Raw genomic sequence first — 115,343 nt, forward strand, 5'->3', positions numbered from 1 at the left:
TGCCCCAACGACAGTATCGACCTGCCGACCTCCCTTAAAAACCATCAGCGTCGGAATGCTACGAATTCCATAGTGGCTGGCGACAGTCGGATTTTGATCCGTGTTCAGCTTCACAAATTTCACCTGTCCTTCGTATTCAACAGCAACTTCATCGACGACTGGACCCACCATCCGGCAAGGGCCGCACCACGGTGCCCAAAAGTCTACCAAGACCGGAATCTCACTTTCTAAGACTTCTTGCTTGAATGTGGCTTCTGTGACATTTGTAATGGATGACATATATTGCCTTCCTAAATAATTCTATAATTCGATAATATCGAATAATAAAAATATATGCCACTTGATGAGATAATGCAACTATGAGATTTCTTTATCATCCAGATCGAAAAAATATTTCTTTACCGGGAGTGCTGTATGCATTGGGCGACCCAGTGCGACTGGAGATTGTGCGGCTGCTGGCGACTGAGGGAGAACAATGCTGTGCAAGGTTTGATTTTGCGATCGCTAAGTCTACGATGTCCAATCACTTCAAGATTTTGCGGCAGTCGGGGATAGTCTTGACACGGAAATCCGGGACACATCGCATTAACATACTGCGGCGTGAAGATTTAGAAGTGCTGTTTCCAGGGTTGCTGGATGCGGTCTTGAAAGCCGCTCAACCATTGCCTGTTGAACCCGCCAGTACTCAACAAACAGCTTCAATGATTTAGGGCATGGGGCATTGGGCATTGGGCATTGGGCATGACTTGTTTAAGAATCTTCTGGTTTTTCTTTTTGTGTTTCTAAATCAGCAAAGATATCATGTTGTTCTCGAAAAACCCTTGAAGTATAATCTAAACCTAAATCTATAGAGAGTAAATCAATACCGTCGATAATTTTGGGTATCTGCGCTTGATCAACTTGCAGACCGAGAAAGCATTTCTGCCTGTAATCTGGTCTTTCCTGAAAGAGTGCGATCGCTCTTTTCAAAGGACGTATAACCTCATAGGCTTTTTCAGCCTTCTCAATTGATACTTGAGGTATTGGCGATCGCAGCCTGAGAATTGCTAGATCAATTAAATCTCTTGCCTCAACGCTGTCATCTGCGTAACGGTCAGAATTTGACAGCAGCTTAGAGGTAAAACAGTCATTGAAGCTTAAGCACGGAACGAGTGACCACTTTGGATATCTTGGTGGGTCTAGTTGAAAACGAGTTTCGGCAATAATTTCTATTTTAATCGGCATATTATCTACAAAAACTATCATCCGAATTCCATATTGGTCAGTTGTGCTACGTCCAACTTGAATTTTACTTAAATCCCGAAATAATGCTTCATGCCCACCCTCAAATACCACTGTACGCAGGTATTTGTAGCCTTCTGTACCAACAGAAGCGATAAAATCAATGTCGTTACTCCAGCGATATTCTTCAAACTCAAATGCCAGAAGGGTTCCGCCACCGAAGTAAGCAGAACCCTTCCTAAGTATGTCAGAATCTAAGCATTCAAGAACTGTGAGAATTTTTTTATGGTGTTCAAATCTGAAGCTCATAAACAAACTTGCAACCAGGATTTATACCGTCTGGCGAGTTCCTGAAGAAAATGGAGTTCTTCACCCTCAAGATTATTAAATAGGTTGTGATATTGCCAACCACGCTCGTAGCGACTTAGCATTTGTTCTGGAGTAAACCGATAGACATCGGCGGTCTGCCAACAAATTGACTCCAGAAAAGGCAGCTTTTTGGGGACAATAACAGGATTATCTGTTGGTATTGCGGTTGCCATAATTCTTTTAATCAACCACTTTCGGCTTACTTTCATTTTAGCTTTCGCGCCTTAAATTTGGACACTGTATTTGAGAAGGACAAATCACTGGTGAAATATAAGGCGGGTGATCCAAAAAATTCTACGTGCCGCTAACTATTGGGATGTGATGCCCGTATCAAAGCAATAGCATCTGATGCAGAGGTAGGTTTGAAAGCTACAATTATGATATAGTCCATATTCTTAAAAGTGCAAAATCGCAACAAAAGCACCAATGGCAGAATTCACCATTCAAATTCCCGATGAACTAGCTCAACGTTTAGAACCTCTGCAAAATCGCTTACCCGAATTGCTTTGGCGATTATTAGACGTTGTTAATCTACCAATAACTATTCAGCCAACAGTCAACCCTGAGACTACAAATATTCCAGCAGTTTATCAAGAAGTTATTGATTTTTTAATTAAGGGGCCAAAACCAGAAGAAATTATTAATTTTAAAGTTTCATTTCAATCTCAAACACGCCTACAAGAATTACTGGAAAAAAATCGCTCTGCAACACTCAGTCAAATGGAATTAGCAGAATTAGATGTTTACGAGCAACTAGAGCAAATGATGATTTTATTAAAAGCACGAGCTTATTCTGCAATCAGCTAATATGACTTCTAATTCGATTTCTGTGGAACTCCGTAGGTTAGTCACCTAGAGAGCTTCAGCACGCTGCGAATATTGCCGAATCCATCAAAACTTTTCTATTTATACCCATGAAGTAGACGATATTATTGCCGTCAAACATGGGGGTGAAACTACTGCTGATAATTTGGCACTTTCTTGTTTATCCTGTAACCGTCATAAAGGTTCTGATTTTGCTACTATAGACCAACTTACTCAAGAAATTGTCCCATTGTTTAATCCCCGCCGCCTGGTCTGGGATGAACATTTTTATCTTGAAAATGCCAGAATAGAAGGAAAAACTCAGATTGGTCAAGGGACTGCAAGGTTACTTCAATTTAATGTTCCCAATCGCGTGCTTTCTCGACAAGTGTTGATAAGTCAAGGACAATACCCCTAGATATAAGATAAAGATGATTTAGGAGGTGAATCAATAGGTTTGTTTTTACTAACACGTAAAGCCATATTATTTTGAAATTAAATTTTCTCTCAACTATAAATTATCTGGGTTGGGATAGACTCTTCCTTTCCAAGCGCCGCCGCGCCCTTGCCAGTGACGTAGTGCTGAGTCTAGAGTCATCAGGGTATAGAGAAAAGCGATCGCAGGTAAACTAAAGGCTAACCAAGGAGAACATTTATAAAAGCGGATCGTCGGGTAGTAAGCGAAAGCCATTAACAGCCATCCTAATAAACCTGTAAGTGCGATCGCCCAATTGCCCCAAATTGCACCTAGAATTACACACACAGGTGGAACTAGATAAATCAGAGGCATTCCTACCAAAGTTCCCAATAGTAGTAAAGGAGAATAATTCAGTTGGGTATAAGCACTACGCGCAACCATATCCCAAATTGTCGCTAGCGAATCATAGGGACGCAAACTGTAAGTTAAAATACTCAATCCTAGCCAGATACGGCCTGGAATGGGCATTGGGCATTGGGCATTGGGCATTGGGCATTGTGAATGGTTATCCCCCACTCTCCACTCCCCACTCCCTACTCCCCCACTCTTTTTAACAGCGTCAGCCAGGGCGCAATCGTCGATTAAAGCTTGGCGAATGACTTGAATACCCCCGATTCGCTCTAAAGCTTCACGGGCGATCAGAATAGATCCGCCGGCTGCGGCGGCTGTGGGATTGTTGGGATTATTCACCCAACGAAAGGGATAGAGTTTTTGGAAGAAAAAGACGAAAGCTGGAATCAAAAGTTTTTCCCAAAAGCTTTCACATCTAAGTCGCACCATTACAGAAACTAGGTCTAAATCTTCCTGCACCGCTTTCGCAACGAGTCGGCGAAGATTACCAGGATCATGTTCGATATCTGCGTCGGTCAGCAAAAAATAGTCAGGTGCAAATTTACTCGCGCTGTTTATACCTTGCTCAACTGCCCAAAGTTTGCCCGACCAACCAGGAGGCAGTGATTCACCTGAGATAATATGCAATTGCTCAGGTTTACCTACAGCGTGTGCAACTCCTTCGGCAAAATTTGCTGTCCGGTCTGTGCTGCGATCGTCTACCAAAAACACGTTGAAAGAACCAGGATAATCTTGAAGTAGGAGCGATCGCAAGCTGGTTGATATCAAATCAGCTTCGTTACGAGCTGGAACCACCGCACAAACCACAGGTAACGATTGTAGCTGAGTTTCTCCAATCTCTAATTGCTGATCTACTCGCCAAAACTGTCCCCAAAAACACAGTAACCCCAACCAAATTGTTAAGGATAAGAGCATCAATCCTAATACAATTACACCCATGACCGTCGCTTTGCTCCAATTCAAAATTCACGCATTCAAAATTCAAAATAAAAGAATTTAATTTTTAATTCCTACGAAGGGGGCTGACCTATTGCAAATTTTCAGTAACTCAGACAGAATACTATGTCTACTGATTGAGTAAAAAATTTTTTTCACTCATTGTATTACCGTGTTTATGAGTGGGTGTTGAGGTTAAATAGTATTTGATGCAAACACAAGACAGGGTAAAAGTCAATCAAGTCGCAACAGCGATCGCAGCTAGCCAAGAATATTTGCTTTCGATTCAAAATCCCGCAGGTTACTGGTGGGCAGAGTTAGAATCTAATGTCACCATCACTGCTGAAGTTGTCCTCCTACATAAAATTTGGGGAACTGACCAAGGCAGACCTTTAGACAAAGTTGCAGCCTATCTGCGTCAAGAGCAACGGCAGCATGGCGGCTGGGAACTTTACTATGGTGATGGCGGAGAACTTAGTACCTCGGTTGAAGCTTACATGGCGTTGAGGTTGCTAGGTGTACCAGCAAACGATCCTGACATGATTCGGGCGCAAGCTTTTATTCTCAAACGGGGCGGTATCAGCAAAACTCGGATTTTTACCAAGTTGCATCTAGCCTTGATTGGCTGCTACAACTGGCGTGGTATTCCCTCACTACCAGCTTGGGTGATGCTGTTGCCAAAAGCTTTCCCGGTCAATATCTACGAGATGTCTAGCTGGGCACGTTCTAGCACAGTGCCATTGCTGATTGTATGCGATCGCAAGCCTGTTTTTATCACCGATCCAACTATCAACCTAGATGAACTATACGTTGAAGGTGTTGATCAAGTCCGGTGGGAATTACCCCAAAGTGGCGACTGGACAGATTTATTTCTCACTCTCGATCAGGGGTTCAAGTTAGCAGAACGCCTGAATTTAGTACCCTTCCGTGAACAAGGAATTAAAGCCGCCGAAAAGTGGATTTTAGAGCGCCAAGAAGCTACAGGCGACTGGGGCGGCATTATTCCGGCGATGTTGAATTCAATGCTAGCTTTACGCTGTCTGAATTATCACCCAAGCGACCCGATTGTGGAACGAGGTTTGCAAGCAATTGATAACTTTGGCATTGAAACAGAAAATAACTACCGGGTACAGCCCTGTATTTCACCTATCTGGGATACAGCTTGGGTAATACGTGCTTTGGTAGAATCTGGTTTTGCACCAGATCATCCGGCTGTGGTGCAAGCTGGAGAATGGTTATTGCAAAAACAAATTTTAGATTACGGAGATTGGGCTGTAAAAAATCGCCAAGGAAAACCAGGGGCTTGGGCGTTTGAGTTTGAGAATCGCTTTTATCCCGATGTAGACGACTCGGCTGTGGTGGTGATGGCACTAGATGTGGCAAAACTTCCTAATGAAAAAATCAAACAGGCTGCGATCGCTCGTGCCTTAAACTGGATTGCATCTATGCAATGTAAACCAGGTGGGTGGGCTGCTTTCGATTTGGACAACGATCAAGATTGGCTCAACTCTATCCCTTATGGCGATTTGAAAGCCATGATTGATCCAAACACCGCAGATGTTACGGCTAGAGTCATAGAAATGCTGGGTGCTTGTAACCTGTCAATAGATACTTATAATTTGGAGCGATCGCTTGCTTATCTTCTGCGCGAACAAGAAACTGAAGGCTGTTGGTTTGGTCGTTGGGGTGTAAATTATATCTACGGCACAAGTGGCGTCCTCTCAGCCTTGGCGTTAATTGATCCTCAAAGACATAAACTCAGTATACAACGGGGAGCAGCTTGGTTAGTGGGATGTCAAAACCCAGATGGGGGTTGGGGTGAGACTTGCCGCAGCTATGATGATCCCAGTCTTAAAGGGAAAGGAAATAGTACTGCATCTCAAACTGCTTGGGCAATAATAGGGTTGATAGCAGCAGGTGAAGCAATTGGTAAATTAGGTCCTGATGTGATTGAGCGGGGAATTGACTATTTAGTGGCAACTCAACAGCCCAATGGTACTTGGTTTGAGGCAGACTTTACAGGTACCGGCTTCCCCTGCCATTTTTATCTCAAGTATCATATGTATCAACAATACTTTCCCTTAATCGCGCTAGGTCGCTATCAAGCAGTGATTCAAAAAGGTTAATTGTGTTTAAAAAACACGGAACTTCAAATTTAGACCTTTGGAGCTTAGTCCCTAAGTATAGGAGAAAATCATGGCTAATTCATCATTTGATCTCTCTGACTTGAATGGCAGCAACGGCTTTGCTATAAAAGGCTTTGGTGGTAACTCTGGCTACAGGGTCAGCAATGCAGGGGACATCAACAACGATGGCGTTGACGACCTGATTATTGGGGCACCTTATACCAACCGTAACGGCAACAATTTTGTTGGACAAAGCTATGTGGTATTTGGGGGGAGGAATGTCGGCAGTAGTGGCATCTTCAACCTCTCTGACTTGAATGGCACTAATGGCTTTGCCATTAACGGTATTGCTGAAAGTGACTACTCAGGCAGGTCAGTCAGCAATGCGGGGGACATCAACAACGATGGCGTTGACGACTTGATTATTGGGGCACCTTTTGCCTCCGGTCAAGTTGGGAAAAGCTCTGTGGTGTTTGGGGGGACGAATGTTGGCAGTAACGGCACCCTCGACCTCTGTGACTTGAATGGCACTAATGGCTTTACAATTACAGGTATTCGTCAACCTGACACTATAGGCTGGTCGGTCAGCAATGCGGGGGACATCAACAACGATGGTGTTGACGACTTAATTATTGCGGGATATGGAAAAAGCTACGTGGTGTTTGGGGGGACAAATATCGGCAGTGGCGGGACTCTCAAACCCTCATCCCTGGATGGCAGTAATGGCTTCACCATCACCAGCATTGGTGATTTTGACAGTTGGTCAGTCAGCAATGCGGGGGACATTAACAACGATGGTGTTGACGACCTGATTATTGGGTCATATCGTGCCTCCCCCAACGGCAATGAGAATGCTGGGCAAAGCTATGTGGTTTTTGGAGGGAAAAATGTCGGCAGTGGCGGCATCCTCAATGTCTCTGACTTAAACGGCACTAATGGCTTTGCCATTAACGGCATTGCTGCGGGTAACGAATCAGGCTGGTCAGTCAGCAATGGGGGGGACATTAACAACGATGGCATTGATGATCTGATTATTGGGGCAAATCGAGCCCCCGCCAACGGAGTCTTTCAAGCTGGGCAAACCTATGTGCTGTTTGGGGGGACGAATGTCGGCAATAGTGGAACCTTTAACCTCTCTGACTTGAATGGTACTAATGGCTTTGCCATTAACGGTATTACTGAGAATAGCTTCTCAAGCTCCTCAGTCAGCAATGCGGGAGACGTTAACGCTGATGGTATTGACGACCTGATTATAGGCGCACCTGATGCTGGGCAAACCTATGTGGTGTTTGGGGGCAGGACGGTGGGCAATAGTGGCAGCCTCAACCTCTCTGACTTGAATGGCGCTAATGGCTTCACCATTCCTGGGGGTGGCGCTATAGGTCTTTCAGTTAGTTATGCCGGTGACATCAACAACGATGGCGTTGACGACCTGATTATAGGCGCACCTTTTGCCGAGCAAAGCTATGTGTTGTTTGGGGGACCAAATATCGGGGTCGGCACTCTTAACCTGACGGGAAATGCATAAAGGTGAGGCATAGCCCCACCTACCATTCTGGACTCAAAAGTATTACAGTACCCGCTTGAAGAAAGTCACTAAATCGTCAATGTTCGGTGTGTGAAGTAAATCTAAGACTTCTGTAGCTTTTTCCGAAGGTATATAGTCATTTGGTACAGCGATAATTGTGGTTCCCAAGTTTTGGGCTAATTGATACCAAAAAGCCAATTTATCCTCAGTACTTATTGAAGCATACTCTTGGGTAGAAATTGGACTTTCTCCTACTTCCTCTTGATTTAGCAACTGACGCAAAGCAAAAAGCTGTTCTGCTTGGGGCAGGTTTTGAATTTGTGCAACTAAATTCGCACTCTTTTCATTTGGCACATTATTCAGACAGAGCGCCGGAATTTCATCAGTAATTTCAGTATACAGTAACGCTAGAACCGTCAAGCGATCGTCTATATCCAAATTCTGAAATTTTGTTACACTTTGTTCTAAAAAATTGACGTTGGTAGAAGTCATAAACACCTCGAAGTAATTAAGTACTTAACTAAAAAATTATTAAGTGAAAATTGTAATCCTGCCTTCAGCCAGTTCGACTATCGCTTTGCTCATAAACAGAACGAACATCAATTGATTTGAGTAAATCTGTTCTGCTGGTAATAATTAATGTCAAGTGAATAGCTGTTGATATAGATAAATACAGAGTAATAGTTTTAGTTTTTACTCTGTATTTATCAACAAAAATCAAAATTCAGCTTTAAATTAAGCGACTGGCGGATATAGCAAGCTTTAAGAGAAGGATTGAAATGACTTAAGATATATCCTCAAGCAGGCTCAAAAGTTACAAATTTGCTAAATTCCAGCACCTGCTTTTGGTTCGGCACCCATTGGCGAAACATAATCACGGAAAAGAGTAATTTGTTGCTCAAAGGCTAATCCTTGAATTCTGCCAAACAACGCTTTAGATTCTGAAGGAAGTTGATAATCATCAGGTATAGGAATGATAGTGCCATCTTCCATACCTTGAGATAATCGATACCAAAACAGTAGCTTGGTGGTATCACCCAAAGAGCCATACTCACGAGAGATTTGGGTATCTACTTTCTTAATCAAATCACGCTGAACTTGTAATTGTTGTTCGTGAGATAATTCCTTAACTTGATTAAATAAACCTTCAGCTATTTCTGGGGAGACAGTGCTGGCACCAGGGGCGGCTGGAGTAATTGAACCTCCCATTTCTTTGTAAATGAACCAAAACAAAGCAAGCTGTTGATCCACATCTAAGTTTTGCCAAGCTTGAACATATTCACGAATAGTTGGATCGTTAGTTTGCGTGTATGTCATTATTAACTCCAGTTGCAATTTATCAGTGTTATTAATAACGTTATCAAATTTACAATTGGAGTTTTACCCTACTGAAGACAGATGTATTGGAATCATAAAGAAGAACAATTAGATACAGAAAATAAATCCGAGGGTGTGTAGTCGTATATTCAAAGTATTACAGTTGGATAAATATATCCAATATCAAAAGCCAAAATAAGGCTTGATAAGGGCAAGGAGTTAGCAATTGAAATGCTAAAAAATTGAGAGATTGGTTAAGAACTATTTCGGTAGATAGATGTTAATTTTAGTGTGACAGTGCTTTTTTAAGCACTGTCCAATTCAGCGACATCCAATTTGTGAATATACAGTAGGAATACGGCTTCTGCTTTTATTTAACTTATTCTCGCCGGTCTTGATAATCTTCAGAAGACTTTGGATCTAACTCCCAGCGATCGCCGTCACGTTCCTCTAAAATATCGTTAGTATGCAGAAACTCAGAGTCATCCATTTCTAGCCCTACGGCTGCTTCTAGCTCCTCAGTTACATTTTGATCGGGATTGGAAGTACTACCACCAACGGCTTTATCCCCAATTGCATCTGCATCTTCCCAATAAGTATCAACATCCCCAGCACTGAATTCAGGACTAGTTTCTGTGTACTCCTGTCTTTCTGCTTCCGTTGAAGTACCGCCAAGATTGTATCCCGACAAGTCTTTTACACCAGTACCATAGGATTCGGTAATTTCCTGTGGCAAATCATTGGTTTTAATTTTGTCATGATGATTTTTTTCTGCCATGATACTAGTCCTTTTCTGCATTCTCACAATAACGTTTTCTTGTCACCAAGTTGTCTAACTAGAGAGGTATAGCTTTAGAAATAAAATAATCTATCCCCTTGGAACGACGCTAAATTAGCGATCGCGCCATACTATTGGAAATATGAAATCATGGTTAAGCAACTTGTAGTTGAAGTTTTTTAGTTATGAGTTAGGGGTTATCGAACCGAAATTATTCAGTAGCCAACTTCTGACTGATAACTATTTTGTATTTTTGAGCAATCAATATTGTAGCTAGTTAAATACTAGAAATAAACAGGTAATAACATCTATGACTGACTATAACAATCATTCCAAGAATAAAAAAGTTGCAATTCTCATTGAACAGGCAGTAGAGGATGCAGAATTTACAGTTCCTTATAATGGACTAAAACAAGCAGGAATCGAGGTAGTAGTTCTCGGTTCCCGAATGAATGAAAAATATAAGGGTAAACGCGGCAAACTTAGCGTACAAGCTGATGGTACTACGACAGAAGCGATCGCAGCCGAATTCGATGCAGTGGTGATTCCTGGTGGGATGGCTCCCGATAAAATGCGGCGGAACCCTAACACAGTAAGCTTTGTACAAGAAGCTATACAACAAGGAAAATTAGTAGCTGCGGTTTGCCACGGTCCACAAGTTTTGATTGAAGGCGACTTGCTCAAAGGTAAACAAGTTACAGGCTTTAGCGCTATTGCCAAGGACATCATTAACGCTGGTGGAAATTATTTAGACGAGCCAGTAGTAGTTGACGGAAATTTAATTACATCTCGTGAACCCGGAGACTTGCCAATTTTCACCACAGCTATTTTAAGCCGTTTGGGTTATGGTGGCAAAGATGCTGCATTACCAAATGAGAAAGACACAACTGCTGAATGGTGGAAGTTAGCTGATGCTTGGGGTGGCTCAACTAAAAGTGAGATCAGCAGAGGTTTAAATAGTGCCCTTACTGGTGAACGTTATTCGCTAGAAGCATTTGAGAAGTACTTGGAAAAGGAATCAGATAGCGAAGTAAAATTAGTCTTTCAAGAAATCATTGCTAATAAACAGCGCCACATTGAAAAACTGGAAACCTACCTTCAGCTACTGGGCGAGAAACCCTCTTTAGGGGCAAATATTGCCAATCAGTATGCCAAGGTGAAAACTGCCTTAACCGGAAGTGATGATATATATCAGTTACGTTCCGCTTTGGGGGATGTGCAAACGGGTATTGGCGATATTGGCAATTTGTCTGCGATGTTAACTGACCCAGTAGCAACTGCTATTTTCAAAGAAATTTACCACGATTTATTAAAATCCGAACAGCGATTGGTAAAACTATATCGGGCGCGGATAGTAGCTCAGATTCAGCCTCCTAAGCCGACTACAGGGGCTGCTGTATCAATGTAACAAACCGCAGAGGCGCATACCCCTAGGGGGAAGCAAGCTACGCGTAGCGTCTCATAGAGAAGAACACAGAGATAGAAAGAAGAGAGTATTTGCGCCTCTGTGGTTAATTTACTGTGATGGAGATATAAAAAAGTGACTTCGACATCAGGTGATAAACTGACTACCAGTCAGAGTGAAGCTAGTGAAGTAGAGCGTTGGGCATCTCTCATCGGTGGTGGTGCTATGGTGCTGATGGGTTTAAGACAAGGCTCTTTGCGGGGAGTGCTGACGGCTTTAGCTGGTGGCGGTTTGCTATATCAAGGTGCAACTAAACAAAGCACAATCCAGCAAGCACAAGAAGCAATCGGGATAAACCAACCAATCAAAGTTGAAAAGACGGTAACAATTAATAAATCGGCAGAAGAATTGTATCGCTTTTGGCACAACTTTGAGAATCTGCCCACATTTATGAAGCATCTCAAATCTGTAAGCGTGTATAACGAAAAACGTTCTCACTGGATAGCCAATGCACCCTTGGGTAACAGCGTGGAATGGGATGCAGAAATTCTCGAAGACCGGGAAAATGAGTTTATTTCTTGGGCTTCTGTGGAAGGTGCAGACGTTGATAATTCGGGTTTTGTTCGCTTTAAAAAAGCCCCAGGCGATCGCGGTACAGAAGTAAAGATTGTCTTGGAGTATAACCCGCCAGGTGGAGCGTTGGGGGCTACCGTAGCTAAACTTTTCGGTGAAGAACCAGAACAGCAAATTGGTGATGAATTGCGCCGCTTCAAGATGCTAATGGAAGCAGGCGAAATTGCCACCACCGAAGGTCAACCAAGGGGAAGCAAGTAGTTATTCCCCCAATGACGCCACATGATTAGTGCCTAGATGACGGGTGTTGAAAAAGCGATCAATAGCGATCGCTTTCCCGAACGCCTGGAAATGGCGAAAAAGTTTGCCAAAGCAGAAGTGATTAACTCCGAAGAAGTTAATGCTGGCGAAGCGTTGAAAGAGAAGATTGGTGGCCGTGGCCTCGATGCAAGCATCGATGCTGTTCGTTTAGAAGGCTATCATATGTTTCAACAAAAAAAGAATAACTGCATCAAAGTTGTTCTTAAACCCTGAATGGTGAATAGTCATTCAGCGTTTTGAATTGTACACCCAACATAATGCAATCGAGGTTTTTATGAATCGAGTAATTTCATGGCTGCGGAATATTCGGATCTCCCAAATCCTTGTAGTTTTTCTGGTAGGATTTATGTTTTTACTGGGTCAGGCTTTTAGCTACGTTAATGTAGCACAAGCTGATGTTAAAACTCCAGAAGGTACTTATTACAAAGGAACACCAGACGAAGGTGAAATCAGAAACGATACCCAAATCAAAAATACCGAAAATCCATTAAAAAGCGTTGCTGATAATATCCGCGAAAAGCTAAACTTGGATGAAAAAAGTCCTAAAGCTACAAAAGAGTTTTTTGATCCTGCAAACAACAAAGCCGGAGAGAAATCTTCATCATCTGATAGAGACAGAAGCTAAATTTGTGGCAACTTTTGAGTCTAAATTTTTGACTCATATAGCGTTTCCTAATCACATGAGGTAGATCATAGTCCCCTCCTCGCAAGCGGGGAGGGGGTTCAGTACCTACTCCAGTGAGAACCGCTATATATTGTCGAATAAGTTTTGAGTAGCTACTGAGACGCGATAATTATCGCGTCTCAACATCAGGATAAATCGAGTATTTATCTTGATATTAACCAGCCAACAATCATAACTAAGGACTAAATAATTATGAAAGCAGTTTGCTGGCATGGAACAAATGATGTACGGGTAGAAACAGTTGCCGACCCGAAAATTATCAATCCACGCGATGCCATTGTTAAAATTACGTCTACGGCAATCTGTGGTTCTGATTTGCATATTTACAACGGCTACATCCCCACAATGGAAAAGGGCGATATCCTTGGTCATGAATTCATGGGGGAAGTAGTGGAACTGGGAAGCGCAGTTAAAAATGTCAACATAGGCGATCGCGTCGTTGTTCCCTTCACCATATCCTGCGGTAACTGCTTCTTCTGCAATCGGGATTTATCATCGTTGTGCGACAACTCTAACCCCAATGGTTGGTTAGTAGAAAAGCAAATGGGCTATTCACCATCAGGTCTATTTGGCTACTCTCATTTATTCGGCGGTTATGCCGGTGGTCAAGCAGAGTATGCACGAGTTCCCTTTGCCGATGTAGCCTTGTTTAAAATTCCCGATGGTTTGACGGATGAGCAAGTGCTATTTCTAACAGATATTTTCCCCACTGGCTATATGGCAGCCGAGAACTGCAATATCAAACCTGGTGATATTGTCGCTATTTGGGGCTGTGGCCCAGTCGGACAATTCGCCATCAAAAGCGCATATATGCTAGGTGCGGATCGTGTCATTGCCATTGATCGCATCCCCGAACGTCTACAAATGGCTAAAGAATATGGCAAAGCTGAAGTTCTCAACTACGAAGAAGTGGATGTAGGCGAAGCACTCAAAGAAATGACTGGCGGTCGTGGCCCCGATGCTTGCATTGATGCAGTGGGAATGGAAGCACACGGCACAGATTTTATGGCGTTATACGACCAAGTAAAGCAAGCGGTGCGTCTAGAAACAGATCGCCCAACAGCATTACGCCAAGTAATTGTGTCTTGTCGGAAAGGTGGTCACGTATCAATTCCGGGTGTGTACGGTGGCTTTATAGATAAAGTGCCGATGGGTGCTGCTATGAACAAGGGCTTAACCTTAAAAATGGGACAAACCCACGTCCACAAGTATCTAAAACCTTTGCTAGAACACATCCAAAACGGTGAAATCGATCCAACATTTATCATCAGCCACACATTACCTCTAGAACAAGCGCCCCACGGCTACGAAATTTTTAAGGACAAGAAAGATAACTGCATCAAAGTTGTACTCAAACCCTAATTTCATGAGTTTAATATGAGTGATAGCACCGTTAAAAAAATAGATTCTACCCATTCCCCTAAAGGTAAACTCGGTCAAAAATATCTAGCTTCTGGCAAAGATGTTGCCATGCGTCTTTGGGAAGACGAACAACCAAACGAAGACAAAGAGCCAAGTTCGCGCGACTATGAAACAGTTGGTTATGTAATTAATGGTCGTGCCCAATTGCACATTGAAGGGCAAGTGATTTTGCTAGAGCCTGGGAGTTCCTGGGTTGTGCCTAAAGGAGCCAGCCACACTTACAAAATCCTCGAACCATTTACTGCTGTTGAGGCAACTAGTCCACCAGCTCAAGTTCACGGACGGGATGAAAATTAAACCACAGATAAGCTGACGCGCATCTAAATTTGATAATTTAGCGCCTGAACTCTTTTGCTGTCCTAGATTGCCGTGTAAAACTAGATGACGAACAGCTTAACAGCCGTTTTCAATTGCCTGTAAATTAGATATTTTTTAGGGTAGCACAGCTAGCTGTGCTACCCTACCGCGTATTGCTTAGAGAAAATCGTACAAAATCTGAGGCGATATAGGTTGAATAAGCTTGCGATCGCCTCATCATTTCTTTATAAACTGTAAATTTTGTCTTAAGTGCGTTCCTTTTCTATGGAACGCATTTACTTATATGTAATTATTAAATGCAGTATTTCTGCTGTTGAGTGGATGTGGGCGGCAAAGTATCTACTAAGCCAGCACAAAACTCAACTAAACTTTGTCCTGCCAAATGCTATCTATATCAAAATCATCTAATGAACAGTGAAACCCCAGTGAACAAAATCCTGATTTTGGCAGCGAACCCGCAAGGCGTGAGTAAACTGCGTCTAGACGAGGAGTTGCGTGACATTGAGGAAGGTTTACTAAGGGGAAAGAAACGTGAGCAATTTTTAATCAAGTCAGCATTGGCAGTACGCCATAGAGATATTCACCGCCAGATTATGGACTTCGAGCCGCAGATTGTCCATTTTTCTGGACATGGAGCAGGAGAGGATGGCTTGGTATTTGAGGATTTAACAGGAGGGGTGAAACTAGTAGATGGAGAAGCACTCGCGGGACTGTTTGAGTTGTTTGCGGATCATGTAAAGTGTGTATTACTCAACGCTTGTTATTCCGAGATTCAAGCTAAGGCGATCGCGCAACATATAGATTACGTTATTGGCATGAGTCAGGCAATCGGAGATAAGGCAGCAATTGAATTTGCCGTCGCTTTTTACGATGCTCTAGTTGCGGGTAAATCTGTTGAATTTGCCCACAAACTTGGCTGTAGAGTCATACGTACAGCAGGTATTCCAGAGTCTCTGACTCCTAAACTGCTCACAAAAAACCAGTTAGGGACAGAAGAAAGCGCAACTACAACTGCTCCATTGTCTGCTGTTAGTGTAGAACTTCCAACACGAGAGTCTAAAGTTTTTTTATCTTACTCTCCCAAAGATGAAAAACTACGAGTAGAACTAGAAAACTCTCTCAGTATTCTGGAGGGACAAGGTGTTATTAGTATTTGGCATGATAAGAAAATAAGACTTGGCAACAATAGAAATATTGAAATTAATAAAAATCTGAACTCAGCCCGTATAATTCTCCTACTTATTAGTCGGCATTTCCTCAACTCTAAATACCACCTTAACTCTGAGGTGAAGCAAGCAATGGAAAGACAAAAAGCCGGACAAGCTTACGTTATTCCTATACTTATCAGTCCAGTTGCTGGTTGGCAGAGTATAACGGTTGGTGATTTTCAGCTTGGTGATCTCCAGTATTTACCTAGAAATGGCAAATTTATAACTGACAGTAGGTTTTGGAAAAATCAAAATGAAGCATTCGTTCAGATTGCTGAAGAATTTGGAGAAGCAGTGCAGCAAATAGCTGCCGAATCACATTAAATACGACTCTTGAGAATTTTCCAATAAAAGCTGCGTAAATTGTAATTTATGTCTTTCTTGCTGACATCTACCAGAACTATCAAACTTTTTTTTGCCCACTCTAGCTCTCGTGATGATGAAAAACTGCGGAGAAACCTAGAACCGCACCTTAGTAGTTTGCAACCACTAAGAGTAAGTATAAACTGGCAGAAAAATCAAACGTTGGCTGGAAGAGACTGCAAGCAGGAAAGTTACCAACACTTAAATATATCTCAAGTGATTGTACTGCTGGTTAGTCCAGACTTTTTGGCAGCAGATGATTGTAAGAACATTACGAGGCAGGCCATGGAACGGCACAGCGCTGGAAAAGCCTGTGTAATCCCTGTTAAACTCCGCCGAATTGATAACTGGCAAGCTACACCATTCGGGCATCTACAGTGTTTACCTTATAATGGTGAACCTATAACTAGTAGGTTTTGGCCAAGGCAGGATGATGCATTTGTAAATATTGTTGAAAAAATTAGGGAAGAAGTAGAGAAAATACAAGAAGATCAGCGACAACTACAACTGATTGAAGAACAACGGAAATCTGAATTTTTTGCATCTATCAATCGTTTTATTTCTAACCACTCTTTGAACCGAACTATTCGAGGTAGAAATGTACCTACTTTCTCCGTTGGTATTGTTGCTAGTGTTATTGGAGTTGCGGTGTTACTAGGATTTTGTAATTTTTTACCAGAGATGCAGGTCAATAACTTATTAAGTCAGGGACAAGATAAGCTTGATAGACGAGATTACCAAGGAGCATCTCAAGACTATACTGAAGCTATTAAAATTGCTCCTAAAAATATTAACGCATACATAAAACGTGGTCATGCACGTCATTTTCTCAAAGATTATCAGGCAGCAATTAAAGATTATACCCAAGCTATTAAAATTGCACCTAAAAATGTTGACGCATACATAAAACGTGGTGATGCTCAATATTTTATAAAAAAATACCAGGCTGCAATCGACGACTATACCAAAGCTATTCGCCTCTCTCCTGACTCAGTTGATGCCTACAAAAATCGTGGTTTTGTTTATGAGAAGAACTTACAAAATAAACAAGAAGCAATTAAAGATTATAAAAAGGTGGCGACTATATACAAAAAACAAGGAGCAACAGATAAGTACAAAAAAACTATTTCCAAAATCCAGAAGCTTCAGCAGAGAAAACCCCAATCTTCCAATTAAATTTATCCTAACCTGTGCCAGATCGGATAATGAGGAGAAATAAGAATCACCTTGGACTTGTCACAAGAGTAAGTAATGCGATCGCATTCTCAAACTAAAACGCGATCGCATTACGATTAATTTCTCAATAAACCTCATGGGGTGCAGAATATATGCTATAATTCATCGCCACAACTTCCGACTGCATCGATCGCAGCTTCCAATGCGATAGCCACATGAGTCCAATGAGTTCCCCCCTGGCAATAAACCACATACGGCGATCGCATTGGCCCATCTGCTGATAATTCCAAAGTACTCCCTTCAATAAATGTCCCGCCAGCCATGACTACCAGGCTCTCATACCCCGGCATCTCATCTGGAACCGGGTTCAAGTAGGAACCGATAGGAGAATGCTGTTGTATGGCTTTACAGAAAGCAATTAGCTTTTCGGCAGAACCGAGTTTAATTGCCTGAATTACATCCCCACGGGGAGCCAGGGGAGCGGGATTAACTGGATAACCGAGTTTGTCAAATACATAACCAGTCAGATAAGTCCCTTTCATCGCCTCTCCGACCATTTGCGGCGCTAGAAATAAGCCTTGGAACAGCAGACGATTTTGGTCAAAAGTAGCACCACCATAACTACCGATACCGGGAGCAGTGAGGCGACAGGCGGCGGCTTCCACTAAGTCGGCGTGACCGGCGACATAACCGCCAGCGCTGACAATGGTACCACCAGGGTTTTTAATCAATGACCCTGCGATTAAATCAGCACCTACGGCTGTAGGTTCTCTGGTTTCAATAAATTCGCCATAGCAGTTATCCACAAAGCAAACGGTGTTCGGGTTTTGCTGTTTGACTAAGTGGACAATTTTTTCAATATCAGCAATTGATAAACTCGGACGCCAAGAATAGCCACAAGAACGCTGAATTAACACTAAACGCGTGTTTTCAGCCACACTAGTAGTTAAAGCTTGCCAATCTATAGTTTCTTGGGGGGTTAGCTCCAATTGGCGGTAATTTATGCCAAACTCGATAAGGGAGCCTTGACCTTTACCTCGTAAACCAATGACTTCTTCAAGCGTATCGTAGGGAGAACCAACCACTGCTAACATTTCATCTCCAGGACGGAGTACACCAAATAAGGCACAAGCGATCGCATGAGTTCCCGAAACAAACTGCACTCGCACCGCCGCAGCTTCGGCACCCATAACTTCCGCAAAAACTTTATCTAAAGTTTCTCGTCCTAAATCATCGTGACCATAGCCACTTACACCTGCAAAGTGGTGTGCGCCCACACGGTGATTACGAAAAGCATCCAGCACTCGTTTTAGATTATGCTTGACCTGAGTGTCAATTCCAGAAAAAATTTCTAATAGTGCCTGTTCTGCTTGCCGCAGCTGTTCTAAGCTGTTCATCAGTTCCTTGTTCAAAATAAAATTATAGATATGCGGATTTTTAGATCGCACAGACTAGGCCGAAAAATTCAAATTCAGGTTACTGCATGACAATTGCTACTTCAACTAAACCTCAAATTAACTGGGTTAATACCCTGTTTTTCATTGGACTGCATATCGGCGCTTTATTTGCCTTTGTTCCTGGTAACTTTAGCTGGACGGCAGTTGGTGTGGGTTTCTTGCTGTATTGGGTAACTGGTGGTTTAGGCGTAACTCTGGGATTTCATCGCCTTGTTACCCACCGCAGTTTTCAAACTCCCAAGTGGCTAGAGTATCTCCTGGTTTTCTTCGGGACACTCTCCTGTCAAGGAGGCCCAATTGAGTGGATAGGAACACATCGTATCCATCATTTGCACTCAGATACTGACGCTGATCCCCATGATTCCAATAAAGGCTTTTGGTGGAGCCACATGGATTGGCTGATTCACTATTGTCCCGCTCACGCTGATGTTCCTCGTTTCACCAAGGACATTGCCGAAGACCCATTTTATCAGTTTTTGGAAAAATATTTCATTTTGATCCAGGTTGCTCTGGGTGTATTGCTTTTGCTTCTGGGTGGCTGGCCGTTCGTTGTTTGGGGAATTTTTGTTCGCATTGTCTGGGTTTACCACTGCACTTGGTTGGTGAACAGTGCTACTCATAAATTTGGCTATCAGAGCTATGATTCTGGTGATCGATCGACCAATTGCTGGTGGGTAGCCGTACTAGTTTTTGGTGAAGGCTGGCACAATAACCATCATGCTTTTCAATACTCGGCTCGTCATGGGCTGGAATGGTGGGAAATCGATTTAACTTGGATGACTGTTCAATTGCTGCAAGCAGTTGGTCTGGCTACTAATGTGAAGTTAGCCCCAACAAAAGTTAGTTAGGAGACGCGATTAATCGCGTCTGTACAGGAGTTAGGATGTCTACCTTTTTTAACTCATCACTCCTAACTCCTAACTTTTCAAAAAGCTATTTACTGGTGCGCTTGTGTCGGTTAGATTGCTATAATCCAAAGCGCTAATGTGAAGAATGTTTGAGGCAAGTTGCTTTTTGGTGACTTGGTGGAGGAGTTTTTTGTTTTTTAGGTGTCCATGACTACATCAATAATTAACAGCCAGAAAGTAAGTGACGAGCCTGGTAATTCCGACTTTAGGCTCAAAGATATTGTCAAAACCCTACCACGGGAATGTTTTCAGCAGAACCGTCGCAAAGCCTGGACACAAGTAATAATCAGTGTCTTGACAGTTGCCTTGGGCTACTACAGCCTGACCATCACTCCTTGGTTTCTTTTGCCCCTTGCTTGGATTTTTACGGGCACTGCTTTAACAGGTTTTTTTGTAATTGCCCATGATTGTGGTCATAGGTCTTTTGCCAAACGTCGTTGGGTAAATGATTTGGTGGGGCATTTCTTTATGATGCCGTTAATTTACCCCTTTCATAGTTGGCGCATTAAGCATAATTATCACCATACTCATACCAACAAGCTGGATGAGGACAACGCTTGGCATCCAATCCAACCGGAAGTGTTTGAAAATTGGGATAAAATCCGGCAGTCTGCTTTTGAACTGTTCATGCGTAAACGCTTGTGGTGGGTAGGTTCCATTGGACATTGGGCTGTGGTGCATTTTGATTGGCGGAACTTCAAAACTAAAGACCAATCGAGTATCAAGCTTTCTGTGGCTGTAGTCGTTGTGTTTGCAGCGATCGCTTTCCCGATTCTGATCGCCACAACTGGTATCTGGGGATTTGTCAAGTTTTGGCTAGTACCCTGGATGATTTACCATTTTTGGATGAGTACTTTTACTATTGTTCACCATACTGCCGCAGATGTTCCTTTTGTGACAGTGAACAAGTGGAATGAAGCTCTAGCACAGCTATTTGGCACTATTCATTGCGATTATCCGCGTTGGGTAGAAATTTTGTGCCACGATATTAATGTTCATGTCCCTCATCATATTTCCACTGCGATTCCTTCTTATAATTTGCGGCTAGCTTACAGCAGCATCAAAGAAAATTGGCAGCCTTATCTGCATGATGAGTGTCAGTTTTCTTGGTCTTTAATGAAGCAGATTACAGACAAGTGTCAACTATACACAACTGATGTTGGCTATAAGACCTTCAACGAATATTACACAGAGCGATAAATAGCGCTGTGATTAGATTCACGCTCTTGAACCGACGAGAGCGTTTATCATGCTGTGTTTAAATAGAATCTGGCAATTGTTTACTGACTAAAATTTTAGGTAAATTGCCAGAAATGATCCGATTGTGTGTTAGCGATCGCTAGTTTTCGGGCATCCTAAAAGTGAGATGATCTTCTCTCAAATAAAGTTCTGATTTATATCCAACAACAGAATCCAGTGCAATCAAATATCATCGCTTTGAATAATCCTTTAGGCTGTGAAACCTCTGAGGATACGACTAAATTACCTTTCACACTTGGGGATTTAAAAGCTGCAATTCCTGCTGAATGCTTTAAACCCAATGTGACAAAATCACTTTTTTACTTCTTCCGTGATATCCTGATTATCGGTCTGCTTTATGCAGTTGCTTATTACCTGGATTCTTGGCTTTTCTTCCCGATTTTCTGGCTAATGCAAGGAACGATGTTTTGGGCTTTGTTTGTAGTCGGACATGACTGCGGACACCAATCTTTTTCTAAGCATAAATGGCTCAATGATTTGATTGGACATCTTTCTCACACACCAATACTTGTTCCTTATCATGGTTGGCGGATCAGCCATAGAACCCATCACAAAAATACTGGCAATATAGATAACGATGAAAGCTGGTATCCTGTGACAGAATCAGAATACAAGGAGATGCCTTTAGCCCAAAAGATCGGCAGATATTATGTTTTTCTCTTGGCTTATCCTGTGTATTTGTTTAAGCGTTCTCCTAATAAGGAAGGCTCCCACTTTTTGCCCAGCAGTTCGCTTTTCAAACCATCGGAAAAATGGGATGTGATCACTAGTACTGTACTTTTGATTGGCATGGTAGGTTTGCTCGGTTTCCTCACCTACCAATGGGGTTGGATGTGGTTATTGAAATATTACGCTGTACCTTACCTTGTGTTCATAATTTGGCTGGATTTGGTGACATTCTTGCACCACACTGAGCCAGATATTGCCTGGTATCGTGGAGAAGATTGGACTTTCCTGAAAGGGGCGATTTCTAGCATTGATCGTGATTATGGTTTGATCAATCATATACATCATGATATCGGTACTCATGTTGCTCACCATATATTCCTTAATATGCCTCACTACAATTTGCTAAAGGCAACTGAGGCAATAAAACCAGTGATGGGTGAGTATTTCCACAAATCGGAAGAACCCATTTGGAAGTCATTATGGAATTCATCTATCAGCTGCCATTTCGTAGCTGATACTGGTAGTAAGGTTTACTACACATCTCAGAAGAAGTTAGCTAAAGACTAAGATTCAGATTCCCGACTTTTGAATGAAGTCGGGAATCTGGTATTTTCGTCAATGCTTTCTGACAACTTAGCTTTTGAGGTGCGGCATATTACATTATTAGTGTTTCTAACTCTGTCAGTATTTGAGCATCCTTAGCCTGCGTAAATCTCAACTTCTGGGCTGTAAGGTTATTAAAATAGAGAGTTGACACTCCCCGCGATAAATCGACGGGGATTCTTGGTTCAATGAGACCACTTAAACTAGGTTCCTTGCGTTACCTAGCCCAGAGGTGGGACTCTCCCCAAGCGTTAACTTTGGGTATGCCCTACCCTAGTTGCATTGCTGAGGCAGTGCGTTGGGCGGCTATGCCGACTTGAAGCAACTGCCGTGCAAGTCCTGTTAGTTTGAAACAAATAGTTCCAAAAATCTGAGTCGTCTAGCTCCTATAAATCTTTTACCTACTGCTAGGAGGAAACTAGAACAATGCAGTAGAACCGCATAGATTTAATTGTCAAGGTTCAGTGCTTTGTCTTTCGACAGCTAGGTTTTTTAAGTGGTTGATTACCTTTCCACTATCATTAGTATAGTATATTGGGACACTAATTAATTGAAAGAAAGCCGTCGTAGAACGACGGGACTTTAAACCCAATTTTTCGGTAAAATAAAATATAGATAGATGACCTTCGCGGATTTTTGCCCCTACCTTACAGTTAGGATTTGTTTTCTCCAAACTCTTGCCGTCTAGGTGGGTAAAGATTAACACATCTCTGAGAGGAGGAAATATACTCGTCAAAATAACCCTGACAACAATGAAAAACCCTTCCGCTATGTACTTTGAATCCTGTTAGTTTATCTGAATACAGTGACTTAAGATCATTACCTGTTAGAGTTATAAATCAGCACAGACTATACTATAGACAATTTACTCAGAACTCTTTCCAGCTTAAAAATCAGAGGTATCAATGATTATAACTAATTTTAGCAAACATACAAATGAATTTAAGGAATCTAAAGTACTCAAAGCTAAACCACATTGGCAAGGGCAAAATTTGAGCGATACTGCTGGCAAAGGTAAAGATACCAAGATGCGAGATCCTGCATCTGATAGTTCGATTTTTAATAGCTTCAATCGTGGTCGAGTTGCTATTTTTATTGATGGCTTAAGCCTATTTCATACAGCTTTACAACTCGGTATAGAAATTGACTACGTTAAATTGCTTTGTCATTTAACTAACGGTTCCAGACTGTTGCGGGCTTTCTTCTATACTGGGGTTGATACCAGCAATGAAAAGCAACAGGGTTTTTTATTGTGGATGCGTCGTAATGGCTATCGTGTAGTGGCAAAAGAGCTAGTTATGGCGGCAGAGAATTTCAAAAAATCAAATCTGAACGTAGAAATTGCTGTAGACATGATAACTTTAGCTCCTTATTATGATACTGCGATTTTAGTCAGTGGGGATGGAGATTTAGCCTATGCTGTGAACGCTGTCAGTAGAATGGGAGTTCGAGTGGAAGTGGTCAGTCTGCAAACGTCCACTAGTGAAAGTTTGATTGATGTTGCTGACTGCTTCATTGACCTCGATAGTATTAAAGCATACATTCAAAAAGATTCTCATCTTGGCTATAGTTATCGCACGCAGTCAAATTCAAATCTTTAAGCTCCGTATTTTGCTCGAACCTAGTTGAAATGGATATTTTAATAGTTGAAGATGAACCAGAAATTGCTCATTTAATCGAACTCTCTTTAGAAAAAGAAGGATTTTTTTGTCGCATTAGCCGCGATGGCATGAATGCTTTGCGGATGTTTCAGGAGCAACCACCTGATTTAATCATCCTAGATTTAATGATTCCTGGTTTGGATGGGTTAGAAGTTTGTGCCAGAATTCGCCAAAAACCAGGTGCAAAAGATCCTTACATTTTGATGCTCACGGCTAAGGGTGAGGAAATCGATCGCGTTATTGGTCTGTCTACTGGTGCTGATGATTACATGGTCAAACCCTTTAGCCCCAGAGAGTTGGTAGCTAGGGTGCGGGCACTATTACGGCGTAGCCTCCGCCAAGGGGGACAAAATCAAGTCAATCGTACCCAACACTTTTTTGTTGATGTAGACCAGCGCACAGCCAGTCGTCAGCTGAATTCTCAGGAGGTTGAAATTTTGGATTTAACTACCCTAGAATTTAACTTGCTAACCACCTTTGTCAGCAATCCTGGTCGAGTTTGGAACCGCACTCAACTAATTGATAAACTGTGGGGAGATAACTTTTTTGGTGATGAACGAGTGGTAGACACTCATGTAGCTCGGTTGCGAAAAAAGATTGAGCCTGACCCGGCAAATCCGACTTTTATTAAAACTGTTGTTGGGGTTGGCTATAAATTTGAAGATCCTCCGGTAGCGTAAATATATGAAGATGGGGCTGAGAGGGCGCCTATTTTTCTCCCACTTAGTAGTAATGCTCGTGGGGGTAGCTAGTCTGGTGAGCATCAGCAAAATCTCTTCCCCCCGCTTGTTTGTCTTGCATTTAGAACGATTAGAAAATCAGGGGTTCGACTTAATCGATGTCCGTACTGAATTGGTTACAGGATTTGAACTTGCTTGGCAGCGAAGCACTATTTGGTCAGTATTAGTCGGCACCACCGCCGCCGGAGGATTGAGTTATTGGGTGTCCAGACGGATTATGGAGCGATTGACCGAGATGGAACAAATCACTCAAAAATTTGCTGCTGGTCAGATGGATGCCCGACTACCTGTGTCTGACATTCCAGAACTCAGTGGACTGAGTGCTAGTTTTAACCGGATGGCAGCTAGTTTAGAAGGGGTTGAAGCGCGGCGGCGAGAAGTGATTGGCGACATGACTCATGAACTACGAACACCGTTAACCGTGGTGCGCGGTTACTTAGAAGAACTGGCTGATGGACAAATTGAAGCGTCTCCTGAAATCTATCGGCGTTTAGCTAGAGAAACTAGGCGTTTAGAGCGGTTGGTAAACGATTTACAAGAACTGTCTAAGGCAGAAGCTGGTTATCTACCAATTAATATCCAACGGGTAAATCTGCGTCCGTTGTTAGAGTCATTAGTGGAGAAATTTACCGACCAACTGTTAGAAGATGGGCCAATTCTGCTCTTGCAATGTCCATCTGTGCTACCTCCTGTATTGGCAGATATTGACCGCACAGAACAGGTGTTGGTTAATCTGCTAGGTAATGCAGTGCGTTATACTAATGAAGGTTTAATTACCATTCATGCTGGGATTGAAGCATCTCAACTCTGGATTGCGGTTATAGATACAGGTATTGGTATCGCTCCAGAAAATTTGCCCCATGTGTTTGAGCGCTTCTGGCGAGCTGACCAATCGCGCGATCGCCATTCGGGAGGCACTGGTATTGGCTTAACTATTTCCCGTCGTTTGATTGAACTACAAGGCGGTCAGATTCAGGTAGAAAGCGAATTAGGAGTTGGTAGTACGTTTCGGTTTTTTCTGCCTTTAGGTTGATTTGAGTCAAAACCCTTGAGATACAAGGGATTGACACAAGGTAGTCACGGCTGTGTCATACTCAATTGCTAATTTGAAAGTATCCAAAATCTTATTTTTTGATAAATGGCGAGATTTTGGAAATGCCTAGATTATAACATTATGTATACTTTTGTTCTGGCTGCTTTTTTGGTTAGTTTACTCAGTCTTTCGGGTTACGCTGCGATCGCCTACCTGTTCCCTCGAAATCGTTCTCAAGACTAAGCAATTAACAATTCAAAATTCAAAATTCAAACAGGTATACAGCGTATGCGTTTCATTAATTTGGAATGGATGGTTTATTTACGCCGTGTTGTATTAGGGGGTTAGGTTTCGCGTTGGTTTTTCTTCTTTGAAAAGTCAGACAAGAGTCAGATCAAGGTTGATTCTGCCCGATGAGATTGACGATCGCTGTAGCTAATTCCACAGGATCGACGGGTTTAGGTAGGTGTTTTTGAAATCCGGCTGCCATTGCTTGGTTGTAGTTAATTTCTCCAGCATAAGCAGTCAAAGCGATCGCTGGAATTTGCCCGCCTTGGTCTGGCGGTAATTTTCTCACCTCGCCCAGCAACATATATCCATCCATCAAGGGCATTCCAATATCGCTTAACAGGATATCTGGCAATGATAGTGCTAGTGTTTCCAGTGCTTCGGCTGCTGATTCAACTGCTGTTACAGTCGCGCCATATTGTTCTAGCGCAAAGCTAAAAAACTCTCGCACATCAGCTTGATCGTCCACAAGCAGGATTTGCACTCCAGCCAGTAATGTGTCTTCAGTGGTGAGTTCTGGTTGAGAAGTCTCATCACTGCTGACTCGCAACTCAGAATTTTTCAGCAAAGGTAGCCTAACTGTAAAGGTAGCCCCTTGTCCTTCTCCCAGACTCTCTGCCTGAACTGTACCACCGTGAAGTTCTACTAGATGACGCACAATTGCTAGTCCTAATCCCAGTCCGCCAAATACTCTGGTTGTCTTGGCATCTGCTTGCCGGAAGTAATCAAATACGTAGGGCAAAAATTCCGGGTTGATTCCCTTACCTGTATCAATCACCTGAATTTGGACATCTAACCCAACTTGCTCTAGACGCACTTCTACTCGTCCTTCTGTGGGTGTGAATTTAACGGCATTGGAGAGGAGATTCCACATCACTTGTTGTAAGCGATCGCTATCGCCGAGAACTTTGCCGATATCATTACTTAGCACCGTTTGAATTTCAATTGATTTGGCTTCTGCTGCTAAACGCACCGTTTCTAGTGCAGATGCGATCGCTACTTTCAAATCTACTGCATACAAATTTAACCTGACTTTACCTTGTAAAATCCGCGAAACGTCAAGTAAATCTCCAATCAGTTGGGTTTGTAACTTGGCATTGCGCTCGATTGTTTCCAATGCCCGGATTCTAGTGGGTTCGTCAAATTTGCGGGTTCTGAGTAACTTTGCCCACCCTAAAATCGGATTCAAGGGAGTTCTGAGTTCATGGGAAAGGACAGCGAGGAATTCATCCTTAATCCGGTTGGCTGTCTCGGCTTCTGCCCTTGCAGTCTTTTCGGCTTCGTAAAGTTGAGCGCGAGCGATCGCTTGACCACACTGTTGTCCCAATGTCAACATAAATCCCTGGTATTCTTCGTTAAATATTTGGACAGTGGTAAAGCTTAATCCCAGTGCCCCAATTACTTTGCCTTCTGCGATCAAGGGAATGGAAGCCCAGGCATTATTCCCTGTGAGAGTCACAACATCTGCTAAGTTCGGATATTTAGCAATCATTGCGGCTAAATTTTCTAAAAAAATCGGCTGCCTAGTTCTGACTGTTTCCGCTATTTGGTTAGACGCAGTGATCGGAAAACTTGCCCAGCTATCTATGAGTGATTGCGGATAGCCAATTGCTTGCACAATTTTCAGGGTAGTACCTCCCTGAGCAAGTAAGACAACAGAACCAGCAGTGGCTGACAAGGCGGCAATTCCTTGGTTTACCACCACATCAGCCACCTGTTGGGGAGTTAGGGCTTCCGAGAGGGCAGCAGTTATTCTTTGTAAAAGTATGGTGCGATTGACAGACCGTTCAGCCGCCTGTTTTGCCTGTTGAGTTTCCTGGTAGAGTCTGGCGTTATCGATGGCTGTCGCCGCCCGACGAGCAATATCCTCTGCTAAAGCCAAGTCTGCCTGTTGGTAGTGCCGACCTGACTCGGCTGTAAAAAAAGAGATTGCTCCAAACAATTGCCCACGAGAACGAACTGGAATCACCATTAGAGAACGAATACCCAGACTTTGCAGTAATTGCAGATGTTCATCGTCTTGAGACATCTGTACAAGATTAAAGTCAGATAATTCGGGATAAAAGACTGATATTCCCAACTGTAGACGCTCTACAAGCTGTTTGGCTCTGTTTTTGGGTGGATAACGCCGTCGGATTTCGTCTAAAGTATTTTGTTTTCTGGGGTCGGCAACTGCGATCGCAATTTGTTTACTTGACCAATCTTCACCGAAAACATCTACAATACACCAGTCAGCTAAAGTTGGAACTGCTAGATTAGCCACACTTTCCAAGGTGATTTCATAATCTAATGAGGCAGCTAATAAGGTGCTGGCTTCGACTAAAAACTGTTGTGTCGTTTCAACTCGTTTGCGTTCGCTAATATCTTCAATAATCCCTAATGCATACTTTGCTTGTCCGTTAGCATTCCAAACTGCTGATGAAGTTAGGTTTACCCAAACTATAGAACCATCTTTGCGGATGTAGCGCTTCTCTAGGGAATAACCACTAATTTCTTTTGCCAAAACTCGCCGACCATTCTCCCAATCAACTTCTAAGTCGTCAGGGTGGGTAATTTCCTGAAAGTTCATCTCCATTAACTCTTCATACCCGTATCCAGTAATCTCACATAGGGCAGGATTAACCTGAATAAATCGTCCATCCAACGCTACTAGAGTAATGCCGACAGCTGCCTGATTGAACATTGCCCGAAACCTTTCTTCGCTTTCGCGCAAGGCAACTTCTGTTTGCTTTGCTGCGGTCATATCTGCCAATATAATTCCAATTCCTATCGTTTCACCCATTGCGTTGTTGACCGGGTAATAGTTGCCCAGCCAGTAGCCGTAACGTCCGGGTTGCCCTCTTGTCTCACCACTAATTTCCACATTCAGCAGGGGTTCTCCAGTATCCAACACGGACTGTAACTGTAGCTCTAACTCAGCCGCCATTGCTGGCAACACTTCCCCAAATTTGCGTCCTAGATGCTCTTCTATGGTCAAACCGTTAATGTCAGCCAAAACTTGATTAATTCGGATATATCGCAGTTCCCGATCTAAAAAGCATACTGCCACAGGTGCAGCTCCTAAGAGCGCATCTAGAAGAGATAGAGATTCGGCATAATGGACTAAAGTCTGGTGGATATCTTGATAAAGTCGGGCATTTTCCACTGCTAAGGCAGCACGATGGGTAATATCGGTTGCTAAAGTTAAGTCAGTGCGATCATAGCGACGGTCTGATTCGGCGGTGGCAAAGCTGATGCAGCCGAGTATTTGTTGGTGTGCGATTAAAGGCACAATCATCAAAGACTTGATCCCCATTTGCCGAATTACTTCTAAGTGTTCGTGATTCTGAGTAGCCGCCACCAATAGCGAGTCAGAAACTTCTGAAATTAATTCTGGTTGCCTGGTTTGCAGTACCTTAGCGATTGTACTTGCACCCTTGGAATCTGGGACATACTGCTCAAGTTTACGCGCCAACTCCCCTTTGGATGGGTCTGCATGGGCAATGGGTAGGTGGCGAATAGAACCATCTTCATTTAAAATGTCAACGCTACACCAATCAGCAAGCTGGGGAACTGAGATTTTGGCAATCTGTTCTAAAGTTTGTTCATAATCTAGCGAAGTAGAGAGTAAACTACTAATTTGGGCGATATAGCGGAGTCTTTCCTCAGCCTGCTTGCGCTCTGTAATATCGAGAACAAAAAAAGCTCCTCGATTTACAGTCCCTTCAAAATGGCTACCACCTGCCAAAATCGGCAAGCGTGAGCCATCTTTACGGATATATTCCTTTTCATAGGGTGTGCAAAAGAAACTGTTTTGAATTTGAGTTAGTGCTTGCTTATCAAGTGGCACGTACTCTGTAGGAGTTAGGTCTTGCCAGCGAAGTGTTCCGGCAAGTAATTCTTCACGAGAATAACCTACCATATTCAGCAAGGCATCATTAGCGTCTGTAATTCTGCCGTCTCTATCCCAGAAGCCAATACCAATCATGTTTGACTCAACCACGCCGCGAAACTTCGCTTCGCTTTCCCGCAGTGCTTGCTCAGTTTGTTTGAGTTGAGTAATATCAATTGAACTAATGCCCACTCCCAACAACTGTCCATCCGGCAAACACACCGGATAATAGCTGACAAGACCATAACGATAGACCCCAGGCGGATATGTTTCACCGCTCACTTCCTGGTTAAGTAAGGTCTGCCTAGTTTGCATCACTTGCTCAAAGACAGGCTCAATTTGGGCTGCCCATTCCGGTAGTACTTCCCTAAAGGTGCGACCAATATGTTGACTTTGCGGTACACCGTTGATGGCTGCTAGCGCTTCATTAGCATGAATGTAGCGCAGTTCAGTATCGAGAAAAGCCAGTGCCATTGGTGAACTAGTAACCCAAGCATTGAGTAACGCCAAAGATTCGTCTTTTTGCTGAATAGCTTGCTGAAGTTCCTGATGCAACGTAGCTTTTTCTAGTTCTGCCTGCTTACGCTCAGTAATATTCACACCTGCACAGGTAATACCCTGAATGCTATTGTCTGCATCCCTTAGTGGTTCAATCAGCAAATCATAGTAACGGTCTTCTCCACAAATTGTTAGATAAACCTCTTCACGGGTGGAAACACCACTCTCTATTACCTTCAGCTTAATTGCTCTCAATTGCTCTGCTACTAAAGCTGGAAATAATTCATCATCAGACTTACCTAAGACTTCTTCAGCAGTCTCTAGACCTTGAGGATTATGAATCCACTGATATTGCAAATCGCGATCCTGCTGAAAGATCACAATATCTGAACTACTTAAGGCTAATCGAAATCGCTCCTCACTAACTCTCAGCTTTTGGAGATTTCCATCAGCGCGTCTTTTAGCAGTCTTTAATCGCTCACAGATGATACTAAAGAGCAATCCTTGTAATGCAAACAATCCAATTCGCGCAAAATCGGATAAGTCAAAACTTAGATCATAAGCTGGGGAGAGAAAAAAGTAATCGCTCAATAACGCAGACAAGCCGGTTGCTAACAGCCCTGACTTCAAACCACCATACCAACCACTCACCATTACAGCGCTATAAAATAACAAAAAAGGAGTTCGACTCATGCTTAACCAGGGGTCTAGCATTAACATCAGCACTAATGCAAGTGCAACAATTAAGACAACTATGCCATAACGCAGTAAGTGGGAATAATGAATATGGGGCATGAAAATGTCTTGGAACAACCAATACTTATTGCTTAGGCTGTATATACCCTAAGCTAGTTTGTAAATTTTAGTAACTTATCCACAGATAGATTTTTATTTAGTTTTAAAACCTCTTTTGTTAGAAGCTAATTTCTCAAAAATATACTATGAAAAGTCAAAAATTATCGTTAATTTTATATATAGCAATTGTGTTGGATTTGTAAAAATTTAAAGCCACAGATCCCTAACTTGAAGCAACTGGCACGTGAATTCCATTTGCTATGCACTAGGGATATTTTTTCAAAAGGGAGTAAGATGCACCCTTGCGATAAATAAGTGGGCAAGAATAAATGAAACTATATTACGCAATATAAAATTAATTAAATTGGCTCGTAGTCATCATCTCCAGTCCGATTTTCACGGCGAAGCCTTTACTACAAACCTTTTATTATTTACGCCCAGTTACTTACTAAGTAGGTAGGCGTAATTAAACATAAGATCAAACCTCACCCTCAATCCCTCTCCTTATTAAGGAGAGGGAAGCCGGAGGTAGGGTGAAGTTTTATATTTAATTTCACCCACTTATATTATTTCACGCAAACCCTGATACATATAGATTTATCGTAGGGGCACAGCAATGCTGTGCCCCTACCAACGTATTTGTATCATTATTAAAGTAAAACGGTATTACTTACTACATCTTTGGGTAAAATCGTGGCGAATTGAGGGTTGAAATTTAAACACATAGGCGCTTTGCCTGAGCGCAGGGTAGGGACACCCAGAGAATTTGCTACAAATTAATGAAATGCTGTACTTAGAAACTTATGAGTTAACAGATATCCTTCAGCACTGCTACCAATTTTTCAATATGTGCTGCTTCATGAGTTGCCATTAAAGATATTCTGATCCGACTTGTGGGCACTGTGGGGGGACGAATTGCTGGGGCAAATATGCCAGCATCTCTTAGCTGTTTTTCAGCTTTAAGTGCATCTGCGGCACTAGACAATTCAAAACATAGTATAGGTGATTGCGATCGCAGCAATTCGAGATTAGGTAACTGTTGTTGCAGCAAATTTTTCAAGGAGTGTACGTTTTCCCACAATTTGGCACGGCGTTGCGGTTCTTGTTGCACTATCTTAATTGCTGCTAAGGCCGCCGCCGTATCAGCAGGCGAAAGCCCAGTGGTGTAAATCCAAGTGGGTGCGCGGTTCCGCAAAAAGTCAATTAGGGCGCTACTTCCTGCCACATACCCCCCTAAACTACCCAAAGCTTTACTCAAAGTCCCAATTTGAATTAACTGCTTTCCCGTACATCCAAAATGTTCGACACATCCCGCGCCAGTTTTTCCTAGTACCCCAGTGGCATGAGCTTCATCAACTAGCAGCATACAGCTAAATTTATCAGCGAGATCCAACAGTGCGGACATTGGACATAAATCGCCATCCATGCTGAAGACGCTATCAGTCAAAATCAAACAGCGTCGGTAGTTTTGGCGCTGTTGACTCAACTGGGTTTTTAGTACTGTAAGATCACAGTGCGGATATTCCACAACTGCTGCACCACTGAGAATCGCCCCATTTTTCAGACTGGAATGATTGTACTGGTCAGAGAAAATTAAATCACGCTTGCCAACAAGGGTGGTAATTGTACCCAAATTGGCTAGATACCCGGAACTAAATACCAAGGCATCTTCTGTTTGTTTGATAGATGCGATCGCCTCCTCCAATTCCCTGTGTAATTCTCGATGCCCACTGAGTAATCTAGAACCAGTACTACCAGTGCCAAATTCGGCGATCGCTGCGATCGCGGCTGCGATTAATCGCATATCTCCCGCAAGTCCCAAATAGTCATTACTGGCAAAATTAATTACCTCTTGTCCAGCTAAAACCACCGTTGCACCCGGACGACCGTGGATTGTTTGTACTGATCGATACCAGTCTGCCCGATGAATTGTTGCTAGAGATTCATCTAGCCAAGCATAAGGGTTAGTGGGCATGGGGAGTGGGGAGTGGGGAGTGGGGAGTGGGGGGGATGAGGGGGATGAGGGAGATGGGGGAAAGAATAACTAATGACTAATGACAAATGACAAATGACAAATGACTAATGACTATTAAACTTGTTCGCTGCTGAGATGAGCGATCGCTTGTTTAATCCAATCTTCGACATAGGCATCTTTGGGTAGTCCAATGTCTTCACTGACTACATGCAGGGCGTGACTGACCTCATGGGCAGTATATCCCAAGGCGAAGAGGGTCATTTGCACTTCTTCGAGAATTCCTGGTGCTGGACCACCTGTGGCGACGAAGAACCCGGCTGATTTGCGCCACTCGACTAATTTGCTTTTCAGTTCCAAACAGATGCGTTCGGCGATTTTCTTGCCGACACCGGGAGCCTGAATTAAAATTTGGGTATTGCCAGCGATAATTGCTTGAACTAAATCTGGTAGTTCCAGAGTGTCCAAGAGTGCGATCGCTAAGGCTGCACCAATACCAGTAACAGTCAGCAATTGGCGAAATAAATCTCGTTCGGCTGGCGAAGCAAAGCCATATAGTAATGGCACTTCTTCCCGAATTTGGAAATGGGTAAAAATTTGCGCCACTCCTCCCGACTCTGGTAATTGCTGTGCTAGCCGTTGAGGAACTTGCAAATCATACCCCAAGCCATTCACTTCCAGAGTCAGAATCACGCGATTAGCGCCAATTGTTTGAATACCAGCAACAAGACCTTTAAGATAACTAATCATTCTAATAAACCAAAATATTTCAAACCTTCGATAATTCCACCTGCACAAAAACACGAAGCCAAGTAGCGATAGTCAGAGGGATACTCGTTGTGCCATTGGAGTAACTCTTTTCGGGCATTCCCTACAATGATTCCCCGTTCGTTGCCTACAGCAAATAAAGCAATATCATTACCTGAATCACCACATACAACTGTTTGTTCTGCTGCAAATTTCCACTTTTGGCGCAAAAACTGCATTGCCTGACCTTTATCGCTGCTATGGGGTACAATGTCAAGGTCAATACCGCTACTGTAGATTAACTTTACATTTAATTTATTTTTCTGCAACTCCGCCTCAAGTTGTGGGAGAAGATTTACAGATGAATCTTGTTCTAGGAAAAAACTCACTTTAAAGGGACGCTGTTCTGAATCTGGTTGCTGAACTAACTCAGGATATTTTTCAGTAATAGATAATACAGTTTCCCGTTCCCATCCCGGAGAGAGGATTTCTGACCAACCTGAGTCTGGAGTATCACTACCATCTAGGTAAATTTCTGTACCCACAGAAAGGACAAGGGCATCAGGTTGCAAAAGATTTTTTTGAGCTTGGAGTTCTTTGTAAAGTACAGGCGATCGCCCAGTAGAATAAACAATTTTCGTGCCGTATTGTTGGCGATGTCTCTTTAGCAGTTGATTTAGTTCTGGTAAAGCACTGTCATCGCCCACGGTGCGATATACGAGGGTGTCATCCAAATCTGTTACAAAAAGAAATGGTTTCATGATTAGACCTCTTGCAAAATTTCGTTATTGTACCGCGTGAAGAGACTTTTGCAAGAAGTTTACTAAAAACAAAACAAGTTGGAAACTCGCGTTTACCGCTAACCTTGCAGGCTAAGTAGTTATTAGAAGGAATTTTTCTATATTGCTTGATCGTGCCTGCGATCGTGGCTCCAAAAACTTTTAACGTGTCGCGGAATGGTACAAAACCCGATTGTGTTGCAGAAAGGGCTAAGTTCAGTAGAGCATCAGATGTTTATTCAGCAGATAAGTATTTAAAACCCTTTTTTTTAGAGACGCGAAATTGCATTTCGTGCCATTCGTCTAAAGTCCTATTCCTCAAAGAAGAATAAATCCTCTCAAAGCTAGGTGAATAAATTTTCTTGCCGCGTTACTCTCAATACTGGCAATGAATGTGCTTTTGTTGCCCACAGTGGCATGTTGGTGAAATCATTACATTAATGCTTGAATACAATATTATTGTCGTTGGAACATCAGCAGGTGGAGTTGAGGCGCTGACTTATCTAGTCAAGCATTTGCCGCCCGATCTCAATGCTGCTGTGATTATAGTTCTTCATGTATCAAGTCACGGCACGAGCGTTCTGCCAAAAATATTAAGTCGTGCTGGCAACTTGCCAGTGTCTCATGCTCAGGATGGCGAAGCTATTGTTCATGGTTGGATTTATGTCGCTCCGCCTGACTATCACTTACTGGTAGAACGAGGATATTTGCGTTTGACGCGGGGGGCAAAAGAAAACCGTTGTCGTCCCGCCATTGATCCATTGTTTCGCAGTGCAGCGCGAACCTATAGGCAGCGAGTGATTGCTGTGCTACTAACAGGTATGCTTGACGACGGCACGGCGGGACTAATGGCTGTCAAAATGCGGGGCGGTGTGGCAATTGTCCAAAATCCCAACAATGCTTTGTATCCTGATATGCCACGTAATGCGATCGAGAACGTAGAGGATATTGACCATATCCTACCACTTTCAGATATTACTTCTATTTTAGTAGCTTTAGTTAACAGGCCAATGGAAATAGAACCAGAAAACCCTGTACCTAGCAAGATGGAGTTTGAAACTGAAATAGCGCAATTGAATTTAGAAGCAGTAGAAAACGAAGGCGACCGACCTGGTAAACCATCAACCTTTGGCTGTCCTGACTGCGGCGGTATCCTCTGGGAACTCGAAGAGGGAAATTTGTTGCGCTTCCGGTGCCGCACGGGTCATGCTTATTCAGCAGAAACTTTGCTGGCTACGCAGTCCGATAAGCTGGAGGATGCACTATGGATCGCTTTCAGGGCATTGGAAGAGAAAGCTTCTCTATCACATCGCATGGCTTTAAGGATGGAGGCTCGCAATCAAGCCTTGGCAGCACAAAGATTCAAGGAGGAGGCGCAGTCTGCCTGGCAGCGCTCCGCCATTATTCGAGAAGTACTTTTGAAGGTCGATGCAAACACAGGTGTTGATTGAAGGTGTGTATCTGCGTGGATTGTATGGGATTGGATATCTGAAACGCGATGCCTACCGAAAGCCGCTAAAAAGTGTTTACGCATACTCTAATATAAGACTCCTATTTGATTTTTGAAAAACCTCCGTACAACTCGAAAGGGCTGATTCCCCATTCCCTACTCTCTGCCTACGCAAATAACTATGGCTACGCCACCCTGCGCGAACAAGAATCAAATCGGATTGCTATATCCCTCTTCTGTCACTTTCCGGAATAAGCAAGTAGTAAATAAGTTAAATTATCCAGAAGCATAACCAGGTTTAAATTGATTCATTGCAGCAATTAAATGATTGAATCCTAGCAATAAGTGTGAATTAGGAAAAATACTGAACCAGGGATAAATCAACCAAAATAGTAAGAGTGGTTGGATAATTAGACGCAGATTATTTAAAGTATTTTTCCATCCGTATTCGTGGTTCCATTGCGGATGATTAGAAAAATCAACATCACTATTTTCTTCTGCCTCAGTCTCAATTTGACGAGATTGATTTAAGCCTAAGAAGGCAGGAGAATTTAAACTAATCATCGTGTAAACACAAAAAATAATCTCCCACCACCTCTCAATATGTTGGAAATTGGTGAAACGGTAATCTGTCCAGCCTAATTCCTGTTTACACTGTCGAAAACCATATTCTACCCAGGTTCTTAATCCATATAAGTCGCCTAAAGTTTTCTTGAGATTACCTTGAAGATTTGTCATCACAAAAGAAGTAGAATTTTCTGGCATGGTTTCTGGATCAGTAGTTATTTCCCAGTAAGTTATGGCTCTTTTTTTACCATAAATTATTTCCCTAATGTATCTAATTTCTGATTTTTGATTGCTAAATGTTCTCTCAAATTTACACCATTTATTCGCCCTAACCCTTTCTCCTGCTGGCAACCATACTCCATGATTACTTCTAATTGATACAACATAAGCTAAATTATATTCAGCTATTTTTCTAATAAATTGACTACTTTCACCATATAAGCTATCAGCCAGTACTAATTCAATATTAAACCCTGATTCAATTAGCTCTGTAATAATTTCTGATGCTAACTCTATTTTCGTTTTGTATTTATCTGACTCCTTTAGTGTTCCTTTTGGTTTAAATACTTTTACAATTAATGGAAAAGTTATATTAGAGTAAACTCCATAAGCATTAACTGAAACTATCCCATTATCTATCTTCCCCACGCTTCCCAAATATTGTCTAGCCACATAATCAGTCTTTTTACCTTTTTTCTATCTCCGGTTTCATCTATGACTACTGTAATTGCCTGACCATCTAATTCTTTCTTCAATCTATTTAATCTTCGTTTTTTTAACTTATTTACTGACCAATCTGAATTGGCTAGAAAATGATGTAATGACTGAGCTGAGTTAATACTTACGACTTTCGCTATCTCTGGTAATGATTTTCTTTGAATTTGGGACATTATTCCCAGATGTAAATATTTGAAGCACTCATAATTTCTTACTTCTTTAAACAGGTCTTTATACTCTGCACAATATTCATCTACCATCGCAACTGTTGGCTGGGCATCTCTTGCCAAATGTTTTAGGATTTGTAATTCTACATCCATTGCCCTGCTTACCTTCCAGAGTTTTTTCTTTTAATCCTTTTATTCAGAATACTCGGAAAGTGACAGAAGAGGGATATCATATCCGCTTGATTACTTATAAAACCCGAATAACCTCACCAGTATGCTCTCGCTTTTACTCATCGCTTAACGTTTCAATCAATAAATCTACCTGCTGCTGTCGCTGCTGCAAAAAACTTTCGCACTGACGCAAATACTCAACAGCACTTGCGAATTGCTCAAACACAGCTTCTAAATCCAACTCACCCATCTCGATGCGAGTAATAATTCCCTCTATTTCAGTAACCTTCGCCTCATAATTCCAACCTTCCTCAGAACTAGAAGCACCCTTACGTTTAACCATTAACCTCTCTGTGTCCTCTGCGCCTCTGCGGTTCGTTTATTTCCATAACTTTTACTTTAACCCCACCCCGCCCCAAATGAATGAACAAATCTTGTCCTATTTCTAACTCCGCCGCCGATCGCGCGATCGCCCCATCTTCTTGCCTAACCACCGCATAACCACGCTGCAACACCGCTTTCGGGTCAAGACTAGCCAACTTTTGCCGCAATAATTCTAAATGCTGCGTTGCTTGCTGCGATCGCCCCGTGGTAATTTGCACCAAATGCTGACGCTTCCAAGCTAACTTTTCCACCTCCTGCTGCACTTGTCGATCTAACCGCAAACGCCGCAAACGATTCCGCAACACTTGCAGTTTATTAAGAGAATTTTCCCTAAAGTCCTGCACCGCCTCATGTAAAGCCAGAACTCGCCCCCGATGCTCAGTATACAACTCTGAAAGCGCTGGCACAACCATTTCCGCCGCCGCAGTCGGTGTATGCACACAAGCATCTGCAACTAAATCTGCCAAAGATTCATCTCGTTGATGACCGATACCAGTAATTACGGGAATAGAACAACTAGCAAGCGATCGCACCACTCGTTCATCATTAAAACAAGCCAACTCTTCAACAGCTCCACCACCCCGCGATAAAATTAGCACTTCGGCGCGTCCATCTTTTTCCACCCGCTCAATTGCTTTGACGATAGATTCCGGCGCTTGCTCACCTTGTACGGTAGCCGGAGAAAATAAAACGTGTAAACCTGGATACCTTTGCTTGAGGGTTTTTTGAATATCGCCCCAAGCCGCAGCAGTTGGTGAAGTGACAACAGCGATCGTTTGGGGGTGTGTTGGGAGCGATCGCTTTCTTTGCGTGTCGAACAACCCCTCAGCCAGCAAGCGATTTTTTAGTTGTTGATAGCGCAGGGCTTGTAAACCAACACCAGCAGGTAGAGTCTGCCAAACTGATAACTGATACTCTCCCCGTTGCGGATACACGCGAATGCTGCCCAAAATGATTATCTGCTCACCGGGAACGGGTATCTGCGCGAGTTTTGGCAATTGGCTATTCCATACCACACACTTAATTCCGGCGGTGCGATCGGTATCTTGTAGCGTAAAAAATAACCCACTGCGATGGTGGTTAGCGCTGGAAACTTCGCCAGTTACCCAAACTTGCCGTAATTGTTCATCTTGCTCTAACAGCAAGCGGATATAGTCAGTTAATCCAGATACTGAAAGTGCTGTATCGAGAATGAGAGAGTCGGGAAGGTCGAAAGTCATCAAAGATGCCTGAAAGCATTTGTGCTGGAGCGATTTTAGCATTTTAATGAAAACCAAAGGTTAACCCAGTAAACGCTTCAATCTTTTGTAGACATCATCATCATTGCGCTTACCGACTAAAATCACTTCTATTAAATCTTGATCGGGAAAATACCTGTAAACAATCCGATATTCACCACTATCAACTCGATATAAATCCTGATAACCAGATAGCTGCTTACTATCAGTGGGTAAAGGCTCAACATTCAAAGCCAAAACCTTTTTTGCAATCTGTGCTGCTATTTTAGGCTGTAAACCGTTGAGAAGATCAAGAACAGTTGCTAGACCATCAAGCTTCGCCATTAGCTAAATGCTCTAGTGCAGATGTAAAAGCCTCTGTACCAATCATTTTGGACTGACTCAGAGCAACTTCAGCTGCTTGACCAAAAACCATATCCTCTAATTCTTCCAGCCGATTAATTAATTTTTGGTAGCTCTCGGCTGAAATAATCACATGACTAGGCCGTGATTGCTTGGTTAGTAGAACTGGCTCAATAGCAGCCTTATCAAAAACCTCACCGTGTTTGTTACGAGCATCAGTCAGAGTGTAGGTCTGCATAGCAATTATGACTATTTTAGACATTTTGACTATATTTTAGCAGATAAATTTTCTCATCTCAATTCTGGCTCAAGGTCATACAGTGTTCATTATTGAATGTGAGATTTTCCAGTACCCATTAAAGGGACTGACAAGAAATAAATTATCCATCTTGTGGGGTGGGCAGGAAAGCCCGCCCTGGATATGGGACGGGTGAGGACACCCATCCCACAAGAAAATTTGGAATGTTTTTTTATTTGTCAGTCCCAAAGCAATAGGTGATTACGGTATTTGGTTTAATCCTTCAGAGACTGGAGTAACTGGCTAGGACGTGCCATCTTCACAGCAAGATAAAGATCCGGATAGTGAACAAATATATAGTGTTCATACTTGTACCAATGCATTTCACCTTTTTCTTTGTTACAAGCCTGGCAAATGACCCATAAATTATTGAATTCCATTGATAACCAAGGATACTGTGACCGGGGTAGCTTGTGATCTATCGTCTTACCACCTTTGTCAGAGTAGTGACATCCACAAATTGGACAGTACCAGTTGGAATTTTCTCTCACCCAATCTTTACTATCTTGAGTTGTTCCACACTCATAATCACCATTAATATAGCGCCAGTAATCGAATTTCCTATAAGTTTCAAAATCTTGATGAGTTAGTCTGTGATATCGCTTGTTACCAATTTTGTCTGCAAGCTCAAATAATTCTTTAAGTTCTTTATCTTTAAGGCTCACCGTCTTCCTCTCTAAAATTTGACAGTTCTATATGTCTTTTGATTAGATTTCTTTTGATATCTGTTGCTAGTCTGTTTACTGAAATCAATAAATTCTATTTCTGTATCAGGAAACTGCTTATCTATTTCTTCTGCAATCTCATTGACTTCTTTAGAGAAATTTTGATTAAAATTTTCTATTTCTTGAATCGTAAGATATTTATTTCCAATCCGATCAACCTCTAAAAATAATTCCTCAAGGGTTAAATCCTCAATATGATATTTATTTAAAAATTCATCTATTTTTTGAGATAGATTAATAACATTATCCCATCCAATATTTTTATAACGTTCCTCTTTTATTAAAACTTGGTCTTCTTTATGAAGCTTACTTCGATTTTTTGAGTTAGCACGTTGAACATCACGATAACTCATTCCTTTAAAACTTCTTTTTTTAGCCTTTTTCTTAGTCATAGAGTCAGTCCTTTAGCCCAGCGTCCATTTAAAAAAAGTAATTACTGCCTTGCGAATCTCACTATCTTCAGATTGGAGAATTTTTTTAGTATTTATAGCTAGCTTAAGCCTAATTTGATCAACTAAATTTTTCAGAGCTTTATTGTCTTTTTTGAGTTGCTCATTTACTTCTATTAAGTTTTTATTTTGAGAATATATTGTCTTGATTTCAACTTCTAAAATATTATTTTTCTGAGACAAAGTTTGAATTTCAACTTCGTATTTTTCTCTTTCCTGTTGAGGATATTTCTGAAATTGGTCAATTTTGGCAGCATATTCCTGCTGCTTCGTCTCAATCTCTTTAGTTTTCTTCGTTACTATACCTTTCTGAGCAGCTTGAAGACGTTGACGCTTAATTAGTTCAGAACCAGCAAAAGGCGAAATAGCTCTGCGAATCGTAATCTCATCAGGATTGGTACTAAAGTCAATTACTTCCAAAGCACGCATAGCATCTGCTTTTGTCCATGCCTCACTTTCAAGTAGCTTAATAGCCTGTGACTTATTCACGTTTGCTTAAGATAATTTGTGTAACTTATATTACAAATTATATCAGTATATCGTCTCCATGCCAACAGGCCAGATTCAACAAGAACGCTAACTTTACTAAACTTATCAATGCCGGGGACTACTGCGGTTTATGTTGTGAGTGAGCAAAATTAAACGGTTCAACGATCGCGCCGCGTTGTACTAGGCTTTTATCTCTCCAAAATAAAGCAGTCTAACTATATACACTGCTTAAGGTCTGTTGTTTAAATAATTTTTTCTTTAAAATCCCTTGCTTACCCAGCCAAAAAAAGCTATCTGTGAATGCAAGTTGGTATCATTGTGCAGAGCTACCCTAATTTGGTAGCGATCGAGTTACGATCTTGTCACACCCTTTTTTTTGATTTGAGAAGTCCTATTCCAGAATTTTCTGGTTAAAATAGTATATCTGTTCTACTCAAGCTCCCAAAGCAACACTCCTTAAAACCATATATTTAGAGGCATTAGAGGCAGGAATGGCTATCAACACCGATACTTCTGGCAAGCAAAAAGCACTGACTATGGTGCTTAACCAGATTGAGCGCACTTTTGGTAAAGGAGCAATCATGCGCCTGGGCGATGCTACCCGGATGCGGGTGGAGACGATTTCTAGTGGGGCGCTCACCTTAGATTTAGCATTGGGTGGTGGTTTACCCAAGGGGCGGGTAATTGAAATTTATGGGCCCGAAAGTTCCGGGAAGACTACAGTAGCGCTACATGCGCTCGCCGAAGTGCAAAGAAATGGCGGTATTGCTGCCTTTGTTGATGCTGAACACGCCCTTGACCCCACCTATGCTGCGGCATTGGGTGTAGATATTGATAATTTGCTGATTTCCCAACCTGACACTGGCGAATCAGCTTTAGAAATTGTCGATCAGCTTGTTCGCTCTGCTGCGGTTGATATTGTAGTAATTGACTCAGTAGCAGCACTGGTTCCCCGTGCTGAAATTGAAGGGGATATGGGTGATATCCACGTTGGTCTACAAGCGCGGTTGATGAGCCAAGCTTTACGTAAAATTACTGGTAACATTGGTAAATCTGGTTGTACAGTAATTTTCATCAACCAGTTGCGGCAAAAAATCGGTGTTACCTACGGTAGCCCAGAAACCACAACTGGCGGTAACGCATTAAAATTTTACGCTTCGGTGCGCTTAGATATTCGCCGAATTCAAACCTTGAAAAAAGGTACAGATGAATATGGTAATCGCGTCAAAGTCAAAGTCGCCAAAAATAAAGTAGCGCCGCCTTTTAGGATTGCGGAATTCGACATTATCTTTGGTAAAGGTATTTCTACCTTGGGTTGTATTGTTGACTTAGCAGAAGAAACTGGCGTGCTTGTCCGCAAGGGAGCTTGGTACAGCTACAATGGCGACAACATTTCTCAAGGACGAGACAACGCCATTAAGTATTTAGAAGAAAAGCCTGAATTTGCTGAACAAATTAAGCAACTGGTGCGTGAAAAGCTAGATAAAGGCGCTGTTGTTTCTGCTAACTCTGTAGCTAAACCCAGTGAAGGAGATGAAGAGGAAGAAGACGATTTAGAGCCAGAAGAATAAGGAATGTGGATTGATAAGGGAAATGCTGAAAACCCCTGAGAAACTGCAACGCATGCGCCTTTCGTACTAAAGGTGCGGGGATGAAAGCACGAGTAAGGTGTTTACGCCTCACTCATGTTAAAATGATTTAATCAGTACAAGATTTAAAAACCTACCCCCGGACTGAGGGAAAGTCTACGCCCGAAACAACCTTGAGGAGATATCACTACGCACGGTTTGTGCAAACGTGGTGAGCCTGGGAACCTGTGTAAACAGGATATTAAAACAGTAATGTTTTAAGAATCTCCGTCTCTTTAGAGCGGAGAGTGTCAATAATCTGCAACTTTTAATCTGTAGTGGGTTACAAAGACAGCTAACCCACCTTTTTCAAAGTATTGATGAGTTACAGCAAGCCTAACGAAATGATTGCTTCTATATGACCAGCAATCATTTTTATGGCTTTTTTCGTTGGAATCAGGTAAAAGTAGTGTCAAATTAGAGCCAGAGCGAATTCTATTCGCACGCCATGTGTAACAAGAGTGGCTCGCCGGACGCCAGTCGCCTCAAGTCGGGAAACCCGCTCTTACCGCCTGGCTCCCCAATGCACTGGCGTGGACGCCATCTTTGAACTTGATCTCAGACTAACGGCGCGATCGCCATTCATAAACGAGCCAGTGGTACTGTTGAAATCAATATGTTGAATAGCATAGCTCCGAAATCTAAACTTTCAACTTACAACAAGCCTCGTTTACCATTGGGGCGGATGGTCATCCAATTTGTTTTTGCTAGTGCTAGCTGCTCATCAGAAATTTTGGCACTCGTAAGATTAGCACCACACAGATTTGCTCCTCGGAGGTTAGCATTGCTGAGATAAGCATTGCTGAGGTCTGCGCCTCGCAGGTCTGCCCCTTCTAAATCAGCATGGTTAAAGTATGCCTTGCTCAAATTAGCATCCTTGAGATTTGCTTGAGTCAGACTGGCTCTGCCAAAGTCACTATTTTGCAGATTAGCCCCCTGGAGATTGGTTTTTTGTAATTGAGCGGAATGGAAATTTGTTTGGGATAAGTCAGCACCTTGCAGGTTCAGCAAATTTAAATTGTGTAGGGCAAAATCCCGTCTTCCCTTCAGATAGGCTGTTAATAAACCTTGAGTGTCTAACTTCCGCTCAACTTTAGAATTTTGAGCTTGCGAACTATTGCTGTTGCTGTTAGCTAAAGTCGTTGATTTTGCCATCCCAGAACCGTGCTGTAATCCCGCCGCTTCTGCTGCCTTGGCTCGTCTAGCGCGAATTGCTGCCGCTACCTGTGCCACTCCTACAGCGCTAACACCAGCAGAAGGGTTGTTAGATAAAACAGCAGAATTTTCCCGGTGGTTGTGTGTTCGCTCTTTAGATCCATTATCAGATTTAGTCAGTAAACCCTTTGCTAAACTATCTAAATATGGTTCTATATCCAATGCTCTGAGAACTTCTGCTGCTGACTGATAGCGATTACGTACAGACACCTCTAACATTTTGCGGAATACATTGCTCAAGTGGTCACTCACTTGCACAAGTTGATCCCACATCATCTCGCCAGTGTTGGGATTGTAATCTAAATCTCTAGGAGTTTTGCCAGTCAATAAATAAATGCATGTCACCCCCAGTGCATAGATATCACTGGCGTAGACTGGACGCATAGCCATTTGCTCTGGAGGTGCAAAACCAGGAGTACCAATGGCATATGCAGTTAATGCTGTCTGTCCTGATTGACTTGTCGCAGCTTGGCTAACTTGGTCTTTGACGGCACCAAAGTCGATGAGTACCATTCTGGAATCTTGAGTGCGGCGAATTAAGTTGGCTGGCTTGATATCACGGTGAATCACTTTTTGCTCGTGGATGTATTGCAGCAGTGGCAGAACCTCGCTCAAAAATTGCTTGACTCCAGTTTCGCTCAAGATGCCATTAAGTTTGACCTCCTCCTGCAAGGTATCACCACTGATGTATTCTTGAACTAAGTAAAATTGTTCATGATCTTCAAAATAGTCTAACAATCTTGGTACTTGGGGATGATTGCCAATCTTACCTAGAGTTTTGGCTTCTCGGTCAAAGAGTTCTCTGGCCATCTTTAAAACGTGTGGGGCGCTTCCTGATGGGCGTAATTGTTTGATTACACAACTCGGTTCTCCTGGTAAGCCTTGATCATTGGCTAAGAAGGTTGCTCCAAAGCCACCCTGACCTAATGGTTTGATCACCTGATAGCGATCGCGCAACAGAAGTTGCGAGCCACAAGACTGACACCTTTGGCTATTTACCAAATTTTCTGGATTGGGACAGATAGGATTTAAGCAGTAGCTCATGCACTCTCAACTCGCTGCACAAATAATCACGGGGAATGTTATACTCTGTTTCTGTTATACTCTCTTTCAATTATTTAGATATTAATCAATTCTTGCCAGGTAATTATTGCTGGAAATTCTTTGAAGAGTTTCTAAAGTTTAACTCAGATTACCTAAAGCGATCGCCATAACAAGATAATTTATTATACTTACACAGGCTAAATAATATCTAGATTACTTTATACCAAACCGTAATTCCTAATCACCTTCTCTGAAAGCAGTTTTCATTTATTTGAACCACATCTGTCGTAGGGGCACAGCAATGCTCATTGGTATCAACTTAAGCCAAAACCCTTTTCAAACCTCGTTTCCAGCCTCTTGCTGGAAATGCTGCTCGTTGCGGCTCTGCCGCAAGTCTTGAGGCGGAGCCTCTCGGAATGCATTAAGAGTCGGAGACTGGGAACGAGACAATCTTAAAAGCTGCTTATAGACTGGCTTTCACATTAAGTTGACACGCATGAGCTTTTTCTGTGCCCCTGCGTGGTCTATTTGCCTGAAAATAGCTGTAAAGCTTGCTACGGGCAGTGTGCTGCTCTCTCGACTCGCTAACGGCACTTAAACATTTTTGAGGGATAAACAAGCCTCAAACCCATGCAGGGTAAGGGAAATACACCAAATGCTCAAAAATGGCTCAAACCCAGATATATCAATAAACCAAGCAAAGCGATGTGAAAGTCTCTCTGTATATAGGTTTGAGGCTTTTTTCTTGGTGTTTTTTGTCTAAGTCCCACTAATGTCATTCGGAATTGAGAAAGTCAGCTTTAATCTGGGTTTCCCGATGATTGTATCTGTAGTCTTATTTTGGAGAATTGGTATTTATAGCGGCTGCCATAATGGTTAGGACAAGTCTGCTATAAATAGCTGTGACAGCCGCTCTCTTAGGATTTACGAATGTCCTAAGCTATCTGTCCACTGCTATAAAAGTATTGGAGGGCAGTGCCCAACGCCAGTTGCTCTACTTGGAGAGATCCGAAGTAGACAACTGGCTCCCCTACAGACAATCGCTGTAGGATTTTGGATGCCCAAATTTGGAGGCAATTTAGAATCATCTCCATTACTCGTTAACAGACTATTAGCTGGCTTTCATGTTCACACTAATCAGCTGTTCGATAAGTGCAACAACATCACTGCGGCTGAGTTTCTCTTTACCATTAGCAAGAGCGTCAAGAGTGCCATTAGCCAAGGTTAAGGGAATTTGGCAAAAATCTAAGGCAGGTCCGGTAGGAAGGTCTTTGGTGTAAGCTTCTGCCAGGGCTAGATTGCGCCGCGCATACTCTTGCATATTTGCTGCACTCCAACCCTCTGGGAAAAAGTCTACCCCACGCTTTAAATCTTCAGTATGATTACGCAGGATATTAACTGCTTGTAAACCCCGACCAAACCCAATTGCCTGGGTACGGTTAGTTTGGGTTCCATCGTACCAAGTCCATAAGTCAGAAAGTAACAATCCCACTGCACCTGCAACCCCAAAGGTATAACGATCCAAATCAGATTCTGTGTAAATTTTCCAGTTTCTTTCTGCCCAGTAAGCCATCCGGTCTGCCATTGCAGCAGTCGCATCCCAAATTCGAGGTGCAATAGTCTCTGGTGCTAGCAGCGACCATTCTCTAATCCTCACAGTGACTTCTTCTAAGGTATTCTCATACCCACTAAATCCTGCAAAGAAAGCATCTACTGCGAAGCCATCAACCCCTGCCTGCAATGTCAGGCTAATCGTTTTTAACAGCTTTGCTTTAGTAGCGTTGTCTAGTTCGGGATGATCTTCAATTTCATCAATGGCACGCATACACAGATATGCTGATGCTACTGCTTCTTGCAATCCTGGCGGTAAAAGACTAATTGGGATATAAAAAGTTCGGCTAGTTTCTTTGAGGATTTGCAATGCATCTCTACGTAAATTCATGTTTTCACTCCCCACTTGATTTTGGCACCACATGAAGTTTGCAGTTTTTTGATGATACTGGATATAGTTTTGACTAAACCTTAAAAACTATAGACCATAAGATACGCTAGTATTTCATCTAAAAATTAATAGTTTTTGGTGTTGCAATTAACAAAACTCTCAAATTTATCAAAGTCTAATCTAGTATATAGGTTTTTGGTTGCAAAAATGCGCTAGGTGTTGTTTGATATAGCTTTCATAAACTTTTAGTTTATATATAAAGACCTATGCTAATATTTGGTTGATTACCGCGAAATTTTTCTCTGGGCAAACATCCATTTTCGGGATTTGAAAGTGTTTTAAGTCTGCGTTAATCTGACTAACAAAGTGTAATTATTGTATATATAAAGACAATTCGGGAAAAGCTGGTAACGGATAACAGTAAGTATACGCACCTTTAGATGCGAACGGCGGCTTGCCGAAGAGTTAGGCTAAGTTAAATTCGATATAGACGGCTGCGATGGCTGGGTTGGGCTACGCCTACGCTTGATCGGTTTACAGTGGGAGCCTCCTTGCTGTTCAAGGTGAAATAAAGTGACCATAACCCAGCATAAGAAGTTCCCGTATGTTTACTAGATTGAGAATAAAAAAGTGGGCTGTTTGCCCACTCAACAAAATATTTGTGAATATTTGACCTCTTACCAGTCTCAAGATTAGCACTTACGCACGAGTTACGGAATAACGTAGACACGAAGTGGCTTCCCGTTCGCGTAGCGTCTCCGTCAGGAGAAGGGTACCGCAAAGAGCGCAGAGTACACGGAGAAATCAGAGTTTCAGAGATATTTTGCGTAAGTCCTAAAGATATAGAAATTCAAATAGTTGTTTCGAGTCAGGCTAAAGCTATGGTCTCCACTTGTTACTTGTTTTCCACTGATGTCAGTCCATTAATCGCTGGGCTGTTGATTACCTGTCTCTGCGTATTAAACCGCGAACCGTGATACGGGTAATCTCAGGTCTTTTCTGAGGAATTCCAGGCGACGATACAGTTGAGGTGAGTACAAATTGGCGTTTTTGTCTCGGTAAACTGCGACTTTTGTCAAACCATGCCGCACCACTGCACCTGTACCGGGAGTAACTTTTTCGACGGAATCAACATCGCCCGGTGTCACCTACTGTAAATACTGGGGAGCAACGTTGAGATTTTCAAAGACAAAATCACCTACTCCACCAATTTTCGCAGGCGATGGGTCATAAAGCTCTGCCCAGATATTCTTTCGCCCTAAAATTAGGTCAGTTAAGAGTATCCCCGCGATCGCGCCGCGCCGTGGGTCATTCCTATGCCTGTATCACCGGTGACGATGTAGACGTTTTCTTGGGTAGCGATCGCCTCTGATCAAGTTGCCAAAAAAATATCCTATAAAAAGAAGTTAGATTCTTCTCTAATTTTTTTGACTTTGGATTCACCAGAAATTATCAATAAAATTATTAATCGCATCATCGCCCGAATTCCAGGAGGAAGATAATGACAACTCGTGACATTCATCTAGAATTACTGCTGAGTAAACCAGTATTAGACTCAACAGGCAAAGCCGTCGGACGCATTGAGGAAGTATGCGCATCATTACTGGAGATAGCGATCTCGTAATTCCTCCTGTGAATAGTAATATTTTAAATAAAAAAATTTTTGGTTCAGAACTCAAAATTATTAAAGAAGGCGGACATGGGTTTGGTTATAGCTATGCTGCTGAAATTGCAAAAATTATCACTCAGTTTTTATCGTAAATGTTTGTAACGACAACATTTTGTGATTACAAAAATCACTCTTGCTCAAAAATATCTGCTAATTTTTCACCCAACTTCTAGCGAAAGAAAGAGTTTCAGGCTGAGTATCTCTGTAATCATGAATGCGGAGAAGTGTTAACCTGCTGAATAACTGATATGCCGCAATATTTCGGAAAACTACCCACTACAAACCAACCTTGGACAACTGTTAGCAATCTAAAAGCTGTAACCTGGGACAATAATATTATTAATTTTGACTGTGGCGACTCACGTCTTACCATCAGCGTACTTGCTGCCAATTTAATCCGCGTGCGTTTTGCACCAACTGGGGAATTTATGCCCCGCCATTCTTGGGCAGTAACACTGGATGATGCAGAATGGGCAATAATACCTTTTACGGTGCGGGAAACTGAAGCAACGGTAGAAATTGAAACAGCGCAGATTCGTGTGTGCGTCCAGCGAGAAAAGTGTCGCATTACCTATTTTGACAAAGCTAATCGCCCCTTTGCCCAAGATGCAGAGATGGGGATGGGTTGGCGAATGGGCGCAGTTGCGGGATGGAAGCAAATTGCAGCCGATGAACATTTCTATGGCTTTGGTGAACGCACAGGCTGGCTGGATAAACTCAGCGAAGTAAAAACCAACTGGACAACGGATGCCTTAGATTATGATGCACTTACTGATGAAATGTACCAAGCAATTCCATTTTTTATGGCTTTGCGTCCGCAGGTAGGCTATGGCATCTTTTTCAATACCACTTTTTGGAGTCGGTTCGATATCGGTGCTGAACAACCAGGTATTTGGAAAATGGAAACTCGTGGCGGTGAATTGGATTATTACATTATCTACAGCCCCGAACCTGCCCAAATCCTGGAGACTTACACTCAGTTAACTGGGAGAATGCCATTACCGCCGAAATGGGCGCTAGGTTATCACCAATGTCGCTGGAGTTACGAATCAGAAACCGTTGTGCGGGAACTAGCAAAGGAATTTCGCCAACGCCGCATTCCCTGCGATGTCATTCACTTGGATATTGACTATATGCGGGGCTATCGGGTATTTACTTGGAGTCCCCAGCGTTTTCCCAACCCAGCAAAACTCATCAGTGATTTAGCAGAGGATGGTTTCAAAACAGTCACAATTATTGATCCTGGTGTGAAGTATGAACCAGAAGCCGATTATCATGTTTTTGACCAAGGAATAGAAAACGACTATTTTGTGCGTAAAGCTGATGGTGCGTTGTTCCACGGCTACGTTTGGCCTGAGAAAGCTGTTTTTCCTGACTTTTTACGTGCTGATGTGCGTAACTGGTGGGCTGATTTACACAAAAGCCTAACCGATATCGGCGTGGCAGGAATTTGGAATGATATGAATGAACCTGCCATAAACGATCGCCCTTTCGGTGATGATGGTGAAAAGATTTGGTTTCCGCTAGATGCACCGCAGGGGGGAGATGAGGGAGATGAGGGAGATGAGGAAAATTTTCAATCCAAAATCGCAAATCCAAAATCTAAAATTGATGTGACTCATACAGAAGTGCATAATTTGTATGGGTTGATGATGGCTAAAGCTTGTTATGAAGGGTTGCAGCGGCATCGAAGTTCAGAGCGATCGTTTGTGTTGACGCGATCGGGTTATGCTGGTGTGCAGCGCTGGTCTTCTGTGTGGATGGGGGATAATCAATCGTTGTGGGAGCATTTAGAAATGTCTCTGCCGATGCTTTGCAATATGGGACTTTCGGGTGTGGCATTTGTAGGTTGCGATATTGGCGGGTTTGCTGGTAACGCCACAGCTGAATTATTCGCTCGGTGGATGCAGGTAGGAATGCTTTACCCATTGATGCGCGGCCACTCGGCAATGTCTACTGCTCGTCATGAACCTTGGGTATTTGGCGATCGCATTGAAAATATCTGTCGAGAATATATTAATCTACGTTATCAACTACTTCCCTACATTTACACTCTTTTCTGGGAAGCGACAACAACGGGCGCACCGATTTTAAGACCATTATTATACCATTTCCCTAACGATCCAAAAACTTACACTCTCTACGATCAAGTATTGCTAGGTGCGTCGCTGATGGCTGCACCAATTTACCGCCCTGGAGTTGAGCATCGATCTGTCTACTTACCTGCCGGTACTTGGTATGATTGGTGGAGTGGCGATCGCTATGAAGGCCCGATTCACATTCTTGCTCATGCACCACTCGAAAGAATGCCACTCTATGTCCGTGGTGGTGCGATCGTTCCTATGCAACCTGTCAGGCAATACGTTGATCAAGCCCCACTCGACGAAATCCGGTTACGAATTTGGCCTGGTAATAACGAATATCAGCTATTTGAAGATGATGGACACACAAACAAGTATCAAGATAAAAATTTTTCGCTAACAAATATCACCGTATTTACTGAATCTAATCAAACAGTAGTTGAAATTGGAGCGAGAATGGGAGAATGGACACCTCCACAGCGTGAAGTGATTATAGAAGTTGTTGGTGTTGGAGAGCAACGTTTTCAAGATGATGGTCAGCCACATACTCTGCAATTCTGAAATACTCACAAAGGTGGTTTTTTGAACCACCTTTATTTCTGATTCTCAATTCTGCAAGCAAAAGTATGCATCGGGATAGATGAAAAGTCAGTCAAGGGGTGGCTTAAAATACAAAGGATATAAATAGTTAAACCGTAAGAAATACGTAAGTTTACTACGCTAGATAGATGCGGTTAGAGAACACTAAATGTTAAATGTTAACCGCTTGCGGCTGCAAGATAGATTCAAAATTCCGACAAATTCACTTGTGGCAAAAGTCGCAAGTGCGATCGCTGTTTTTGTTGGCAGCTTTGTACTAATTGGCTGGTACCTTGGCATTGAAGTTCTGAAGCGCGGCTTCCCTGGTAGTCCTGCCACAATGAAAGTCAACACAGCGCTATGTTTTGTGCTGTGTGGTGTGTCGCTGTGGCTATTTTTAAAAGCAGGGGGAGACAATTCCAATTCAAAATTCAAAATTCAAGTTGCGCTGGAAGCGCACCAAAGGTGCGATTCAAAATTATTTCCCCACTTTCCCACTCTTCTAATTTCTCAGGTCTGTGCAATAGCTGTCACTACAGTTGCGGCGTTCACACTCTGTGAATATCAGTTCGGCTGGAATTTCGGCATTGACGAGCTACTATTTCCTGATTCACCAACTAGTATAACGACATCGCATCCGGGGCGAATGGGGGTGAATACAGCACTGAACTTTATACTGGTCAGCGTCGCCCTACAGATTTTAATTCATCCAAAAACCCACCGCAGTTATTGGTATGCTCAGATTATCGCTCTGATCACTACTTTAATTTCCTTTCAGGCGCTCATGGGCTATGCCTATAAAGTGAAAGTTCTCTACGGACTTGCCCCTTATACAACATCAATGGCGTTACACACAGCCGTGTTGTTCCTCTTACTAAGTATGGGCATTCTGTGGGCGCGGGCAGAACAAGGATTAATGAGGGTAGTTACAAGTGATACTTATGGCGGCTTACTTGCACGTCGTTTATTAATTGCCGCGATCGCAGTACCTTTTGGATTAGGGTGGGTAATTGTTGAAGGTCAACGGGCTGGACAATACGATCCGGCGTTTGCAATATCAGTTTTTGCGATCGTCCTGATTGTGATTTTTACTATTTTGATTTGGCAAAGTGCCAGGGTTATTCAACGCCTCAGCCTTCAACGCGACTACGCTCAAGAAGCACTGAGAACCTATGAAGCTAAACTAGGAAGTTTTGTAGATGCGAATGTCATCGGCATTCTGTTTGGCGACGTGTATGGCGGTATCCAGCAGGCAAACGACGAATTCTTGAGGATGATTGGTTACACGCGGGAGGATTTGTTAGCAGGTAGGTTAAGTTGGCGCAATATTACACCACCAGAGTATTTATACTTGGATCAGCGAGGTGTCGCCGAAGCAAAAGGAAACACCAACGCGGCTTGTACGCCCTACGAGAAAGAATATATTCGCAAGGATGGTAGCCGCATCTCGGTTTTAGTTGGTTACGTGCTGCTAGGAGAAAACCGGGAAGAGTCAGTAGCGTTTATCCTCGACTTGAGCGAACGCAAGCAAGCAGAAGCAGAGCAACAAAAATTAGTATCGCTGGTAGAAAATAGCTCTGACTTTATCGGCATCGCTACTCTTGAAGGTAAATTATTGTATATAAATGATGCAGGTCAAAAGCTGGTAGGGCTTGCCAGCCTTGATGAAGTGAAGCAAAAAGCAGTATTAGATTACGTCATGCCCAAAGACAAAGCCTATTTTCAAGAACATATACTGCCGACTGTGCTATCACAAGGGCGCTGGCAGGGAGAATTTTGCTTCCGCCATCTCCAAACAGATCAACCGATACCAGTTGATTACAATATCTTCACTGTTACAGACAACAACACAGGTCAGCCAATTGCCTTAGCAACTGTGACTCGCAACATCAGTGAGCAAAAGCAGAGCAAAGAAAAAATCTTACAACTAAACAAAGATTTACAGCGTCGCATTACTGAGTTACAAACTTTGTTGGAGGTAATTCCGATTGGAATTGGCATTAGCGAAGATCCAGGATGCCAAAATATCAAAGTCAATCCTTCTTTTGCCAAGCAGTTGGGGATATCCTCAGATAATACCTCCCTCAGTACTTCCTGGGACGAAAAATCGACAAGCTTTAAATTCTACCGCGAGGGAAAGGAACTGTCAGCAGAGGAACTCTCAATGCAATACTCTGCTACTCATGGTGTCGAAGTTCTGGATTGTGAAGTCGATGTCGTCCATGAAAATGGAAAAATAATCAACCTGTTGGAGTATGTTGCACCCCTATTTGACGAAGAGGGGAAAACCAGAGGAAGCGTTGGTGCATTTTTAGATATTACGGAGCGCAAACAAGCAGAGGAAGTACTCCTAAATCAGCAAAAATGGCTGGAGGATGTGTTAAATCTGATGCCAAGACCGTTGCTGTTTATTGAACCAGGAACGGCGCGGGTAACTTTTGCCAACCGCTCTGCTAACGAATTAGCTGGGGGCGAATTTCCCAAAGGTGTACCAGCCGCAGATTATCACACAGTTTACCACTACACGAATGCAGCTGGCGATCGCATCCCCAATGAGCAAATGCCAGGAGTGCGGGTTGCCCTTGGCGAACGCCTGAACGGATTGGAAGTAGACTGGCACACTCCCGGTGGTGTGCGCTCTCTACTGATATTTGCTGATACCCTGCCAGCAATGCACGGTCATCCGGCTACCTGTATCTTGGTGTTCCAAGAAATCAGCAACCTCAAGGTGGCACAAAAAGCACTTTCGTTAAGTTACAAAAGGCTAAAGTTACTATTTGACACCGCTAACGATTTACTATCGAGCCAGCAACCAGTAGTACTAATTGATAGCGTCTACCAAAAACTCTCACAGCAAATTGGTTTAGATGTTTACTTTAATTATTTGGTTGAGAATAACTCTCAGAAAATGCGGCTAGAGTCTTACAGTGGTATATCTTCGGAACTGGCAAAGGAAATTGAATGTTTGGCATTTGGTGAAGCGGTTTGCGGTACTGTAGCCCAGGAGCGTTGTGCAATAGCTCTAGAGAATGTGCAGCAATCAACTGAAGAGAAAACAGAATTGATTCGCTCTTTAGGTATTACTGCTTATTATGGTTATCCATTGATCGCCCAAGGACGGCTGTTAGGTACTCTTTCATTTGCGAGCCGCACTCGGTTAAGCTTCACCGAGAATCAAAAGGGGATGATGCAAGCAGTATGCGACCAAATAGCGATCGCAATGGAACGGGCTAGTTTAATTGCTTCTTTGCAACAACAAACTGAGCAGTTACAAGAGGCTAACCGGATGAAGGATGAGTTTCTGGGGATATTGTCTCACGAATTGCGATCGCCCCTGAATGCCATCCTGGGCTGGGCGCAATTACTGCAACGAAGTAAGCTCAACGAAACCCTAATGGCTAGGGCTGTGGAGACAATTGAACGCAATGCCAAAGCGCAAACCCAGCTAATTGAAGACTTGCTGGATATATCACGGATGATTAGAGGTAAGTTACAGCTCAATGTCCGTACTTGCAATTTAGTTCCGATGATTGAGTCAGCCATCGAAACTGTTAGTCTAGCCGCCCAGTCCAAGGAAATAGATTTAAGATTTTCCCTGATTCCCGCAAAAGAAACGCCAAATGCGCCACCGGGGATACTCCCCGTGGACACTTTCGCGCGAAATTCAGATTTGGGATTAGGAATCAACCCCGAAAATCTAGAATCTTCAGAAGCACAATCACAAACTAATCAAGACTCAGAGAACAGCAAGCTAGGTGAAAATTCTCAATTCTTAGTTTCTGGGGATTTCGAGCGTTTACAACAAATTATCTGGAATCTGCTATCGAATGCCATCAAATTCACACCCGTGGGAGGACGGGTAGAGGTGCAATTGTCAATAGTCACTGGCCAAGAAAAACAACAGACAACAGATAAAAAACTCCACCCACAAGGGGATGGAGTTTTTGGGCATGGGGAATGGGGCATGGGGCATGGGGAAGAAGTTACCAATGCCCAATGCCCAATGCCCCAAGCGACGGGGCGACTATCCCTCTCCACCCACGAGGGGATGGAGTTTCCCGCCGATTTCAATAAATATGCCCAAATTCAGGTGATTGATACAGGCATTGGTATCAGTCCTGACTTTCTTCCTTACGTGTTCGATCGCTTTCGTCAAGCTGATAGTTCTAGCACTAGATCCTATGGTGGATTAGGACTAGGATTAGCGATCGTCCGTCATTTAGTAGAATTACATGGCGGTACTGTCCACGCAAATAGTCCAGGTAAAGAACAAGGAGCGACGTTTACAGTCAAAATACCACTTTTGAAGAGTCCGCCCTTTTGCCCTTGCGCCCCTTTGCATCTCTCTGGTGTCCCCTTCTCCCTGTTTGGCGTGCGTGTGCTAGTTGTAGATGACCAAGCCGATACCCGTGAATTCATCACCACAGTCCTCCAACAGTACCAAGCCGAAGTTCAGGCTGTAGCATCAGTTTCAGAAGCATTGCAGGTAATTACACAGTGGAAACCAGATGTTTTAGTCAGCGACATCGGTATGCCCCAAGAGGATGGTTATTCTTTGATCCGCAAACTGCGATCGCAACCACCAGAATTAGGGGGAAATATTCCCGCCGCCGCTCTGACAGCTTATGCGAGGGCAGAGGATCGGATGCGAGCTATACAAGAAGGTTATCAGCTACATTTACCTAAACCTATTGAAGCAGCTGAGTTAGCGACAGTAGTCGCCAGTCTTGTTGGACGGACTTAGAGGGAGTGGGGAGTGGGGAGGGGGATGAGGGGGATGAGGGAGATAAGGGGGTCTAAATCCCCGTTACAAAACTGTACTTCCGACTTCCGACTTTCGACTTGTTTCACTACCGAGACTCAGGAGTTTGTTGCAGGCGTAATAGGCTATCGTAAACCTGCCGTTTTAATAAATTGTTATTTTGTAGTTCCATAGTAATTTTGTTGAACTGATCAAAGCTCAAACCATTATCTTGGACAATTTTTTGAGCGCGGGTACAGTAATTCACTGCGATATCTTGAGCCTTCTTGGGAAGACCATTTATGCTGTTAGAATCATTACAAACAATCTTGGGAATTTCTCCATTGCCAATAAGTTTTTTAATTTCTTCAAAGGCGCTTTGACGTGCTGGCTCCATTGCTAGCACGGATTGAGCATAGCTGGTGATTTCAGTATTGTTAACTATTGGTGGTGGAGTTTGACCATAAGCTTTTGAACTCAATGAAAAAGCGTTGAAAATCACACCCGCAGTAGCGATCGCGCCGAAAAAGAATGATGGGGAAAGGATTTCCTTTCGGCTAGATCGGGAAAATAAATTGGAAATTTTCTTCATATAGTGTGTGAGACAAAACTACATCAGGGATATTATAAAGACTTGGAATTATTTTCGGAGTCGGAAGTTCCAGCAACTGTTAAATACATCAACCTTTTATATTTGAGTGTCAATTGCCTCGGCATACTTGACAAAGTTCGATTGTTTTAGTCTGGAGTGTTGACATTTCTGATGCTCCTTGCTTGAGGCTCACTTCTAACTCCAATAGTAGGGGTAAGCAAGAGATTAACTGTTGCACAGAAAGCAGTCTGATTTCTTGCTGTAAGAAGTAGATCCGTTTGGGATTACCGATATCAGCAGCAATAGCTATCGCTTGTTGATTCCGTTCCCCACTTTCCATCATAATCTTCACCCATAGCCAAGTGCGAAATTGTCCAATCAGTGTGGCAACTATCCGTAATCCCGGCTCGGAAGCATTGCTCAAATCTGCCAAGGTTGTCAAAGCTTTAGCTGTATCTCCTGTTCTGATTGCTGCTGCTAATTGTAAGCTATTTTGAGTAGTATTTCTTACTAGCTTCGTAACGGTATCTACATCTAAAGGCTTATTGCTACCTTGGGCATATAGCCGCAATTTCTCCAACTCATTGTAGAGTAATCGTGTATCATTTCCTACAGATTCTGCCAACAACTGGGCAGTATTGGCAGTCAGTTTCACGCCCACAATCTGGGCTGCTTGATTAACAGATTGCACCAGTAATTCTGTTTTCCAAGGGGGAATGAGCGGAAATTCTCGGAACTCGGTGGCAAATTGTTTTAACAATTTCGTAGATTTGAGGCGTTCATCTGGCTTATTCCGGCTGGTGAGCAACAAAAATGAGTTTTCGGGAATCACAGGAAGCGATCGCACCAGTTCTCCTAACACATTCTCTGGACAGTGCTGGCACAGAGTAGTATTTATCAGCCATACCAAACGCCCACCAGCGCCAAAAGTGGGTGTCATCACCTGATTTAACCCCTGGATCGCCGCATCAGCTTGATCTGGGGCGAATGAAGTGTAATTAAAACTTATCCATTGGGGATCGAGGATGCGATCGCGCAGCATAGCGATCGCTTTTTCTATAGCAAAATCATCCTCACCCCAGTAAACATAGATTGGCATAGACTAACCTCTTACTGGGACATTGGGCATGGGGCATGGGGCATAGGGCATTGGGCATTGGGCATTGGGCATGGGACATTGGGCATTGGGCATTGGTGAAGAGTTAATATTTATAACTCCTAACTCCTAACTCCTAACTCCTAACTCCCCACTCCCCACTCCCCACTCCCAAAACTAAATACTTTTGAAATCATTCTGTTAATCGGGATAATTTTCCCTAAAATCTATCAAGTGAGAGCGTGAGGCTATGAAGATTGGACGACAACTATCAAACTTACTTAAATCGGTTAGCACGACTGACGCTGCCAGAAGCCTACAGATCCCAAGTCCAGCATATTCAGGAATCTTATAAATTTCAGCCACATTCTGGCTTGAGACAAGCAGCATCCTTTCCTGGCTATACGCTAATTACCCCGCCTGCGGCAGAAGAAGAATCACAAAACTCTGCTTTCTATGCCAAATTACAGACTTACCAACAGGAACTTTTGCAGTTGCCTGTAAACCGTAATTTGATTGTACCTGTACCTCCTGTTAGCTTCCATCTAACTTTGGCGGATTTAATTTGGGACGGTGCTTACCTTGACGCCTGCGAAAAAAATCCCAAATTTGACGAGGAGTTACACTCTTGTTTTGCCGAAATGTTTCAGAAATATCAACAATTGATGACAAACAGGAGTCATCCGATTAAATGGCAAGTGCTGGGACTGATACTGATGCCAAGAGCTGTAGCCGTTTGTTTAGTACCCCAAGATGAACGTTGCTACGAGGAAATTATTAAATTTCGCCGAACAATTTATCAAAATCCCAAGTTAATTGCTTTGGGTATTGAGCAGCATTATCACTTTACAGCCCATGTTACATTAGCCTACTTTGGGGAGGTTTCATCTGACTTAGACCGCACAAGTTTCAGCACAATGCTTTCTCAGTTGAATGAACAATGGCTGTTAAATTTGCCAGAATTTTTGATTCATCGCGTCGAATTGCGAAAGTTTGATGACATGACACGCTATTATCGTGAACCAGACTGGCCGAGTTTTAATTTTTAAGTAATTAGTTAGTAGTCAGTAGTTTCCACTCACTCACTGACTACTGATTATTAGTTATGTCTTCCTGAAAACGAAGCAATTATCTAAAATAGTTGAAAATTACAACATATAAATAAAAGTAAATTAGTTAGTCACAGAAGTAGACGCTGCCTCGGCGAGTCAGCCCCTTCGGGGAATTAAAAATTAAAAATTAAAAATTAAAATCCCCATAAATAAATTTATTTGCTCTGAAAACTTGGACTAAGAGTGCCTTATGCAAACGCTAGCGGCACAATTGTTTCTACGTTATCCATAAATAAATTTAGTTGCTCTGTATCCTTTTCTTCTTCGGTCAAGAGACATGGCTAGTCAAGAGACATCGCCTCTACGAGAGTTATAAATATAGTAATTTTGGCAGCGACAAGCCGTAATTACGCTGGGGCGATCGCTTCAACTAGAGCGCCAGTCCAGTAGAAGTAGTTGACGTATAATCCAGGATATGTGTGTTGTGTAAATTAAACTTTTAGGCTGAAGTTTAAATGCGTAGGCGTAGCCCGTCGTAGACATCGCTCAAAACCAGACCTAAATATTTAGCCATCAATCAGCGTTTTGACCAGCAACACATAATTTTGTGTTTGTCAATTGTTGCACCTGGCGCGCGAGTTATAATCGCCCAGCGAGTAATAAATTAGACTTTTCTAACAACCTCTAAATAAAATCTCCAGCCTAAAATTCAGGTTGTTGATAAACAAGGTAAATTGCTTCTAAAAAAACATCCGGTGTCACAGCTTCTGGCAACTTTTCTAAATTAATAATACTTACAACTTGCTCGGCTAACTTGAGAGATAGTAATGCTCTTGGCTTTAATGACATTGCAGCACGTCGCTGCAAATACTCACGAATAACAGCAAAATCATCTGGCATCAATGATGATAAATCAGCAATTTGTACTAATTGTTCATGAAGTACCTTAGCCTGTTCTGAAATCATCAATATCGCTGATGCAGTCGTTGTTTGGGTTTGAATCACAATTGTGCCAGCTGCCAAATCACCTAAGCGCTTTTCTTGACGGCCAAACATAATTAAAAATGCGCCAATAAACAAAGTTTCATCAAAGGGTCGCAGTAAGGCACGTAGCGTTGCTTGTTGTAGCCCGATGAGTCTTCCATCATCTCGAACTACGCGAATTTTAGCAATACGTTTACCAGGGGTTTGTCCAAACCATAAGGTTTCAAAAAATACAAAATAACTGATGTAAATTGCAAAGGCGATAATGAAGAAAATTGCTATTAACCAAATTCCTAAATTCTGAGCCTCAAAAAAATTGAATAGTTGCGTCGAAAAGACAGTCCAGGTAAGGAAAAACACAAGCAAGGTTACAGCCAAGACTGTATAATCAATCAACAGTGCTAAAGCTCGATTGCCGATTCCCGCTAAAGTAAATTCCAACTCTACACTTTCTGGAGTCTGGAATGTAATGCGATTAAAAAAGCGCATATTTTAACTAATTGAAAATTAATAGAGTTGAATTAAAGTGTTGAATTAACGAAAATCTTGCGAGGGAGGCTCTCGTAATTGCAAACCTAGACCCTCACGCCGACTACGCAAGTCAAAGTATAAAACAGCTTTTAGTGCTTGCCAGAATGGCATCACAAAAACTCCACCGATTAAGCTGCTGATCAAAGAAATAATATACACAATTCCGTAGATAGTAGAACCTCGCTCAAGCTTTAAGAGGAATAGGTTGGGTATATAGTTTAATACAAATACCAGCGGTAGTGTAACGAAAAAAGAAATTAAAACGACGCCCTGAATGCGAAGTACTGAAGCTTTAGTTAACTCCCAACTTCTCACAACACTTTCGGCACCATTGATATTTTCCTCAACAGCTAGCGGTAACTCAGCTACTACCCAACGCGAGTAGAACCAGGTTAGTCCCAATATCACAAGAACTACCGTTACAATTACTCCCATAATTGTGCCTATAATACCTGCACTAACACCTAATATCCCTCCTAAGACTACTCCCAGCAAGCCACCCACGACACCACCCGCGATCGCTAATCCCAAATAAATTAAAAGCATTGATATTCCTACTTGAAAACCAACACTTAAAAATGACCAAAGACGTGGATTAATATGGCTTCTGGCAGTTTGGACACTTTCAGGTTGGTAAATTAATTCTCCAAAAGCCAAGCGTGAAATTAGTCCACAGATGGCTGCATATTTTGCCCAGCCGTAGATCGGAACTATAATCCACAAGTGAGCAATTAAAGCCAGTTTCAGATAAGTTTTCAGATGAGAACGATACAACCGTACCGCAGCAGTGACAACGTTACCGATACTCAGTGGTTGTATCTGACCGGGAGAACCAAAGTTTTCAGACATAATGGTAAATTTCCCTTGAAACTACGGAGATGAAGTTGAGGCTATTTTAAGCTAAGTTAAACTCAGTGTTCCCAAAATTCATGAATATTCAACGTTGGATTGCACGACGAGAATCGAATTGGCAGCGTCTGGATGCCCTATTAAGGCAGATAGAAAAAAAAGGGTTAAAGTCCCTACGGGCAGCAGAAATTAGAGAGTTAGCGAGTTTATATCGTTCAGTGGCGGCAGATTTGGCTCGTGCCCGCACTCAGCAAATCGGCAATACTTTGATTCAAAGTTTACAATCTTTAACAACTCGTGCCTATACGCAGATTTACCAAGGTTCGCGGCGACAAGAATGGCAGGCAATCCGAGAATTTTACAGTTGGGGATTACCATCTGTAATCCAAAAAACATTTGCATATATTGCGGCGGCGACGGCGCTGTTTGTACTGGGGGCGCTAGTGGCTTGGTGGTATTCCTGGCAAAATCCTAGTTTTATGTCGTTGATAGTACCTGAAAGTTTGATTACCAAGGTGCGAGATGAGCATAAATTGTGGATGGGGTCAATTGTCGGCGTTGAACCTCTGGCATCCAGCAGTATCATGATCAATAACCTGTCGGTGTGTTTTGGGGCTGTTGCTGGTGGCATCACGGCTGGAGCATACACAGCTTATTTGATGGTATTTAATGGCTTATTAATTGGTGCTGTTGGTACTTTAGTTGGTCAAAATAATCTGGCTTATCCTTTTTGGGCGTTTGTGTTTGGGCATGGTTCTTTAGAATTACCTGCGATCTTTTTTGCTGGAGGTGCGGGATTTTTATTAGCAAGAGCAATTTTATTTCCTGGTAAATATCGCCGTGGAGATGCACTGAAATTGTACGGTTATCAGGCGGTGCAGCTAGTATTTGGGATTGTCCCAATGTTGATTATTGCTGGTGCGATCGAAGGCTTTTTTTCTCCTAATCCCAGCATACCTGATGCAATTAAATATCTGGCAGGAATCGGATTATTTATACTTTTAGTAATGTATTGTAGCCGCAAGCATGAAAATATTTAGGTGGCGGCTGATTGGTAAGAGTTTCTCGCACTACCAGAAACTAAACCATATTGCGAGTACGGCGATATGGAGAAGCTTGAACATTCACTTTTAATTATTTAAATTAAACTGAAGTTTGTTATCAACATAATTTTAGCAAACTAATGTATTCAATCAAATCTCAATAGATATAAAAATATTTAAAGTAAGATTTAAACCCGCCTTAATCCTTTGTTTATTCATCGTTAACCATAAAAAATGTAAGTTAATTTAAGGCTGAAAGTACAGCAGAGAAGTATTCCTTTAATTAGAGGTAATATGATTTTTTTGACCACCATTTTGAATCGTGTCATTGCTACTTCAGTGGTGACAACTTCTGTTGCACTTAGTCCATTTTTTGGTGCGATCGCACAAGCTGAAACTCTGAATGGTGCAGGAGCAACTTTTCCGGCTCCACTTTACGAACGCTATGCTCGTGAAGTCAAGAAGAAATATCCAGACTTGAAAATTAACTACCAAGCAATTGGTAGCGGTGGTGGTATTCGTCAAGTTATTGCTGGAACCGTTGACTTTGGTGGTAGTGATGCTGCAATGAAAGATGATGAAATCGCTAAAGTCAAGAACGGTGTAATCTTAGTACCTACAGCAGGCGGTGCCGTTTCTGTTGTTTACAATCTTCCAGGCGTTAATAATCTCAAATTGTCCCGCGCTACACTACCAGCAATTTTCTCAGGTCAAATTACCAAATGGGATGACCAAAAAATTAAAGCTGATAATCCGGGCGTAAATCTACCAAATCAATCAATTAAATTTGTTGTTCGCGCTGATGGTAGCGGTACAACTTTCATTTTCACCAATCACTTGAGTGCTACCAGTGGTTATTTTAAAGGTAGAGTTGGAACTAACACTGCTCCCAAATGGAATCTGCCAAACGTCCTCAAAGGCAAAGGCAATCCAGGCGTAGCTGCCTTAGTATCTCGTACTTCCGGTTCTATTGGTTATGTAGAATATAGCTACGCTGTCCAAAATAACCTGAAATCAGCACTGGTACAAAATAAGAAAGGAGAATTTGTTGCTCCTTCTTTAGAATCTGCAAATGCAGCTTTGTCAACTGTGAATTTTCCAGACAACTACCGCGTTTTCGTCGGAGAACCAGCACAGGGTTATCCGATCGTCGGTCTTACTTGGATGCTGGTTTACAAACAGTATGCTAATGCTTCCAAAGCTGATGCTGTCAAGAAATGGATTAATTGGGTATTGAAAGACGGTCAACAATATAACGATGATCTCAACTACACCAAAATTCCATCTGATGTAGCAAATCGGGTGCTTCAGACAGTGAATAGCTCTGTGAAACCTTAATTTGCAATCTTAGTACTTTCCTCTCCTAATAGGGTGAGTTAACAACTCACTCTAATAGTAATAAAAAAATCTATTTGATTGATTTGTAATGGCAAATTCATCTGAACCAGCCCACAGAAATTCATCGCATGATTCAAACCTAGATGATGAAAATTTCAATTTAACAGCTATCGGCGGCACAAATTTATGGTTTGACCAAGGTTTTACACGGCTAGTATACTTTTTTGCCGTGATTACCGTTGCAGTGCTATTTGTGATGAGTTGGGTAATTTTACACGAAGCTCTACCAGCCATGAAACAGTTTGGGCTGGGGTTTTTGTGGGATCGAGATTGGGATACAGGTAATCAGATTTTTGGTGCATTACCCTATATTTATGGAACTTTGGTGAGTAGCGCGATCGCTATTTTATTCGCTGTCCCAGTCGGAATAGCAGTAGCCTTAGTCACGAGTGAAAATTTCTTACCTTCATCGCTGCGAACAACTTTAGCATTTGTTGTTGAATTAATTGCAGCAATTCCTAGTGTCATTATTGGTTTGTGGGCGATTTTTGTCTTTATTCCAGTTCTAGAACCTCTACAAAAGTGGCTAGCCAGCACTTTTAAATGGATACCACTTTTTAATACAGAAGACCCTTCAGGGACTAATATGTTAACTGCTGGAATTATTCTAGCCATCATGATTTTGCCCACAATGGCAGCAATTACTCGTGATGTCTTAATGGCTATCCCTAAAGAATTACGTAGCGCATCTATGGCTTTGGGTGGTACTCGTTGGGAAACAATTTTTCGGGTCTTGCTACCAGCTGGATTTTCGGGAATGGTGAGTGCAGGAATGCTCGCATTAGGACGTGCTTTGGGTGAAACAATGGCTGTCACTATGGTGATTGGCAACTCTGCTCAAATCAGTCCTTCTTTACTCGATCCAGCTTATACAATTCCCTCTGTATTAGCTAATGAATTTGCCGAAGCTGAACCAGGATTACATATAGGCGCTTTAAGCTATTTGGCCTTGATTTTGTTTGGCTTGACTCTGGCTGTAAATATTGGCGCTGTACTATTGGTGAAGTGGGTTGGCAGAAAAAATGCATAATACTATTTCAGTTTAAGATTGACAACTCATTTAGGATTGCTATAACGGGACTTAAACAAAAATTAAATTCTCTTTTTTTCTATTTGTGCCTTTTGTATTTCTTTAATAAAAGCAACTTTCATAACACCGATAAAATTTCTCATTTCAGTGTTACAAGACCTTTATAAATCAAAATTTATAAAAAATATGAGTGGTTACATCCAGCCTGAAACTGATGAATCTCTGGCGACAGAATTATGCAGTCCTCTGCCAAAAGAGCGAGTAATATTTACTTATGTAATGAATGCGATCGCCTTTGGTTTGACAGGTCTAGCACTCATTCCTTTATTATCAATTTTGTGGGAAATTCTCGTCCGGGGAATATCTGGACTCAAATCAGATATGTTTGTCAAAGCAGTAATTGACAATGGCTTTGGCAATGCTATCCTGGGAACCATAATCATGGTGCTAATTGGTGCTATTTTAAGCATTCCCACAGGGGTAATGACAGGAATTTTCTTGGCAGAATTTGGTCAAACCAATCCAATTGGTGGTATTGTTCGTTTTATCAGTAGTATTCTCACAGGCGTGCCTTCAATTGTTGTAGGCGTATTCGCTTACGGTGTGATAGTTTTGGTAACTAAAGGATTTAGTGCGATCGCAGGTGGTTTTGCTTTAGCTGTGATTATGCTACCTGTGATTATACTGACAACAGAAGAATCCTTAAAACTTATTCCTATATCTCAACGCCTCGCCTCCTCTGCTTTAGGCGGAACTCGCTTCCAAACTACTTTTCGCATCGTTGTGACTGCTGCAATTCCCGGAATTACTACAGGCATTTTATTAGCTGTAGCTCGTGCTGCTGGTGAAACAGCACCCTTAATTTTTACTGCTTTATTTAGTCTAGATTGGTCAGAAGGATTGTTAAGTCCAACAGCTTCCTTACCAGTATTGATTTTTAACCTCTACAACGACCCCGACCCGCAAAAAAGCCAATTAGTATGGACTACTGCTATAGTTCTACTCGGCTTAATTTTATCTGTCAGTATTGTCTCTCGTTTAGTTATTAGACAGAGAAGAATCAAGTAAAAATAATTTTTTATTTCGCATTTTGGGCAAGTTATGAATAAGCTAATTCCAGCTATCAAAGTTAAAAATATCAGTTTTTACTATGGCACAATAAAAGCAATCGAAAAGGTGTCAATGGATATTTGTCAGAATCAAGTAACCGCAATTATTGGCCCTAGTGGTTGTGGTAAATCTACCTTCATCAAAATGCTGAATCGCATTAGTGAATTAGAAGGCCCAGTGAAACTTGAAGGAGATGTAGAATTTTTTGGTCAGAATATTTATGCTCCTCGTGTCAACATCAATCGGTTACGCCGCCAAATTGGTATGGTGTTTCAAAAACCGAATCCTTTTCCGATAAGTATTTACGAAAATGTTGCCTACGGTATGAGAATAGCAGGCAGGTATTCAAAAGTAGAATTAGATGAAATCGTCGAATCTGCACTTCACAGCGCTGCTCTTTGGAATGAAGTGAAAGATAAACTGAATAAATCAGCTTTAGGGCTTTCTGGTGGTCAACAACAAAGATTATGTATTGCCCGTGCTTTAGCAGTCAAACCAAAAGTTCTGCTGATGGATGAGCCTTGCTCGGCTCTTGACCCCATTGCCACTATGAAAATTGAGGAACTGCTCCATAGTTTGCAGTCTCAGTTGACAATTGCGATCGTTACTCACAATATGCAGCAAGCCGCTCGCGTCTCTGATTTTACCGCTTTCTTCAGCACCGATGAAAGTCGCATTGGTCAAATGGTTGAATTTGGCGCTACAGAGCAAATCTTTAACAACCCACTAGACCCCCGCACCCGCGACTACATTTCAGGGCGTTTCGGTTAAGGTATGTCCTAGCGTGGCTTAATAATTTTTGTCGAAGCATTTAGTGCCAGAGGATACTCTAGGACTTACGCACTGTACAAAGGAATAATCTTGATAATAAATACTTATTAACACTTTATCTGCTGTATGACTACCGTATAGCTACGTAATTTCTATGAATATCTCCTTTTGGGAGTAACATAGTGAAACAGCAGCGCTGATTTGTAGTATTTTAGTTAATCAAGTTTTATTTCACACGTTTTGGGAATATGAGTAAACTAATTCCAGCCATCAGAGTCAAAAACTTCAGCTTCTATTACGACACTCAAAAGATAGTTGAAGGCGTGTCAATGGATATTTACCAAAACCAAGTCACGGCAATTATTGGTTCTAGTGGTTGTGGCAAGTCTACTTTTCTCAAATCGTTAAATCGCATGGGTGAATTAGAAGGAGAAGTCAGGGTTGAAGGAAAAGTAGAATTTTTTGGGCAGAGTATTTATGAGCGTCGTATTAACATCAATCGCTTACGTCGCCAAGTTAGTATGGTTTTTCCCAAGCCAAATCTTTTTCCCATGAGCGTTTACGATAATGTTGCCTATGGGGTGAAATTAGTTGGATGGCATCCAAAAGTAGAATTAGATGGAATCGTTGAATCTGCCATCAAAGCTGCCGAACTTTGGGATGAAGTAAAAAATAAGCTGCACAAATCTGCTTTAGAACTTTCTGGTGGTCAACAACAAAGATTATGTATTGCCCGTGCTTTAGCAGTCAAACCGAATGTTCTGTTGATGGATGAACCTTGTTCAGGTCTTGATCCTGTTGGTAGTATGAAAATTGAGCATCTGATCCATAACTTGCGCTCTGAGTTGACAATTGTGATTGTTACTCACAATATGCAGCAAGTTACTCGCCTATCTGATTTTACGGCTTTCTTTTGTAGTAATGATAATCGCATTACTCAAATGGTTGAATTTGGTACTACAAATAAAATCTTTACTAACCCCCTGGATTCTCGCACCCGCGACTACGTTTTCGCCCGCGTCAGTTGAAGTGTTTCGATTCTAGCTATTTAGAGAGCTACAATATGCTGCGAGAGGGAATCAGGAGTTGAATTTAATTCTCACTCGCATACAGTTGTTCCTTTCCTTGAGCAATAAAAACCGACTTTAACGGTATTTCTTTATACCAAATGCTGTCGGGTCATTTGACCCGACAGCATTTTTTCACCCATAATTAACTTTACATTGCGTAACATGGTTTGATTTATTCTTGCCTACTTAATTTAGCTATTCAGAGAATTACAACATAGTGCAAGCGGAAATTAGGGGTTGAATTTCATTTCCCCTTGCTTTGAGTTTTTCTTCTGTTGGGCAGTACGAACTGACATTGACAGTATTTTTTTAGACTATATATTGAAAGAGAAGTATCTGCTCTAGACCACCTGAATCACAAAATGAAATGTCCCCGGTGCGAATCTACTTCATATCGTAAAAATGGTCGTCGGAATGACAAGCAGAATTACCTCTGCAAAAATTGTGGTAAACAATTCCTTGAGTCTGTATTCCCTCATTCCTTGGAAAGTGAATTGCTTGTTAACAGCAACGGACATACTAAAGTATCTATGGCTGAAGCGACGGAAGTTCCTTTAGTCAAAAACCCGCCAGAAGAAAAAGCCACAGAGAAAAGTCTTGGCTCTTGTAGTTTGACATTAGCTGAAGAACTGCTGCAAACTATATTATCGCCTGATTGGTTAGAATCTGCTGCGTTTAGTCAATTGCTCCTGAAAATTCAGCAAAAAAATGAAATTAAACATCAATTAGAAACAGGAATCTCTCTTCTACTTTTGGATGCAGAAAACTTAAAATTAGATATTAATTCAGAACTGTTTTTAGCTAGTATCTGTGAGTATCCTCTCCAAGTCAAAATTGCATTTGCTAACTGGAGAAATCCCAGCATTGGGAAGCAAGATATTGAGCTATATAATCGTGGCTATCAACTTGTCCATGTACCTGAAGGTAAAAATAGTGCTGATGCAAAAATGATCGCAATTGGTGCTTGTATTTTACGCTCTTATCCAACAGTTAAAGAAATCTTGGTCTGTTCTAGCGATGGAATTTTAATTCACCTCTGTAACGAACTCCAAAACCAGGGATTGATTGTCTATTGGGTACGTAGACAAGGGCAAGCTTTGCATATAGAAAACCGGAATACTAGCAAATTAACTCATTATTCCTTAGCAATGGCAACGGAAGTTCCATCCTTTGAAAAAGTGGTTGAGCAAATTCAAGATTTAATTAAAAATGAACAAGATTCAATCAATGCTCGATTAAACAGTTTAGCGGCTATTGCTAGCTTATTTCAAGAACAATGCGATATCAATATTAAACATAATCCCAAGCAACCAGAAATTCAGGAAATAATCCCGGTTTTAGATAATTCATTGACACAATCTATTCCAGAAGGAGAAAAAGAAAAGGCTGCGAAAATTTCTAATGGGAAAACATTAGATAAATTACTATTAAAAATCATTCAAGATGTCCAAAAAAAGTCTCCCAAAACTAAATTATTTGTGTCCAAGCTAGGTTCAGAATTACATAAAATAACCGGAGAATCTCCTAATTCAATTATTAAAAAATTAAAGTTAGGTTCCAATTTTACTAAATATCTAGAATCATCTCCCACATTTACATTAAAGGCGAGTGGCAAAGAATATGAGGTAATACCGCTACTCTAGTAAATACTTTCTGGATATCTACGTACAACCTGAGCCTGTAATTCAGTATTATGTAAAAAGATATAAATAAATGTAAATAATCCAATGCAGGATAAAGTTGTTGTTGTTGTCGGTGCTACTGGTGGTATTGGTTCAGCTTTAATACACAAACTTGCGCCTACCGGAGTCCGCTTGGTATTGGCTGCGAGAGATGCGATTCGTTTAACAACACTGGCGGCTGATTTACCAGGGCAAGTTTTGAGCGTTCCCACCGATATTACTGACCCCCAACAAGTAGATACTTTGATAGAAAAGGCGATCGCTGAATTTGGTCAAATCGATATTTTGGTGAATGCAGCTGGTGCTGGTATACTCAAGCCTTACAACAGCCTGGAACCCGCAGATTTAGACAAGATGCTAGATGTCAACTTAAAAGGCAGCTTTTACACCACTCAGGCGGCGGCTGAAGAGATGCAAAAGCGCAAGTCTGGTCACATCTGTAATGTGGTAGGAATTCTGGGCAAGCATTCGATGGCGATGGCGGCGGCTTATTCTGCTTCTAAGTTTGGTGTTGTCGGTTTCAGCAAATGCATGGCAGAGGAACTCAAGCGTTTTGGTATCAAGTTCACGCTATTCTACTTTGGTGGGGTAGATTCTCCTTTCTGGGATAATGTCAATTTAAAAGTAGACCGGAAAAAAATGCTCAGTCCTGAAACTGCTGCCAATGCGATTTTCTTTGCCCTTTCTGCCGAACCGCAAGCTGTGCCAATGGAAATTAATATTCAACCTGATAGTCATTTGTTTTTTTAAAGTGGGAGTACGCCTAGATAATTCTTGCTTAGGAAGGACGTGAAAATCCAGTAAAAAAGGCAAAATTTACAGACATATAAACTGCTATGCTGGATTTTCAATATTTATGAAAATTGATCATGTTCATTTCTATGTAGAAGACGCCAAAGTATGGCGGGATTGGTTTGTACACCACCTTGGTTTTCAAGTAGTAGCCGATCGCATCAGTTCATTTCATACTTGTACAGAAGTGGTGGAAAGTGGTACTGTCTGCTTTTTTCTGTCTTCGCCACTGTTGCCCACAAGTCCAGTAGCTGAGTTTCTGCGTCAATATCCCCCAGGTGTGGCAGATGTCGCTTTTGCTGTCGAAGATGTAGAAAGCGCGATCGCACTAGCTCAACTGCACGGTGCGACAATCTTACAACCCATCCAGGAACGCCAGATCGGTACAGCATTCCTCAAGTGTGGCAAAATTGCCGCCTGGGGTGGACTAACTCATACGTTGATAGAAAGGTCATTAGTCAGTGGTCATTCGTCATTAGGACAAATGACAAATGACAAAGGACAAATGACAAATGACAACACCTTTACCGCCATAGATCACGTAGTGCTGAATGTGGCAGTTGGTGAATTAGAACGTGCTGTCGCTTGGTACGAAAAGATTCTAGATTTTCAACCCCAGCAAGCATTTAAAATCAAAACAGATCGCTCTGCTTTACACAGCCAGGTGATGGTTTCGCGCAATGGTAACGTCCAATTGCCAATTAATGAACCGGCTTCTAGCAATTCCCAAATTCAGGAGTTTCTCGATGTCAACCGGGGGCCAGGAATTCAACATATTGCCTTGCGGACGACTAATCTTGTGAGTGCGATCGCTAAATTTCGTGCCAGTGGTTTATCCTTACTCTCAGTTCCCGAAACCTATTACTCGCAACTAAAACAACGTTCAGGACTCACCCTATCACCTCTAGAACTAGAAGCGATCGCTCAACAAGAAATTCTGGTGGATTGGCAAGAATATACTCCCGTAGGGGCACAACAAACCGCGCCCCTACTACTGCAAATTTTCACCCAGCCCATTTTTGAACAGCCGACATTTTTCTTTGAGTTTATAGAGCGTCGTTTCCAAGCTAAAGGTTTTGGCGAAGGTAACTTTCGCGCCTTATTTGAAGCTATTGAAAGCGAACAAATCAAACGTGGTACCCTGCAATGATGCCTGAGTACAAAATATCAATTGAAATTCGGCCCGACTCAAAACAAATTGATTTTGTAGACAAGCAACTTCACGATTTCAATGTAGGCAAGATTGGAGATTACCAATATACGCCACTGTTTCTATTGCTTCGTGATTCAGAAAAAAATGTAGTAGGTGGCTTGGAGGGTTTTATCGGCTTGGGATGGTTCCATATCGGTACTCTCTGGATTGCAGAGGAGTTAAGAGGTTATGGATATGGAAAAGTACTGCTTTTGGCGGCAGAGCAAGAAGCTGTTAATTCTGGCTGCTTAAACGCATATGTTTTTACTTACAGCTTCCAAGCTCCTGAATTTTATCAGCACTTGGGGTATGAAGTTTTTGGAGAGTTAGAGGATTTTCCTCCAGGTCATCGTCGATACTTTCTTAAAAAGAGTTTACAAAAAAAGCTTCTATTTCACTTTCCAGGGAATGCTTAATTTCGTTCATAGCATCCGCAAGGTAGGCATCACTGTGCCAAAACGGGTAAATTGTATGTATCGTGGGTTAATAGTATCCGAGGCGCGTCACTACGGTATATATTGGGTATTAGCTGCTACTTATTTCGACAAAGAAATTCTCATGCAACGGCTTGATGAATTAGCAATTGTCGAAAGCGAGTTGCTGGCGACTTTGCACCCAGAACCTAGAATTCACAGTTAGTAGACTAACCCAACAGATATGAAGCTTCAGCTAACACACCTGAGACTGCTTGTCTCCAACTACAAAGATTCTTTTCTGTTCTACCGGGATCTGCTGAAATTTGATGTCGATTGGGGCGATGAAGATAGCGGATATGCTGAGTTTAATGCCGGACATCTCAAGCTGGGTTTGTTCAAAAAAGAATTAATGGCCCAAGTAGTCCCAAGAATCGAACAGCCTTCATATGTTGCCAATCGAGATAAAATTGTCTTGATTTTCGCAGTCGATAATGTGGATGAGGTCTATGAGCAACTAAAAGATCACAATGCGATCGTTGTGACTCAACCACAAGACCGCCAAGACTGGGGAATTCGCACAGCGCATTTTCGCGATCCTGATGGCAATCTCATCGAAATCTACAATAATCTAGGAATTATCACTTAAAGGAGAAATCTTCTTCTAATCCATTTAGTCGGTTGTGGATGCCAGAATAATTCTCTACCCCAAAGTATTGAGGGGATACTATAATTCCATGAGTAAGTTTCAAATCGATATCAACTTCAGCAATATAGATTTAGTTTCTCTTGAGACAGAAGACGATTTTCAAAGAGAGGCAAAAATATTACTACCAAAGGTACTGGTAAAACTAGGTGAAAATGTGGGTGAAAAGACTTGGGAAGAATTACAGCAAAAGCTGCAAGCCACTGGAGGTAAACTCAAATCTTCTCCAAGCGAGAAACGTAAGTTTATTCAAGAAACAGGAAGAACTTATCAACGAAATGCCAGTAACAGAGAAAGACAAGAACTGGAAGACTATATAGTAGAGCAATTACGCCAGCACAAGCAGCAAAGATCCACTTAAGCCTGATCTACGTGTATTGTAATTTCTATTTTTACAACCCCTGCATCATTACCCACACTACCCCAGCCGCTACTAGAGGCACGCTGAGGTTATCTGTGCCGTGGGGTGAGACTGCCTCTGCTAGGGTTGCGAAAGTAGCAGTTACCACCGCCGTCAACAAAGCCCATTTTAAACCTAAAGGCGTTGCTAGGGGACTCAGCGATGAACCAGGTAGCAGCAACAGCACTAAGAAAATCACTACTGTACTTGCTACAAACATTGCTGCTGAACCCTCCCAGGAACGCACAGAATTTCCCACTTGGTATTTATGCTGCCCGAAGCGTCTGCCGATTAATGCTGCCAATGCATCACCCCAAGTCATCGCCATTATCCCAGCAACAGCGATCGCGGCGCCATCTATTGGCCCCTCTGGTCGCCACAGTAGCCCGAACAGCAGCGTCACTGAGATAGCGAAATAAACCGTACCAGGTGAGCTATCCTGGGTATCCATTGCGCCAATGATTCGGTAGCGGTAAAACAGGTAGTTGAGTCCGATAAAGGTAGCAAAAGGGATAATTCCGATTTTCCAGTGGTTAAACAGCAGCAGGACGCCGAAAACCCACATCCCTGCACCAATATGGATCACTTTACGGGTCAAATCTGGCTTCACACCAAACAGCCTACGCAGTCCCTCGCCAATGACAAGCAGACCAGTAGCGTATACATAAGAAATTGCTAGCCCGATAAAATCATTTGTCATTTGTCATTTGTCATTGGGCATGGGGCATGGGGCATTGGGCATGGGGCATGGGGCACTTGTACTCAGCGTTGCCGTTGGCGTGGTAACAGAGCCTTGCCGAAGTGCAGCCTCTCGTAGAGAAGTATTGGCATTGGTTATTCCCCTTGTCTCCCTCATCCCCCTCATCTCCCTCATCTCCCTCATCCCTCACTTCGGTCGATCGCTATTTCGTCTCAGGTTCTTTTCTACTAACGATACGCTGCCAATACCTTGAAGAATACCACGACCGATTAAACCTAAACCGCGACCAACTATTTGGGTAAGAATAAAGACTATACCGCTACCTACAAAAGCTAATAGTGATTTTAAACGCGGTGCGATCGCATCACTAAATTCTAGGAGCAATGTCACTACTAAAGGAATATTAGAAAGTTTTTCTAACTCCTGATTTCGAGGAGCATAAACTGAAGTATTGGCAATGCCGCGAGGCGCAATTACAAATAGTTCGTATCGACTTTCAAAAACTGCTCTTGGCTCATTTATATAATTTTTTAATCGATATTTCCACGACAAATCATTTCTAAACCGTTCAATTTCTCTTGTGGAAATCAATTGGCGTCCATAGAAATTTTGCTTAATCTCTTCTACATCTGCTAAAGAATTTAGCAGTGGTTGCACTACCCCATTCGCTACCTGAATCAACAAGTTCTCTAAAATCATTAATGCCTGGAACTTAGCTTCAGCGCTCACTACTGGATAAGAGGTATTATCAATATTCAATTCTGTTTGAAATATTAGATAAGAATACAACTCACAAACTAGCGGAATTTTATTGAGAATATCTCTTTGCACAACTTCTGCATTTCGCAACAATAAATTAACAATTTCTATATTTTTCTCCCCGAATTTTACCCGAGAAAATTTTCCAAAAAAATCTGTAATTGCTGCTTGCCATAAATCGCTTATTAAGGTACTTCTTACTTCATATAATTGATTTATCTCTATTTGAGAAGCACGCAGTTGATCCAACTGTTCAGCTAATTTTTGCAGAATAAGATAAAGTAATTCCCGTTTTTTATTTTCACGAAAGATGTCAATTTCTAAAGGTATATCTGTTACATTTCGTAAAGAAAGTTGAAGTTTGGTAATGCAAGATGCAAACAAGTCAGATTGTAGCGCTCTTGGACTAAGTAAAGGTGGCACGGTTTGCCTTTGTTGAATGGCGCTACTCAACAAAGGAGTCAGAGGCGACTGTTCAGTAGGAATATCTTGCTCTTGCTTTTCTTGTGATGAAACCAACAACCGATTTAGCAACCAACGAGATGCTAGCAGTTCTCGCTTCTGTCCAGCTAGAATTGCTCGATCTAATACTGGTAGTCCGGGAACTTGTAATTGTGCTGTTACTGCGGCTAAGGTAACGTCAATATGAGCAATTCCTGACAAACGTAAATTATTTCGCAGTCTAGAGAAAGGGAGTGGGGAGTGGGGAGTGGGGAGTAGGGGTTTAGCATTGCTAAACCCGTACAGGGAGTGAGGAGTTATTATTGCTTCCGTGTCCTGGAACCAATAGGAACCACCATCTGCAACTTCTTGCATGGCGGCGACTAACTCAGGAAGTGGTGTACCTTTGGGACAGTAGCCATTAATACCAATAGATTTCGCGGCCAATAGCAGTCCTTGTTCTTGAATAGAACTGAGGAGCAAAATTGGCAGGTTGGGATATAAGGCTCTGAGTTGCCGACAGAATTGTAAACCTAGTTGTTGACTGGTGGTGGAGCGACCATTACCGAATTCCAAAACCACTAAATTTACTTGGTTGGGGTCTTTTTGGGCAATTTCTGCTAAAATCTGCAAGGCAGCAGTGTCAGTTTCTACCACTGCGATCGCTTCCAGGTTAGGAATTGCTTCCAGACCTACCCGTAATCCCAAACGAAAAATCGGGTCTTGGTCGATTAACAATAATTTTATCGGGCGATCGCTCATAGTCTACTCAATTACCGAAGCACTGTTTTTTAGCAATCAGAAAACATCTTTGATCCAAAACTTTGTCTTCCCCATTGTTACCTGTTTTCGCAAACTGATAAATCGATCATAATTGCCATAGGCAGCCTTCACTGTGTAATTAAATGAACCTGAGTATTCGGCACTGGTTGGCAGAACGCCATATCGCAATCAATCAAATCAGCGGATTTTCAACAGGGCAATTGGCAGGTATTGCCTACCGTATTGTTCAGGATATGGAAGTCAAAAGCCTGATGCCTTTTGATATCTGTACCTTGGTAGAGGTCTTAGAACTGCCTTTAGGTATTGTTTGGGAAGAAATTAGTGTCATTTCTCAGTTGACAGAAAACCTGTTGCGTAGCCTCAGCCAAAAAAAACCATTAAAACGTAACGAAGGCACATGGCTAGCGTTTCAAATTGGCTATCTCCAAGCTTTGCAAGCAATTTTAGAGCAGGAAGAAAGGCTACAAAGACCGTGGTTAGACCGGGCAAGTATAACCATTCAACCACATATACTTAAAGAGGACGCGGGTAAACTCACCCTCCAAGATCCGCAACTGCAAGGATTGCTGAAAACTCTCAGCCCAGGTAAATTGACTGACACTCAAGCGGAACAAGCACTATCTTTGGTTGCAGATTCATTACTGGTGCAACAAATAAATAATGCTGCTATAGCTTGGTTAGTTGCCAATGGTGCAGAGGAATCTGAAGCTAAACTCTTAACACAACGTTTGGTCAACTCACTTCCTGGGAACTTACTGGTAGTTGTTACCGAGAATGCTGCACCTTTAGCCCAACTGCAAAAATTTTTCCGTTTGGGGATTTCATTATCTCACAGTGCGATCGCCCCAGAAGTTGGTTCTACAGTCGGTGAGAAAATTGATTTGCACCGAGAACATTACCGTGCAAGCTTGATTCAAAATCTTAGTATGCCGTTGCTGATGGAATCCTTTGCCCTTAAGGATATCTATGTGCCACAAAAAGGCTTACCAATAGAGGAAAGTATTTCTGATTTGGATAAAAAAACTGTTAAACCAGTTGATTTAAAAACATGGGCGCAGCAGCAGCTAGCTGATTTAGAAACGATCGCTGTCATTGAGTCAGAACCCGGTTATGGAAAAACTAGTTTTTGCCAACTTTGGGCAGCACAAGTAGCACAAGAATTGTACCCTACTTGGATGCCTGTATTAATTAGGTTACGGGATATAAAATATGGTAAAACTTTCATCGAAACCCTAAATTCTGCTTTTCCTGTTAATCTTTGGGCTTGGTTAGAACCAGAAAATCTCCCTTGTCTGTTACTGCTGGATGGTTTAGATGAACTGCCCCCTTCTGCTGTGGGTATAAAGGGACAAGCAATTTTTATTCAGCAATTACTAAACTTTCAATCTCAGCACCGACACAAAATTGTGTTGACGAGTCGCTCAACGACTCTACAGGAAATCGCCCCAGAATTATCGCTATTATTGAGGCGAATTATAATTCAGCCGTTGGATGTGGACGAACTCAAACAATGGTTTCAACAGTGGACAAAAGTGCAATCGTTACCTATTGCTCAAAATTTCTTTACATTCTTAAAACAGACAGGTTTATTTGTCAGCGAATCAAAGTTAAGAGAATTATCTGTGCTTGTCCGTCAACCCCTAATGCTGCATTTGTTGGGCATTTTGCACCGCGACGGACTGCTAGATGATCAACTATTGCAGTTAGCTGCTTATAACCAAAAGTCTTTTCTGTTATGGGAAATTCATCATCGCCTGAGTAGATGGTTGTTGGGCTATCCGCTAATTGGCGGTATTAAGACAATGCTACTGCGCTCAGGATCGGCTCATATCAACCGAACTCCAGAAGCGATCGCTAATTTACTCGCAGGTCGTCATCCCCAAGATTTAGTTGAGCAGATGCAAGCGATCGCTCTAAAAATTTTACACTCGCAACGTCATCAAATTAATGTCGCTGGTGAATTTAATACTCTACCAGGGTTTTATTTTAAAATTCGGGATTTAGAAAGTTCAGGCAAAGCTGCAACAGAAAGTAGTTTAGTTGAGTTTTCGCATATTAAATTAGGAGAATTTCTTTGTGCAGAAGCTATTGCTGCCCAACTTAAATTTCTGACTCAGCACCAAGATGAGGTTTATGGTACGCTGACTTTTGGGCTTGATTCTGCCAATAGCGTAGCCCAGCATATTTATAATTTACTAGGTTACGGGATACTTAGCCAAGAAATTGAAGAACTAGCGATTGCTGGATTGCGCGGACAGCAAAAGCAAAAATTTTCCTTTGAAGTTTTGTTTCAACGTCTTTTGTCTTTCTGGCGTGCTTACTGTCAAGGTCGTTGGTTAGATGAAGGCATAGCCCACAAAGCTTTGACTCATTTTCAGACACTGCAAAACCCGGTGAATGTTGAGCAGGTGAATGCTGCGGTGGGACTGAATGTGTTTCTATTGCTTTGTGCTTGCTACCGAGAAACAAAAGTTCGCTTTTGGCCTTGTGGTAATCCAGTCAATTTGGCAGAATTCTATCCAGAGGCGCTGAGTGTGCTAATTTCTAGGACAACGGTTTTGCACAAAAGTGCCTTTGCAACCCGAATCAAGTCTCTGGCTGGACTGAACTTATCGAGAGCCTCTTTGTTGCAAGTGGTGTTAACTGGGATAAATCTTGAGCAGACAAACTTATCTAATGCGGAGTTAATCGGGGCGAATTTAGCTGGAGCCAATTTGCAACAGGCGAACCTCGCAGGCGCGAACCTCCAACAGGCGAACCTCGCAGGTGCAAACCTCCAAGAGGCGAACCTTACAGGCGCAAACCTGCAACAGGCAAACCTTATGGGGACAAATCTTAATTCAGCAAATCTTAGCAACGCCTGTTTATTTGATGCCATTCTCGCTGAAACTGACAAAAAATTGGCCGATGATAATGGTGCTTTGTTCTCCAAAGAGTCGTTTCAAAGACAGAAACATTTGCGTAGTTTACCGCCGCAGGCATCGCAGCAGCCCTTTTTAAACACCCTAAAAATCACAGCAAACACAGATGCTAATTGGAACAAGACCCCTGCGATCGGACTAATTGAAAGCTCCGAAGGCACTATTTTACCAGTAGATTTAGATGATGATGATGATCATGACGAGACAGTTTTTGGCAATAACTCCATTGGGGAGTAGGGAGTGGGGAGTGGGGAGTGGGGAGTGGGGGATGAAGGGGATGAGGGGGATGAGGGAGATGAGGGAGCAGGGGGAGAAATAACCAATGCCCAATGCCCAATGCCCAATGCCCAATGTCCAATGCCCAATGACTGTTAGCCCTCCTGCGGATTACGGTAGCCAAAAAAGTTAATACTATAGTCAGTAATCCGCACTCCTGTTTGTTCTTCTATTTTGCGGATAAAATCTTCTGGCAGTTCCACATGAACATCGAGAATTTGATTTGTATCTATACAGTTGACATGACTGTGAGAGTCACTGATATTGCCGTACAAACGCCCATCACAGCGTTCAATACACTCAATGATGTTTTGACTCGATAATGCTTCTAAATTTTGATAAACAGAAGTGTGACCGATCTCTTTACCTTGTAAGTTTAAGCGATCGTAAATCTCTCTGGCAGAAAGATGTTCATTTGCTTGCCAAAGTAATTCCAGAATAAAGCGACGCTGACGACTGACGCGCATACCCAGGATTTGACACCGCTCAAGCGCATCTTCTAGAGAACGAATTGGTTTTGTAGAAATTGTTTGTTTTTGCATATTACAGCTTGTTAACTGTTGAGGGAATTTTCCCATCTAAATGTTTATTGGTTAATTAATATATGCAATGATATTGCACACCGCTCTTTTACCTGTACTTGTGTTTTGGCTTTTGATGCTGCGGAAGTCACAGGTGGCGATAATGATTTTTTTTTGCTTGTTGACGGCTACTTTTTCAGACCTTAATCTAAAACAAACTCATTACAACTTTAACTTAAAATTGCTGTAAATGTCCACTTTGGGGCAGGCGTTACCTTTCCGAAGTACGCCAAGGGATAAAGAGTAAATATTAAATGCAAGTTTAGAGACAATTGGTATCACTAAATACTAATTGATTCGTCAAGAAGACTTTGTGCTACTGAAAGTCCATCTAGCGTCAATCCCTGAAAGCTGCTACTGTAGATCCTCGATCCTACACTTGAGCATCAAGAAAGTGGCTGCTGAATCAATGACAATTGCGATCGCACTCAATAACGACTTCATTAACAATCTGGATCTGTCGCCTGCGTCAACGGTGATTGAACAACTGCTGCAAGATGGGGTGGTATCCTATGAACAGCAGCTACGCTTTGATATCAATTACGATCTCGAACCTGGCGATCCACGAGAACTATCAGAAATTCCAGAAGTGCGGCTGTGGTTTGTGCGCTTAGACGCCAAATACCCTTGGTTGCCATTTTTACTAGATTGGAAAGCTGGGGAATTCGCTCGTTATGCCGCCATGCTTGTACCACACCAGTTTAGTTCCCAAGAAGGCATTCAGTACAATCCTGAAGCCTTAGAAATATTTTTGATGCACAAAATCTTTATTTTAGGTGATTGGCTAAAACAGCAGGACATCCCCAGCCTATCACGGCTGAAGTCTATGGCCCAAATGCTGGGTTATGAATTAGATGATGCTTTTTTTGGGATATTTTAAATCCCCACTGATTGCATTCTGAATTCTGTATTCTCTTCTAAACTAATGCCTTTAATAAAGCCTGAAGTTTAAGTTGCACCTCTGCAAACTCCTTGTGAGGATCAGAACCAGCGACGATCCCAGCACCAGCATATAGTCTCGCGCGATCGCCATCAATTAATGCTGAACGAATTCCCACAATAAACTCGCAGTTCCCTTGAGAATCTATCCAACCCAGAGGCGCAGCATATAAACCTCTCTCAAAGCTTTCATAACGCCGAATTTCTGCACAAGCAACATCTCGTGCTGCACCAGCAACGGCTGGTGTAGGATGCAATTGTGCGACAATCTTTAATGGATGTATGTTAGTAGGAACTGTAGCACTTATTGGTGTCCATAAATGCTGAATATTAGATAATTGTCGCAGGCGGGGCGCTGAAATTTGGGGGAATAAACCTAGCTGGCATAGGCGTTGTGTAATAAAATCAAGTACCAGCGAATGTTCGTGCTTTTCTTTTTCACTATTGAGTAAGCGATTGGCATTAGCTGCATCTTCAGCAGGGGTTTTACCTCGTGGTGCAGAACCAGCTAAAGCATCGGTGATTAACTGTTGATTATTAATACTAATTAATCTTTCTGGACTCGCGCCAATAAAATTTTGTCCTTTACCATTACTTGTAGAAAAAATATAACAATTAGGATGTATTTGCCTAAGATTATTTAAGGATTTAACTAAGTCAAAGTGGTTGCTTGACTTGACATCTAATATATCTGCTAACACAATCTTACTTAAATGACTAGACCGAATTTTTTCCAAAGCAGATACTACTGAACGTTTAAATTGAGCAGCATTCGTGACGGATTTTTTGTAAAACTTTGCTGTAAAATAATCAATATTAGCAGAGTAATATTCTAAAGATTGGATAAATTCAATTTTATTTTGCAGATCTTCCAACAATCTTTGAATATTTACATTTGCATTGATAATTATATTTGTTACTAATATACAGCGCTGATTTTTTACAGCTACTTGCCAACGTGGAAGAAAGATGGTAGCAGATGGAAATGGATAATCTAGTTGGGTATTTTTATCAAAAAAGCTGAAATAACAAAAAAAGTGAGGCCCAGAAAAAGGTTGATTAGCGTTACCAAAATTAATTATATTTTTTAGACGAGATTTGATAAAATATTCTGCTTGAGTGAAACGGTCTGCGCCATCAATCTGTAATTTTGCTACAGCATCAATTGCTGCGATCGCTTCTCCTTTACCTATGTTCTCAAAGTAAAAATTTATTTCATTTGCTTGTGTAAGTTTATCTAATACAAGTAAAGGGTCAACTAAATCGATCTCTTGGGAGATACTGACAATTTGCCTGGAATTATTTTTGACGCACTTTTCTTGCACTGCTACCAGAAATTGATATAAATCTTTGTGCTTGACAAAGAAGTTGCTACGACATGGTAAAACTGTCATGGATTTAACGATAGTAAATTTTTTTTAAGTTAACTTCCTAAAGTGTAATTAATCGTGGTCGTATTTCTACAGGTAACATATTAAGTTGTCATTTCACCAGCGTAGGATTTGCCTTGTCGTGGTGTTCCTAAACCCTGATAAGCCAGTTCCAGCCTTGGGCTGCAACGTGAGGGTGGAGTGTTAACAACGCAAGATTAACGAGCCAGAGTAAAAGTGAGAGTTGTTTTTAGCTGATGAATATCTAGCGTCTCTTTACATCATAAAATCTTAAGTGTGAGTAATATTCCGGCAATTTAATTAATCACAACTGATGACTACCAAGCAGATTTTATATCCCAACACGAAGTTATGGATGGCAGCGATTAAACCGCCAATGTACAGCGTTGCCATTATGCCCATTTGGGTAGGAACAGCAGTAGCATTTGCTGAAACTAAAATTTTCAATGGTGTAGTATTTTCTACTTTTATAGCTGCGGCAATTTTAATTGTTGCCTGGGAAAATATCAGTAATGATGTCTTTGATTCCGAAACAGGTATTGATCAAAATAAGCACCATTCTTTGGTGAACTTAACAGGCAATAAGCCATTAATATTTTGGATAGGAAATTTGTGTTTAGGTTTAGGGTTGCTGGGCATACTAGCGATCGCCTTTTGGCAACAAGACCTAACTGTTATTGGTATAATTTTGCTCTGCTGCGGTTTAGGCTATATGTACCAAGGGCCTCCCTTTCGCTTAGGATATCAAGGTTTAGGTGAGATTCTTTGCTTTTTTGCCTTTGGCCCCTTAGCAGTGGAGGCAGCATATTACAGCCAAACCCAAACTTGGTCATTGACAAGTTTAGCAGCTTCAGTGATTGTTGGGATTGCCACAACCTTAATTTTGTTTTGCTCACACTTTCACCAAGTTAAGGATGACATAGCCGCAGGCAAGCGATCGCCTATCGTCCGTCTGGGAACAGCAAAAGGTGCCCAACTCCTAGTTTGGTTCACTGCTAGCATTTATCCCCTCACCTTGTTGTTTGTGTTGTGGGGAAATTCTCCACCTTGGACATTGCTGAGTTGGGTGAGTTTACCCTTTGCTTTCAAATTATGCCGCCACGTCCAAGAAAATCACAACCAGCCGGACAAAGTTAGTAACTGTAAATTCATCGCCGTAGCGGTGCATTTCTGGGCTTGCTTGTTCTTTGGACTGGGATTTATGATTTAGCAATTACTAATTGATGCGTTATCAATTTAAATTTCGTCCTTATGAGCGAAGATTTGTGCGATCGCTCACTACCAATCACGGTAAGTGGGATATTCGTGAAGGTATTATTCTCTGCCTTACCGATGAAACTCTTAGAGTTGGTTGGGGAGAAATTGCCCCCATTAGCTGGTTTGGTTCCGAAACCCTAGAACAAGCTTTAGATTTTTGTCGTCAACTTCCAGGAGAAATCACAGACGAGATAATTTTCTCAATCCCAGATGAGTTACCTGCTTGTCAATTTGGCTTTGAGTCAGCGTGGGAGATGGGGAGTGGGGAGTGGGGAGTGGGGAGTGGGGGAGATGAGGGAGATGAGGGAGATGGGGGAGATGAGGGAGATGAGGGAGATGAGGGAGATGAGGGAGATGAGGGAGGTGGGGGAGATGAGGGAGATAATTTTATAACTCCTAACTCCTCACTCCTAACTCCTAACTCTTCACTCCTAACTTCTAACTCTTCACTCTTCTACAGTGCCTTATTACCAGCCGGGGAAGCGGCTTTAAATCAATGGGAAACGCTGTGGCAGCAAGGATATCGCACCTTTAAATGGAAAATTGGTGTGTATGCGATCGCTCATGAACTAGAAATTTTTGAGTCACTGATACACACCTTACCAGCCTCTAGCAAACTGCGATTAGATGCCAACGGTGGACTCAGCTATGAGGAAGCCAACTTATGGCTGTGGACTTGTGACAATCTCAAAGCAAATGGAGAACTAGCCCTAGAAATTGAATTTATCGAACAACCGCTACCTGTTGAGCAATTTCAGCAGATGTTGGAATTGAGTATGAGTTATGAAACTGCGATCGCTTTAGATGAATCTGTTGCCACACTTGGGCAACTCGCCGCCTGCCATCAACAAGGTTGGCGAGGGATTTTTGTCATAAAGCCTGGAATAGTTGGATCACCATCTCGTTTGAGAAAGTTTTGCCACCAGCATCAAATTGATACTGTATTTTCATCAGTATTTGAAACTGTGATCGCAAGACAAGCAGCACTCCAGCTAGCAGCAGAATTATCCAAAAACAACAGAGCAATTGGTTTTGGCATCGACCATTTTTTTGAACAAGAAGATACGTGGCTTCAAAGTTTATGGAACGACCTTTAGACTGTATTAATAACCTTGCTCAAGATGATTGGCTTATCGGTTACAACAGCCATCAATTTAATAAAATAGCTCAAGAATTATATTTAGAACTAACACAGTTCTCAACGTGTGCAACACCACCAAAAATTATCTTAGCCGAACGCGAACCATTACGATTTCTAGCAAGTTTTATTGCTGCTTGTGCAGCTAACTGTCCAGTTTTTCTGTGTAACCCCGACTGGGGAACACAAGAATGGCAACAAGTCTTTGATTTAGTACAGCCAGACATTATTTTGGGAAAACTCCCCCACTCCCCCACTCCCCCACTCCCCCACTCCCCACTCCCGACTCCCCACTCCCCACTGATTCTGATTCCCACAGGTGGTTCATCGGGGCAGATAAAATTCGTCATCCACACTTGGGAAACTCTCATAGCATCTGTAAAAGGATTTACCGAATACTTTCAACTAAAACAAGTCAATTCATTTTGTGTATTACCGCTATATCACGTTAGCGGTTTAATGCAATTTATGCGCTCTTTCACCACCACAGGTAAACTGGCGATACTACCATTCAAAGCATTAGAAACAGGTCAAACATTAAATATTAAACAACCAGAGTTTTTCATATCTTTAGTACCAACACAGTTACAACGTCTTTTAGAAAATCCCGAATTAACTGAATGGCTATCCCAATTTAATACTGTACTTTTGGGAGGTGCGCCAGCATGGAACGAACTATTAGAAAAAGCCAGATTTCATCGCATCCGGTTAGCACCTACCTATGGTATGACAGAAACCGCCTCTCAAATTGCTACCCTCAAACCAGATGATTTCCTTAGCGGTAAAATTAGCAGTGGTCAAATTCTTCCCCATGCAAAAGTAACTATTCGCAATCAGCAAGGCGAGATTTTAAATTCCAATCAAATCGGAAATATCACCATTCAGGCTCAATCTTTAGCCCTTGGCTACTATCCTATAACCGAAGAAAATCAAGCTGATTTCCAAGTAGACGATTTAGGCTTTTTAGACGAACAAAATCATTTAAATATAGTCGGACGTAACAGCGACAAAATTATTACAGGTGGCGAAAATCTTTATCCAGCAGAGATTGAATCAGCCATACAAGCAACTCAAATGGTTGCCGATATTTGTGTCATCGGCATCCCAGATAAACACTGGGGACAAGCATTAACAGCGATTTACATTCCCAAACAATCAGATACCTCTGCCTTAAAAATCCAAACTCTACTTAAAGAGAAACTCAGCAAATTTAAAATCCCAAAATATTGGATTCCGCAGCAAAACTTACCCCGTAACTCCCAAGGTAAAATTAACCGCCAACAACTACAGCAAATAGCCACAGAATTCCTCCAAAATACCATCACATAATCTCTCTCAACTTTCTTCTCTCTGCGCCCTCTGCGTCTCTGCGGTTCGTTTCCAACCACTGCATTATCTCATCAGGTAATTCCTGCTTACTTCTACTACTTACATCAATACAAACATGCCTAGTAATAGCCTTAGCAACTACCACCTCAGCCACGGTAATTTCGTAAGTAATTTCAAAGTTATCAACACCTATTTTTTGGGGAATTAAGCTAATCAACAACTTGTCCCCTACAAACATAGGGCGCAAAAAATCCACACTAGCATGAACAATAGGAAACGCTACAGATAGATTAGTGAAAAATTTTTTTAAATTAATACTTGATGCTTCTAAAGATTCTTCATAAGCTTCATGGCAAATACCCAAAATATTAGCAAAATAAACTACCCCAGCAGCATCAGTATCTTGAAAGCGAACCGTGCGGTTGTAAGTAAAAGGCATTTTTGATAATTTGAAATTTAAAAAGAAAAACGGTAGGCAATAAGTCTGCTTTGTAAACTAATTAGGCGATCGCTTCTACATTGACTCCAACGGCGGAACCTCGAAGTCATTAAACGAGCAAACATTGTAAGACGAAGCCGCTAGAGCTTTCACCAGCTTACCATCGAGAGTCAGCAAAGTAGCATTAACCTGCTGTGAAAGTGCAACATAAGAGCCATCGTAGGCGGAGATTCCATAATTTAAGGCGATCGCAACTGCATCCGCCATCAAGTCAGCCGTGGAGACGACACGCAAGGGTAAAGCTTTGAGGGTGGCTAAATCTGTCTGAACCTCAGCAGCAGTGTACATTCTTGCACGGACGTACTTCAATAAGGCGTTAGCACACTCAATCTAAAAGAGGTCTGGAACAAATATTTCCGTCTGTGGATTGGCAAAATGGTCGAAAAGTTGATTAACTTTGGCAGTTAGTGGATCAGCAATAAAATACTTGATACACACACTGGTATCTAACACGCATCTGAAAGGATTGGTCATCTGTCGCGGTCTTCTCGAATCAGTTGAGTACTATCAGGTAATCCGAAGTCTGCTGGATTCACACGGCGACGCTGGCGACTTTCTTCTAGGACTTTAAGTACATTCTGTTGTTTCTGGTCTTCTATTTGCTGTGTTTCCGTTTTCAAAGCTTCTTCTAACAAAGTTATAACTTGGGCATTAATGGAACGGTGTTCAGATGCCGCTAACTCTTGCAGCTTTGCATACAAATCATCGGGTAAATTTCTTACATAAAGGGTAGCCATCGCTTTACCTCAAAGTAGAATTTAGCAAAATGATAGCATAATGCAAGCAGAAGGGAGGGGTGCGATCGCTCTCTCCTTAGAGACAAAACTCGACCAAGCGATCGCTTCTACATTCACTCCAACAACGGAACATCAAAGTCATTAAACAAGCAAACATTGTAAGACGAAGCCGCTAAAGCCCTTACCAGCTTACCATCGAGAGTCAGCAAAGTAGCATTAACCTGCTGTGAAAGTGCAACATAAGAGCCATCGTAGGCGGAGATTCCATAATTTAATGCGATCGCAACTGCATCCGCCATCAAATCAGCTGGGGAGACAGCACGCAAAGGTAAAGCTTTGAGACTAGCTAAATTCCCTTGAATTAGAGAAACATTATAACTACCCGCACGAGCATACTTCCACAAAACGTTTGCACACTCAATGTAAAATAAGTCAGGTACAAAGATCTCTGTCTGGGGATAGGCAAGGTGAGCAAACAGTTGATTAACCTTGGCTGTTAGCGGATCAGGAATAAATTGCTTAACGGACACACTGGCATCCACGACGCACTTAAGAGGAATTGTCATCTGTCCCGATCTTCTCTAATCATGGCAGTGCTGTCAGGCCATTCGATATCAGTTGGTAGCTGTTCACGGCGAAGACGCATTTCCTCTAGAAGTTTTGGGACATTCTTTCGTCTTTCTTCTTCCGTTTGCTGTGTTTCCGTTTTCAAAGCTTCTTCTAACAGAGTTATAACTTGGGCGTTAATTGAACGGTGCTGAGATACCGCTAACTCTTGCAGCTTTGCATACAAATCATCGGGTAAATTTCTTACATAAAGGGTAGCCATTGCTTGACCTCAAAGTATAATTTATCATTATGATAGCATAATGCAAGCAAAACGGGGGAGTGGGGCGATCGCTTGTAGCCAATTATCTACTTTTGTTTCGTTTTCCTTTGGGTTGATACTCAACGCCTCGCAGAAAGTCACCTAAATCTGAATTCTTGCTAATATCGTAGTTACCTTCGCCAAATGTCTGCTTTAATTCCTGTTTATATTTATCAATTTCTTGCGGTGCAGAACCGTTAGATTTAATATATGCTTTTGCAATAAAATTTAGTGATGGTTCAGACTTTTTCAAAAATTTTTTAAAATATGTATATGTAGTTATGACTTGCCCTTTAGCTGTTTTTACATCACCACCTTTCAATTCTACAAAGCAAATTATTCTTTTACTCTCTTTTGCATAGAAGACAATTAAATCACAAATTTTCATACCTTCTTGACTTAATCCTAATAGTTGACGCAATTTACAATTAGGATTTGATTGATTGTCTATCAGAAAAAAGAGAACTGTTTCTCCACTTGCTGGTTGTATACTTATCTCTACTCCATTTTCTTTATAACTTGTTTTTCCTGGTAATAAACAACATGACAATAACAATGTATTAAAAGGCATTATTAAATCACTCCTTAATTTAAGAGTGACTATAAAAAGATATGTGAAATATCATCAGATATATCACCAAACGTACCCCAATCTATACGTCCGTCTTCATTTAAGATATTTTTAGCTATACCATTCTCAAACAGATATACAGAAACTTTTTCTTGAGGAATAAAAGCTTCTGTCCGTTCTAAATAAAATTTCTTTTTTATACTTTCTTTATCTTGATATTTAGCAGCTTTCATCAAATTCGATAGATGATCCAAAATATAAGGACTATGAGTTGTAATTAATATTTTTAGACCAGCTTGGACTAACATTGCTAGAAATTCAGTAATTGCTACTTGTCCTGATGGGTGTAAATTCATTTCTGGTTCATCAATAATCAGCAACTCATCCGGTTTAGCCAGATAGCGTAAGCAAAGAACTAAAGGTGCTAGTTCTTTAACCATAGATGAAGCAACTGTCATTTCCAATTTTATTTTTTCTGATGGTTGAAAAAGTATTTCATTTTCTAATCCAGACTCATTAAAATCTATTCTGCCTTGCAAAATTTCCTTTTCTAATAATTCTGCTAATTTCTCATAAATGGCAATTTCTGGTCTTTTATGAATTTCTTTTTCTCTTTCATCTGTTGTATTTCTATATGCATTGGCTAATATTTCTATTAAACTTTGTACTGGCTCACTTTGTTTTTTATTTTTTTGTCGATACAAGCGTTCAGGTATTATTTTTTTATCTAAATCAACATGAGAACTTTCATCAAAATTCTCAAAATTCACATTTTCGAGTTTCACTATTTCTTTCTTAATAGAAAAAGGAAAAGTTATAAAAGTAGTTCTTTCTGTAGGAAATATATAAACATATGAATAAAAAGACCTATGAAGTATCTGAAAAATCTCTTGAAGTAAAAGTTCTTTAAATAACCTCGCCGGAATTTTTTTCAAAAAATTACCTTTGGAAATTATGTTAAAATAAATATTATTTTCACCAGTTTCCTTTAATATATTTAAATATTCTTTATCTTGTGAACCAAAATGAATTTTTTTTTCTAAGGTATATTTTTTTACATTTTCAAGTATTTCTTGTTTTACCGTAGCTAAATCAAAGCTTATCTTCATTGATTTAAAATCACTACGTTCAGTACTCAAAAATGTTTTCATCCAGCTAGGAGATGACTGAGCAACATCATTAATATATACCTCCGCATACTCTTCAGCAAACTTAATTAAGTCAATACGAACATTTCCTTCTTGCAGAAATTGCTTAATAGCATTATCTATAATTGGATATTTCTGCTGAGTTTCGCCATCAATATAACTTTTCAAATACCTATCCAATCCATGTTTACCTAATATAGATGCTAAAGTATAAGCGGCCAAAGTTTTTCCAGTGCCATTTCTTCCAATAAAAACAGTAAGAGGTTTTAAGTCAATTTCAAGTTCTTCGATAACAGCTAAGTTATGAATTTCTACTTTCATGGCATCATTTGATTTTAATTACTCAAGGTTAATTCTATATAATATACTCAACTAAACCTGCCACGCTTTGTAAGTTCAGCAAATCATAATTTGTTGCTGAATGACATATAGCAATCCGAATACCTTGAATGATAACAGGGCTATCTTTAGCCTTACTGTTATATGCAATATAACTTTGATTCACTCTCACAAACTTGAATGTGTTAGTCAGAGAGCTTATCTGTAATGTATCATGCACAAATCTTTCAACGGAGAGGGGGAGATTCGAACTCCCGGAGGTTTTAGCCTCATCCGATTTCAAGTCGGACGCAATCGACCACTCTGCCACCTCTCCAGTAAATCTGTCAAACTTGTGCATACCCTACTTTCAGACGCTATTCAGGCGCTTTCGTTGGTTAGCACTAAAGCTGACAGATAATACTATATCGTATCATCTACGCAGATTGCACAACTGGATGCGAATCTCTACGGCACACTGCGCGATCGCTCATACAAAATTTCCTCCTGTGCCACCTGGAAGTCATTGCCAACCCAAACTAGGGAAACTTGCGAAACCACACCCGCCTCTAGGGTGATAATGGAAAAATTACGCAACTTCTCGCCGTCATTTTCCACAATCCTCGGCACAATGGCTGCATTCAAGTAAATTGTCCCCTCTGGACTTCTAAAGATGGGCTTGCGCTGCACCTTCTTGGTATGGCGTAAATCTCGGTGCATGTGACCAAATGTCACCAGGGGAATGGTTTTACCAGCAGTCAAGGCTTGAGAAATCGCCTCGCCAAAATCTGGATCGCCAAAGTCGCCGCCAATTGGGTGCCAGTCTTTGCCGCAGGGGTCTTCGGGGCGATCGCCTAACCCACTAGGCCCATTGTGACCCAAAAATATAATCGTCTGGTAAGCGGCGCTTTTGATCGCTTTCACGATGCGATCGGCAGATTCTTCCAAACTCGTCACACCGTAACGTTCTTGACAGATTTCCGCGAATTTCCACTCTGGGCCACCCCAGGTAAAGGGACGACCCCCCACTACAGTTAAATTCCAAGCGGGAAAATCCAACTTACCGTAACCGACATGGGACTCGCCTAATAAATCGAGTTGTTCCTGTACCCAGTCTTCCTTAGAGCGGTCATAAGGAGCCTTTTTGCGTCCCCATTCGGTGGCGGTGTACCAGGCATCGTGGTTGCCCATCACGGCTGCTTTGGGAATATCGAGAGAAGCGATCGCTCTGACCACTTCCACCGATTCATTGCCAAAATCTCCGACAAACAGCGCTAAGTCAACACCCAGATGCTTGAGTGCAATACCATCTTCCACTTCCCATTGGTCGTGAACATCTCCAATTACAGCAATTTTGAGGGTTATCGATTGAGTTTTCTGACTGGTCATGCCACTTTCCTTGCCGTCTATCTCCAGGATATGAAACTCAGCCCGATTTGGACACAACCCCAAAATATCAACCGTCCACTATTTTTGGTAAAAACTACTATAATTGATTCCACAAGACATAAATTTGCAATTTAAAGCACCCCCTAACTGTGTTTACCACTGCACTAGCTCAACGAGAAAAAACCCAACCGGGTGAACTACCACTAGATTTGTTTGCCGCCATTGAGAGTCTCAAAAAAGAACTCAACGCAGTTATTCTGGCGCATTATTATCAAGAGCCAGATATTCAGGATATTGCAGACTTTATTGGGGATTCATTACAACTGGCGAAAGCCGCCGAAAAAACCAATGCGGATGTGATCGTCTTTGCTGGTGTTCACTTCATGGCAGAAACAGCAAAGATACTTAATCCCGATAAATTAGTACTTTTACCAGATTTGAATGCCGGTTGTTCTTTAGCCGATAGTTGTCCACCAGAGGAGTTTGCAGCTTTTAAAGCAGCGCATCCAAATCATCTGGTGGTGTCTTACATCAACTGTTCTGCTGATATTAAGGCGATGAGCGATATTATTTGTACTAGTTCCAACGCTGTGAAAATTGTGCAGCAGATACCGAAGGAACAGCCGATTATTTTTGCCCCAGATCGGAATTTGGGGCGGTATGTTATGGAACAGACTGGACGAGATTTGGTGCTATGGCAAGGTAGCTGTGTTGTCCATGAAACCTTTTCAGAAAAGAAAATTGTCCAGTTAAAAATTGCCCATCCCGAAGCAGAGGCGATCGCACATCCAGAATGTGAAAGTAGTGTATTGCGCCACGCCAGCTTTATTGGCTCCACAGCCGCCTTACTCAAGTATTGTCAAAACAGTCCCACCAAAGAATTTATCGTTGCTACGGAGCCTGGAATCATTCACCAAATGCAAAAACTAGCTCCTGACAAGCGTTTTATTCCTGCCCCACCAATGAATAACTGTGCTTGTAACGAATGTCCCTTTATGCGGTTAAACACCCTAGAAAAGCTCTACTGGGCAATGAAAAATCGCACTCCCGAAATTACCATGTCAGAGGATATTCGTCTAGCTGCACTGCGACCAATGCAACGAATGCTGGAGATGAGCGTGTAACTAGTACTTTTTATACATTTGGTAGAGACGCAGTTTTGTGGCGATCTCTACCCACAACTTATTTTTTTTAACCACTTGCAATTTCTAAAACATGGTGCTAAGATTTTGAATCGTGAGACAAATCGGGTCGGTGTCCGAGTGGTTAATGGAGACGGACTGTAAATCCGTTGGCTAGCGCCTACGCTGGTTCAAATCCAGCCCGGCCCACCACTTACGAAGTTATAGGTTATAATGACTGGGTAAAGAGCAAAGCTCCCAGCATTGTAACTTACAACTAAAAAACCAAAGTTATATTATTTTGCCCGTGTGGCTCAGTGGTAGAGCACACCCTTGGTAAGGGTGAGGTCACGAGTTCAATCCTCGTCACGGGCTTTTTAAATTGATAAAGCAACCAATCTAAATTAAAGGGTTTCAGCCTTCTTAAGAGATTTAGATGTTCAAAAGCTAAGTCTCTTACTTATATTTGTGGCTATTCTGACTATGATTTTGACTATGATTTGGCTATGAGCTTGTTTTTTGACTATGATTTAGCTGGTGAATCTATTGGAGAGGATTTAGGTGATCAAGTAGATAATTTTATTAATCCTCTAGTCGCATTTTTTGCTTCACTATTCAAGATAGTATAGCTAATTGCAAAATTATTCTTCTACTTTTCCATAAGCCATCTTCACCCAATAACCTCTAGGTGGCTTTTCAACCCCATAAGCCTTACACCACTTTTCTACAGCCTTGTCAGACACACTCAAATCTCTCCCAATTTGTGCTGTTGGCTTTTCCCAAACTAGTTTTCCTAGTTCTTCTTTTGATGGTCTTTCTACTTTTCTAGTATGAATTCTAGAGTCTGGGTTAACCTTTCTGGTTGTTAAATCAACGCCAAACTCCTTGTAGGTTCGTTTAGACGCTGCTTCAGTAAAATCTGTAAAATCCTCCCACCAGTAAAACGGTGTAGCTGAATTAGGTATCTGGGTAGTTATGTAGCAACCATTAAAGTTAATTGATGGATAAACAACTTTATCTATGTCAGGTAGATAAACAGCATAAAAGTCAAAGTCATTTACTTTATACTTTTTCTGATGAGTACCATTTTTATCTACCCAAATAGTTTTATTTACTACTCTATTATCTCCCGCGTATTTAGCTTGTATTTTGTAAAATTTATCATCTTTGTAGGCAACAAAATCAAAAGGTAAATGCTCACAAACAAGTGGTGTGAGAATCAAGTATCCTTTAAGCGTTAGATCAGCGATCGCTTTTGTAGCAGCAATATCACCTTTATTCTTAGTATGATGCAACAATAACGAACCCTCAAATGTGAAAATGATCATATCACTTCACAGTGCTTGAGAGTTCATATTGAGTTAAAACGAGCGCGGCAGGGTTCGAACCTGCGACCGATTGCTTAGAAGGCAATTGCTCTATCCACTGAGCTACGCGCCCAAAACAAAATAATGGCTCCAAAAAGAGTCATCTACATTATTATATCGTTCTCACCTACCAAGAAGCAATCGAAAATTGCAGATTTACCACTAGCAAGGCTAAGATGCTAGTCGCTAGTTAGTCAATCTACACCGAAAACGAAACAGATGGGGTATTGGTTTAGATATATTGAGTTGTCAAGGAGTTATTTGCCTGTTAGCGCCAACGCTCTGTGGGCGGCTACCTTGGAGAAGGATCTAGCGATCGCTAGGTTCATTTTCACAGTATGCTAGGTAATTTCAGCCTTGGCGATGCTGCCAAATGCCATTATATATTCCATATTAAGAGTGCCCCTGTGAGGAGTTATTTGCTAGTGCCATGTTTATTCTCAAACGGCAGGATGTTGAAATATCAAGCATTCAGCACCCAAAAAAGGATCAGCAGATGCCGATTCTTAGTTATCAAGGGCAGACTTTTCGCTTGATTAGTGTCTTCAAAGCTAGTCAAGAGGAAGAAGCTAGAGCCTTATGGAGAGAATTAACGGATAACCGGGGTAAAGCCTGTGTTTTACTAGAGGAACCCGAACGTTTTAGCGTCTGGGGTAAAATCCGTTTAGAGCATCTGGGTAGTGACACAGGTGGTCATGGGAAAACGGGGATTTTAATCCAAGCCAGTATTTTGCTGTTGCAAGGTGTTTATATCGATATTGAAGAGTTTTTAGGTGCTAAACAAGCTGCATTATTTCAAAAAGATATTGCCGAAGTATTACAGCAGAAGCAATTTCCCCAACCATCTTCCCTAGAAGCGGTTAAATATTTGGTATCTACTAATCCTTTGCCGACAGCCAAAATACCTGATTGGCAAGAAAATCATGTAGTTATCCTGTTACAAGAACTCCATCGACTAGGAAAGGCGTATTTTGGCAATGCTAATTTTACCAAACAAGTGATTTATAAGCTAGAAGATATGCCAGAAGGCGAGCGATCGCTGTTTCTCAGTTGGCTAAATCAATCGCCACTGGGTAAACTATGGCAGTAGCATGGAAATTCTTTCACAAAATTCCTGCCACTGGCACTTGCTTTTGGTGTCCGATTGTGTATTACCTGGCAGACACACTGCTAAATATCCAGTCCTTTAACTCAAAATACTGCCAGAGTGCATCTACATAGTCAAGCCCTATGAATAACTCTTACGAGAATTCGTTTCTTTCTAAATCAATTTTCACCACTCAGAACATTGTCTTAGCCAATATTGGCTGGGCCGTACTGGCACTGTTATACTTTTTGTTGTTTAGTGCCAAAGTTCCCGGAGCAGATGGCATAGAAAGCCGGGCCGAGTGGTATGTGATTGGCACAAATATTTTTGAAGCTTTAGCTTATTTGGGTGCTAGTATCTTATGCTTGAGGAACTGGCTGAGTCCGCAAATCGTCAGTGGACGGAATGTTTGGCTCTTAATTGGCTTAGGTATGCTTTCCTATTTCGTTGGAGGGATAATTTTTGGCTATACCGAAATAGTTTTAAAAGATGAACCAGATGTGTCTTTAGGCGATATATTTTTTGTACTGAATTATCTATTACTTGGCGCAGGCATGATTTTAGCTGTGGCTTCCAGGCGAATCAATCTGGAGAAATGGCAGTGGCTAATTGTGTTAGCAATTGCAGTGTTTGGTAGTTTGTTGGCATGGTGGATTTCTATGCAACAGGAAAAACCTTCAGAACTGCTAATCGCTATTTTGAACTGGTTTTACGTAGTTAGCGATGTGGTTTTGTTAATTATTGCTACCACTCTGCTGTTAGCCTTTTGGGGGGGAAGAGTTTCCCAGTCTTGGCGAATGATTGCAGCTGCTGCCTTTTCGCTCTACATTGCAGATATGTGGTTTAAATACGCCCAAGGCCCCAATTATCAAAGTGGGGAGATATTAGAAGTGTTTTGGGTGTTTAGTGGAGTGTTATTTGGCATGGGCGCTGTCTTAGAATATGACGCATCACTAAGACGAACGCGGCGTACCGGCGGACGGAAACGAGCTTAGTAAAGATTTTTGGTATCTACCGTGAGAAAATTAACAGACTCTGACAAGCAAGAAATTCTGAAGTTATATCGAGAGACTGCCGAAACAACCTCAACTTTGGCAGACCGCTATGGTGTGAGTAACTCGACAATTAGTCGCCTGCTCAAAAGCACTTTGCCAGAAGATGAGTATGAATACTTAGTCTCTTTAAAGCGGGCTGCGAGAACTCCTGAGGGAAGGGCGCAGGTAAGCTACGAGCAGTTACCCCTGCTGATTCAACCAGAGCCGGAGATAGAAGTTCCACCAAGTCAAAGCCAACCCTTGGAAGTGCCAAAGGTTGAGCCACTCCCACGTCGGGTAATTCATGTAGAGCAGGAACTTTACTCAGAGGAAACGGCGGAGTCAATCGCCGCTAGTAGACGGGTGCGGCGACGTCCCTCGGCGTCGGAAAAACCGAAGCTACGAGTCACAGAGAAATTAGAAACTCCAGAGCCAAAGCCTCTGGAAATAGTCAGCATCCCTATCCCACCGCTAAAGGATGAACATCCAGGAGCGGCTGTGATAGCGCACCTGCTGGGCGAAGATTTGCTAGACGAATCAGAGGATTTGGATGATTTGGAAGATGATGATTTAGAAGATGACGACTTTGAGGAAGAAGACTTTGATGATGATGACCTGGATGAGCAAAGACCTTTAGTTACAAAACGCAGACCCGGTGAAGCATCAGTTCAAGTTTTACCTCTGTCGGTAGCGAATTTGCCCAAAACTTGCTATTTGGTTATTGACCGTTCCTCGGAATTAATTACGCGACCTCTGAAGGACTTTGGTGACTTGGGGCAAATTCCCACCCTGGAAACCCAGCAAAGAACTCTGCCGGTGTTTGATAACCATCGCGTCGCCAAGCGCTTTTCTACGAAGCGCGATCGCGTGATTAAAGTTCCTGATAGTAAAATGCTCCATAAGGCTCGGACTCATCTGCAAGCTAAGGGCATCACGCGACTGCTGATTGATGGTCAGGTCTATTCCTTGTCTACGGTTTAAGATTGGGCATTGGGCATGGGGCATGGGGCATGGGGCATGGGGCATGGAGCATTGGGCATTGCTTATTTCTCCCTCATCTCCCTCATCTCCCTCATCTCCCTTACTCCCCACTCCCCACTCTCTTCAACTGTAAACAGCCCTTGCAAAACGCTCTGCCAAGTAAATAATGTCTTGTTTACGGGCAATTTGATTTATCCATTTTTGAGGAATATTTTCCACCCCGTAATAAATTCCCGCTAATCCACCAGTGACGGCTGCGGTAGTATCGGTATCTCCACCTAAGTTGACAGCTTTCAGTACCGCCTCAGAATAAGACGAGCTATTTAATAAACACCACAGGGACGACTCTAAGGTATCAATCACATAGCCACCAGAATTAATCTCTTCTACTGGTACTTTGGCAATCTCACCACTGAAAACTCTGCCAAAATGCGGCTTCTCTAACAAAAATTCCCGCACAGAATAAATGGTTTGGATGTCTTGCAATCCTTGTAGATAAGCTGTTTGCAGGTCTGCCCCTTCCAAGAGCGCCACTGCAATACTAATATAAATACCGCAGGCCATCTGCGATCGCGCATGACCATGAGTAATCGCTGAAACATCATGCACTCGCGCAATCAATTCATCCAGAGTTAAACTTTTGTGACAATAAGCCATCGGCAAGATTCTCATCAAAGAACCATTGCCATTACTATTTTCACTAGTACCACCTGCTTTCAGCGGTGGAGTTCCTTGTTTCCAGTTGACAATTGCTAAAAATGTGGTGTTACCGATATCAAATACTTCGCCTTGAGGAGTCCAGTAATTTTCGTGATACCAGCGCCAGAAGGAATTTGCAATCGCATCCAGTGAAAATCCCTCACAAAGACATTCTGCCAAGCAAAAAGTCAGCGAACTGTCATCTGACCACGTACCGGCGGGAACATCCCAAGTTCCATAACCCAGCATAGATATGACTGGAGATTTTACTCGTTCAGCGCGGGTGGTGAACTCCACTGGCACACCCAACGCATCACCAACACATAAACCCATCAAACCAGATAACGTTTTTGCGCTTGTTAGCATTGTTCACCCAGCATGAAACTTTTCTACAACTGATTTTACTTGCGAAAAGTGGCTTATCAAACCCTTGGTATAATTTCTAATTCCAAACTAGCTGTAGACAGCCCTTCCAAAACGCTCTGCCAAGTAGATAATGTCTTGTTTACGGGCAATTTGATTTATCCATTTTTGAGGAATATTTTCCACCCCGTAATAAATTCCCGCTAACCCACCGGTGACAGCAGCAGTAGTATCGGTATCTCCACCTAAGTTGACAGCCTTCAGTACCGCCTCAGAATAAGACGAGCTATTTAACAAACACCACAGGGACGACTCTAAGGTATCAATCACATAGCCACCAGAATTAATCTCTTCTACTGGTACTTTGGCAATCTCACCACTGAAAACTCTGCCAAAATGCGGCTTCTCTAACAAAAATTCCCGCACAGAATAAATGGTTTGGATGTCTTGCAATCCTTGTAGATAAGCTGTTTGCAGGTCTGCCCCTTCCAAGAGCGCCACTGCAATACTAATATAAATGCCGCAGGCCATCTGCGATCGCGCATGAGCATGAGTAATCGCCGAAACATCATGCACCCGCGCCAGCAATTCGCCTAAAGTTAAGTTTCTGTGACAATAAGCCATCGGCAAGATTCTCATCAACGAACCATTGCCATTACTATTTTCAACCTTGCCACCCGCCTGATGGGGAACAACTCCCTGTTTCAGGCGCATAATTGCTGTATGAGTAGTTTGACCAATATCAAAGACATCGCCACGAGGAGTCCAGTAAGCCTCCTTGTACCAGCGCCAAAAGGAATTGGCTATGGCATCCAACGAATACCCTCTACAAAGACATTCTGCCAAGCAAAAGCTTAACGAACTATCATCTGACCAAGTTCCTGGTGGTTGCTTCCATGTGCCATAACCCAACATCGTTGTCACTGGAGATTTTACTCGTTCAGCACGGCTAGTAAACTCCACCGGCACACCCAACGCATCACCGACACATAAACCCATCAAACCAGACAACGTTTTTGCAGCGGTTAGCATTATTCAATCTCCACGAGAATTGCTCAAAATTAACTTTATAGATTCCCTCTATAGCTTGTTGCAACAGATGCTACAGCCTACTTTTCATCCTATGTAAAAAGCTCGGCAACAAATTGTTAATCGGGTATTTTATTTACCATATCCCGACTTAGTTTTAGTTCCAAATATTGTGACAGTTTCAAAAGCGTCTATCTGGGTATAAAGAACCAGGATGAAAAGATATTGAAATTTAATTATAACAGCTTAGTTATTATTTTCGGGGATAGTTAGCCTCTAAGCGTTAGGCATCAATCACAACACTCATTTAATAAAGTATGGGAATCATTTGGAACATTCTCACATGATTTTCGACATGGAATATACAAGTAAAAAATACAAAATTTTGTAAAAATTATGAAACGCCTACTAAAGTATTTTGTGACAATTTCTGCATTGTCTTCCTTAATAGTTGCTCCTCTTGTTCTATCAGCTGGTCAAGCTGATGCTGAAACCAAAAAGGGTACTGATGCTAGTTATATTGGGGCTGGTGTTGCAGCTGGCGTTACCAGTGGTGGACAAGGTATCAACGATGCTGCCACATTTGGTGGTAATGTAACAGGTCGCGTGAAGTTAGGAAATACGCCTTTTTCTGCACGCGGTAATGTCCTCTGGAGTGATCAGACTAGTGCCATTATCCCAGAACTTTCTGTGGATTTGCCTATTGCTAATAGAACTAACGCCTATTTAACTGGTGGTTACTCTTTTGTAGAGAAAGATGGCTCACCAACTCCCATAGGTAACATAGATTCAGTAGTGCTAGGTGCTGGTGTTGAATCGGAAGTTGGTTAACAATTTCCTCGTCTACACTAATGCCAAAGTCGGACTTGGCGCCTACCAAAATAGTGATGCTTCTGCTGTTAGCATTAATGGTGGTATTGGCTATCGCTTCAAATAAAAAATTATTGAGTCCTAAGTCACTCTATACTTTACTTAAGTACTCAGGACTCAGCACTTCTTCACTCACTACCCCAAAAGCTGGTTTTGTTAAGTGTTACATTACTGACAAGGCCGGCTTTTGCCGTGGTAAAATTAAAAGATTCCTCATTATTCCGGCCGGATTACCGGGGATCAAGTAGCCGAAGGGTGCTGATTCGGGGTCTACCTAATGCTTTATTGAGAATCCTATACAAGTCTAATGGTTAAATCTGCTCCTTCCCCGATCGCTAGCCGTAAGCCTTCCAAAGTAGAAGGAATCAAGGAAAATAGTAATTTTTTGCGTGAACCTGTAGCAACTGAGATTCTTGAAGAGACTACCCATTTTACCGAAAATGCGGTACAGCTTTTAAAGTTTCATGGTTCTTACCAGCAAGATAACCGCGACAATCGCCTCAAGGGGCAGGAGAAAGATTACCAGTTTATGCTGCGGACAAAAAATCCGGGTGGTTTGGTACCGCCGCAGCTGTATCTGGCTTTAGATAAACTAGCTGATGAGCATGGCAACCACACTTTACGAGCAACTACCCGTCAAGGTTTCCAACTGCACGGTATTTTAAAGAAGAATCTTAAATCAGCAATTGCCACCATTGTCAATAACTTGGGTTCAACTTTGGGAGCTTGCGGCGATGTCAACCGGAATGTGATGGCACCACCAGCCCCCTTTAAGAATCGCCCTGAGTATCAGTATGCTTGGGAATATGCCCAGAATATTGCTGAGTTGCTATCACCACAAACAGGCGCTTATTACGAAATTTGGTTAGATGGGGAAAAAGCAATTAGTGCTGAAGAAAACCCAGAGGTGAAGGCGGCACGACAACGCAATGGCAATGGCACAATCATCCATGACAACGAAGAACCGATTTATGGCACGTACTATATGCCCCGCAAGTTTAAGGTTAGTGTGACGGTGCCAGGGGATAATTCGGTTGATTTGTATTCCCAAGACCTGACGTTGGTAGTAATTACTAATAAGAAGCGACAATTAGAAGGATTTAATATTTTTGCTGGTGGTGGCTTAGGTAGAACACACGGCAAAGAAGAAACTTTCGCTAGGTTAGCAGACCCCATCGGTTATGTGGCGAAGGATGACGTTTACAACATTGTGAAAGCGATTGTTGCTACCCAGAGAGATTATGGCGATCGCACTGATCGTCGTCATGCCAGATTAAAATATTTAATTAACGATTGGGGCGTAGATAAATTCCGCACCCAAGTTGAAGAGTATTTCGGTAAACCAGTTGAAGCCTTTAAACCACTACCAGAGTTTAAATATCACGACTTCCTCGGCTGGAATGAACAAGGTGATGGCAAGCTATTCTTAGGAATTTCCATTGAAAATGGTCGAATCAAGAATGAAGGTTCGTTTCAACTGAAAACCGCCTTGCGGGAAATTGTCGAGCAGTTGAACTTGTCCATCCGCCTGACACCCAACCAAAACCTGATTTTTTACGATATCGAACCAGATAGCAAGCAAGCTATTCAAGATATTCTCAGCCGTCACGGTGTCGGAGACGACCCTAGTAAAATTGAACCTTTAGTGCGGTATGCAATGGCTTGTCCAGCTTTGCCTACTTGCGGCTTGGCAATCACGGAATCAGAACGGGCAATACCGGGGATTTTGGAGCGAGTTCGCGCCCTATTAGATAAAATAGGTTTACAAAATGAACATTTTGTGGTAAGGATGACAGGATGCCCCAACGGTTGCGCTCGTCCCTACTTAGCAGAATTGGCCTTTGTTGGTAGCGCTCCAGAATCTTACCAATTATGGTTAGGGGGTTCGCCAAATCAGACGCGACTGGCGCAACCTTACACAGAAAAGCTGCACCATAATGACTTGGAAAGCTTCTTAGAACCGATTTTTGTTTACTTTAAGAAATCTCGGAAATCGAAAGAAAGCTTTGGTGATTTTTGCGATCGCGTTGGTTTTGATGCTATCCGCGAATTTACTAGCACCTACGACCCTCAAACAGCCAATGCTGCAAGCAAATCGCGCCATCGGGTGAATTTGAAAGAAGAGGTTTATACTAAGTTGAAGGAAGTAGCCCAAAGCCAAGGTAAGCCGATGACTGAGTTGGTTAGTGAGGCATTAGAGGCTTACTTCCAAAATCTTTTGTAAGCCGAAGAATTGAAGATAATGAAATCATAGATGGACACAGATAGATTTATTTGTGTCCATCTGTGTCTATCTTGCATAAGTCTTACTTCTGGAAGAACCTAAATTTTTTTAACGAACCGCAAAGGACGCAAAGAACGCAAAGGAAGAGAAGGAAGAGAAGGAAGAAATGCTTAGCTTATATCTTGCACCAGGCGACTGGAAGTCGCGGCTACACAGGCGAAACCCACCGACCTGGGTTAAAAACCTTTGATTTTCTCTTAGTCCACGGAGGTGGACTTCGTTTGTATAGCCGCGATTTCTAATCGCCAGGGCTAGGTGCAAGATGTGAGTTAACTGAACTGTATTGGAATAAATAGGTAATCTGATAGCGGGAAGGGAGTTAGTTAACACATCCACAGGAAAACTGAACTATGGTAACGACAGCAAAATTAGCAGAAACTAGGGATGTGCTGCAAAACATTAGCTAGACCCACCACCAGACCTAGTATTGGAAGTGGAATATTCCAGACCGAAGATAGACAAGTTGACCCTTTATGCTTCAATGGGAGTCCCAGAATTCTGGCGGTATAACGGAAATATGTTGAGCATCTACGCCCTTAACAGTGGACAATACTCGCAAAGCGATCGCAGTTCAACTTTTACGCCTGTGCTAGTGACGGAGATTCCCCGATTTATCCAAGAAAGCAAGAAAGTTGGACAAATAGCAGCAACTCGTGATTTCCGTATCTGGGTTAGACAGCAGATGTCTACAGTAGGACAATAATTTATTAAGAAAAATGTCTCAACTGCAACGAATTGCGATCGCACCCTCTCAATTCCAACAAGGACAAATTTTACTCACCAAAGAACAGCAACATTATTTGGGGCGGGTGTTGCGCTTGCGTGAAGGCGATCGCTTTATTGCAATGGATGGTAAAGGAAAATGGTGGTTAGCGCAGCTAGCAGGTGAACAAGCAGAGGTTTTAGAACCACTGACAGTAGAAACAGAATTACCTGTATCAATTACGCTGATGGTGGCGTTGCCTAAAGGCAATGGATTTGATGAAGTTGTGCGGTGTTGTACAGAGTTGGGAGTAACTTGTATTGCACCAGTATTGAGCGATCGCACTTTACTTCATCCTAGTCCTCAAAAACTCGAACGCTGGCGGCGCATCGCTGCGGAAGCCGCCGAGCAATCAGAGCGCTCTTTTGTACCGACCATTTTAGAGCCTGTTACTTTTAATACAGGTTTGTCATTAATCATGGGTCATTTGTCATTTGCAAACAGCCAGCAATATATCTGTGTAGCGCGTGGTCAGTTTCCACATTTGAAAGATTGCTTACAGCACAAACAACAAATGACAAATGACAAAGGACAAATGACAATTGTCATTGCTACTGGGCCAGAAGGGGGATGGACAACGCAAGAAATTGAGAATGCGATCGCATCTGGATTCCAACCTGTTTCCCTTGGTCGGCGCATCCTGAGAGCAGTTACAGCCCCAGTAGTAGCATTATCCTTGATTACCGCAAGTTGTGAAGTATAAATGATTTATAGCTCACGCAAAATGACTTTGGCGTGAGCCTCCTGTTGGTGGTTTGGCGCGTAAAAGGCCAAGGCGATCGCCTCAGCAGAAGCTCTAGATTTTCTCCGACAAAAGTGATCGCCAAAATCCCCAGTAGCCAAAGAAGTTGATATCTCTTTGAGCTTTGATTCCCAAGAGATGGAACTAGGTAAAATATCAGACGCAGCCATCAACCATCAGCTAGAAGTAATCAGCGTCACTGGCTTAGATGAAATAGGAATTGCTGACCTAACCCAACACCTTCAACAACTAAACTTTGCTTCAGGCTTCAGTAGTGAAATCATCTTTGAATTCACCGTTAACAAAGGTCGGGTAGGACGGGTAGTTTTGGATGAGAAAGCCTCAACCCTAAAAGATGCAGTTGTAGTGGAGAAAATTAAGCGATCGCTCCTACTTTGGAGAGTTTCTCCATCTACAACTGGCAAAGTTATCTTAACCTTGCATGTTCACGTTTAACTTCTATAGACCGTAAATTTACGATCTCTATCAATTTTTAGGCGTTTTAACCTGACGTGCCATCTCTAAGTAAGCACTCATATTCGCTCCTGGACGACGACGACCATTAGAGCCACTAGCCGAAGGAGCAAGATATTTTGGCGCAAAGGTGGTTTCAGTTGTCTGCTCTTTGATTACTTTGGCTGCTGCTGCTTTTGCCTTTTTGCCAGGTTCAATTTTAAGACCCTCAGCAGTTTGCACTAGTTGGACATCGGCTGCTTTGGGATTTTTAGCTGATTTTGCCTTAGCCTCATCTGCGGCGGTTTTTGTTCCGTTCAATGAATCTGGCTTGGATAGAGCTGGTGCTTCTGATGCAATTGTTGCCGTTACTTTCTTAGCATTCGCTGCAACTGTCTCTGCGACTTTCTTGGCGTTCGATGCTACCTCTTTAGCAGCATCTTTGGCAGCATCTTTGGCTTCGTCCAATTCTAAGAAGTAGTCGTTGCTTTTCTTCTTGCCTGGTAACAGTCCGGTAATGAAACCCAGGATACCGCTAAGAAAACCCTGAATACCCGAAATTAACTTTTTGATAAAATCCATTACAATTACTCCTGCCTTTTACCTTTTATATTTGGAACTCGACCGTAATTGTTAAAAATTACGACAAAATGTTACATTTTTTGCTTGGTGTCACCTCGTTCTAGTGACAACGCTTATAGGCTTGTGCTTAATCAACATTGTATTGACGCACTCCCCCGCATGAATGACGGGGGGATTCTTTCTTTCAAGCAGCAATTGCAGGTACACCTGTCTTACATTGCCTCGCCCACTGGACAACGCCCTGCCCAGGATATATATCTTACCTATTAACGGCTGAATAAATTTCAACCGTCCGCTTATATCCCCCGCATAAATGACGGGGGCTTTACGCATCACAACTCGTAAAACTACAGGGCAAAAGTTATTTTGCAGGCACTTGCAAACTGTACACACCGAGAATTAATTATTAAATTTTACTGTAGCTAAGAGCAAGATTCTGAAAGCAAGCTTGACAAAAATTAACATTTCTTTGTTTGGTAAATATCTAATTGAAGTCAAGCAAGCAGTTAAATAATTCGTAATTCGTAATTAAGTTTTGTGACGGGGATTTAGCGCTGCATTGCGGTCTTGGGGTCTCCCCTCTTGAGCAACCCAAGCAAGACAGACCCCGACCCAAAACTTGCGCGATTTTGAACCGGGGGACTTAAACCCACGGTAATCAGTTAACTTTCAACCAGTGGGAGGAGTGTCATAGCCGAATGGCAGACAGCAACCCTACTGAGTTATATTTTTTACAAGCTTAATTCAGCCAATTTTGTAAATGAACACTGAAAATCAACAACGCAATCCCGTTTTGTTAATACACGGGATTGACGACACAGAGGCAGTTTTCCATAAAATGAGGGCATACCTAATAGAATGGGGTTGGTCTGTATATAGCCTGGATCTGGTTCCCAATAATGGTGATGTGGGTCTTGATGAATTGGCAAAGCAAGTAGCAGATTATATTACGGCTACCTTTGCGCCAGAACAACGCCTGGATTTAGTAGGCTTCAGCATGGGAGGAATTGTCAGCCGTTACTATATTCAGCGACTGGGAGGAATTCACCGCGTGCAGAGGTTTATCACCATCTCTTCGCCCCATCATGGAACTGTGGTTGCTTATGGTTCCTGGCGTCCTGGTTGCGTACAAATGCGCCCCGACAGCATTTTTCTCAAGGATTTAAATTCTGATGCTGTAATATTGGGGCAGCTAGATTTTACGTCTATCTGGACACCTTATGATTTGATGATTGTCCCAGCCAATAGTTCACAAATGTCCGTAGGACGCGAAGTAATAGTACCAGTTGCTCTACATCCTTGGATGCTAACAGACCCCAGGAGTTTAGCAGTAGTGGCAGCAGCTTTAGCAAAGCCTATTAAGCTACCCTTGCGGAAAAAAACATCCAGTCAGTAGCTAGAATGCTTGCCACGCTTGATTTATTCATCTTTAATTACGAATTACGAATTACGAATTACGAATTTCTTAAGTCCTATCCCCAATTTGTGTATGTTCGTAACTCCCAAAAATCGCCTCCGCGTGACGATAATACTTGAACTCCATTAGGTTATAAAAGGGATCTTCTAAAAAGAAAGTGCGATGCTCAAGAGGAGAACCAACAAAGCGATTTTTAATTTCTTCACGAAAAAATAGCTGTTGTTGTTGTGCCCTTTCTAGTAAGTCTTGCCATTCACCTTCTTGGGTAAAAATTAGCCCAAAGTGTCTGGGATAGATCGTGTTTTGCGGTATTAATGGTTCTTTGGTGACGTGAGCCACTAATTGATGACCGTAGAGATTGAGAATTAGGGCGTGATGGTTTTCACGACCAGGAATGCAGCCCAAGCCATCCACATAATATGCTTTTGTTTGGGCAATGTCAGTTACAGGGAAAGCAAGATGGAATAAAGTTTGGCTCATAGCTTGTGTGGAAAAGACTAGTAGTTGATTGCTATCTACAATTTATCAGGATGGTAGGCTGAAAACCCAGGAGGAACAGTTGTGTAGCAACGTATTCCGTGCTTTAGACCAGGGATGAAAGCCACCGACGCAGGATTTATCCTGCCGTGGTGTTTTTGGCAAAGAATCTATAGCGCTTCTGTGTTCAGTCTAATACAGACTTAAGAAGCTGTTAAGTCTTAATTGTGGTCAACTTGAACACAGTTTTAATTGAGATTAACTTATATCCTTTATCCTGATGACTAAGATTGGGGACTGAGTAACACTTCATCTACTGCACATGCAGCTATACTAATTTAGGTTTGCATGAGCAGACGCTTAGGAACGTAGATTTAATAACTTACAACTTTATTAGAGTGCTTTGGATGCGTTAGGTACTCGAAGAATCCACACAACTAAACACAAGTTTTGCATTTTGTTTAATCCACGTTCTTTAGTCAATATTGCAGTGTATATCTAAGATATTGTTTGTGGTTTTGCACTCAGCTTTCAAGTCTACGCCGACGCTATTCAGTTCATAATACAAACATATTACTTGATCTGGGGAGGTGTCAGAGATTAAGCACTAAGCATGACAAATTCGTTATTCTGTTGATGTTTAGACAAAATTACTCATGATTAGCTGATGTCATCCTTAATTGATTCTGTAAATCCCTGGTTGGTGGCAGTCGGATTAAACACAATTTTATTGGGTTTAGCTTGGATTGTTCCAAAAAAGCTGCTGACCCCTGCTGGATTATTCCACGCTTGGTTTCTGTCCATCCTAATTTGGGTAACTCTCGGCTGGCAAGGATATGCAGTCGTAATGTTCTATTTTCTGGTTGGTTCTGGCGTTACCCGCATCGGTATGGCGCAGAAGGAGGCAGAAGGAATTGCCGAAAAGCGTTCTGGGGCAAGAGGCCCAGAAAATGTTTGGGGTTCGGCTTTAACTGGGGCGCTGTGTGCTTTGGGCGTGGGGATAATAAATTCGGGATTTTTTGTACCGAGTTCCCAATTCTTAGTCCCCAATCTCCAGTCCCTATTATTGTTAGGCTATGTAGCGAGTTTCAGTACCAAGCTGGCTGACACCACTGCCAGCGAAGTTGGTAAAGCTTATGGTAAAAGTACCTTTCTAATTACCACACTCCAACCAGTGCCTCGCGGTACAGAAGGAGCGATAAGTTTAGAGGGAACTTTAGCTGGTATCGTGGCTTCTGTAGCGATCGCATTTGTTGGTTGGGCAGTTGGTTTAATTGATCTATTGGGGGTAGCTTGGTGTGTGCTAGCAGCATTTATTGCCACCAACTTAGAAAGTGTAATTGGGGCAACACTCCAATCTAAGTATACTTGGCTGACCAATGAAGTAGTAAATATTTTCAATACATTAATCGGTGCGATCGCGGCTGTGCTACTTGCCTGGACATGGATAAGTATCATTAAGTAGACAGAAGAGCATAAACAATTACTGATTAAAATCGCGTATGGGACGATTTTTCTACGTCAGTTCCGACAATTTTGGTAACAAAAGCAAGGCAGTGGTTCCACTTTTAGCAACTGGCGTAGAAAACGGGCAAGAAACAATACTTAATATATTTTTGTTTATTTTTGCCTATCTACCTACCTGATTATTTCTCTGAATCTATAAAGATTTGGTTACATAACTTGCTTTGCCTGACAACTGAATATTTTCAATCCTGTTTTGTCGCCGCTAGACCGTAAAACTGATCATGGCAAATTATTTTATTTCCTAGTTACGGCAGATTTCAAAGAAAGTGAAGTACACAAGCTAAGTCTCAAAGCTTTTTTTACTTCTGAATTCTGAATTCTGACTTCTGAATTCTTCTTTATATAATTTTTTGACCATTCAGATGTAATTAGTTCATAGAATCTTTATCATATTTATCCATCAATCACCAGATGATCTTTATATGATTTAATTTAAAAGTTCTATAGGTGTTTAATCATTTTCACATAAATAGTTTATGGAATCTTTATCATTTTTGAGAATCAATGACCAAATAATTTCTATTGAGTCAGCAGTAAAGTATCTGCAAGCCTCTGGAAAATTAGGACAGTTCATTGGGGATATTCTCCGCCAGTACGTAATTGAGGAAGAAATCCGAATAAGAGACGACATTGAGATTGGTACAGCAATAACTGAACAGGCAATTATTGACTTTAGGCTGAAAAATCAACTGACTGATCCCCAAAGCTTTCAAGAATGGTTAAAGACCAATAACACAGATTACGCTAGCTTTTACACCTCGGTGACTTTTGGTTACAAATTAGAAAAACTGAAAGCTGTATTGACAGAACCAAAACTCCAAGAATATTTTATTGAACGCAAAATTTTTTTGGATCGGTTAGTACTTTCTCGGATTGTTGTTGATAATCGAGAATTGGTAGACGAACTCCATACCCAAATTGAAGAAGGAGGTAGTTTTGAGCAACTAGCTAAAGAGTATTCACTTGCAGAAGACCGAATTGTGAACGGCATGATGGGAATCATCAGCCGAGGCAGTATGCCGGATATATTACGGGCAGCTATTGATGTGGCGAGTCCTGGAGAATTGGTAGGACCAATAGAAATCGTTGGCAAAGACTCTCCCCAAGGAGAAGGGCCTTATGGTTTGTTTCGAGTAGAACAATTTCTCCCCGCGTCTTTAGAAGATACTCAATTAAAGCAAGCACTACAAAATGAGTTATTTGAGAAATGGCTAGCAGAGAAAATTCAAAAACTGACAGTCAAATTACAAGTGAGTTAAAAATTCTGGATAATGAATCTTTACGATTAAAAGTGCTAGCTTCTTTGCCTTGGAATCAGCCACCGCTATGTTGGTTGACTCCCGAACAACAATCCAAGTTGCAAAATGAGTCCCAAACCCGTCAGTATCGTCTTGGAGAAAAAATTTGGTCAAACGATGTTGGCGGTTATCAATTCTTAATTGTGGCTGGGAAAGTCCGCTTGCGAGAAGAGGGCATTAGCAAACCTTTAACAGCTCTAGAAATGGGTGATTGGTTTGGCGACTTACAAAAGCTGCCTGGGGATTTTAAAGCTGTAGCTGCTAGTAAAGAAGTGATAGTAGTCTGTTGGGATACTGCGCTGTGGGCAGAATTTTCTCACCCACAAATTCAGGAGTTCTGGCAAGTGTTACCAGTAGGGATGGAGGGAGAAAGGGAGACATTTTCCTTCTCTGCCACTCCTGCACTACCAGAAGCTTCCGTAGGGACTTCTAGCCCCCACAGCCTCCAACCCCAAAGAGGACTCCCAGCCGCCAATCTGATCGTTTCAAATTATCCGTTTGTTGCCAGTTGGAACAGCGCTGCTGCCTGTTTAACAATGGTGGCGCAACAGTTAGAAAATTCTGTGCAACTGGAATGGGTGCAGCGCCAACTCAGAGGACAACGCCCAAAACAGGTTGTGGAAGCAGCAGAAAAGTTAGGGTTAGTGTTGCGGCGGTTACAAGTGAGTTGGGGTGAGTTGCGACAACTGTCATTTCCAGCTTTATTGTTGTGGAATTCTGACTCACCCCAGAGTCCATCCTGGGTGGTAGCTTATGGAGTTAAGAGCGATCGCCTAATTATTGCTAACCCTCTAAATCCCGAACGAACTTGTGAAAGCTTGCCGCAGTCGATAGTTGAGGCGTCCTGGGATGGACAATTATGGCAAGTAGAACTGATATCACAGCAAGAAAAATTTAACCTCAGTTGGTTTACCCCAGCAGTTTTGAAGTATAAGGGATTGCTCACAGAAGTATTGTTAGCATCTTTTACCTTGCAGCTTTTGGGGTTAACAACACCGCTAATTACCCAAGTCGTCATTGATAAAGTGATGGTGCAGGGGAGTTTGCCGACTCTCGATGTGATGGCGATCGCACTTTTATGCGTAGCCATATTTGAGTCCATACTGGGCATTCTGCGCCTATTTATCTTTACCCATACCGCTCGTCGTCTGGATTTAAGTTTATCAGCACAGCTATTTCGCCATTTGATGCGTCTGCCTTTGGCTTATTTTGAGTCGCGGCGCGTCGGAGACACAATCGCACGAGTCCAGGAACTCGAACAAATTCGTCAGTTTCTCACAGGTACAGCATTAACTGTAATTCTAGATAGCATCTTTGCTGTGGTCTACCTAGCATTGATGTTTTACTATAACATCCCACTTACCTTTGTGGCCTTAGCAGTACTGCCGCTATTTGCCACATTGACGATAGTTGCAACACCAATTCTGCGTAATTGGCTCAACGAAACTTTTAACCGGAGTGCCGATAGTCAATCCTTTTTAGTGGAGACAATCACCGGGATTCATTCCGTTAAAGCCCATGCAGCCGAACCAGTAGCCCGCGATCGCTGGGAAGGCTTATTTGCTCGCTTCATTCGCACAGGTTTTAAAGCCTCTACCACCTCCAATATCAGCAGCAACATTGGTGACTTTCTTACCAATTTGTCCACCATGCTGATTCTCTGGTTTGGTGCTAAGTTAGTCATCGATCAAAAGCTCACAATCGGACAGTTAGTTGCATTTCAAATGCTGTCTGGTAGAGTCACAGGCCCACTTTTGCGCTTAGTACAGTTGTGGCAAAACCTCCAACAAGTGCTACTTTCTGTAGATCGAATTGGTGATATTCTCAACGTCCCACCAGAAGCGGAACTGGGAACTGGTCTAGTTTTACCACCCCTGAAAGGACAAGTCACCTTCGAGCAAGTATTTTTCCGCTACCGGCCAAACTTTGAAGCAATACTGCGGGGAATCTCTTTCAATGTCGAACCAGGGCAATTTGTTGGCATTGTCGGACGTAGTGGTTCTGGTAAAAGTACCCTGTCTAAGCTATTGCAACGCCTCTATCAAATTGAATCAGGACGGATTCTCATTGATGGTTTTGATATTAAAAGTGCCGATTTAGCTTCACTGCGGCAACAAGTTAGTGTAGTTCTCCAAGAAGACTTTTTATTCAACGGTTCCATTTTGGAAAATATCACTCTCGGTACTCCCGACATTACCGCAGAGCAAGTAGTAGAGGCGGCAAGATTAGCAGTAGCCCACGACTTCATCAGTCAATTACCCTACGGTTACGAAACCAATGTTGGTGAACGCGGTACCGCTTTATCTGGCGGACAGAGACAACGTATTGCCCTAGCAAGGTTATTTCTTTCTCAAGCGCCGATTTTAGTTTTGGATGAAGCTACCAGCGCTTTGGATAGTGAAACTGAACAGCAGGTATTGCAAAACCTGCAAAAAATTTCCGCTAATCGTACCGTGTTCTTGATTGCTCACCGCTTTGCTCCCCTCAAACGTGCTGATTTGATTTTGGTATTGGAGCAAGGTGTGATTGCCGAACGTGGTACTCACTCAGAGTTGTTGCAACAAAAGGGTTTGTATTGGTCACTATATCAACGGCAACAAGCAAACATCTAGTAGATTTAACTAGCTTTTAGCTTGTGCCTACTTGATGGATAGTCTTTGGCGAATGGAGTTAGCTTCATTCGCCATTTGATTTGGTTGCAAACTCGGTGTTATACCGTTGACGGCTCAGTGTCATGGGAGGAAGCTAAAAAAGAACTTAAACGAGAAATAAAAAAGGAAGTTGCGTGAGTTATAAGGGACTTCCAAGAAATAAATTATCCAAAAAACGAACCACAGAGACGCAGAGAACACAGAGAGAAGAAAAATAGAGAGAATTTTTACGTCAGTTTTGGGATATTTTTTTATTTGGAAGTCCCTAAAGTTGAAATATTAAAGTTACAAATTATCATTTTGGATTTTCCTTGAATGTAATTTAAATATACTACTAATTGAAGTGCGAAATGTGGGATAGTAATAAAAGCAGTCATGACATCCTCCGATCATTCTAGCGTTAGTCTTCATTAATACACTCTAAAGATTTAAGAATCACTTCAGTAATTTACTCTTAATAAAAACCAAATTTATCAGAAGGTTTTTTGGTAATAGAATTAGCATTTTGTTCTGAGATTTCATAGTAATTGTTGACAATGGAGCTTGTTTACACATTAAAATCTTTTTCTGGTAAAGATTTTAACGCTTCAAACTGTCAAGAACCGATTGATATCTTTGAGAAAAAAATACTTATGCTCCGTAATGATGTTAATGCCAACCTGTTGTCAAATAAACAGCTAAATGCCACTTCCATCTCTTCATTAGATACCTTTAATACGAAGGATGACTACAGTCTCAACGGACGTAGTAGCTACAACTCAACCGATGCTAATGTGCGATCGCAAAATAGCAGTAACGCTACTGCTAATGCTTTAAGCACTGGGAATTATAATTCCACCAATGGCTATGGCTTAATTAATGCAGCAGCAGCAGTGGCTAGAGCTGCTGGTCAAAATACCTTTGCTGATGTTCCTGACCTTGGTGGCAATAATTGGGGAGCAGACCTTGTTAAAGCACCGGAAGCTTGGGCACATGGATACACAGGTAAAGGCGTTGTTGTTGCGGTTGTAGATACTGGAGTTGACTACAACCACGAAGATTTAAAGGATAATATCTGGACGAATCCCAAGGAAATTGCTGGCAATGGTAAAGATGATGATGGCAATGGCTATGCTGATGATATCCACGGCTGGAACTTTGTTGACAATAATAATAATGTCCTAGATGACAACGGTCATGGCACTCATGTTTCTGGGACGATCGCCGGAGAGAATAATAACTACGGTGTCACTGGTATTGCTTATGATGCCAAGATTATGCCTGTTAAAGTTTTAGATGACTCTGGCTCCGGTTCTTACACTTCCATTGCTAAGGGCATTCATTATGCTGTGGACAATGGAGCTAACGTGATTAACCTCAGTTTAGGAGGCAGTTATTCCAATAGTACTCTAGAGTCAGCCATTGACTATGCCAGCAGCAAAGGAGTGATTGTCGTCATGGCAGCAGGTAATGATGGTGGCTCATCACCAGACTATCCCGCCAGCTATGCATCCAAGTCGGGAATTGCTGTTGGGGCAGTGGATAAGAATAATAACCTAGCTGACTTCTCTAACCGCTCTGGAACGAATCAAATTTCCTACGTCACAGCCCCAGGAGTTAACATCTACTCCTCAGTTCCAAATAATCAGTATGCTATTTATAGCGGTACGTCGATGGCTGCTCCTCACGTTGCTGGTGTAGTTGCCTTGATGCTTAGTGCTAACTCCAAGCTAACTGATGCCCAAGTCCGTGAGATTGTCGCAGACACCGCCGGAAATAGTACACAAACTACAAGCTCTAGTTTGAATATTTCTCATGTCAGTTCTCTGGCGAGTCAGGTGATTGCAGACACAGCAGTAAATAATACACAAACTACAATCTCTAGTTTTAATAATTCCGATGTCAGTTCTCTGCCAAGGCAGGCGATGTCTGACAACAATCTGCTACGCATCAATGCACAAACTGCAAATTATCTCACATCACAGACAATTTCTAGTTTTAATGGTTCCAATTTTGGTTCTCTAATGGGTCAGACGATTGCAGAAAGGACAAAATATCTGACACCAGCCGAAGATAATAACGGATTAGCCAATCCCGATGTCTGGTCGCAATTCCAAAAACATCAACTCCCAATAGGGTTCGGTTAAGGCAAGAGACGCGATAAATTGCCGTCTCTACAGAGGACTGATTATTGTAAAGACGGCGATTTATCGCGTCTTTGCGATAAGCGGCGTGTCATTAAAAAACCTTATCCGAACCCTATTGCATCAACTCTGATCGCTGAAATCAGATAAATTCCTTAAGACCACCTTAATCGGAATATCCCCTGCACTCCCCCATGCCCCTAACATATTTGTCAAATTAACTGTTAATTTTTTAGTAGTTGGGCTTTATAACAAAGACTACTAAGAACTTTATTTTAAGATGCTAGCTCTGTTAAAAACAATTCGAGATGCGATCGCTAGTTGGTGGTCGGAGTTCACTCTCCAGACTAAACTGCTGGCTGTAGCCACAATGGTCGTTTCCTTGGTGATGAGTGGTCTGACCTTCTGGGCTGTGAATACAATTCAGCAGGATGCGCGGATGAATGACACCCGCTTCGGTCGTGACTTGGGATTGCTGCTTGCTGCCAACGTTGCTCCCCTAGTTGCTGACAATAATCTGAGTGAGGTAGCCCAATTTTCCCAACGCTTCTATAGCAGCACCTCTAGTGTGCGTTATATGCTCTACGCCGATGAAACCGGGGAAATCTTTTTTGGCATTCCTTTTTGGGATGCCGAGGTAGAAAACTCCCTCACCATTAAACGGCGGATACAACTGCCAGAAGATTACCCTGGTGATGGGGAAAAGCCGATGGTACGGCAACACATGACCCCAGATGGCACAGTTACGGATGTATTTATTCCCCTGATCGTCAATCAAAAATACTTAGGTGTATTAGCGATCGGTATCAACCCCAATCAGACTGCTGTCATTTCCACCAATTTTACCCGCGATGTCACCATTGCCGTTTTTATCACGATTTGGGTAATGGTGATTTTGGCAGGAGTGATTAACGCTTTGACCATCACTAAGCCGATTAAAGAACTGCTGGTGGGAGTGAAGCAAATTGCTACCGGGAATTTCAAGCAGCGCATTGATTTACCATTAGGAGGCGAACTAGGGGAGTTAATTTTAAGCTTTAATGAAATGGCAGAGCGATTAGAGCGTTATGAAGAACAGAATATTGAGGAACTGACCGCAGAAAAAGCCAAGCTAGAAACCTTAGTTTCAACGATCGCCGATGGTGCTGTGTTGATTGATAACA

At 42.1% G+C, this 115,343-nt stretch carries 102 protein-coding genes, 4 tRNA genes and 6 pseudogenes (2 of these 112 cut by a window edge); 64 read left to right on the forward strand and 48 right to left on the reverse strand.

The annotated features are described in order from the left end of the window. Positions 1 to 279: the 5' portion of a thioredoxin gene (gene trxA / locus V7L05_RS14005; RefSeq protein ID WP_292829099.1), read on the reverse strand. It extends 45 nt beyond the left edge of the window; only the first 279 of its 324 coding nucleotides appear in the window; the start codon lies at positions 277 to 279; its stop codon lies beyond the left edge, outside the window. Positions 280 to 359: 80 nt separating this feature from the next. Here trxA and V7L05_RS14010 point away from each other — a divergent pair, with 80 nt between their 5' ends. Next, positions 360 to 710, forward strand: coding sequence for an ArsR/SmtB family transcription factor (locus V7L05_RS14010; RefSeq protein ID WP_335164748.1), 351 nt, complete (start codon positions 360 to 362; stop codon positions 708 to 710). 40 nt (positions 711 to 750) lie between these two features. On the opposite strand, the gene V7L05_RS14015 is transcribed toward V7L05_RS14010, so the two are convergent. Together V7L05_RS14015 and V7L05_RS14020 are read right to left on the reverse strand one after the other, a co-directional pair. Next, the gene (locus V7L05_RS14015; RefSeq protein ID WP_335164750.1) at positions 751 to 1,530 is read right to left on the reverse strand and encodes a nucleotidyl transferase AbiEii/AbiGii toxin family protein; all 780 of its coding nucleotides are present in this window, start codon (positions 1,528 to 1,530) and stop codon (positions 751 to 753) included. Next, positions 1,527 to 1,799 (reverse strand): hypothetical protein, encoded by a 273-nt coding sequence (locus V7L05_RS14020; RefSeq protein ID WP_335164752.1) that lies wholly within the window; start codon positions 1,797 to 1,799, stop codon positions 1,527 to 1,529. The genes V7L05_RS14015 and V7L05_RS14020 overlap by 4 nt, the downstream gene beginning before the upstream one ends. 217 nt (positions 1,800 to 2,016) lie before the next feature. On the opposite strand from V7L05_RS14020, the gene V7L05_RS14025 reads away from it, so the two are divergent. Together V7L05_RS14025 and V7L05_RS14030 are read left to right on the forward strand one after the other, a co-directional pair. Further along, entirely contained in the window at positions 2,017 to 2,397 is a 381-nt protein-coding gene (locus tag V7L05_RS14025) for a hypothetical protein (protein ID WP_335164754.1), read from the forward strand. A 76-nt stretch (positions 2,398 to 2,473) separates the two neighbouring features. Next, positions 2,474 to 2,812, forward strand: a pseudogene (locus V7L05_RS14030) (HNH endonuclease); the annotation flags it as partial. Between the two features lie 93 nt (positions 2,813 to 2,905). On the opposite strand, the gene V7L05_RS14035 reads toward V7L05_RS14030, so the two are convergent. Continuing rightward, positions 2,906 to 4,162 carry a glycosyltransferase gene (locus V7L05_RS14035; protein ID WP_335164919.1) on the reverse strand — a complete coding sequence of 419 codons (1,257 nt, stop codon included), beginning with the start codon at positions 4,160 to 4,162 and terminating at the stop codon, positions 2,906 to 2,908. Positions 4,163 to 4,368: 206 nt separating this feature from the next. Here V7L05_RS14035 and shc point away from each other — a divergent pair, with 206 nt between their 5' ends. Both shc and V7L05_RS14045 read left to right on the forward strand, forming a co-directional pair. Continuing rightward, positions 4,369 to 6,285 (forward strand): squalene--hopene cyclase, encoded by a 1,917-nt coding sequence (gene shc / locus V7L05_RS14040; protein ID WP_335164921.1) that lies wholly within the window; start codon positions 4,369 to 4,371, stop codon positions 6,283 to 6,285. A gap of 70 nt (positions 6,286 to 6,355) precedes the next feature. After that, complete coding sequence (locus V7L05_RS14045; RefSeq protein ID WP_335164756.1) at positions 6,356 to 7,813, forward strand: beta strand repeat-containing protein; 1,458 nt, start codon at positions 6,356 to 6,358, stop codon at positions 7,811 to 7,813. A gap of 42 nt (positions 7,814 to 7,855) precedes the next feature. Here the strand turns inward: V7L05_RS14045 and V7L05_RS14050 are convergent, their stop codons facing one another. From V7L05_RS14050 to V7L05_RS14060, 3 genes are all read right to left on the reverse strand, one after another. Next, on the reverse strand, positions 7,856 to 8,305 hold the full coding sequence (locus tag V7L05_RS14050) for an orange carotenoid protein N-terminal domain-containing protein (RefSeq protein WP_335164758.1): 450 nt from the start codon (positions 8,303 to 8,305) through the stop codon (positions 7,856 to 7,858). 333 nt (positions 8,306 to 8,638) lie between these two features. Continuing rightward, positions 8,639 to 9,130: an orange carotenoid protein N-terminal domain-containing protein gene (locus V7L05_RS14055; RefSeq protein ID WP_335164760.1), complete on the reverse strand. Its 492-nt coding sequence runs from the start codon at positions 9,128 to 9,130 to the stop codon at positions 8,639 to 8,641. Between the two features lie 379 nt (positions 9,131 to 9,509). Then, a complete protein-coding gene (locus tag V7L05_RS14060) occupies positions 9,510 to 9,908 on the reverse strand; it encodes a DUF6335 family protein (RefSeq protein WP_335164762.1) in 399 nt (132 codons plus the stop codon). Between the two features lie 310 nt (positions 9,909 to 10,218). On the opposite strand from V7L05_RS14060, the gene V7L05_RS14065 reads away from it, so the two are divergent. The 8 genes and pseudogenes from V7L05_RS14065 (at position 10,219) to V7L05_RS14100 (ending at position 17,379) form a co-directional block, all read left to right on the forward strand. Continuing rightward, positions 10,219 to 11,316 carry a DJ-1/PfpI/YhbO family deglycase/protease gene (locus V7L05_RS14065; protein WP_335164764.1) on the forward strand — a complete coding sequence of 366 codons (1,098 nt, stop codon included), beginning with the start codon at positions 10,219 to 10,221 and terminating at the stop codon, positions 11,314 to 11,316. A 132-nt stretch (positions 11,317 to 11,448) separates the two neighbouring features. Beyond that, a complete protein-coding gene (locus V7L05_RS14070) occupies positions 11,449 to 12,147 on the forward strand; it encodes an SRPBCC family protein (RefSeq protein WP_335164766.1) in 699 nt (232 codons plus the stop codon). Positions 12,148 to 12,183: 36 nt separating this feature from the next. After that, positions 12,184 to 12,366: pseudogene (locus V7L05_RS14075) on the forward strand (glutathione-dependent formaldehyde dehydrogenase); the annotation flags it as partial. 115 nt (positions 12,367 to 12,481) lie between these two features. Then, positions 12,482 to 12,832 (forward strand): hypothetical protein, encoded by a 351-nt coding sequence (locus V7L05_RS14080; protein ID WP_335164768.1) that lies wholly within the window; start codon positions 12,482 to 12,484, stop codon positions 12,830 to 12,832. A 252-nt stretch (positions 12,833 to 13,084) separates the two neighbouring features. Then, positions 13,085 to 14,254 carry a zinc-dependent alcohol dehydrogenase gene (locus V7L05_RS14085; protein WP_335164770.1) on the forward strand — a complete coding sequence of 390 codons (1,170 nt, stop codon included), beginning with the start codon at positions 13,085 to 13,087 and terminating at the stop codon, positions 14,252 to 14,254. A gap of 15 nt (positions 14,255 to 14,269) precedes the next feature. Beyond that, positions 14,270 to 14,611, forward strand: coding sequence for a cupin domain-containing protein (locus V7L05_RS14090; RefSeq protein ID WP_335164772.1), 342 nt, complete (start codon positions 14,270 to 14,272; stop codon positions 14,609 to 14,611). Positions 14,612 to 15,039: 428 nt separating this feature from the next. Further along, complete coding sequence (locus V7L05_RS14095) at positions 15,040 to 16,164, forward strand: TIR domain-containing protein (protein WP_335164773.1); 1,125 nt, start codon at positions 15,040 to 15,042, stop codon at positions 16,162 to 16,164. A gap of 48 nt (positions 16,165 to 16,212) precedes the next feature. After that, complete coding sequence (locus tag V7L05_RS14100; protein WP_335164775.1) at positions 16,213 to 17,379, forward strand: tetratricopeptide repeat protein; 1,167 nt, start codon at positions 16,213 to 16,215, stop codon at positions 17,377 to 17,379. A gap of 155 nt (positions 17,380 to 17,534) precedes the next feature. Here the strand turns inward: V7L05_RS14100 and V7L05_RS14105 are convergent, their stop codons facing one another. Continuing rightward, positions 17,535 to 18,776: a methionine gamma-lyase family protein gene (locus V7L05_RS14105; RefSeq protein WP_335164777.1), complete on the reverse strand. Its 1,242-nt coding sequence runs from the start codon at positions 18,774 to 18,776 to the stop codon at positions 17,535 to 17,537. Positions 18,777 to 18,862: 86 nt separating this feature from the next. Here V7L05_RS14105 and V7L05_RS14110 point away from each other — a divergent pair, with 86 nt between their 5' ends. From V7L05_RS14110 to V7L05_RS14140, 7 genes are all read left to right on the forward strand, one after another. Then, complete coding sequence (locus V7L05_RS14110; RefSeq protein ID WP_335164779.1) at positions 18,863 to 19,684, forward strand: acyl-CoA desaturase; 822 nt, start codon at positions 18,863 to 18,865, stop codon at positions 19,682 to 19,684. A gap of 207 nt (positions 19,685 to 19,891) precedes the next feature. Then, positions 19,892 to 20,944, forward strand: a complete 1,053-nt coding sequence (locus V7L05_RS14115; protein WP_335164780.1) for a fatty acid desaturase — start codon at positions 19,892 to 19,894, stop codon at positions 20,942 to 20,944. Positions 20,945 to 21,160: 216 nt separating this feature from the next. Next, positions 21,161 to 22,240: a fatty acid desaturase gene (locus tag V7L05_RS14120; protein ID WP_335164782.1), complete on the forward strand. Its 1,080-nt coding sequence runs from the start codon at positions 21,161 to 21,163 to the stop codon at positions 22,238 to 22,240. 224 nt (positions 22,241 to 22,464) lie between these two features. Further along, positions 22,465 to 22,596, forward strand: a complete 132-nt coding sequence (locus V7L05_RS14125) for a hypothetical protein (protein ID WP_335164783.1) — start codon at positions 22,465 to 22,467, stop codon at positions 22,594 to 22,596. Between the two features lie 585 nt (positions 22,597 to 23,181). Next, positions 23,182 to 23,877, forward strand: a complete 696-nt coding sequence (locus V7L05_RS14130) for a LabA-like NYN domain-containing protein (RefSeq protein ID WP_334953735.1) — start codon at positions 23,182 to 23,184, stop codon at positions 23,875 to 23,877. A gap of 29 nt (positions 23,878 to 23,906) precedes the next feature. Next, positions 23,907 to 24,617 (forward strand): response regulator transcription factor, encoded by a 711-nt coding sequence (locus V7L05_RS14135; RefSeq protein ID WP_335164786.1) that lies wholly within the window; start codon positions 23,907 to 23,909, stop codon positions 24,615 to 24,617. Between the two features lie 4 nt (positions 24,618 to 24,621). Further along, entirely contained in the window at positions 24,622 to 25,710 is a 1,089-nt protein-coding gene (locus V7L05_RS14140) for a sensor histidine kinase (RefSeq protein ID WP_335164787.1), read from the forward strand. 394 nt (positions 25,711 to 26,104) lie between these two features. Here V7L05_RS14140 and V7L05_RS14145 read toward each other — a convergent pair whose 3' ends face one another. The 4 genes from V7L05_RS14145 to V7L05_RS14160 all read right to left on the reverse strand — a co-directional run bounded on the left by V7L05_RS14145 (position 26,105) and on the right by V7L05_RS14160 (position 34,642). After that, positions 26,105 to 31,162 carry a PAS domain S-box protein gene (locus tag V7L05_RS14145; protein ID WP_335164789.1) on the reverse strand — a complete coding sequence of 1,686 codons (5,058 nt, stop codon included), beginning with the start codon at positions 31,160 to 31,162 and terminating at the stop codon, positions 26,105 to 26,107. A gap of 808 nt (positions 31,163 to 31,970) precedes the next feature. Continuing rightward, positions 31,971 to 33,137 carry an 8-amino-7-oxononanoate synthase gene (gene bioF / locus V7L05_RS14150; protein WP_335164790.1) on the reverse strand — a complete coding sequence of 389 codons (1,167 nt, stop codon included), beginning with the start codon at positions 33,135 to 33,137 and terminating at the stop codon, positions 31,971 to 31,973. A 114-nt stretch (positions 33,138 to 33,251) separates the two neighbouring features. Further along, on the reverse strand, positions 33,252 to 33,884 hold the full coding sequence (gene ruvA / locus V7L05_RS14155) for a Holliday junction branch migration protein RuvA (protein WP_335164791.1): 633 nt from the start codon (positions 33,882 to 33,884) through the stop codon (positions 33,252 to 33,254). Continuing rightward, a complete protein-coding gene (locus V7L05_RS14160; RefSeq protein ID WP_335164793.1) occupies positions 33,881 to 34,642 on the reverse strand; it encodes a sucrose-phosphate phosphatase in 762 nt (253 codons plus the stop codon). The genes ruvA and V7L05_RS14160 overlap by 4 nt, the downstream gene beginning before the upstream one ends. A gap of 458 nt (positions 34,643 to 35,100) precedes the next feature. On the opposite strand from V7L05_RS14160, the gene V7L05_RS14165 reads away from it, so the two are divergent. Beyond that, complete coding sequence (locus V7L05_RS14165; RefSeq protein WP_335164795.1) at positions 35,101 to 36,111, forward strand: chemotaxis protein CheB; 1,011 nt, start codon at positions 35,101 to 35,103, stop codon at positions 36,109 to 36,111. A gap of 275 nt (positions 36,112 to 36,386) precedes the next feature. On the opposite strand, the pseudogene V7L05_RS14170 reads toward V7L05_RS14165, so the two are convergent. The 8 genes and pseudogenes from V7L05_RS14170 to V7L05_RS14205 form a co-directional block, all read right to left on the reverse strand. Beyond that, a pseudogene (locus tag V7L05_RS14170) lies at positions 36,387 to 37,714 on the reverse strand (IS701 family transposase). A gap of 133 nt (positions 37,715 to 37,847) precedes the next feature. Continuing rightward, positions 37,848 to 38,075 carry an exodeoxyribonuclease VII small subunit gene (gene xseB / locus V7L05_RS14175; protein WP_335164796.1) on the reverse strand — a complete coding sequence of 76 codons (228 nt, stop codon included), beginning with the start codon at positions 38,073 to 38,075 and terminating at the stop codon, positions 37,848 to 37,850. Further along, complete coding sequence (xseA, locus tag V7L05_RS14180) at positions 38,068 to 39,336, reverse strand: exodeoxyribonuclease VII large subunit (RefSeq protein WP_335164798.1); 1,269 nt, start codon at positions 39,334 to 39,336, stop codon at positions 38,068 to 38,070. The genes xseB and xseA overlap by 8 nt, the downstream gene beginning before the upstream one ends. A gap of 60 nt (positions 39,337 to 39,396) precedes the next feature. Continuing rightward, complete coding sequence (locus V7L05_RS14185) at positions 39,397 to 39,678, reverse strand: type II toxin-antitoxin system RelE family toxin (RefSeq protein WP_335164799.1); 282 nt, start codon at positions 39,676 to 39,678, stop codon at positions 39,397 to 39,399. Then, positions 39,665 to 39,958 (reverse strand): type II toxin-antitoxin system Phd/YefM family antitoxin, encoded by a 294-nt coding sequence (locus V7L05_RS14190; RefSeq protein WP_335164801.1) that lies wholly within the window; start codon positions 39,956 to 39,958, stop codon positions 39,665 to 39,667. Before V7L05_RS14190 ends, V7L05_RS14185 begins: the two co-directional genes overlap by 14 nt. Before the next feature lie 251 nt (positions 39,959 to 40,209). Continuing rightward, a complete protein-coding gene (locus tag V7L05_RS14195) occupies positions 40,210 to 40,659 on the reverse strand; it encodes an HNH endonuclease (RefSeq protein ID WP_335164803.1) in 450 nt (149 codons plus the stop codon). Positions 40,660 to 40,670: 11 nt separating this feature from the next. Further along, on the reverse strand, positions 40,671 to 41,111 hold the full coding sequence (locus tag V7L05_RS14200; RefSeq protein ID WP_335164805.1) for a hypothetical protein: 441 nt from the start codon (positions 41,109 to 41,111) through the stop codon (positions 40,671 to 40,673). A 12-nt stretch (positions 41,112 to 41,123) separates the two neighbouring features. After that, positions 41,124 to 41,657, reverse strand: a complete 534-nt coding sequence (locus tag V7L05_RS14205) for a hypothetical protein (RefSeq protein WP_335164806.1) — start codon at positions 41,655 to 41,657, stop codon at positions 41,124 to 41,126. Between the two features lie 491 nt (positions 41,658 to 42,148). Here V7L05_RS14205 and recA point away from each other — a divergent pair, with 491 nt between their 5' ends. Beyond that, positions 42,149 to 43,228, forward strand: a complete 1,080-nt coding sequence (recA, locus tag V7L05_RS14210) for a recombinase RecA (protein ID WP_334953533.1) — start codon at positions 42,149 to 42,151, stop codon at positions 43,226 to 43,228. A gap of 518 nt (positions 43,229 to 43,746) precedes the next feature. Continuing rightward, the gene (locus V7L05_RS14215; protein ID WP_335164808.1) at positions 43,747 to 43,908 is read left to right on the forward strand and encodes a hypothetical protein; all 162 of its coding nucleotides are present in this window, start codon (positions 43,747 to 43,749) and stop codon (positions 43,906 to 43,908) included. Positions 43,909 to 43,939: 31 nt separating this feature from the next. On the opposite strand, the gene V7L05_RS14220 is transcribed toward V7L05_RS14215, so the two are convergent. From V7L05_RS14220 to V7L05_RS14230, 3 genes are all read right to left on the reverse strand, one after another. Further along, positions 43,940 to 45,544, reverse strand: coding sequence for a serine/threonine-protein kinase (locus V7L05_RS14220; protein ID WP_335164809.1), 1,605 nt, complete (start codon positions 45,542 to 45,544; stop codon positions 43,940 to 43,942). Positions 45,545 to 46,655: 1,111 nt separating this feature from the next. Continuing rightward, positions 46,656 to 47,486 (reverse strand): phytoene/squalene synthase family protein, encoded by an 831-nt coding sequence (locus V7L05_RS14225; RefSeq protein ID WP_335164811.1) that lies wholly within the window; start codon positions 47,484 to 47,486, stop codon positions 46,656 to 46,658. A gap of 959 nt (positions 47,487 to 48,445) precedes the next feature. Next, positions 48,446 to 48,634 (reverse strand): hypothetical protein, encoded by a 189-nt coding sequence (locus V7L05_RS14230; RefSeq protein WP_335164812.1) that lies wholly within the window; start codon positions 48,632 to 48,634, stop codon positions 48,446 to 48,448. 74 nt (positions 48,635 to 48,708) lie between these two features. On the opposite strand from V7L05_RS14230, the gene V7L05_RS14235 reads away from it, so the two are divergent. The 4 genes from V7L05_RS14235 to V7L05_RS14250 all read left to right on the forward strand — a co-directional run bounded on the left by V7L05_RS14235 (position 48,709) and on the right by V7L05_RS14250 (position 56,559). Beyond that, the gene (locus V7L05_RS14235; RefSeq protein ID WP_335164814.1) at positions 48,709 to 48,858 is read left to right on the forward strand and encodes a hypothetical protein; all 150 of its coding nucleotides are present in this window, start codon (positions 48,709 to 48,711) and stop codon (positions 48,856 to 48,858) included. 218 nt (positions 48,859 to 49,076) lie between these two features. Next, positions 49,077 to 49,247 (forward strand): alpha/beta fold hydrolase, encoded by a 171-nt coding sequence (locus tag V7L05_RS14240; RefSeq protein ID WP_335164815.1) that lies wholly within the window; start codon positions 49,077 to 49,079, stop codon positions 49,245 to 49,247. 156 nt (positions 49,248 to 49,403) lie between these two features. Beyond that, positions 49,404 to 51,797: a glycoside hydrolase family 31 protein gene (locus V7L05_RS14245; RefSeq protein WP_335164816.1), complete on the forward strand. Its 2,394-nt coding sequence runs from the start codon at positions 49,404 to 49,406 to the stop codon at positions 51,795 to 51,797. Positions 51,798 to 51,984: 187 nt separating this feature from the next. Continuing rightward, positions 51,985 to 56,559: a PAS domain S-box protein gene (locus V7L05_RS14250; RefSeq protein ID WP_335164818.1), complete on the forward strand. Its 4,575-nt coding sequence runs from the start codon at positions 51,985 to 51,987 to the stop codon at positions 56,557 to 56,559. Between the two features lie 106 nt (positions 56,560 to 56,665). On the opposite strand, the gene V7L05_RS14255 is transcribed toward V7L05_RS14250, so the two are convergent. Then, positions 56,666 to 57,148 (reverse strand): DUF4168 domain-containing protein, encoded by a 483-nt coding sequence (locus V7L05_RS14255; protein ID WP_335164820.1) that lies wholly within the window; start codon positions 57,146 to 57,148, stop codon positions 56,666 to 56,668. Positions 57,149 to 57,257: 109 nt separating this feature from the next. After that, on the reverse strand, positions 57,258 to 58,247 hold the full coding sequence (holA, locus tag V7L05_RS14260) for a DNA polymerase III subunit delta (protein ID WP_335164822.1): 990 nt from the start codon (positions 58,245 to 58,247) through the stop codon (positions 57,258 to 57,260). Positions 58,248 to 58,501: 254 nt separating this feature from the next. Between holA and V7L05_RS14265 the strand changes: the two genes are divergently transcribed. Further along, positions 58,502 to 59,293: a DUF1868 domain-containing protein gene (locus V7L05_RS14265; protein ID WP_335164823.1), complete on the forward strand. Its 792-nt coding sequence runs from the start codon at positions 58,502 to 58,504 to the stop codon at positions 59,291 to 59,293. 705 nt (positions 59,294 to 59,998) lie between these two features. On the opposite strand, the gene V7L05_RS14270 is transcribed toward V7L05_RS14265, so the two are convergent. Continuing rightward, positions 59,999 to 60,769: an RDD family protein gene (locus V7L05_RS14270; protein WP_335164824.1), complete on the reverse strand. Its 771-nt coding sequence runs from the start codon at positions 60,767 to 60,769 to the stop codon at positions 59,999 to 60,001. A gap of 45 nt (positions 60,770 to 60,814) precedes the next feature. Beyond that, on the reverse strand, positions 60,815 to 61,660 hold the full coding sequence (locus V7L05_RS14275; protein ID WP_335164826.1) for a hypothetical protein: 846 nt from the start codon (positions 61,658 to 61,660) through the stop codon (positions 60,815 to 60,817). Positions 61,661 to 61,740: 80 nt separating this feature from the next. On the opposite strand from V7L05_RS14275, the gene V7L05_RS14280 reads away from it, so the two are divergent. The 13 genes and pseudogenes from V7L05_RS14280 to V7L05_RS14340 all read left to right on the forward strand — a co-directional run bounded on the left by V7L05_RS14280 (position 61,741) and on the right by V7L05_RS14340 (position 73,228). Beyond that, the gene (locus V7L05_RS14280; protein ID WP_335164828.1) at positions 61,741 to 62,700 is read left to right on the forward strand and encodes a stage II sporulation protein M; all 960 of its coding nucleotides are present in this window, start codon (positions 61,741 to 61,743) and stop codon (positions 62,698 to 62,700) included. A gap of 297 nt (positions 62,701 to 62,997) precedes the next feature. Then, entirely contained in the window at positions 62,998 to 64,041 is a 1,044-nt protein-coding gene (pstS, locus tag V7L05_RS14285; RefSeq protein ID WP_335164829.1) for a phosphate ABC transporter substrate-binding protein PstS, read from the forward strand. Positions 64,042 to 64,129: 88 nt separating this feature from the next. Then, the gene (gene pstC / locus V7L05_RS14290; RefSeq protein ID WP_335164831.1) at positions 64,130 to 65,131 is read left to right on the forward strand and encodes a phosphate ABC transporter permease subunit PstC; all 1,002 of its coding nucleotides are present in this window, start codon (positions 64,130 to 64,132) and stop codon (positions 65,129 to 65,131) included. A gap of 186 nt (positions 65,132 to 65,317) precedes the next feature. Then, a complete protein-coding gene (gene pstA, locus V7L05_RS14295; RefSeq protein ID WP_335164833.1) occupies positions 65,318 to 66,199 on the forward strand; it encodes a phosphate ABC transporter permease PstA in 882 nt (293 codons plus the stop codon). Positions 66,200 to 66,232: 33 nt separating this feature from the next. After that, positions 66,233 to 67,012, forward strand: a complete 780-nt coding sequence (gene pstB, locus V7L05_RS14300; RefSeq protein ID WP_335164834.1) for a phosphate ABC transporter ATP-binding protein PstB — start codon at positions 66,233 to 66,235, stop codon at positions 67,010 to 67,012. Positions 67,013 to 67,260: 248 nt separating this feature from the next. Further along, entirely contained in the window at positions 67,261 to 68,040 is a 780-nt protein-coding gene (locus V7L05_RS14305; protein WP_335164835.1) for a phosphate ABC transporter ATP-binding protein, read from the forward strand. 404 nt (positions 68,041 to 68,444) lie between these two features. Next, positions 68,445 to 69,725 (forward strand): IS1/IS1595 family N-terminal zinc-binding domain-containing protein, encoded by a 1,281-nt coding sequence (locus tag V7L05_RS14310; RefSeq protein ID WP_442937859.1) that lies wholly within the window; start codon positions 68,445 to 68,447, stop codon positions 69,723 to 69,725. An 84-nt stretch (positions 69,726 to 69,809) separates the two neighbouring features. After that, positions 69,810 to 70,514: an SDR family oxidoreductase gene (locus V7L05_RS14315; protein ID WP_335164839.1), complete on the forward strand. Its 705-nt coding sequence runs from the start codon at positions 69,810 to 69,812 to the stop codon at positions 70,512 to 70,514. Between the two features lie 106 nt (positions 70,515 to 70,620). Then, positions 70,621 to 71,706, forward strand: a complete 1,086-nt coding sequence (hppD, locus tag V7L05_RS14320) for a 4-hydroxyphenylpyruvate dioxygenase (RefSeq protein WP_335164841.1) — start codon at positions 70,621 to 70,623, stop codon at positions 71,704 to 71,706. Then, a complete protein-coding gene (locus V7L05_RS14325) occupies positions 71,703 to 72,164 on the forward strand; it encodes a GNAT family N-acetyltransferase (protein WP_335164843.1) in 462 nt (153 codons plus the stop codon). The genes hppD and V7L05_RS14325 overlap by 4 nt, the downstream gene beginning before the upstream one ends. Before the next feature lie 58 nt (positions 72,165 to 72,222). Beyond that, a pseudogene (miaE, locus tag V7L05_RS14330) lies at positions 72,223 to 72,387 on the forward strand (tRNA isopentenyl-2-thiomethyl-A-37 hydroxylase MiaE); the annotation flags it as partial. An 18-nt stretch (positions 72,388 to 72,405) separates the two neighbouring features. Continuing rightward, the gene (locus tag V7L05_RS14335; protein ID WP_335164845.1) at positions 72,406 to 72,810 is read left to right on the forward strand and encodes a VOC family protein; all 405 of its coding nucleotides are present in this window, start codon (positions 72,406 to 72,408) and stop codon (positions 72,808 to 72,810) included. Between the two features lie 88 nt (positions 72,811 to 72,898). After that, positions 72,899 to 73,228: a hypothetical protein gene (locus tag V7L05_RS14340; RefSeq protein WP_335164847.1), complete on the forward strand. Its 330-nt coding sequence runs from the start codon at positions 72,899 to 72,901 to the stop codon at positions 73,226 to 73,228. 31 nt (positions 73,229 to 73,259) lie between these two features. On the opposite strand, the gene V7L05_RS14345 is transcribed toward V7L05_RS14340, so the two are convergent. From V7L05_RS14345 to V7L05_RS14355, 3 genes are read right to left on the reverse strand one after another with little or no spacing between them, the layout of a single operon-like run. Next, on the reverse strand, positions 73,260 to 73,967 hold the full coding sequence (locus V7L05_RS14345; protein WP_335164848.1) for a diacylglycerol/polyprenol kinase family protein: 708 nt from the start codon (positions 73,965 to 73,967) through the stop codon (positions 73,260 to 73,262). A gap of 3 nt (positions 73,968 to 73,970) precedes the next feature. Further along, positions 73,971 to 74,141 (reverse strand): hypothetical protein, encoded by a 171-nt coding sequence (locus V7L05_RS14350; RefSeq protein WP_335164849.1) that lies wholly within the window; start codon positions 74,139 to 74,141, stop codon positions 73,971 to 73,973. 12 nt (positions 74,142 to 74,153) lie between these two features. Continuing rightward, positions 74,154 to 75,929 (reverse strand): DUF3685 domain-containing protein, encoded by a 1,776-nt coding sequence (locus V7L05_RS14355; RefSeq protein ID WP_335164851.1) that lies wholly within the window; start codon positions 75,927 to 75,929, stop codon positions 74,154 to 74,156. A gap of 143 nt (positions 75,930 to 76,072) precedes the next feature. Between V7L05_RS14355 and V7L05_RS14360 the strand changes: the two genes are divergently transcribed. Then, complete coding sequence (locus V7L05_RS14360; RefSeq protein WP_335164853.1) at positions 76,073 to 79,108, forward strand: pentapeptide repeat-containing protein; 3,036 nt, start codon at positions 76,073 to 76,075, stop codon at positions 79,106 to 79,108. 3 nt (positions 79,109 to 79,111) lie between these two features. Continuing rightward, on the forward strand, positions 79,112 to 79,246 hold the full coding sequence (locus V7L05_RS14365) for a histidine kinase (RefSeq protein ID WP_335164855.1): 135 nt from the start codon (positions 79,112 to 79,114) through the stop codon (positions 79,244 to 79,246). Here V7L05_RS14365 and V7L05_RS14370 read toward each other — a convergent pair. Then, positions 79,243 to 79,689 carry a Fur family transcriptional regulator gene (locus tag V7L05_RS14370; protein ID WP_335164857.1) on the reverse strand — a complete coding sequence of 149 codons (447 nt, stop codon included), beginning with the start codon at positions 79,687 to 79,689 and terminating at the stop codon, positions 79,243 to 79,245. The two genes, V7L05_RS14365 and V7L05_RS14370, sit on opposite strands and share 4 nt — an antisense overlap. Positions 79,690 to 80,137: 448 nt before the next feature. On the opposite strand from V7L05_RS14370, the gene V7L05_RS14375 reads away from it, so the two are divergent. Next, on the forward strand, positions 80,138 to 80,608 hold the full coding sequence (locus tag V7L05_RS14375) for a CRR6 family NdhI maturation factor (RefSeq protein WP_335164923.1): 471 nt from the start codon (positions 80,138 to 80,140) through the stop codon (positions 80,606 to 80,608). A gap of 37 nt (positions 80,609 to 80,645) precedes the next feature. Here V7L05_RS14375 and V7L05_RS14380 read toward each other — a convergent pair whose 3' ends face one another. Further along, positions 80,646 to 82,061, reverse strand: a complete 1,416-nt coding sequence (locus V7L05_RS14380; RefSeq protein ID WP_335164859.1) for an isochorismate synthase — start codon at positions 82,059 to 82,061, stop codon at positions 80,646 to 80,648. 310 nt (positions 82,062 to 82,371) lie between these two features. Between V7L05_RS14380 and menA the strand changes: the two genes are divergently transcribed. Genes menA through V7L05_RS14395 form a run of 3 tightly spaced genes read left to right on the forward strand, consistent with a single transcriptional unit; the run spans position 82,372 to position 85,782 of the window. After that, the gene (gene menA, locus V7L05_RS14385) at positions 82,372 to 83,268 is read left to right on the forward strand and encodes a 2-carboxy-1,4-naphthoquinone phytyltransferase (RefSeq protein WP_335164860.1); all 897 of its coding nucleotides are present in this window, start codon (positions 82,372 to 82,374) and stop codon (positions 83,266 to 83,268) included. Between the two features lie 13 nt (positions 83,269 to 83,281). Then, complete coding sequence (locus V7L05_RS14390; RefSeq protein WP_335164862.1) at positions 83,282 to 84,412, forward strand: o-succinylbenzoate synthase; 1,131 nt, start codon at positions 83,282 to 83,284, stop codon at positions 84,410 to 84,412. Beyond that, a complete protein-coding gene (locus V7L05_RS14395; protein WP_335164864.1) occupies positions 84,397 to 85,782 on the forward strand; it encodes a 2-succinylbenzoate--CoA ligase in 1,386 nt (461 codons plus the stop codon). Before V7L05_RS14390 ends, V7L05_RS14395 begins: the two co-directional genes overlap by 16 nt. On the opposite strand, the gene V7L05_RS14400 is transcribed toward V7L05_RS14395, so the two are convergent. The 9 genes from V7L05_RS14400 to V7L05_RS14440 all read right to left on the reverse strand — a co-directional run bounded on the left by V7L05_RS14400 (position 85,775) and on the right by V7L05_RS14440 (position 91,312). Further along, on the reverse strand, positions 85,775 to 86,221 hold the full coding sequence (locus V7L05_RS14400) for an acyl-CoA thioesterase (RefSeq protein ID WP_335164865.1): 447 nt from the start codon (positions 86,219 to 86,221) through the stop codon (positions 85,775 to 85,777). The two genes, V7L05_RS14395 and V7L05_RS14400, sit on opposite strands and share 8 nt — an antisense overlap. Positions 86,222 to 86,296: 75 nt before the next feature. Next, positions 86,297 to 86,569, reverse strand: a complete 273-nt coding sequence (locus V7L05_RS14405; RefSeq protein WP_335164867.1) for a type II toxin-antitoxin system VapC family toxin — start codon at positions 86,567 to 86,569, stop codon at positions 86,297 to 86,299. A 182-nt stretch (positions 86,570 to 86,751) separates the two neighbouring features. Then, positions 86,752 to 87,018, reverse strand: a complete 267-nt coding sequence (locus V7L05_RS14410; RefSeq protein ID WP_335164869.1) for a FitA-like ribbon-helix-helix domain-containing protein — start codon at positions 87,016 to 87,018, stop codon at positions 86,752 to 86,754. A gap of 113 nt (positions 87,019 to 87,131) precedes the next feature. Then, a complete protein-coding gene (locus tag V7L05_RS14415) occupies positions 87,132 to 87,584 on the reverse strand; it encodes a type II toxin-antitoxin system VapC family toxin (RefSeq protein WP_335164870.1) in 453 nt (150 codons plus the stop codon). Further along, a complete protein-coding gene (locus V7L05_RS14420; protein ID WP_334953491.1) occupies positions 87,581 to 87,847 on the reverse strand; it encodes a FitA-like ribbon-helix-helix domain-containing protein in 267 nt (88 codons plus the stop codon). Before V7L05_RS14420 ends, V7L05_RS14415 begins: the two co-directional genes overlap by 4 nt. An 82-nt stretch (positions 87,848 to 87,929) precedes the next feature. Then, positions 87,930 to 88,457: a hypothetical protein gene (locus V7L05_RS14425; RefSeq protein WP_335164872.1), complete on the reverse strand. Its 528-nt coding sequence runs from the start codon at positions 88,455 to 88,457 to the stop codon at positions 87,930 to 87,932. A gap of 29 nt (positions 88,458 to 88,486) precedes the next feature. After that, positions 88,487 to 89,926 carry an AAA family ATPase gene (locus V7L05_RS14430; RefSeq protein ID WP_335164874.1) on the reverse strand — a complete coding sequence of 480 codons (1,440 nt, stop codon included), beginning with the start codon at positions 89,924 to 89,926 and terminating at the stop codon, positions 88,487 to 88,489. Positions 89,927 to 90,175: 249 nt separating this feature from the next. Further along, positions 90,176 to 90,260 (reverse strand) — tRNA-Ser (locus V7L05_RS14435). Positions 90,261 to 90,391: 131 nt separating this feature from the next. Then, a complete protein-coding gene (locus V7L05_RS14440) occupies positions 90,392 to 91,312 on the reverse strand; it encodes a TIGR04168 family protein (protein ID WP_335164876.1) in 921 nt (306 codons plus the stop codon). Between the two features lie 149 nt (positions 91,313 to 91,461). Between V7L05_RS14440 and nadA the strand changes: the two genes are divergently transcribed. From nadA to V7L05_RS14455, 3 genes are all read left to right on the forward strand, one after another. Next, positions 91,462 to 92,436 (forward strand): quinolinate synthase NadA, encoded by a 975-nt coding sequence (nadA, locus tag V7L05_RS14445; RefSeq protein ID WP_335164878.1) that lies wholly within the window; start codon positions 91,462 to 91,464, stop codon positions 92,434 to 92,436. Positions 92,437 to 92,560: 124 nt separating this feature from the next. Next, positions 92,561 to 92,646, forward strand: a tRNA-Tyr gene (locus V7L05_RS14450). A gap of 90 nt (positions 92,647 to 92,736) precedes the next feature. Continuing rightward, positions 92,737 to 92,808, forward strand: a tRNA-Thr gene (locus tag V7L05_RS14455). A gap of 266 nt (positions 92,809 to 93,074) precedes the next feature. On the opposite strand, the gene V7L05_RS14460 is transcribed toward V7L05_RS14455, so the two are convergent. Together V7L05_RS14460 and V7L05_RS14465 are read right to left on the reverse strand one after the other, a co-directional pair. Beyond that, positions 93,075 to 93,761, reverse strand: coding sequence for a group I intron-associated PD-(D/E)XK endonuclease (locus tag V7L05_RS14460; RefSeq protein WP_335164880.1), 687 nt, complete (start codon positions 93,759 to 93,761; stop codon positions 93,075 to 93,077). A gap of 39 nt (positions 93,762 to 93,800) precedes the next feature. After that, positions 93,801 to 93,873, reverse strand: a tRNA-Arg gene (locus V7L05_RS14465). Positions 93,874 to 94,230: 357 nt separating this feature from the next. Here V7L05_RS14465 and V7L05_RS14470 point away from each other — a divergent pair. From V7L05_RS14470 to V7L05_RS14480, 3 genes are all read left to right on the forward strand, one after another. Next, positions 94,231 to 94,890: an Npun_F0813 family protein gene (locus V7L05_RS14470; protein WP_335164882.1), complete on the forward strand. Its 660-nt coding sequence runs from the start codon at positions 94,231 to 94,233 to the stop codon at positions 94,888 to 94,890. 140 nt (positions 94,891 to 95,030) lie between these two features. After that, positions 95,031 to 95,882, forward strand: a complete 852-nt coding sequence (locus V7L05_RS14475) for a hypothetical protein (RefSeq protein ID WP_335164884.1) — start codon at positions 95,031 to 95,033, stop codon at positions 95,880 to 95,882. Positions 95,883 to 95,903: 21 nt separating this feature from the next. After that, positions 95,904 to 96,902, forward strand: coding sequence for a transposase (locus V7L05_RS14480; protein WP_335164886.1), 999 nt, complete (start codon positions 95,904 to 95,906; stop codon positions 96,900 to 96,902). Between the two features lie 123 nt (positions 96,903 to 97,025). Here the strand turns inward: V7L05_RS14480 and V7L05_RS14485 are convergent, their stop codons facing one another. Together V7L05_RS14485 and V7L05_RS14490 are read right to left on the reverse strand one after the other, a co-directional pair. After that, positions 97,026 to 97,967 (reverse strand): ADP-ribosylglycohydrolase family protein, encoded by a 942-nt coding sequence (locus tag V7L05_RS14485; protein ID WP_335164888.1) that lies wholly within the window; start codon positions 97,965 to 97,967, stop codon positions 97,026 to 97,028. An 87-nt stretch (positions 97,968 to 98,054) separates the two neighbouring features. Next, positions 98,055 to 98,996, reverse strand: a complete 942-nt coding sequence (locus V7L05_RS14490) for an ADP-ribosylglycohydrolase family protein (protein WP_335164890.1) — start codon at positions 98,994 to 98,996, stop codon at positions 98,055 to 98,057. A gap of 393 nt (positions 98,997 to 99,389) precedes the next feature. On the opposite strand from V7L05_RS14490, the pseudogene V7L05_RS14495 reads away from it, so the two are divergent. The 4 genes and pseudogenes from V7L05_RS14495 (at position 99,390) to V7L05_RS14510 (ending at position 103,613) form a co-directional block, all read left to right on the forward strand. Next, positions 99,390 to 99,930 (forward strand): annotated as a pseudogene (locus V7L05_RS14495) (hypothetical protein). 240 nt (positions 99,931 to 100,170) lie between these two features. Further along, positions 100,171 to 102,087 (forward strand): sulfite reductase, ferredoxin dependent, encoded by a 1,917-nt coding sequence (gene sir, locus V7L05_RS14500; RefSeq protein ID WP_335164892.1) that lies wholly within the window; start codon positions 100,171 to 100,173, stop codon positions 102,085 to 102,087. Positions 102,088 to 102,553: 466 nt separating this feature from the next. Continuing rightward, positions 102,554 to 102,850, forward strand: a pseudogene (locus V7L05_RS14505) (Uma2 family endonuclease); the annotation flags it as partial. A gap of 13 nt (positions 102,851 to 102,863) precedes the next feature. Beyond that, positions 102,864 to 103,613 carry a 16S rRNA (uracil(1498)-N(3))-methyltransferase gene (locus V7L05_RS14510; RefSeq protein ID WP_335164894.1) on the forward strand — a complete coding sequence of 250 codons (750 nt, stop codon included), beginning with the start codon at positions 102,864 to 102,866 and terminating at the stop codon, positions 103,611 to 103,613. A gap of 5 nt (positions 103,614 to 103,618) precedes the next feature. Here the strand turns inward: V7L05_RS14510 and V7L05_RS14515 are convergent, their stop codons facing one another. Beyond that, entirely contained in the window at positions 103,619 to 103,753 is a 135-nt protein-coding gene (locus V7L05_RS14515) for a hypothetical protein (RefSeq protein ID WP_335164896.1), read from the reverse strand. A gap of 16 nt (positions 103,754 to 103,769) precedes the next feature. On the opposite strand from V7L05_RS14515, the gene V7L05_RS14520 reads away from it, so the two are divergent. Next, positions 103,770 to 104,108 (forward strand): after-VIT domain-containing protein, encoded by a 339-nt coding sequence (locus V7L05_RS14520; protein ID WP_335164898.1) that lies wholly within the window; start codon positions 103,770 to 103,772, stop codon positions 104,106 to 104,108. A gap of 30 nt (positions 104,109 to 104,138) precedes the next feature. Here V7L05_RS14520 and V7L05_RS14525 read toward each other — a convergent pair whose 3' ends face one another. Continuing rightward, entirely contained in the window at positions 104,139 to 104,687 is a 549-nt protein-coding gene (locus tag V7L05_RS14525) for a hypothetical protein (protein ID WP_335164899.1), read from the reverse strand. 760 nt (positions 104,688 to 105,447) lie between these two features. Here V7L05_RS14525 and V7L05_RS14530 point away from each other — a divergent pair. Beyond that, complete coding sequence (locus V7L05_RS14530) at positions 105,448 to 106,083, forward strand: esterase/lipase family protein (RefSeq protein WP_335164901.1); 636 nt, start codon at positions 105,448 to 105,450, stop codon at positions 106,081 to 106,083. A 69-nt stretch (positions 106,084 to 106,152) separates the two neighbouring features. Here V7L05_RS14530 and V7L05_RS14535 read toward each other — a convergent pair whose 3' ends face one another. After that, positions 106,153 to 106,584: a VOC family protein gene (locus V7L05_RS14535; RefSeq protein ID WP_335164903.1), complete on the reverse strand. Its 432-nt coding sequence runs from the start codon at positions 106,582 to 106,584 to the stop codon at positions 106,153 to 106,155. Positions 106,585 to 107,248: 664 nt separating this feature from the next. Between V7L05_RS14535 and V7L05_RS14540 the strand changes: the two genes are divergently transcribed. The 5 genes from V7L05_RS14540 to nblS form a co-directional block, all read left to right on the forward strand. Further along, positions 107,249 to 108,046, forward strand: coding sequence for a TIGR00297 family protein (locus V7L05_RS14540; protein WP_335164905.1), 798 nt, complete (start codon positions 107,249 to 107,251; stop codon positions 108,044 to 108,046). A 538-nt stretch (positions 108,047 to 108,584) separates the two neighbouring features. Then, positions 108,585 to 109,367, forward strand: coding sequence for a peptidylprolyl isomerase (locus tag V7L05_RS14545; protein WP_335164907.1), 783 nt, complete (start codon positions 108,585 to 108,587; stop codon positions 109,365 to 109,367). Then, positions 109,316 to 112,018: a type I secretion system permease/ATPase gene (locus V7L05_RS14550; protein WP_335164908.1), complete on the forward strand. Its 2,703-nt coding sequence runs from the start codon at positions 109,316 to 109,318 to the stop codon at positions 112,016 to 112,018. The genes V7L05_RS14545 and V7L05_RS14550 overlap by 52 nt, the downstream gene beginning before the upstream one ends. A 671-nt stretch (positions 112,019 to 112,689) precedes the next feature. Then, positions 112,690 to 114,183: a S8 family peptidase gene (locus V7L05_RS14555; protein WP_335164909.1), complete on the forward strand. Its 1,494-nt coding sequence runs from the start codon at positions 112,690 to 112,692 to the stop codon at positions 114,181 to 114,183. A 277-nt stretch (positions 114,184 to 114,460) separates the two neighbouring features. Further along, positions 114,461 to 115,343 carry the 5' end (the start) of a two-component system sensor histidine kinase NblS gene (gene nblS, locus V7L05_RS14560; protein WP_335164911.1) on the forward strand. 1,064 nt of this gene lie beyond the right edge of the window, so only the first 883 of its 1,947 coding nucleotides appear in the window; its start codon is at positions 114,461 to 114,463; the stop codon falls past the right edge of the window.

Source organism: Nostoc sp. (genome assembly GCF_036917755.1).
Taxonomy (GTDB): domain Bacteria; phylum Cyanobacteriota; class Cyanobacteriia; order Cyanobacteriales; family Nostocaceae; genus Nostoc.

Bases quoted from the DNA above. Each gene is read 5' to 3' on its own strand.
- ruvA (WP_335164791.1), bottom strand. From the start codon at position 33,884: ATGATTAGTTATCTTAAAGGTCTTGTTGCTGGTATTCAAACAATTGGC.
- V7L05_RS14115 (WP_335164780.1), top strand. From the start codon at position 19,892: ATGACTACATCAATAATTAACAGCCAGAAAGTAAGTGACGAGCCTGGT.
- V7L05_RS14080 (WP_335164768.1), top strand. From the start codon at position 12,482: ATGAATCGAGTAATTTCATGGCTGCGGAATATTCGGATCTCCCAAATC.
- V7L05_RS14035 (WP_335164919.1), bottom strand. From the start codon at position 4,162: ATGGGTGTAATTGTATTAGGATTGATGCTCTTATCCTTAACAATTTGG.
- V7L05_RS14355 (WP_335164851.1), bottom strand. From the start codon at position 75,929: ATGAGCGATCGCCCGATAAAATTATTGTTAATCGACCAAGACCCGATT.
- V7L05_RS14050 (WP_335164758.1), bottom strand. From the start codon at position 8,305: ATGACTTCTACCAACGTCAATTTTTTAGAACAAAGTGTAACAAAATTT.
- V7L05_RS14535 (WP_335164903.1), bottom strand. From the start codon at position 106,584: ATGAGCCAAACTTTATTCCATCTTGCTTTCCCTGTAACTGACATTGCC.
- V7L05_RS14145 (WP_335164789.1), bottom strand. From the start codon at position 31,162: ATGCCCCATATTCATTATTCCCACTTACTGCGTTATGGCATAGTTGTC.
- V7L05_RS14240 (WP_335164815.1), top strand. From the start codon at position 49,077: ATGCGCATCATTACTGGAGATAGCGATCTCGTAATTCCTCCTGTGAAT.
- V7L05_RS14270 (WP_335164824.1), bottom strand. From the start codon at position 60,769: ATGCGCTTTTTTAATCGCATTACATTCCAGACTCCAGAAAGTGTAGAG.
- V7L05_RS14225 (WP_335164811.1), bottom strand. From the start codon at position 47,486: ATGAATTTACGTAGAGATGCATTGCAAATCCTCAAAGAAACTAGCCGA.
- V7L05_RS14130 (WP_334953735.1), top strand. From the start codon at position 23,182: ATGATTATAACTAATTTTAGCAAACATACAAATGAATTTAAGGAATCT.
- V7L05_RS14405 (WP_335164867.1), bottom strand. From the start codon at position 86,569: ATGTACACTGCTGCTGAGGTTCAGACAGATTTAGCCACCCTCAAAGCT.
- shc (WP_335164921.1), top strand. From the start codon at position 4,369: ATGCAAACACAAGACAGGGTAAAAGTCAATCAAGTCGCAACAGCGATC.
- V7L05_RS14540 (WP_335164905.1), top strand. From the start codon at position 107,249: ATGTCATCCTTAATTGATTCTGTAAATCCCTGGTTGGTGGCAGTCGGA.
- pstB (WP_335164834.1), top strand. From the start codon at position 66,233: ATGAATAAGCTAATTCCAGCTATCAAAGTTAAAAATATCAGTTTTTAC.
- V7L05_RS14245 (WP_335164816.1), top strand. From the start codon at position 49,404: ATGCCGCAATATTTCGGAAAACTACCCACTACAAACCAACCTTGGACA.
- V7L05_RS14375 (WP_335164923.1), top strand. From the start codon at position 80,138: ATGACAATTGCGATCGCACTCAATAACGACTTCATTAACAATCTGGAT.
- V7L05_RS14360 (WP_335164853.1), top strand. From the start codon at position 76,073: ATGAACCTGAGTATTCGGCACTGGTTGGCAGAACGCCATATCGCAATC.
- V7L05_RS14305 (WP_335164835.1), top strand. From the start codon at position 67,261: ATGAGTAAACTAATTCCAGCCATCAGAGTCAAAAACTTCAGCTTCTAT.
- V7L05_RS14470 (WP_335164882.1), top strand. From the start codon at position 94,231: ATGTTTATTCTCAAACGGCAGGATGTTGAAATATCAAGCATTCAGCAC.
- V7L05_RS14510 (WP_335164894.1), top strand. From the start codon at position 102,864: ATGTCTCAACTGCAACGAATTGCGATCGCACCCTCTCAATTCCAACAA.
- V7L05_RS14140 (WP_335164787.1), top strand. From the start codon at position 24,622: ATGAAGATGGGGCTGAGAGGGCGCCTATTTTTCTCCCACTTAGTAGTA.
- V7L05_RS14390 (WP_335164862.1), top strand. From the start codon at position 83,282: ATGCGTTATCAATTTAAATTTCGTCCTTATGAGCGAAGATTTGTGCGA.
- V7L05_RS14400 (WP_335164865.1), bottom strand. From the start codon at position 86,221: ATGCCTTTTACTTACAACCGCACGGTTCGCTTTCAAGATACTGATGCT.
- V7L05_RS14220 (WP_335164809.1), bottom strand. From the start codon at position 45,544: ATGAGCTACTGCTTAAATCCTATCTGTCCCAATCCAGAAAATTTGGTA.
- V7L05_RS14105 (WP_335164777.1), bottom strand. From the start codon at position 18,776: ATGAACAGCTTAGAACAGCTGCGGCAAGCAGAACAGGCACTATTAGAA.
- V7L05_RS14160 (WP_335164793.1), bottom strand. From the start codon at position 34,642: ATGAAACCATTTCTTTTTGTAACAGATTTGGATGACACCCTCGTATAT.
- bioF (WP_335164790.1), bottom strand. From the start codon at position 33,137: ATGCCCACTAACCCTTATGCTTGGCTAGATGAATCTCTAGCAACAATT.
- V7L05_RS14475 (WP_335164884.1), top strand. From the start codon at position 95,031: ATGAATAACTCTTACGAGAATTCGTTTCTTTCTAAATCAATTTTCACC.
- V7L05_RS14135 (WP_335164786.1), top strand. From the start codon at position 23,907: ATGGATATTTTAATAGTTGAAGATGAACCAGAAATTGCTCATTTAATC.
- V7L05_RS14545 (WP_335164907.1), top strand. From the start codon at position 108,585: ATGGAATCTTTATCATTTTTGAGAATCAATGACCAAATAATTTCTATT.
- V7L05_RS14255 (WP_335164820.1), bottom strand. From the start codon at position 57,148: ATGAAGAAAATTTCCAATTTATTTTCCCGATCTAGCCGAAAGGAAATC.
- V7L05_RS14185 (WP_335164799.1), bottom strand. From the start codon at position 39,678: ATGGCGAAGCTTGATGGTCTAGCAACTGTTCTTGATCTTCTCAACGGT.
- V7L05_RS14090 (WP_335164772.1), top strand. From the start codon at position 14,270: ATGAGTGATAGCACCGTTAAAAAAATAGATTCTACCCATTCCCCTAAA.
- V7L05_RS14055 (WP_335164760.1), bottom strand. From the start codon at position 9,130: ATGACATACACGCAAACTAACGATCCAACTATTCGTGAATATGTTCAA.
- V7L05_RS14315 (WP_335164839.1), top strand. From the start codon at position 69,810: ATGCAGGATAAAGTTGTTGTTGTTGTCGGTGCTACTGGTGGTATTGGT.
- V7L05_RS14530 (WP_335164901.1), top strand. From the start codon at position 105,448: ATGAACACTGAAAATCAACAACGCAATCCCGTTTTGTTAATACACGGG.
- V7L05_RS14415 (WP_335164870.1), bottom strand. From the start codon at position 87,584: ATGACAATTCCTCTTAAGTGCGTCGTGGATGCCAGTGTGTCCGTTAAG.
- xseB (WP_335164796.1), bottom strand. From the start codon at position 38,075: ATGGTTAAACGTAAGGGTGCTTCTAGTTCTGAGGAAGGTTGGAATTAT.
- V7L05_RS14525 (WP_335164899.1), bottom strand. From the start codon at position 104,687: ATGGATTTTATCAAAAAGTTAATTTCGGGTATTCAGGGTTTTCTTAGC.
- hppD (WP_335164841.1), top strand. From the start codon at position 70,621: ATGAAAATTGATCATGTTCATTTCTATGTAGAAGACGCCAAAGTATGG.
- V7L05_RS14110 (WP_335164779.1), top strand. From the start codon at position 18,863: ATGACAATTGCTACTTCAACTAAACCTCAAATTAACTGGGTTAATACC.
- V7L05_RS14125 (WP_335164783.1), top strand. From the start codon at position 22,465: ATGAGACCACTTAAACTAGGTTCCTTGCGTTACCTAGCCCAGAGGTGG.
- V7L05_RS14345 (WP_335164848.1), bottom strand. From the start codon at position 73,967: ATGACAAATGATTTTATCGGGCTAGCAATTTCTTATGTATACGCTACT.
- V7L05_RS14325 (WP_335164843.1), top strand. From the start codon at position 71,703: ATGATGCCTGAGTACAAAATATCAATTGAAATTCGGCCCGACTCAAAA.
- pstC (WP_335164831.1), top strand. From the start codon at position 64,130: ATGGCAAATTCATCTGAACCAGCCCACAGAAATTCATCGCATGATTCA.
- V7L05_RS14100 (WP_335164775.1), top strand. From the start codon at position 16,213: ATGTCTTTCTTGCTGACATCTACCAGAACTATCAAACTTTTTTTTGCC.
- V7L05_RS14020 (WP_335164752.1), bottom strand. From the start codon at position 1,799: ATGAAAGTAAGCCGAAAGTGGTTGATTAAAAGAATTATGGCAACCGCA.
- V7L05_RS14550 (WP_335164908.1), top strand. From the start codon at position 109,316: ATGGCTAGCAGAGAAAATTCAAAAACTGACAGTCAAATTACAAGTGAG.
- V7L05_RS14085 (WP_335164770.1), top strand. From the start codon at position 13,085: ATGAAAGCAGTTTGCTGGCATGGAACAAATGATGTACGGGTAGAAACA.
- V7L05_RS14235 (WP_335164814.1), top strand. From the start codon at position 48,709: ATGGGTCATAAAGCTCTGCCCAGATATTCTTTCGCCCTAAAATTAGGT.
- V7L05_RS14015 (WP_335164750.1), bottom strand. From the start codon at position 1,530: ATGAGCTTCAGATTTGAACACCATAAAAAAATTCTCACAGTTCTTGAA.
- V7L05_RS14060 (WP_335164762.1), bottom strand. From the start codon at position 9,908: ATGGCAGAAAAAAATCATCATGACAAAATTAAAACCAATGATTTGCCA.
- pstA (WP_335164833.1), top strand. From the start codon at position 65,318: ATGAGTGGTTACATCCAGCCTGAAACTGATGAATCTCTGGCGACAGAA.
- sir (WP_335164892.1), top strand. From the start codon at position 100,171: ATGGTTAAATCTGCTCCTTCCCCGATCGCTAGCCGTAAGCCTTCCAAA.
- V7L05_RS14280 (WP_335164828.1), top strand. From the start codon at position 61,741: ATGAATATTCAACGTTGGATTGCACGACGAGAATCGAATTGGCAGCGT.
- V7L05_RS14190 (WP_335164801.1), bottom strand. From the start codon at position 39,958: ATGTCTAAAATAGTCATAATTGCTATGCAGACCTACACTCTGACTGAT.
- V7L05_RS14250 (WP_335164818.1), top strand. From the start codon at position 51,985: ATGTTAAATGTTAACCGCTTGCGGCTGCAAGATAGATTCAAAATTCCG.
- V7L05_RS14485 (WP_335164888.1), bottom strand. From the start codon at position 97,967: ATGCTAACAAGCGCAAAAACGTTATCTGGTTTGATGGGTTTATGTGTT.
- V7L05_RS14310 (WP_442937859.1), top strand. From the start codon at position 68,445: ATGAAATGTCCCCGGTGCGAATCTACTTCATATCGTAAAAATGGTCGT.
- holA (WP_335164822.1), bottom strand. From the start codon at position 58,247: ATGCCAATCTATGTTTACTGGGGTGAGGATGATTTTGCTATAGAAAAA.
- V7L05_RS14200 (WP_335164805.1), bottom strand. From the start codon at position 41,111: ATGACTAAGAAAAAGGCTAAAAAAAGAAGTTTTAAAGGAATGAGTTAT.
- V7L05_RS14440 (WP_335164876.1), bottom strand. From the start codon at position 91,312: ATGACCAGTCAGAAAACTCAATCGATAACCCTCAAAATTGCTGTAATT.
- V7L05_RS14010 (WP_335164748.1), top strand. From the start codon at position 360: ATGAGATTTCTTTATCATCCAGATCGAAAAAATATTTCTTTACCGGGA.
- V7L05_RS14065 (WP_335164764.1), top strand. From the start codon at position 10,219: ATGACTGACTATAACAATCATTCCAAGAATAAAAAAGTTGCAATTCTC.
- pstS (WP_335164829.1), top strand. From the start codon at position 62,998: ATGATTTTTTTGACCACCATTTTGAATCGTGTCATTGCTACTTCAGTG.
- V7L05_RS14165 (WP_335164795.1), top strand. From the start codon at position 35,101: ATGCTTGAATACAATATTATTGTCGTTGGAACATCAGCAGGTGGAGTT.
- V7L05_RS14335 (WP_335164845.1), top strand. From the start codon at position 72,406: ATGAAGCTTCAGCTAACACACCTGAGACTGCTTGTCTCCAACTACAAA.
- V7L05_RS14350 (WP_335164849.1), bottom strand. From the start codon at position 74,141: ATGAGGGAGATGAGGGGGATGAGGGAGACAAGGGGAATAACCAATGCC.
- V7L05_RS14025 (WP_335164754.1), top strand. From the start codon at position 2,017: ATGGCAGAATTCACCATTCAAATTCCCGATGAACTAGCTCAACGTTTA.
- V7L05_RS14425 (WP_335164872.1), bottom strand. From the start codon at position 88,457: ATGCCTTTTAATACATTGTTATTGTCATGTTGTTTATTACCAGGAAAA.
- V7L05_RS14420 (WP_334953491.1), bottom strand. From the start codon at position 87,847: ATGGCTACCCTTTATGTAAGAAATTTACCCGATGATTTGTATGCAAAG.
- V7L05_RS14275 (WP_335164826.1), bottom strand. From the start codon at position 61,660: ATGTCTGAAAACTTTGGTTCTCCCGGTCAGATACAACCACTGAGTATC.
- V7L05_RS14340 (WP_335164847.1), top strand. From the start codon at position 72,899: ATGAGTAAGTTTCAAATCGATATCAACTTCAGCAATATAGATTTAGTT.
- V7L05_RS14370 (WP_335164857.1), bottom strand. From the start codon at position 79,689: ATGCAAAAACAAACAATTTCTACAAAACCAATTCGTTCTCTAGAAGAT.
- xseA (WP_335164798.1), bottom strand. From the start codon at position 39,336: ATGACTTTCGACCTTCCCGACTCTCTCATTCTCGATACAGCACTTTCA.
- V7L05_RS14380 (WP_335164859.1), bottom strand. From the start codon at position 82,061: ATGACAGTTTTACCATGTCGTAGCAACTTCTTTGTCAAGCACAAAGAT.
- V7L05_RS14460 (WP_335164880.1), bottom strand. From the start codon at position 93,761: ATGATCATTTTCACATTTGAGGGTTCGTTATTGTTGCATCATACTAAG.
- V7L05_RS14490 (WP_335164890.1), bottom strand. From the start codon at position 98,996: ATGCTAACCGCTGCAAAAACGTTGTCTGGTTTGATGGGTTTATGTGTC.
- V7L05_RS14410 (WP_335164869.1), bottom strand. From the start codon at position 87,018: ATGGCTACCCTTTATGTAAGAAATTTACCCGATGATTTGTATGCAAAG.
- menA (WP_335164860.1), top strand. From the start codon at position 82,372: ATGACTACCAAGCAGATTTTATATCCCAACACGAAGTTATGGATGGCA.
- recA (WP_334953533.1), top strand. From the start codon at position 42,149: ATGGCTATCAACACCGATACTTCTGGCAAGCAAAAAGCACTGACTATG.
- V7L05_RS14395 (WP_335164864.1), top strand. From the start codon at position 84,397: ATGGAACGACCTTTAGACTGTATTAATAACCTTGCTCAAGATGATTGG.
- V7L05_RS14045 (WP_335164756.1), top strand. From the start codon at position 6,356: ATGGCTAATTCATCATTTGATCTCTCTGACTTGAATGGCAGCAACGGC.
- V7L05_RS14095 (WP_335164773.1), top strand. From the start codon at position 15,040: ATGAACAGTGAAACCCCAGTGAACAAAATCCTGATTTTGGCAGCGAAC.
- V7L05_RS14555 (WP_335164909.1), top strand. From the start codon at position 112,690: ATGCTCCGTAATGATGTTAATGCCAACCTGTTGTCAAATAAACAGCTA.
- V7L05_RS14430 (WP_335164874.1), bottom strand. From the start codon at position 89,926: ATGAAAGTAGAAATTCATAACTTAGCTGTTATCGAAGAACTTGAAATT.